This is a genomic window from Xanthomonas sp. NCPPB 3583 (genome assembly GCF_041475715.2).
GTDB classification, from domain to species: Bacteria; Pseudomonadota; Gammaproteobacteria; order Xanthomonadales; family Xanthomonadaceae; genus Xanthomonas; species Xanthomonas euvesicatoria.
In genome coordinates, this window is the sequence record NZ_CM191263.1 from 1,650,309 (window position 1) to 1,765,286 (window position 114,978).

Annotated in this window: 95 protein-coding genes, 1 tRNA gene and 1 other RNA gene (2 of these 97 running past the window's edge); 54 read left to right on the top strand and 43 right to left on the bottom strand. The window is 65.1% G+C overall.

Annotation, left to right across the window (positions count from 1 at the left end; genetic code table 11):
- The 4 genes in view from ACCQ07_RS07385 to ACCQ07_RS07400 are tightly spaced (at most 16 nt apart) and all read right to left on the bottom strand, a layout consistent with a single transcriptional unit that may run on beyond the window.
- On the bottom strand, positions 1–793 hold the 5' portion of the coding sequence (locus ACCQ07_RS07385; protein ID WP_031421856.1) for a Csu type fimbrial protein. It extends 242 nt beyond the left edge of the window; 793 of the gene's 1,035 nt are visible here — the first part of the coding sequence; it begins with the start codon at positions 791–793; its stop codon lies beyond the left edge, outside the window.
- Positions 790–3,141 carry a fimbria/pilus outer membrane usher protein gene (locus tag ACCQ07_RS07390; RefSeq protein WP_071117633.1) on the bottom strand — a complete coding sequence of 784 codons (2,352 nt, stop codon included), beginning with the start codon at positions 3,139–3,141 and terminating at the stop codon, positions 790–792. Before ACCQ07_RS07390 ends, ACCQ07_RS07385 begins: the two co-directional genes overlap by 4 nt.
- Before the next feature lie 16 nt (positions 3,142–3,157).
- Positions 3,158–3,928, bottom strand: a complete 771-nt coding sequence (locus ACCQ07_RS07395; protein WP_109290648.1) for a fimbrial biogenesis chaperone — start codon at positions 3,926–3,928, stop codon at positions 3,158–3,160.
- Between the two features lie 8 nt (positions 3,929–3,936).
- Entirely contained in the window at positions 3,937–4,461 is a 525-nt protein-coding gene (locus tag ACCQ07_RS07400) for a Csu type fimbrial protein (protein WP_005911736.1), read from the bottom strand.
- A 319-nt stretch (positions 4,462–4,780) separates the two neighbouring features.
- Between ACCQ07_RS07400 and map the strand changes: the two genes are divergently transcribed.
- The 6 genes from map to asnB (ACCQ07_RS07430) all read left to right on the top strand — a co-directional run bounded on the left by map (position 4,781) and on the right by asnB (ACCQ07_RS07430) (position 13,294).
- Positions 4,781–5,557, top strand: coding sequence for a type I methionyl aminopeptidase (map, locus tag ACCQ07_RS07405; RefSeq protein WP_008576697.1), 777 nt, complete (start codon positions 4,781–4,783; stop codon positions 5,555–5,557).
- Positions 5,554–8,163, top strand: a complete 2,610-nt coding sequence (locus ACCQ07_RS07410; RefSeq protein WP_071117631.1) for a [protein-PII] uridylyltransferase — start codon at positions 5,554–5,556, stop codon at positions 8,161–8,163. The genes map and ACCQ07_RS07410 overlap by 4 nt, the downstream gene beginning before the upstream one ends.
- 20 nt (positions 8,164–8,183) lie before the next feature.
- Positions 8,184–9,380 carry a 2,3,4,5-tetrahydropyridine-2,6-dicarboxylate N-succinyltransferase gene (dapD, locus tag ACCQ07_RS07415; RefSeq protein ID WP_008576699.1) on the top strand — a complete coding sequence of 399 codons (1,197 nt, stop codon included), beginning with the start codon at positions 8,184–8,186 and terminating at the stop codon, positions 9,378–9,380.
- A gap of 192 nt (positions 9,381–9,572) precedes the next feature.
- Positions 9,573–9,929: an arsenate reductase gene (locus ACCQ07_RS07420; protein WP_014089757.1), complete on the top strand. Its 357-nt coding sequence runs from the start codon at positions 9,573–9,575 to the stop codon at positions 9,927–9,929.
- A gap of 245 nt (positions 9,930–10,174) precedes the next feature.
- Entirely contained in the window at positions 10,175–11,305 is a 1,131-nt protein-coding gene (dapE, locus tag ACCQ07_RS07425) for a succinyl-diaminopimelate desuccinylase (protein WP_008576701.1), read from the top strand.
- Positions 11,306–11,599: 294 nt separating this feature from the next.
- Positions 11,600–13,294 carry an asparagine synthase B gene (asnB, locus tag ACCQ07_RS07430; protein WP_008576702.1) on the top strand — a complete coding sequence of 565 codons (1,695 nt, stop codon included), beginning with the start codon at positions 11,600–11,602 and terminating at the stop codon, positions 13,292–13,294.
- Between the two features lie 67 nt (positions 13,295–13,361).
- Here asnB (ACCQ07_RS07430) and hpaM read toward each other — a convergent pair whose 3' ends face one another.
- The 3 genes from hpaM to ACCQ07_RS07445 all read right to left on the bottom strand — a co-directional run bounded on the left by hpaM (position 13,362) and on the right by ACCQ07_RS07445 (position 19,829).
- Positions 13,362–14,414, bottom strand: a complete 1,053-nt coding sequence (hpaM, locus tag ACCQ07_RS07435) for a type III secretion-associated outer membrane-bound protein HpaM (RefSeq protein WP_029819038.1) — start codon at positions 14,412–14,414, stop codon at positions 13,362–13,364.
- A 440-nt stretch (positions 14,415–14,854) separates the two neighbouring features.
- On the bottom strand, positions 14,855–16,993 hold the full coding sequence (locus ACCQ07_RS07440) for a TonB-dependent siderophore receptor (protein WP_218505424.1): 2,139 nt from the start codon (positions 16,991–16,993) through the stop codon (positions 14,855–14,857).
- A 421-nt stretch (positions 16,994–17,414) separates the two neighbouring features.
- A complete protein-coding gene (locus ACCQ07_RS07445) occupies positions 17,415–19,829 on the bottom strand; it encodes a penicillin acylase family protein (protein ID WP_372165653.1) in 2,415 nt (804 codons plus the stop codon).
- 146 nt (positions 19,830–19,975) lie between these two features.
- Here ACCQ07_RS07445 and bfr point away from each other — a divergent pair, with 146 nt between their 5' ends.
- Complete coding sequence (gene bfr, locus ACCQ07_RS07450; protein ID WP_014089761.1) at positions 19,976–20,461, top strand: bacterioferritin; 486 nt, start codon at positions 19,976–19,978, stop codon at positions 20,459–20,461.
- Between the two features lie 265 nt (positions 20,462–20,726).
- Here bfr and ACCQ07_RS07455 read toward each other — a convergent pair whose 3' ends face one another.
- The 3 genes from ACCQ07_RS07455 to ACCQ07_RS07465 form a co-directional block, all read right to left on the bottom strand.
- Positions 20,727–21,383 (bottom strand): thiopurine S-methyltransferase, encoded by a 657-nt coding sequence (locus ACCQ07_RS07455; RefSeq protein WP_122273107.1) that lies wholly within the window; start codon positions 21,381–21,383, stop codon positions 20,727–20,729.
- A 361-nt stretch (positions 21,384–21,744) separates the two neighbouring features.
- A complete protein-coding gene (gene parC / locus ACCQ07_RS07460; protein WP_031421868.1) occupies positions 21,745–23,988 on the bottom strand; it encodes a DNA topoisomerase IV subunit A in 2,244 nt (747 codons plus the stop codon).
- 61 nt (positions 23,989–24,049) lie between these two features.
- Positions 24,050–24,901: an AraC family transcriptional regulator gene (locus ACCQ07_RS07465; protein WP_029819043.1), complete on the bottom strand. Its 852-nt coding sequence runs from the start codon at positions 24,899–24,901 to the stop codon at positions 24,050–24,052.
- 122 nt (positions 24,902–25,023) lie between these two features.
- Here ACCQ07_RS07465 and ACCQ07_RS07470 point away from each other — a divergent pair, with 122 nt between their 5' ends.
- From ACCQ07_RS07470 to ACCQ07_RS07500, 7 genes are all read left to right on the top strand, one after another.
- Complete coding sequence (locus ACCQ07_RS07470; RefSeq protein WP_014089765.1) at positions 25,024–25,464, top strand: MarR family winged helix-turn-helix transcriptional regulator; 441 nt, start codon at positions 25,024–25,026, stop codon at positions 25,462–25,464.
- Between the two features lie 23 nt (positions 25,465–25,487).
- On the top strand, positions 25,488–26,978 hold the full coding sequence (locus ACCQ07_RS07475; RefSeq protein ID WP_014089766.1) for an AdeC/AdeK/OprM family multidrug efflux complex outer membrane factor: 1,491 nt from the start codon (positions 25,488–25,490) through the stop codon (positions 26,976–26,978).
- A gap of 10 nt (positions 26,979–26,988) precedes the next feature.
- On the top strand, positions 26,989–28,182 hold the full coding sequence (locus ACCQ07_RS07480; protein ID WP_071118078.1) for an HlyD family secretion protein: 1,194 nt from the start codon (positions 26,989–26,991) through the stop codon (positions 28,180–28,182).
- A gap of 6 nt (positions 28,183–28,188) precedes the next feature.
- Positions 28,189–29,769: a DHA2 family efflux MFS transporter permease subunit gene (locus ACCQ07_RS07485; RefSeq protein ID WP_014089768.1), complete on the top strand. Its 1,581-nt coding sequence runs from the start codon at positions 28,189–28,191 to the stop codon at positions 29,767–29,769.
- Positions 29,770–29,810: 41 nt separating this feature from the next.
- The gene (locus ACCQ07_RS07490; protein WP_372363939.1) at positions 29,811–29,957 is read left to right on the top strand and encodes a hypothetical protein; all 147 of its coding nucleotides are present in this window, start codon (positions 29,811–29,813) and stop codon (positions 29,955–29,957) included.
- Positions 29,958–30,249: 292 nt separating this feature from the next.
- A complete protein-coding gene (locus ACCQ07_RS07495) occupies positions 30,250–30,711 on the top strand; it encodes a hypothetical protein (protein ID WP_011346915.1) in 462 nt (153 codons plus the stop codon).
- Between the two features lie 155 nt (positions 30,712–30,866).
- A complete protein-coding gene (locus ACCQ07_RS07500) occupies positions 30,867–31,286 on the top strand; it encodes an STY0301 family protein (RefSeq protein WP_306460197.1) in 420 nt (139 codons plus the stop codon).
- A gap of 131 nt (positions 31,287–31,417) precedes the next feature.
- On the opposite strand, the gene ACCQ07_RS07505 is transcribed toward ACCQ07_RS07500, so the two are convergent.
- The 3 genes from ACCQ07_RS07505 to ACCQ07_RS07515 form a co-directional block, all read right to left on the bottom strand.
- Positions 31,418–31,504: transfer RNA gene (locus ACCQ07_RS07505), tRNA-Leu, on the bottom strand.
- A gap of 140 nt (positions 31,505–31,644) precedes the next feature.
- Positions 31,645–33,834, bottom strand: a complete 2,190-nt coding sequence (locus ACCQ07_RS07510; protein WP_372364126.1) for a beta-glucosidase family protein — start codon at positions 33,832–33,834, stop codon at positions 31,645–31,647.
- Between the two features lie 179 nt (positions 33,835–34,013).
- Positions 34,014–35,783 carry a M14 family metallopeptidase gene (locus tag ACCQ07_RS07515; RefSeq protein ID WP_372359020.1) on the bottom strand — a complete coding sequence of 590 codons (1,770 nt, stop codon included), beginning with the start codon at positions 35,781–35,783 and terminating at the stop codon, positions 34,014–34,016.
- A gap of 358 nt (positions 35,784–36,141) precedes the next feature.
- On the opposite strand from ACCQ07_RS07515, the gene ACCQ07_RS07520 reads away from it, so the two are divergent.
- Positions 36,142–37,707 carry a POT-type proton-dependent oligopeptide transporter gene (locus tag ACCQ07_RS07520; protein WP_033478465.1) on the top strand — a complete coding sequence of 522 codons (1,566 nt, stop codon included), beginning with the start codon at positions 36,142–36,144 and terminating at the stop codon, positions 37,705–37,707.
- Between the two features lie 7 nt (positions 37,708–37,714).
- Positions 37,715–38,323, top strand: a complete 609-nt coding sequence (locus ACCQ07_RS07525) for a rhomboid family intramembrane serine protease (protein ID WP_003483519.1) — start codon at positions 37,715–37,717, stop codon at positions 38,321–38,323.
- A 308-nt stretch (positions 38,324–38,631) separates the two neighbouring features.
- Here ACCQ07_RS07525 and ACCQ07_RS07530 read toward each other — a convergent pair whose 3' ends face one another.
- Positions 38,632–38,820: a hypothetical protein gene (locus ACCQ07_RS07530; protein ID WP_005911777.1), complete on the bottom strand. Its 189-nt coding sequence runs from the start codon at positions 38,818–38,820 to the stop codon at positions 38,632–38,634.
- A 226-nt stretch (positions 38,821–39,046) separates the two neighbouring features.
- Here ACCQ07_RS07530 and ACCQ07_RS07535 point away from each other — a divergent pair, with 226 nt between their 5' ends.
- The 3 genes from ACCQ07_RS07535 (at position 39,047) to ACCQ07_RS07545 (ending at position 40,780) form a co-directional block, all read left to right on the top strand.
- Positions 39,047–39,316 carry a GNAT family N-acetyltransferase gene (locus ACCQ07_RS07535; RefSeq protein ID WP_057681604.1) on the top strand — a complete coding sequence of 90 codons (270 nt, stop codon included), beginning with the start codon at positions 39,047–39,049 and terminating at the stop codon, positions 39,314–39,316.
- Positions 39,317–39,367: 51 nt separating this feature from the next.
- A complete protein-coding gene (locus ACCQ07_RS07540) occupies positions 39,368–40,213 on the top strand; it encodes a DUF3298 and DUF4163 domain-containing protein (protein WP_089141322.1) in 846 nt (281 codons plus the stop codon).
- 66 nt (positions 40,214–40,279) lie between these two features.
- The gene (locus ACCQ07_RS07545; protein WP_008571407.1) at positions 40,280–40,780 is read left to right on the top strand and encodes a MarR family winged helix-turn-helix transcriptional regulator; all 501 of its coding nucleotides are present in this window, start codon (positions 40,280–40,282) and stop codon (positions 40,778–40,780) included.
- Positions 40,781–41,020: 240 nt separating this feature from the next.
- On the opposite strand, the gene ACCQ07_RS07550 is transcribed toward ACCQ07_RS07545, so the two are convergent.
- Positions 41,021–43,219, bottom strand: coding sequence for a M3 family metallopeptidase (locus tag ACCQ07_RS07550; protein ID WP_218488392.1), 2,199 nt, complete (start codon positions 43,217–43,219; stop codon positions 41,021–41,023).
- Between the two features lie 373 nt (positions 43,220–43,592).
- Here ACCQ07_RS07550 and ACCQ07_RS07555 point away from each other — a divergent pair, with 373 nt between their 5' ends.
- Positions 43,593–44,078, top strand: coding sequence for a glutathione peroxidase (locus ACCQ07_RS07555; RefSeq protein WP_008571409.1), 486 nt, complete (start codon positions 43,593–43,595; stop codon positions 44,076–44,078).
- Positions 44,079–44,226: 148 nt separating this feature from the next.
- Here the strand turns inward: ACCQ07_RS07555 and ACCQ07_RS07560 are convergent, their stop codons facing one another.
- A complete protein-coding gene (locus ACCQ07_RS07560) occupies positions 44,227–45,006 on the bottom strand; it encodes a ferredoxin--NADP reductase (RefSeq protein WP_008571411.1) in 780 nt (259 codons plus the stop codon).
- 198 nt (positions 45,007–45,204) lie between these two features.
- Complete coding sequence (locus ACCQ07_RS07565; protein WP_218541668.1) at positions 45,205–47,085, bottom strand: ABC transporter ATP-binding protein; 1,881 nt, start codon at positions 47,083–47,085, stop codon at positions 45,205–45,207.
- A gap of 298 nt (positions 47,086–47,383) precedes the next feature.
- On the opposite strand from ACCQ07_RS07565, the gene ACCQ07_RS07570 reads away from it, so the two are divergent.
- The 3 genes from ACCQ07_RS07570 (at position 47,384) to ACCQ07_RS07580 (ending at position 50,602) form a co-directional block, all read left to right on the top strand.
- The gene (locus ACCQ07_RS07570) at positions 47,384–48,901 is read left to right on the top strand and encodes a fumarate hydratase (RefSeq protein WP_372165661.1); all 1,518 of its coding nucleotides are present in this window, start codon (positions 47,384–47,386) and stop codon (positions 48,899–48,901) included.
- Between the two features lie 239 nt (positions 48,902–49,140).
- The gene (locus ACCQ07_RS07575; RefSeq protein ID WP_372165663.1) at positions 49,141–49,776 is read left to right on the top strand and encodes a glutathione S-transferase family protein; all 636 of its coding nucleotides are present in this window, start codon (positions 49,141–49,143) and stop codon (positions 49,774–49,776) included.
- Between the two features lie 187 nt (positions 49,777–49,963).
- On the top strand, positions 49,964–50,602 hold the full coding sequence (locus ACCQ07_RS07580) for a carbonic anhydrase (RefSeq protein WP_209261010.1): 639 nt from the start codon (positions 49,964–49,966) through the stop codon (positions 50,600–50,602).
- Between the two features lie 381 nt (positions 50,603–50,983).
- On the opposite strand, the gene ACCQ07_RS07585 is transcribed toward ACCQ07_RS07580, so the two are convergent.
- Positions 50,984–52,117: a phospholipase A gene (locus ACCQ07_RS07585; protein WP_372363940.1), complete on the bottom strand. Its 1,134-nt coding sequence runs from the start codon at positions 52,115–52,117 to the stop codon at positions 50,984–50,986.
- 258 nt (positions 52,118–52,375) lie between these two features.
- Positions 52,376–52,861, bottom strand: a complete 486-nt coding sequence (locus ACCQ07_RS07590) for a DUF456 domain-containing protein (RefSeq protein WP_008577289.1) — start codon at positions 52,859–52,861, stop codon at positions 52,376–52,378.
- Positions 52,862–53,088: 227 nt separating this feature from the next.
- On the opposite strand from ACCQ07_RS07590, the gene ACCQ07_RS07595 reads away from it, so the two are divergent.
- Positions 53,089–53,304, top strand: coding sequence for a cold-shock protein (locus tag ACCQ07_RS07595; protein WP_003483561.1), 216 nt, complete (start codon positions 53,089–53,091; stop codon positions 53,302–53,304).
- Positions 53,305–53,442: 138 nt separating this feature from the next.
- On the opposite strand, the gene ACCQ07_RS07600 is transcribed toward ACCQ07_RS07595, so the two are convergent.
- Positions 53,443–53,922, bottom strand: a complete 480-nt coding sequence (locus ACCQ07_RS07600; RefSeq protein WP_007966687.1) for a glycine zipper 2TM domain-containing protein — start codon at positions 53,920–53,922, stop codon at positions 53,443–53,445.
- Positions 53,923–54,054: 132 nt separating this feature from the next.
- Entirely contained in the window at positions 54,055–54,483 is a 429-nt protein-coding gene (locus ACCQ07_RS07605) for a cytochrome c (RefSeq protein ID WP_011346928.1), read from the bottom strand.
- A gap of 74 nt (positions 54,484–54,557) precedes the next feature.
- On the opposite strand from ACCQ07_RS07605, the gene ACCQ07_RS07610 reads away from it, so the two are divergent.
- Positions 54,558–55,382, top strand: coding sequence for a tRNA threonylcarbamoyladenosine dehydratase (locus ACCQ07_RS07610; protein ID WP_136733848.1), 825 nt, complete (start codon positions 54,558–54,560; stop codon positions 55,380–55,382).
- 56 nt (positions 55,383–55,438) lie between these two features.
- Here ACCQ07_RS07610 and ACCQ07_RS07615 read toward each other — a convergent pair whose 3' ends face one another.
- Together ACCQ07_RS07615 and ACCQ07_RS07620 are read right to left on the bottom strand one after the other, a co-directional pair.
- Entirely contained in the window at positions 55,439–56,206 is a 768-nt protein-coding gene (locus tag ACCQ07_RS07615; protein ID WP_014089783.1) for a TatD family hydrolase, read from the bottom strand.
- Positions 56,206–56,421 carry a DUF6116 family protein gene (locus ACCQ07_RS07620; RefSeq protein ID WP_338339985.1) on the bottom strand — a complete coding sequence of 72 codons (216 nt, stop codon included), beginning with the start codon at positions 56,419–56,421 and terminating at the stop codon, positions 56,206–56,208. Before ACCQ07_RS07620 ends, ACCQ07_RS07615 begins: the two co-directional genes overlap by 1 nt.
- 145 nt (positions 56,422–56,566) lie before the next feature.
- On the opposite strand from ACCQ07_RS07620, the gene ACCQ07_RS07625 reads away from it, so the two are divergent.
- The 9 genes from ACCQ07_RS07625 (at position 56,567) to ACCQ07_RS07665 (ending at position 69,089) form a co-directional block, all read left to right on the top strand.
- On the top strand, positions 56,567–57,358 hold the full coding sequence (locus tag ACCQ07_RS07625) for a glycine zipper 2TM domain-containing protein (RefSeq protein WP_011346932.1): 792 nt from the start codon (positions 56,567–56,569) through the stop codon (positions 57,356–57,358).
- Positions 57,359–57,501: 143 nt separating this feature from the next.
- Complete coding sequence (locus ACCQ07_RS07630) at positions 57,502–58,677, top strand: acyl-CoA dehydrogenase family protein (RefSeq protein ID WP_014089785.1); 1,176 nt, start codon at positions 57,502–57,504, stop codon at positions 58,675–58,677.
- Between the two features lie 61 nt (positions 58,678–58,738).
- Entirely contained in the window at positions 58,739–61,300 is a 2,562-nt protein-coding gene (locus ACCQ07_RS07635; RefSeq protein ID WP_372364127.1) for a DUF3857 domain-containing protein, read from the top strand.
- Between the two features lie 126 nt (positions 61,301–61,426).
- Positions 61,427–62,065: a glutathione S-transferase family protein gene (locus ACCQ07_RS07640; protein ID WP_011346936.1), complete on the top strand. Its 639-nt coding sequence runs from the start codon at positions 61,427–61,429 to the stop codon at positions 62,063–62,065.
- A 184-nt stretch (positions 62,066–62,249) separates the two neighbouring features.
- Positions 62,250–64,190: an asparagine synthase (glutamine-hydrolyzing) gene (gene asnB, locus ACCQ07_RS07645; RefSeq protein ID WP_014089787.1), complete on the top strand. Its 1,941-nt coding sequence runs from the start codon at positions 62,250–62,252 to the stop codon at positions 64,188–64,190.
- A 170-nt stretch (positions 64,191–64,360) separates the two neighbouring features.
- A complete protein-coding gene (locus tag ACCQ07_RS07650; RefSeq protein WP_011346938.1) occupies positions 64,361–64,915 on the top strand; it encodes an NADPH-dependent FMN reductase in 555 nt (184 codons plus the stop codon).
- Positions 64,916–65,136: 221 nt separating this feature from the next.
- On the top strand, positions 65,137–66,567 hold the full coding sequence (locus ACCQ07_RS07655; RefSeq protein ID WP_003483586.1) for a replicative DNA helicase: 1,431 nt from the start codon (positions 65,137–65,139) through the stop codon (positions 66,565–66,567).
- A 105-nt stretch (positions 66,568–66,672) separates the two neighbouring features.
- Complete coding sequence (locus tag ACCQ07_RS07660; protein ID WP_372363941.1) at positions 66,673–68,091, top strand: cryptochrome/photolyase family protein; 1,419 nt, start codon at positions 66,673–66,675, stop codon at positions 68,089–68,091.
- Between the two features lie 272 nt (positions 68,092–68,363).
- On the top strand, positions 68,364–69,089 hold the full coding sequence (locus ACCQ07_RS07665; RefSeq protein ID WP_071117367.1) for a YiaD family glycine zipper/OmpA-like lipoprotein: 726 nt from the start codon (positions 68,364–68,366) through the stop codon (positions 69,087–69,089).
- 831 nt (positions 69,090–69,920) lie between these two features.
- On the opposite strand, the gene ACCQ07_RS07670 is transcribed toward ACCQ07_RS07665, so the two are convergent.
- Positions 69,921–70,955, bottom strand: a complete 1,035-nt coding sequence (locus ACCQ07_RS07670) for an XC_2801 family transcriptional regulator (RefSeq protein WP_005925689.1) — start codon at positions 70,953–70,955, stop codon at positions 69,921–69,923.
- 128 nt (positions 70,956–71,083) lie between these two features.
- Here ACCQ07_RS07670 and ACCQ07_RS07675 point away from each other — a divergent pair, with 128 nt between their 5' ends.
- From ACCQ07_RS07675 to ACCQ07_RS07700, 6 genes are all read left to right on the top strand, one after another.
- Positions 71,084–71,311 carry a hypothetical protein gene (locus ACCQ07_RS07675; protein WP_031421913.1) on the top strand — a complete coding sequence of 76 codons (228 nt, stop codon included), beginning with the start codon at positions 71,084–71,086 and terminating at the stop codon, positions 71,309–71,311.
- The gene (locus ACCQ07_RS07680) at positions 71,308–72,081 is read left to right on the top strand and encodes an SDR family NAD(P)-dependent oxidoreductase (protein ID WP_218531867.1); all 774 of its coding nucleotides are present in this window, start codon (positions 71,308–71,310) and stop codon (positions 72,079–72,081) included. Before ACCQ07_RS07675 ends, ACCQ07_RS07680 begins: the two co-directional genes overlap by 4 nt.
- Complete coding sequence (locus ACCQ07_RS07685) at positions 72,078–73,268, top strand: efflux RND transporter periplasmic adaptor subunit (RefSeq protein ID WP_008577270.1); 1,191 nt, start codon at positions 72,078–72,080, stop codon at positions 73,266–73,268. Before ACCQ07_RS07680 ends, ACCQ07_RS07685 begins: the two co-directional genes overlap by 4 nt.
- Before the next feature lie 178 nt (positions 73,269–73,446).
- Positions 73,447–76,623: an efflux RND transporter permease subunit gene (locus ACCQ07_RS07690; RefSeq protein ID WP_372363942.1), complete on the top strand. Its 3,177-nt coding sequence runs from the start codon at positions 73,447–73,449 to the stop codon at positions 76,621–76,623.
- Between the two features lie 42 nt (positions 76,624–76,665).
- Positions 76,666–77,397, top strand: coding sequence for an SDR family oxidoreductase (locus tag ACCQ07_RS07695; RefSeq protein ID WP_057681590.1), 732 nt, complete (start codon positions 76,666–76,668; stop codon positions 77,395–77,397).
- A complete protein-coding gene (locus ACCQ07_RS07700) occupies positions 77,391–78,815 on the top strand; it encodes an efflux transporter outer membrane subunit (RefSeq protein WP_031421916.1) in 1,425 nt (474 codons plus the stop codon). Before ACCQ07_RS07695 ends, ACCQ07_RS07700 begins: the two co-directional genes overlap by 7 nt.
- A 253-nt stretch (positions 78,816–79,068) precedes the next feature.
- Here the strand turns inward: ACCQ07_RS07700 and ACCQ07_RS07705 are convergent, their stop codons facing one another.
- On the bottom strand, positions 79,069–80,043 hold the full coding sequence (locus ACCQ07_RS07705; RefSeq protein ID WP_014089795.1) for a GGDEF domain-containing protein: 975 nt from the start codon (positions 80,041–80,043) through the stop codon (positions 79,069–79,071).
- 94 nt (positions 80,044–80,137) lie between these two features.
- On the opposite strand from ACCQ07_RS07705, the gene ACCQ07_RS07710 reads away from it, so the two are divergent.
- Positions 80,138–80,443 carry a hypothetical protein gene (locus ACCQ07_RS07710; RefSeq protein WP_008577261.1) on the top strand — a complete coding sequence of 102 codons (306 nt, stop codon included), beginning with the start codon at positions 80,138–80,140 and terminating at the stop codon, positions 80,441–80,443.
- A 181-nt stretch (positions 80,444–80,624) separates the two neighbouring features.
- On the opposite strand, the gene ACCQ07_RS07715 is transcribed toward ACCQ07_RS07710, so the two are convergent.
- Complete coding sequence (locus tag ACCQ07_RS07715; RefSeq protein WP_372364128.1) at positions 80,625–82,280, bottom strand: sensor domain-containing diguanylate cyclase; 1,656 nt, start codon at positions 82,278–82,280, stop codon at positions 80,625–80,627.
- Between the two features lie 199 nt (positions 82,281–82,479).
- Here ACCQ07_RS07715 and ACCQ07_RS07720 point away from each other — a divergent pair, with 199 nt between their 5' ends.
- Positions 82,480–82,728 carry a hypothetical protein gene (locus tag ACCQ07_RS07720; protein WP_014089797.1) on the top strand — a complete coding sequence of 83 codons (249 nt, stop codon included), beginning with the start codon at positions 82,480–82,482 and terminating at the stop codon, positions 82,726–82,728.
- A gap of 78 nt (positions 82,729–82,806) precedes the next feature.
- Positions 82,807–82,983 carry a hypothetical protein gene (locus ACCQ07_RS07725; protein ID WP_008577255.1) on the top strand — a complete coding sequence of 59 codons (177 nt, stop codon included), beginning with the start codon at positions 82,807–82,809 and terminating at the stop codon, positions 82,981–82,983.
- A 189-nt stretch (positions 82,984–83,172) separates the two neighbouring features.
- Here ACCQ07_RS07725 and ACCQ07_RS07730 read toward each other — a convergent pair whose 3' ends face one another.
- Both ACCQ07_RS07730 and ACCQ07_RS07735 read right to left on the bottom strand, forming a co-directional pair.
- Positions 83,173–83,658 (bottom strand): asparagine synthase-related protein, encoded by a 486-nt coding sequence (locus ACCQ07_RS07730; RefSeq protein ID WP_228737865.1) that lies wholly within the window; start codon positions 83,656–83,658, stop codon positions 83,173–83,175.
- Positions 83,655–85,136, bottom strand: a complete 1,482-nt coding sequence (locus tag ACCQ07_RS07735) for an asparagine synthetase B family protein (RefSeq protein WP_503255675.1) — start codon at positions 85,134–85,136, stop codon at positions 83,655–83,657. The genes ACCQ07_RS07730 and ACCQ07_RS07735 overlap by 4 nt, the downstream gene beginning before the upstream one ends.
- A 254-nt stretch (positions 85,137–85,390) precedes the next feature.
- Here ACCQ07_RS07735 and ACCQ07_RS07740 point away from each other — a divergent pair, with 254 nt between their 5' ends.
- Positions 85,391–85,690 carry a hypothetical protein gene (locus tag ACCQ07_RS07740; RefSeq protein ID WP_372165675.1) on the top strand — a complete coding sequence of 100 codons (300 nt, stop codon included), beginning with the start codon at positions 85,391–85,393 and terminating at the stop codon, positions 85,688–85,690.
- Positions 85,691–85,756: 66 nt separating this feature from the next.
- On the opposite strand, the gene ssrA is transcribed toward ACCQ07_RS07740, so the two are convergent.
- Positions 85,757–86,153: a transfer-messenger RNA gene (gene ssrA / locus ACCQ07_RS07745) on the bottom strand.
- A 151-nt stretch (positions 86,154–86,304) separates the two neighbouring features.
- Here ssrA and ACCQ07_RS07750 point away from each other — a divergent pair.
- A complete protein-coding gene (locus tag ACCQ07_RS07750) occupies positions 86,305–88,752 on the top strand; it encodes a S8 family serine peptidase (RefSeq protein ID WP_372363943.1) in 2,448 nt (815 codons plus the stop codon).
- Between the two features lie 143 nt (positions 88,753–88,895).
- Here the strand turns inward: ACCQ07_RS07750 and smpB are convergent, their stop codons facing one another.
- Entirely contained in the window at positions 88,896–89,399 is a 504-nt protein-coding gene (gene smpB, locus ACCQ07_RS07755) for an SsrA-binding protein SmpB (RefSeq protein WP_005913721.1), read from the bottom strand.
- A 60-nt stretch (positions 89,400–89,459) separates the two neighbouring features.
- Here smpB and ACCQ07_RS07760 point away from each other — a divergent pair, with 60 nt between their 5' ends.
- Complete coding sequence (locus ACCQ07_RS07760) at positions 89,460–89,891, top strand: type II toxin-antitoxin system RatA family toxin (protein WP_008577248.1); 432 nt, start codon at positions 89,460–89,462, stop codon at positions 89,889–89,891.
- A gap of 1 nt (position 89,892) precedes the next feature.
- Entirely contained in the window at positions 89,893–90,180 is a 288-nt protein-coding gene (locus tag ACCQ07_RS07765; protein ID WP_071118282.1) for an RnfH family protein, read from the top strand.
- Positions 90,181–90,448: 268 nt separating this feature from the next.
- On the opposite strand, the gene ACCQ07_RS07770 is transcribed toward ACCQ07_RS07765, so the two are convergent.
- Positions 90,449–90,844, bottom strand: coding sequence for an outer membrane protein assembly factor BamE (locus tag ACCQ07_RS07770; protein WP_008577244.1), 396 nt, complete (start codon positions 90,842–90,844; stop codon positions 90,449–90,451).
- Positions 90,845–90,948: 104 nt separating this feature from the next.
- Here ACCQ07_RS07770 and fur point away from each other — a divergent pair, with 104 nt between their 5' ends.
- Positions 90,949–91,359, top strand: a complete 411-nt coding sequence (fur, locus tag ACCQ07_RS07775; protein ID WP_005988392.1) for a ferric iron uptake transcriptional regulator — start codon at positions 90,949–90,951, stop codon at positions 91,357–91,359.
- Positions 91,360–91,571: 212 nt separating this feature from the next.
- Here fur and recN read toward each other — a convergent pair whose 3' ends face one another.
- Entirely contained in the window at positions 91,572–93,236 is a 1,665-nt protein-coding gene (gene recN, locus ACCQ07_RS07780) for a DNA repair protein RecN (RefSeq protein WP_372363945.1), read from the bottom strand.
- A gap of 137 nt (positions 93,237–93,373) precedes the next feature.
- Here recN and hrcA point away from each other — a divergent pair, with 137 nt between their 5' ends.
- The 6 genes from hrcA (at position 93,374) to ACCQ07_RS07810 (ending at position 100,928) form a co-directional block, all read left to right on the top strand.
- Complete coding sequence (hrcA, locus tag ACCQ07_RS07785; RefSeq protein WP_008577240.1) at positions 93,374–94,405, top strand: heat-inducible transcriptional repressor HrcA; 1,032 nt, start codon at positions 93,374–93,376, stop codon at positions 94,403–94,405.
- 98 nt (positions 94,406–94,503) lie between these two features.
- Positions 94,504–95,022 carry a nucleotide exchange factor GrpE gene (gene grpE, locus ACCQ07_RS07790; protein ID WP_003483633.1) on the top strand — a complete coding sequence of 173 codons (519 nt, stop codon included), beginning with the start codon at positions 94,504–94,506 and terminating at the stop codon, positions 95,020–95,022.
- A 141-nt stretch (positions 95,023–95,163) separates the two neighbouring features.
- Positions 95,164–97,089 carry a molecular chaperone DnaK gene (dnaK, locus tag ACCQ07_RS07795; protein ID WP_011346955.1) on the top strand — a complete coding sequence of 642 codons (1,926 nt, stop codon included), beginning with the start codon at positions 95,164–95,166 and terminating at the stop codon, positions 97,087–97,089.
- A 160-nt stretch (positions 97,090–97,249) separates the two neighbouring features.
- Complete coding sequence (gene dnaJ, locus ACCQ07_RS07800) at positions 97,250–98,377, top strand: molecular chaperone DnaJ (protein WP_008577236.1); 1,128 nt, start codon at positions 97,250–97,252, stop codon at positions 98,375–98,377.
- 524 nt (positions 98,378–98,901) lie between these two features.
- Positions 98,902–99,810, top strand: a complete 909-nt coding sequence (gene pdxY / locus ACCQ07_RS07805; protein ID WP_008577235.1) for a pyridoxal kinase — start codon at positions 98,902–98,904, stop codon at positions 99,808–99,810.
- Positions 99,807–100,928: a prephenate dehydrogenase gene (locus tag ACCQ07_RS07810; protein ID WP_014089804.1), complete on the top strand. Its 1,122-nt coding sequence runs from the start codon at positions 99,807–99,809 to the stop codon at positions 100,926–100,928. Before pdxY ends, ACCQ07_RS07810 begins: the two co-directional genes overlap by 4 nt.
- Positions 100,929–101,102: 174 nt before the next feature.
- Here ACCQ07_RS07810 and ACCQ07_RS07815 read toward each other — a convergent pair whose 3' ends face one another.
- The 11 genes from ACCQ07_RS07815 to ACCQ07_RS07865 form a co-directional block, all read right to left on the bottom strand.
- Positions 101,103–101,297, bottom strand: coding sequence for a hypothetical protein (locus tag ACCQ07_RS07815; protein ID WP_008577231.1), 195 nt, complete (start codon positions 101,295–101,297; stop codon positions 101,103–101,105).
- 446 nt (positions 101,298–101,743) lie between these two features.
- Positions 101,744–103,147, bottom strand: coding sequence for a TolC family protein (locus tag ACCQ07_RS07820; RefSeq protein ID WP_029819095.1), 1,404 nt, complete (start codon positions 103,145–103,147; stop codon positions 101,744–101,746).
- Positions 103,144–104,229 (bottom strand): efflux RND transporter periplasmic adaptor subunit, encoded by a 1,086-nt coding sequence (locus ACCQ07_RS07825; protein ID WP_011346960.1) that lies wholly within the window; start codon positions 104,227–104,229, stop codon positions 103,144–103,146. Before ACCQ07_RS07825 ends, ACCQ07_RS07820 begins: the two co-directional genes overlap by 4 nt.
- Positions 104,213–105,901, bottom strand: a complete 1,689-nt coding sequence (locus ACCQ07_RS07830) for an ABC transporter transmembrane domain-containing protein (RefSeq protein ID WP_011346961.1) — start codon at positions 105,899–105,901, stop codon at positions 104,213–104,215. Before ACCQ07_RS07830 ends, ACCQ07_RS07825 begins: the two co-directional genes overlap by 17 nt.
- An 89-nt stretch (positions 105,902–105,990) precedes the next feature.
- The gene (locus ACCQ07_RS07835) at positions 105,991–106,890 is read right to left on the bottom strand and encodes a hydrogen peroxide-inducible genes activator (RefSeq protein WP_011346962.1); all 900 of its coding nucleotides are present in this window, start codon (positions 106,888–106,890) and stop codon (positions 105,991–105,993) included.
- A 241-nt stretch (positions 106,891–107,131) separates the two neighbouring features.
- The gene (locus tag ACCQ07_RS07840; RefSeq protein ID WP_122273088.1) at positions 107,132–108,901 is read right to left on the bottom strand and encodes an ABC transporter transmembrane domain-containing protein; all 1,770 of its coding nucleotides are present in this window, start codon (positions 108,899–108,901) and stop codon (positions 107,132–107,134) included.
- Positions 108,898–109,500 (bottom strand): IMPACT family protein, encoded by a 603-nt coding sequence (locus ACCQ07_RS07845; RefSeq protein WP_008572004.1) that lies wholly within the window; start codon positions 109,498–109,500, stop codon positions 108,898–108,900. The genes ACCQ07_RS07840 and ACCQ07_RS07845 overlap by 4 nt, the downstream gene beginning before the upstream one ends.
- 266 nt (positions 109,501–109,766) lie before the next feature.
- The gene (locus tag ACCQ07_RS07850; protein ID WP_029819100.1) at positions 109,767–110,360 is read right to left on the bottom strand and encodes an LOG family protein; all 594 of its coding nucleotides are present in this window, start codon (positions 110,358–110,360) and stop codon (positions 109,767–109,769) included.
- 213 nt (positions 110,361–110,573) lie between these two features.
- Positions 110,574–112,016 carry a dihydrolipoyl dehydrogenase gene (gene lpdA / locus ACCQ07_RS07855; RefSeq protein WP_014089806.1) on the bottom strand — a complete coding sequence of 481 codons (1,443 nt, stop codon included), beginning with the start codon at positions 112,014–112,016 and terminating at the stop codon, positions 110,574–110,576.
- Between the two features lie 111 nt (positions 112,017–112,127).
- Complete coding sequence (sucB, locus tag ACCQ07_RS07860; RefSeq protein ID WP_372363947.1) at positions 112,128–113,342, bottom strand: dihydrolipoyllysine-residue succinyltransferase; 1,215 nt, start codon at positions 113,340–113,342, stop codon at positions 112,128–112,130.
- A 42-nt stretch (positions 113,343–113,384) separates the two neighbouring features.
- Positions 113,385–114,978 carry the 3' portion of a 2-oxoglutarate dehydrogenase E1 component gene (locus ACCQ07_RS07865; RefSeq protein WP_503255685.1) on the bottom strand. 1,235 nt of this gene lie beyond the right edge of the window, so the window shows 1,594 of its 2,829 coding nt (coding positions 1,236–2,829); its start codon lies off the right edge, out of view; the stop codon is at positions 113,385–113,387.

The window sequence follows — 114,978 nt, forward strand, 5'->3', positions numbered from 1 at the left end:
TGCCATTGTCCAGGCCTATATTCCACGCGGTGCGGTTGGTGCAGGCCAGGCTGATGGTGGAGGTGCGATCGATGGCGGTGTCGATGCTGCCGGCAATGCTGCCGAAGTCCAGATCGGTGGTGACGTAGGCATTGCAGCGTGCCGGCACGGTGGCCGAGGCAGTGAACGGGAAGGCGTTGCTGGCAGTCTTGGAGCCGGTGCCGCCCGCCGTGCAACTGCTCGGCAGCGAGGGCATCCCGGTGATGCTTTCGTTGTAGGAGTAGCGCAGCACGGTGTCGGCGCCACCAAAGCTGCTGGTGTGGTTTCCGACCGAAAGGATCTGGTTGGCCGGAATCCGCCCATACACGGTGATGGTGGCGGTCTGCGAGCCGCCGGTGATGACCGGCACGTTGTAGGACAGTGTCAAGGTGCGCGGCGAGGGGGCCGCCGACCCGGTGGCGCCCCAGATCTGCGTGCGGGTTGCCTCGCTGTAGATCTGGAAATCCAGGCTGTCGGTGGTGGAGTTGAGCATGCGACGAGGGGCATACACGCCGCTGCTGGCACTGCCGGGGCCAAGGTCCAGGCAGAGGCTGACTTGTACGTAGCCCAGCACGCTGAGCGCAGCAGTCGCGCAGGAAACGTTGAGTGTTGCCACTGCATCGGTGGTGCCGTTGGCCGCCACGTTGCCAAATGCCAACGGTGTGCCGAGGGTGACGGTGCAGGTGGTCTCTGCGTGCGCCCGCTCGCTGGGCCCAAGCCACACCATCGCGATCGTCAGCGCGAGCATCAGGCGCCAAAGCGTGGACATGCTCATGGCGTGGTCTGCTCAGGGATGCACTGCAGCGGCCCCACCCGCGGAATGCTGCCCGGATCGGCGGGATACGCGAACTGCGCAACGCAACGGCCCTCGGGCAGGTCGACCAGGATGCGGTTGTCGCGTTGCAGATTGTCCAGATAGGTTTCGCCGTCGTAGCCGACCACCACGCGTTCGGTACTGCCGTCGCGCTGCACCACGCTGCCGACGGGCAGCGGCGCGCCTTGCGCGTCGTGCAGCACGATGATGGCGGCGCGCACGCGGGTAATGCCGAAGCGCACCGCCACGCCGGATTGCTGGCGTGGTGTCACCGTGGTGTCGACACGGTCTACGCGCAGGTCTGCCGGCAGGCTCAAGGTGTCGATGGAGAGCTGGTTGCGCTGCCACGATTGCAACGGCGTCACCAGCAGGGTGCCGCGCGCGTCGGTGACTCCGATCAGGCGGTTTTCCAGGCGGACCGGAATGCCGGGCTGGCCGTCGGTGGAGACCACCGCGAACGCGTCCTGGATATCGCGCGCGGCGAAGGTGCGGCCATTCATCCACACCAGGCTACCGCTGGCGCTGGCATAGCCGAAGCTGTCGCCGTCCTGGGTTGCGGCGCCGAGGTTGTAGCGGCCGACCCGGTTCAACCAGCCCAGTTCGGCCAGCCCGCCGCTGGCGTCGTCGCCGGCACGGCCTTGCAGGCGCCAGCCGATGCCGCCCAGATCGCCATCGCCAGGCAGCGGCTGGCTGACGTCGGCCACCAGGCCGGTACGCTCGCCGTTGCGCTGCATCGATGCGCTGGCCTGACGCACTTCGCCGAAGGTGGTCGACAGCGACAGGTACAGGCTGCGATCGCTGGAGACATCCAGATTCTGATTGCCCGACAGATTGGCCGCCCAGTTGCGCCCGAAGCTGCGGGACCAGAACACGCTCGCATAGCGCGAGGTATCGCCTTGCGGATAGCTCAGCCGCACATAGCTGGTGCCGAGCGAGCCGATCGGGTCGACGTTGACCCCGACTGCTGCGCGGTCGCTGACGCGCGCTGGCAGGGCGCCTTGCAATGCGCCCAGGTCGCGATAGTCGCCATGGGTGCGCTGGCTGCCCAGATTGACGTTGAAACGCCGGTTGTTCCAGGCGTAGCCCAGCACGTACTGGCCGCCCCGTAGCGCGTCCATCCGGCTGTGCGCGTAGGCGGCATTGACCACACCGCCCACGCCAAGCAGCCACACGCCGCCTGCGCCTGCGTTGATCACGCCGCCGCCAGTTTCGGCATGCGCTTCGATCGTGAAATCGTCGCGCAGGCCTTTGCGAAAGGTGGCGCTGGCCACACGGCGTCGGTCGTAGGAAAACGAGCGCACGCCGTAGTCGCGGCGCAGATGGCCGATGCCGGCCGACCATTCGGAAATGCCGCGCGCCAGCAACTGCGGTGTGCCATAGAACGCGAAATCCAGCCGACGCACGCGTCCGAACGCATCGGTCACCACGATCTGCGCCTGGCCGGTGCCGCTGATGCCCGGTTGCGCGGCCAGCTGAAACGGGCCGGCCGGCACCTGGCCGCTGTACTGGCGCAAGCCGTCCACATACAGCTCAACGGTGGAAGGCACTGCCGCTTCGCCGAGAAAGCTCGGCGTCGGCGTCAGCACCCGATACGGTTGCAAGGCGTAATTGCGGCCGATCTGCACGCCGCCCAGGCGGATCGAGCGGCTCCAGTCGACAAAGCCGCTATAGAAATCGCCCACGCTGAGGCTGGTGGCGCTGTCCGGGAAATCCATCTGCCAGGCACTGTCCAGACGCACCGCTTCGCTGCGCCAGCGTTTGTCCTGGGGGCGATCGTAGGCCAGGAAGACCGCGGTGGTATCGACCATGCCGCGCCCGATGCCGAACGCGCGCACTTCGGTGGCCAGCGACGCGCTGCTGACGCCGGCATTGCGGGTGGCATACAGGTCGTAATTGAGCAGCATGCCGGGCGATGCAGTGGCGCTGGGCGGGGCCACTTCTTCGGCTTTGAGCACCGTGGTGGACAACGACAGCTGCGCCAGCGGCGCCTGCAGCGCCAGCCGCTGCAGCGCCGCGTCGTAGCGCACTTCCACGTCGGGCAGGCGGTCCAGATCGACCAATTCGCCAGGCACGCGGTCGGCCAGGATGAAGCCGAGTTTGCGCAGGGTTTCCACCGAGCCGCGTAGCCGCCCGTCGACCAGTTCGAATGGTGCCAAGCCGCGGTCGGCCTGGTTCAAGGTCACGTCCAGATACAGCGTTTGCGGCTGTGGCGTAGCGCTGGGTGGCGGCTGATCGGGAAGCGACGTCACATCGGCCAGATCGCCGGCCGCGGCGCTGCCCAGGCAACTGGCGGTCGCAAGGAGCGTCATCGCCAGCCGCGCCGCATCAAGGCGCCGTCGGCGCGGCCAACAAGATACGTTCGTCAGCCTCACCATTGATCCTTGCGATGATGGTGCCGCGGCCGAACTGCGCCAGCGGCGCACCCAGCGACCAACGCATGGTCTGCCCGGGCAGTACATAACCGACCAAGCCGTTCAACGCGGTCTTGGTTGCGCCATCGACCTGGTGCCGCAGGTCGGCGACCTGCGCATGGCCGGTGCCGGTATTTCTGATCTGGATCTGCGCCTTGCCATCGCTGCCGGCAACCACCTGCGCGCTCAGGGTCGGCGAAGGTTCGGTGTTGCCGGGCGGCAGCAGGAAGATCGGCACCGAATAACGCAGCACGAACTGCATGCCTTTGCGGTCGGCATCGGCACTGGGCAGCTCGTCGACGATGATGCGGTAACACTGCTCCTGCCCGCTCGGGGCAGGCCCGGCGCGGATGACCCGGATCAACTGGCGCTCGCCAGCGGCCAGGGTGCGCATCGGCGGGCTGACCAGCAGATCCTGGGTGGGGTCGAGCTGATCCTGCCCATCGCGCTGGGTCCAGCGATAGGCGCGGGTCTGCACCTGGACCGGCGCGCTGCCGCTGTTGCTCAGCCACAGGCCGTCGGCGGTCTGCTGGGCGCTCAGGCTCAGCGATGTGGGTGCCAACTGCAGGCTGGCGGCATGCGCCGGCGTCGGCACGGCGCCGTTGGCCATGACCAGCGTCATCGCCAGCCCGGCCGATATCAGCCAGGCAGGTAAACGTGACAACGGGCGGTGATGCACAGGCATGCGCGGGCTCAATAGACGATCGTGGCAGTGATCGTGTCCTGGTAACTACCGGTCGCAGGGTTGTTGGCCGACGGGTTGGTCACGCGACCGTAGACCGGGTAGACCTGGTTCAGGCCGGTGGCGGTGCGGCTGAGCGTGTTGGTGCCGGTAGTGCTGCCCCAGACCGTGCTGCGGCCCAGATCCTGGTAGAGCTGGTAGGCGATGTAGTTGTTGGTGGTCACCAGCGCGTCGGTATTTTTCATGCGGCGGGTGGTGACGTCGTTGGCAGTCCCGGCATTGCTGCCCGCGCTCAGTGCGATGTTGTACGGCGTCAACGCGGTGCACTGGGCCGTCACGCTGCCGTTGGCGTCCGCATTGGCGGTCGAGGTCGAGAGTACCGAGCCGAAGTCGACGTCCGTGGCGGATGCGGCGGTGATCGTGCAGGCCTTGGTGACCGCGATCTTGACGTTGAAGGTGGTGGTGTCTGCCGCGCTCGCCATGCCAATGGTCGAAAGCAGGCCGAGCGATAGCAGGACAGGGCGGACAGTACGCATGGACATTTCCTTGACCGTTCTGGTCATTGATGACGCGACGAGTCGTCGCCTTCCCTGCAATGCATCAGCTGTGCCAAACATAACGCCGAATTCACACGCTATCTAGCTGTCCTGAATCGCTTTATTGGCAAAAGTGCGATGTCCTATGGATGACTTCGTTAAGATGTTTTTTGACGCCGTGTGCACGGCGTCACGCATGAATAGGCGGCTGCGCCGGTTTCCTGCTGTGCGGTCCGCTTGAGGCCAGTCGTTGCGTCCGCAAAAAAAAGCGCGTGCGCTGGTCGTTCAGATTCAGCCCGGATCGGCGATAATCGTGGCCATGAGCGTCAATCTGAAAACCAAAGAAGAAATCGAACTGATGCGTGTCGCCGGCCGCTTGGCCGCCGAGGTGCTCGATGTGGTGGCGCCGCACGTGAAGCCGGGCGTGACCACTGCCGAGCTGGACCGCATCTGCCATGACCACATCGTCAACGTGCAGGGCACCATCCCCGCCAATGTCGGTTATCGCGGCTTCCCCAAGAGCGTGTGTACCTCGGTCAACAACGTGATCTGTCACGGCATCCCGAGTGCAGCCAAGGTGTTGAAGGACGGCGACATCGTCAATATCGACGTCACCGTCATCAAGGACGGCTGGCACGGCGACACCAGCCGCATGTACTACGTCGGCACCCCGTCGGTGATGGCCAAGCGCTTGGTCGAAACGACATATGAAGCGATGTGGCGCGGCATCCGGGCGGTCAAGCCGGGCGCCACGCTGGGCGATGTGGGCCATGCCATCCAGAAGTTCGCCGAAGCCGAGCGCTTCAGTGTGGTACGCGATTACTGCGGCCACGGCATCGGCAAGGTGTATCACGACGAGCCGCAGGTCATGCATTACGGCCGCCCGGGCGAAGGGTTGGTGCTCAAGCCGGGCATGACCTTCACCATCGAGCCGATGATCAACGAAGGCACCTATCACCATAAGACGCTGCCGGACGGCTGGACCGTGGTCACCAAGGACCGCAAGTTGTCTGCGCAGTGGGAGCACATGGTTGCGGTGACCGAAGACGGCGTGGATGTGTTGACGCTGTCGGCCAATTCGCCCGCGCCGGTATGACCGACACGCCGGCGGAGCGACCCGACCCGGGCGTCGCCGGCGACGCGGACTGGGCCGCGCAGGCCCGTCCGCTGCTGGTGCATGCGGACATGCGCCTGTGCAAACGCTTCGATCAGGGCGAGCCGATCGAGCGTCTGGTCGCGCTGCGCGCACGCGCGGTCGACCAATTGATGCGCAATGCCTGGATGCGCTGTATTCCGGCCGACAGCGGTTTGTCGCTGCATGCGGTCGGTGGCTATGGGCGCGGCGAATTGTTTCCGCGCTCGGACGTGGATGTGCTGGTGCTGGGCGACACCGCCGCGCAACAGCAGCACGAGCAGGCCCTGGCACGCTTGTTCGCGCTGCTGTGGGATGTGGGCTTGCCGATCAGTCACGCGGTGCGCTCGCCAGCGCAGTGCACCGCTGCGGCGGCGGACCAGACCGTGCTCACTGCCTTGATCGAATCGCGCGCACTGGTGGCCGACGGCCAGGCGCGTGCTGCGCTGGCCACGGCGATCGCGCCGCCGCAGGTGTGGCCGCCGCGCGATTTCTTCCAGGCCAAGCGCGAGGAATTGCTGGCGCGCCATCAGCGCTTCGGCGACACCGCCGATAATCTCGAGCCGGATATCAAGGACGGCCCCGGCGGTCTGCGCGATCTGCAGACGCTGGGCTGGATGGCCTTGCGCGCGTTCGGGGTCAAGGACCTGGAGGCCCTGGTCGGGCTGGGCCATGTCGGCTTCGACGAGGCCGCCGCGTTGCGTCGCGAGCGCGAAGAACTTGCCCGTCTGCGTTTCGGTCTGCACATCGTGGCCAACCGGCCGGAAGAGCGCCTGCGGTTCGATTACCAAAAGACCCTGGCCGAACGGTTGGGGTTCGCCGACGACCCGGAAAGCCTGGGCGTGGAAAAAATGATGCAGCGCTTTTATCGCAGCGCTGCACTGATCCGCCGCATCAGCGACCGCTTGTTGCAGCGCTTCGAAGAACAGTTCGATGGCGAAGCGACGCCGGAGCCGCTGGGCGGCGGCTTCAGCCTGCGCCGCGGCTATCTGGCTGCCGACGCCGAGAGCTGGCCGGACGGCGATGTGCTGCAGGTGTTCGCGCTGTTTGCGCAATGGGCCGCGCATCGCGAGGTGCGCGGACTGCATTCGCTGACCGCGCGCGCGCTGGCCGAGGTCCTGCGCGATCTGCCGGCGTACGACATTGCCGATGCAACGGCCCGGGAACGCTTCATGGCGTTGCTGCGCGGCCCGCGTGCGGTGGAAACGCTCAATCGCATGGCGCGGCTGGGCGTGCTGGGCCAGTGGATTCCGGCATTCGCCAGCGTTTCCGGGCGCATGCAGTTCGACCTGTTCCATGTCTACACGGTGGACCAGCACACCTTGATGGTGCTGCGGAATATCGCGCTGTTTGCCGCCGGCCGTGCCGACGAGCGTTTCGCCATCGCGCATGAAGTCTGGCCGCGTCTGCGCAAGCCGGAACTGCTGTTGCTGGCGGGCCTGTTCCACGACATCGCCAAGGGCCGCGGCGGCGATCATTCGGAACTGGGCGCGGTGGATGCGCGCGCGTTCTGCCTGGCGCACCGCTTGAGCGAAGGCGATACCGAGCTGGTGACCTGGCTGGTGGAGCAGCACTTGCGCATGTCGGTCACCGCGCAGAAGCAGGACATTTCCGACCCGGAGGTAATTCACCGTTTTGCGACCTTGGTGGGCACACGCGAGCGTCTGGACTATCTGTACCTGCTCACCTGCGCCGATATTGCCGGCACCAGTCCCAAGCTGTGGAACGCCTGGAAAGACCGGCTGTTGGCGGATCTGTATTTCGCCGCGCGTCGCGCGTTGCGCGAAGGCCTGGAACACCCGCCGCCGCGTGAGGAACGGCTACGCGAAGCGCGCGAATCGGCGCGTACCTTGATGCAGGCGCAGGGGCACGATGACGTCACCATCGACCGCCAGTTCGCCGGCATGCCGGACGAGAATTTCCTGCGCTTCCGTCCCGAGCAATTGGCCTGGCAGGCGGCCTCGCTGATCGAAGTGGAGATCGGCCAGACCCTGGTCAAGGCGCGTCGTGCGGTGCCGGACAACGACGCACTGGAAGTGTTCGTGTATTCGCCGGACCGCGATGGGCTGTTTGCGGCCATCGTGGCCACGCTCGATCGCAAGGGCTACGGCATCCATCGCGCACGTGTGCTGGATGCGCCACACGATGCGATCTTCGACGTGTTCGAAGTGTTGCCGCAGGAGACCTATGCCGACGGCGACCCGCAGCGGCTGGCGGCAACGCTGCGTCAGGTGTTGGCAGGCGATCTGCACAAGGTGCGCCCGGCGCGCCGCGCAGTGCCGCGCCAGTTGCGCCATTTCCGCTTCGCACCGCGGGTGGAATTCAGCGAAAGCGCCGGCGGCCGCCGCACCCGCATCAGTCTGGTCGCACCCGACCGTCCCGGCCTGCTCGCCGATGTCGCGCACGTGTTGCGCATGCAGCACCTGCGCGTGCACGACGCGCGTATCGCCACCTTTGGCGAGCGTGCCGAAGACCAGTTCCAGATCACCGACGAGCATGACCGCCCGTTGTCCGAATCCGCCCGGCAGGCGCTGCGCGATGCGCTGTGCGCCTGCCTTGACCCTGTCTAGCTAGCAACTCCGGAGACCCCATGGCCACCAGCAAGAAGACCGCGCGCAAGCAGAGCACGACCACCCCCACCGCAGCGTCCAAGCGCGCGAGTGCAACGGCCAAGGCCGCCAAGGTGCCGGCTGTTGCCGCTTCCAAGCCAGGCGCTGGCGTCGGCAAGCAGGGCGCGGCAGCTGCCGCTGTCGGCAAAAAGGCTGCTGCATCTGATGCGGCAAGCCCGAAAACCGCTGCAAGGAAGACCGGCGGCAAGTCCGCGACGTCCGCTGCACCGCGCGTGGCCAAGCAGCCGACCAAGGTGGTTGCTGCACCGGCCGCAAAGAAGGCTGCGGCGGCAAAGAAGCTGCCGATTGCAGAGCAGGTCGTGCACAGCGCCGCAACGCAGGTCGGCAGCGACGAACTCAAACTGGGCATCGAAAGCGCATTCGAACGGCGCGCCACGCTGACCATGGACGAGATCGACGGTTCCACCCGTGCCATTGTCAATCGCGTGATCGACGGACTGGAAAGCGGGCAGTTTCGCGTCGCCGAGCCGGACGGGCAGGGCGGCTGGACCGTCAACGAGTGGCTGAAAAAAGCGGTGCTGCTGTATTTCCGCGTCAACGAGATGGCGGTGATCGAAGCGCAGCCGGCGCCGTTCTGGGACAAGGTGGAATCGCGCTTTGCCGGCTTCCATGAAGCCGAATTCCGCAAGGCCGGCGTGCGCGTGGTGCCGGGCGCGGTGGCGCGTCGCGGCAGTTACTTCGGCAAGGACGTGGTGCTGATGCCGAGTTTCACCAACATCGGTGCCTATGTCGGTGAAGGCACCATGGTCGATACCTGGGCCACCGTGGGGTCGTGCGCGCAGATCGGCAAGCACTGCCATTTGTCCGGCGGCGCCGGCATCGGCGGCGTGCTCGAACCGCTGCAGGCCAGCCCCACCATCATCGAAGATCACTGCTTTATCGGCGCACGCTCGGAAGTGGTGGAAGGCGTGGTCATCGGGCACCACAGCGTGATCGGCATGGGCGTGTTCATCGGCCAGAGCACACGCATCTACAACCGCGCTACCGGCGAGATTTCCTATGGCTATGTGCCGCCGTACAGCGTGGTGGTGTCCGGGCAGCTGCCCTCCAAGGACGGCTCGCACTCGCTGTATTGCGCGGTGATCGTCAAGCAGGTGGACGCCAAGACGCGCAGCAAGACCAGCGTCAACGAACTGTTGCGTGGTCTGGCGGATTAATCCGCTTCGCGGCGGCAACAGATGACGCGCAGCGCCGGTCGAGGGTGCGCCTTTGGCACTCTCGGCCGCTGCGATGACACGCGCGTCCAAGCGCGCTTGTGAGATCGCCTGCCGGTCGCGTTACACGCAGTTTTATCGCACCCCCTTTCGAGAAGTGAGGGGCTCTGCAAACCGCCTTTTGGGATATTTCGCATGACCACGCTCTACGGACTCAAAAACTGCGATACCTGCAAGAAAGCCACCAAGTGGCTGGATCGTTTTGGTGTGGCGTATACGTTTGTCGACTATCGCGATCACAAGCCGGAGCCGGAGACTCTGGCGGCGTGGGCGCAGCAGGTCGGTGGATTCGATGTGTTGATCAACAAGTCTTCGACCACCTGGCGGCAGTTGCCGGACAACCGCAAGGCGGCGGGCAGTGCGGCCGAATGGAAGCTGTTGCTGCGTGAGTACCCGCAGCTGATCCGGCGGCCGCTTGTCATCACCGACGAGGGCGCGCTGCATCAGGGCTTTTCCGATAACGGCTTCAAAAAGCTATTCGGCGTTGGCTAAGCGACTGCGGTTTTCGATGGTGCTGCGGATGGTGTTGCCGCTATCGTCGTGATGCGTGATGTCTGGCATGTTGATCGCGCGCTCATCGGCCGGGCAAGCCGTTCGACCTCGCGCCGGCAATGACGCGACGACTGCCTGCAAACCGGTTAGCTGCCACCACTGCAAGTGCGTTCAAGCCACGCCGATCGATGCAGACACGATCCCTCCATCAACGCCGCGCTGCGGCCCTACTGCGGTGACGTTTCATGAGCGATGTGCTGGAGTTGACCTGTGACCTCATTGCACGTGCCTCGGTAACGCCGGCGGATGCCGGTTGCCAGGCCGCGATTGCGCAGCGCCTGCGCGCAGCCGGCTTCGGCTGCGAGCACTTGCGCCTGGGCGAGGTCGAGAATCTGTGGGCAACCCATGGCAGCGGTGCGCCGGTGCTGGTGTTGCTCGGGCATACCGATGTGGTGCCGCCGGGCCCGCGCGAGGCGTGGACCAGCGACCCGTTCGATCCGCAGATCCGCGACGGCGTGTTGTATGGGCGTGGTGCAGCGGACATGAAAGGCAGCGTGGCCGCGTTCGTGGTCGCCGCAGAGCAATTCGTCGCTGCACACCCAACGCACTCCGGCACGCTGGCGGTGCTGTTGACCTCGGACGAAGAGGGCGATGCCATCGATGGCGTGCGCCGGGTTGCCGAGGCGTTTCGCGAACGCGGGCAAACGATCGACTGGTGCATCACCGGCGAACCGTCGTCCACCGAGCGCCTGGGCGATCTGTTGCGCGTGGGCCGTCGCGGCAGCCTGTCCGGCACGTTGACCGTGAAGGGTGTGCAGGGGCATGTGGCGTATCCGCACAAGGCGCGCAACCCCATCCATCTGGCAGCGCCTGCGCTGGCCGAACTGGTAGCGCGGCAATGGGACGACGGCTTCGAAAGCTTTCCGCCCACCAGTCTGCAACTTTCCAACATCCACGCCGGCACCGGCGCCAATAACGTGATTCCTGGCGAGCTGCAGGTGGCCTTCAATCTGCGCTATACGCCACACTGGGACGCGCCGCGCCTGGAGGCCGAAATCACCGCGCTGCTCGATCGGCATGCGCTGGACTACACGCTGCGCTGGCACCGCAGCGGCGAGCCGTTCTATACCCCGGAAGGGCGGTTGCGCAGCGTCGCGCGTGAGGTCCTGGGGGAGTTCGCCGGTGCGCCGCCGGAAGAAAGCACCGGGGGCGGCACCTCCGATGCGCGGTTCATTGCGCCACTGGGTGCGCAATGCATCGAAGTGGGCCCGGTCAATGCCAGCATCCACCAGGTCGACGAGCATGTGCGCGTCGCCGACCTGCAGGCGCTACCGGCGCTGTACCGCACGTTGATCGAGCGCCTGCTGGTCGAGTGAGCGGGCCACGCAGACGCCGTCGTTGCCACTGAAACAGTTGCGCCGGTACCACCGAACCGTTAGCGTCGCCGACATGGTCCTTCGCCTCGCCAACCTCAATAACGCCAACCGCAGCAATCTGCGCGCGAATAATCGTGCGCGGCCGATGCGGATCTGCGACTAGGCGACGTCCACCAAGCGCCCAGGAACCAGAAAAACCCGCATCGGCCGATGCGGGTTTTTTTATGGGCGTCAATCCATGCAGCACGCTCTCACCCGGCCGCCACCCCCCCGCAGTTCTTCAGGAGTGTTTCCATGTGTTCCATCTTCGGTATTTTCGGCCTGCAACCCGGTGACGACCTGCAGGCGCTGCGCCGGCAGGCGCTGGAATGTTCGCAGCGGCAGCGTCATCGCGGGCCCGACTGGAGCGGCGTCTACGTCGATACCGGTGCCATCCTGGTGCACGAGCGCCTGGCCATCGTCGATCCGGCCGGAGGCTCGCAACCGTTGCTCTCCGATGACGGGCAGCTCGCCTTGGCGGTCAATGGCGAGATCTACAACCACCGCGAACTCAAGGCGGAGCTGCTGCAGCCGTACGCATTCCAGACCGGCTCCGATTGCGAGGTGATCAATGCGCTGTATCGCGAAGATACGCCGGCCTCCTATCTCAACCGCCTCAACGGCATCTTTGCATTCGCGCTGTGGGACAAGACGGAAGGGCGCGTCATCATCGCGCGCGACCCGATCGGCGTGGTGCCGCTGTACTGGGGACACGACCGCGAAGGCCGTTTGCGTGTGGCCTCGGAACTGAAATCGCTGGTGGACGACTGCGCCGATGCAGCGCAGTTTCCGCCGGGCCATTGGTACGACAGCGCCACCGGCGCACTGAGCCGTTACTACGAGCGCGCCTGGCGCCACTATGACGCGGTGGAAGGTGTACAGGTGCAACTGCAGGAATTGCGCGAAGCATTCGAGCGCGCCGTGCACCGTCAGCTCATGACCGATGTGCCGTACGGTGTGCTGCTGTCCGGTGGACTGGATTCTTCGCTGGTTGCGGCCGTTGCCGCGCGCTATGCCCGTCACCGCATCGAAGAAAACGACACCACCGAAGCCTGGTGGCCGCGCCTGCACTCGTTCGCGATCGGCTTGAAAGGCTCGCCGGATCTGGCCGCCGCCGAAGTGGCCGCCGCGGCGCTCGGCACCGTGCATCACGGCTTCGAATACACCTTCGACGAAGGCCTGGATGCATTGCCCGACGTCATTCGCCACATCGAAACCTATGACGTCACCACCATTCGCGCCTCCACGCCGATGTTCTTGCTGGCGCGGCGGATCAAGGCAATGGGCGTCAAGATGGTGCTTTCCGGCGAAGGCAGCGACGAGATCTTCGGCGGCTACCTGTATTTCCATAAGGCGCCGAACGCGCGCGAATTCCACGAAGAGCTGGTCCGCAAGCTCGACGCGCTCAACAACTACGATTGCCTGCGCGCGAACAAGTCGATGATGGCCTGGGGCGTGGAGCCACGCGTACCGTTCCTTGACCGCGAATTCCTGGATGTGGCGATGCGCATGGATGCCAGGTTCAAGATGATCGACAAGACCAGCGGTGGGGCAACGCGCATGGAGAAGGGCGTACTGCGCGAGGCATTTGCCGGCTACCTGCCCGAATCGATCCTGTGGCGTCAGAAAGAGCAGTTCAGCGACGGCGTGGGCTACGGCTGGATCGACGGGCTGAAGGCGCATGCACAGGCGCAGGTGAGCGACCGCGAACTCGCCGCCGCCGACCGGCGCTACCCGGTCAATCCGCCGCAGACCAAGGAGGCGTATTTCTACCGCAGCTTGTTCGAGCAGTTTTTCCCCGGTCAGGCGGCGGCGGAAACCGTGCCGGGCGGCAAGTCGATTGCCTGTTCGTCGCCAACGGCGATTGCCTGGGATGCGAGTTTTGCCGCGATGGCCGACCCATCGGGCCGCGCGATTGCCGGGGTGCACGCGCAGGCGCTGGCTTCGTAAGGCTGCAGTCACTGCAGCGGCCGGCATGCATCGCTGCACGGCCGGCCGCTGTGTTGATCGGCGCGTCTTATTGCTCGTGACGCACGCAGTACCCATAGCGCTGCGGATCGATATCCACACCGGCCATGTCGGCCTGGTTGTTGCGCCATAGGTTCGGCTTGAAGTCGGCCGACGTGCAGTTGGCCGCGCGGTCCACGCCGATGGTGTAGGTAAATGGCGTGTTGGCGAAACGGTTGTTCTCGAACACGTTGTCCTGGCTCATGCTGTTGTCCCAGCACAAAATTTCCGGGGTGCGATAACGAATCGCGCAGGCCAGAAACACGCCGGCCACTTTGTTGCCGTCGAATTGATTGTTGCTGAAGCGATTGCGACGCGCATCGGAGAGATAGATGCCCTGGCTGCCGTTGCGCTCGAAACGGTTGTTGCGGATCTCGCTGTCTTCCAGGTGTTCGGTGGTCAAGCCGGCGGCCACGTTGTCGTGGATGTAGTTGTTGACCATCGTGACCTTGGCAGTGCGGTTGAACGAGACGCCGTCCCAGATTGCGCCGGACACATCGTTGTTTTCGATGGTGATCTCGCGGGTGTCGTACTCGCTCAGCAGGCACGCGCTGCGGCACTTGTTGACCTGCAGGCCTGCAAGCCGGATGCCTTGCCCGGACCGCACCACCACTGCGCTGTTGCTCAGGTAGGGGCGCTCGGGCATGAACTCCTTGTCGCCTGTGCTCGCTACGATCTGCATGTCTTCGATGCTGACGTTGCGGATCACGCCGGTGGGCTGCTGGTTTTCGTAATCGCCAACCACCAGCACCGGCTGCTGCACGCCGTCGGCCATGCGCACGACGGTGCTGGGACCCTGGCCGCGCAAGGTGAAGTTGCCGCGATGGATCGACACCAAGCCGTTGAGCGGGAACTCGCCCTTTTCCAGGCAAAGTACCGTGGGTTTGTCGCTTTGCGGCAGTTTGTCGATGGCTTTCTGCAGGTCCTGGCCAGGACGTACCTTGGCAGTGCATGCAGCCACGGGCGCATCCGGCGGGCCGGATTTGGCTGGCGGCGCTGCCGTGCAGGCAGTCGCAAACATCAGTGGCAACAGGGCGGAAACGGAGCGGGCAAGCAAAGGCATGCGGATTCCGGTCAGTGGGGGAAGGAGGGCGATGTGCGGAGCAAGACTCCACATTCGCGACGGGCTCTAGTGTGTCCCACCGAACGTTAAGTTCCAGCCCATGCGCAGCCGCGCGATTCGGCGCAGGTTCATTACGTTGCCGCAGTCGAGGCTGCTTTGAGCACACCGCACGGTCGGCTGGCTGACCTGCATCACATTGCGCACGCTATGTTGTCAGCGTGCGATTCGTCTTGCGTCGAACGTCTTGGCGCCTTCAAGCGACGGCTGCGGCCGTTTCCAGGCGTTTTGCGCATGTAACTTGCACACCGAGCCAGACGCGGTTTGTCGTTCCAAACAGGAGAAACACGTGTCTTGAGCGCGTGGCGGCCGCAGGCACGCTGTGCTGTTTGCGTTGCCGTCGCAGCGGGCCGGCGGCGCGCCACCGATCCGCTGCGCGCTGGTCAGAAGCTGTAAGCCAGCTGCGCGTAAAGGCGACGCGGCTCGCCAGGGAAGTGCCCGGCGCGCGTATTGAACCCGCTCACTGCATACACCTTGTCGAACAGGTTCTTGATGTTGATCTGCAGCTTCCACGCATTCCATTGCGTCTGCCAGCTGATGTCGTAGATGGCGTACGGTTTGACGCGTTGCCCATCCAGGCTGACGCGTTCGCCCACGTAGTCGGCACCGAAGGCGATCGCCGAGCGCCAGGCGGGCAGGTCGTAGCGTGTCCACAGGCCAAAAGTGTTGCGCGGTGCATTGGCGAAGCGATCGCCAGAGGCATTGGTGATGCCGTTGGTGCCGGCATCGAGCACGCGTGCATCGTTGTAGGCATAAGTGAGATTGAGCACCCAACGTTCGGTCAGGTCGGCCAGCAGGTCGACTTCCAGCCCTTCGCTGCGCACCAAGCCAAGCGCGGAGAGTTGATTGACGCCGTCGACGACGCGCCCGTTCGCCTGCACGATGTTGCTACGCTCGATGCGATACAGCGCCGTGTTGAGGGTGAGTCCGCCATCGTTGAGCGCAGTCTTCAGGCCCACTTCCCATTGGGTGCTGCGTTCCGGTGCGAACGGGCCGCCCACGCTGCTGTCCTGATTGGCCGCGTCCTGCGGCAGGAAGCCGCTGGCATAGCTTGCGTAGGCATTGATGCCGTCGCGTAACACGACGGTGCTGCCGACGCGCCAACTGAGATCGTTGCCGGTGACGCGCGAACCAGTCAGCAGGTCGTCGTCCTTGAAGCCGTCCCAGCGTAGCCCGGCCATTGCATACCAGCGCGGCGTCAGCGTGAGTTCGTCCTGCAGATATGCACCGTAGCGTTGACTGCGCGTGCTGGTGGCGCGCCAGGGCAGGGCATCCAAGCCGTAGTCGTAGAAGCCGCTGCGGCCGTACACCGGGTTGAACAAATCGATGCCGGGCACCGGGCCACGTACGCGTCCGGTGTCGGCGGTGTTGGCGGTTTGCGCGCGGAAATCCGCATCCAGGCGGTAGTAGTCCGCGCCCATCAGCAACGTGTGGTCGATTGCCCCGGTACTGGTGCGGAATATCGCGTTGACGTTGCTGGAGATCGCATCGTTGTCGCGGTATTGATTGCGCAGCTGCCGGGTCATCCACTCGGCGGTACCGTCGCGATCGCGGTCGATCAACCCCATTGGCTCGTGATAGATCTGATGCTCCTGGTTCTTGAACCAGCGCAGCGCCATGTCCACCTCCCACGCGCTGGACGGCGCAAACCGATATTGCGCAAGCGCCACCTTGGCGCGCATGTCCAGGAAATCTGTGGGTTCGTTGTGGTTCCAGCGCCGGTCGGTGAGGAAGTTGCCGGCGTTATCGACCGGCACGCCGCGCAAGCGGTTGCCGCCCAGGTTTTGGGTGATGTCGGTGTATTGCAGGGTGAGCTCGCCGGTATCGCCCAGATCGAAGGCCACCGACGCATCGCCGATCTGGCTCTGGCTGTCGGTATTCCAACGAAATCCGTCTTCGCCATCGGCATAGGCGCCGATGCGGTACCGGATGCGGCCATCTGCGCGCGCAGGGCCGGTGGCCTCGAACGAGGCTGCACCGAAGGATTGATTGCCCAGCTGCAGCTCGATGCGTCGGGCCGCCTGATGAGCGGGTTTGCGCGTGACATAGTTGATCACACCCCCGGGTTCGCCACCGCCGTACAGCGCACCGGCTGGACCCTTGAGCACTTCCACACGCTCGATGTTGAACAGTTGCGGCACCGAGAACCCGGCATACGGGTCGCCACGCAGGCCGTCGTACAGCACGTTTTCCTGGCGGAAGCCGCGCAAGGTCACACCGGCATAGCTGAAGAAGCTGATGCCACTGATGCTGCGATACAGATCGGTGATCTGCCGCGCAGCCTGGTCGTCGATCAACTCGCGCGGCAGCACCTGCACCGACTGCGGCACCAGTGCCAGCGGGGTATCGGTGCGCGTGGCAACAGCTGCGTCTTCGGACTTGTAGAGCGTCTGCGCACGGCCGATGACATCCACGCCATCCAGCTCGGTCACGGCTGGCGTGGTGGTGTGTTGAGCGAAGGCGGGCAGGGTGTGCAGAGCGAGCGCAGCGGCGAGCGCGGTGACAAGAAGCGTGGGGCGCATTGATCACTAATGGGAATGGTTATCAAATGCATCTTAGCATGATGTGTTTGCTTGATCACGGAGGTGGCCGGGTGTGGGGCGCCCTGTTTGGTGGCAGATGCGCGCGCACCTGTGCGGATGCAGACATGCGACGCGAAGATGCGGAGCCCTGAAATGGAGGCATGAGTGCGCAGCTTCCCCTCTCCTGCCGGAATATTGTCCTGCTACACGGGTGAGAAGGTGCCCGAAGGGCGGATGAGGGTACGTGCGAAGCCTCATGGGCGCGCACGCAGGGTCACATCACGCACTCTTCCAATCGTGCGTGATGGCCGTACCCTCACCCCACCCCCTCTCCCGAGGGGAGAGGCGCCTGAAGCGGCGATGCTGTTGACGTCTTCGTCCTGCTTCGCTGCACGCTGCGCAGCCGCGTTGCCGCCCGCTGTTACTGCGGATGCAATTGCAGCGTGTACCGCGTGGCAGTGGGCAAGAATGGTGTGGGTCTGCCATGCACCCAATCGTCGTGCCCTGCGCCCCAGAACGGCGAGAGCGGGTGGCCGCTCTGGCCGCCGGGCATGTGCACGATGCCGTCCTGTTCGTGGCCGGGCGAAACCACCATGCGCTCGGAGGCGCCAAAGGCCGGGCCTTGCACACGCGGCATGTCGCGGTCGCCCGGCAGTTGATCGGGCGGCATGCAGAGCCAGCGCTTGGCCAGGGCGGGCAGGGCACGCGCGATGGGGTGGCAGATGGCGGCGGTGTTGCGCTGGCCCCAGGTGTGCTGGCCGCGCGGTTCGCTTTGTGCGTCTTCTGCAATCACCTCTGACTGCGCACTGCGCGCAGCATCGTCGAGCAACTGGTCCCAGCTTGCGGCGGTGGGCGGTAACAGGTGGGCCGGGCGCTGTTGCAGCAACGGCCAAACGACGCCCTCCAGTTGCGCGCGACGCGGCGGCAGGAACTCCTCGCCAAGTGCGGCTTTTGCCGGGGCCAATAGGCCGGCTTCCACCGCTTCGATGGTCTTGTTGCGGAATTCGCGCACGATGCGATAGCTGGCCGAGCCAGTCGATGCGTGCCCGTCCCAGTCGCGCGTGGCATGTGCAATCTGTTGCAGTGCCGGGTCCTTGCTGTGCTCGACCACGCTACGCAGCAGTTGCCACCAGCGCGTAAGCAGCACGGCGCGATCGTCGAGCTGGATGGCGAGCAGATCGCGTTCGTTGAAGCGCTGCTTTGCGAAAAGATCATCGCGAATTTGCTGGGCACGCGCGCCAAGGTCGTAACCTGCGTTGCCAAGCGTGACCAGTTGCTGCGCATCGACGATACGGTTGTTGGCGGTCCAGAGCCGGTGCGACGGCGGATCGATCAACGCAGGCGCAGCATCGCTGCGCAGCGACCATGGCAGGCAGGTGCCCGACATCGGCGCTGCAGCCGGTTCTGCAGGTGCGCCGGATGCTGCCTCAGGGACGGGCGTCGATGTCGCCAGTTCGGCAATCCCGCTCGGGCCGCACCCGGCATTGCGGGCGGGGCGCGCGCCGATCAGCCGCCAGGCGATGCGCCCGCTGCGATCGGCAAGCAGCAGGTTCTGCGCCGGAATGCCGGAGCGGTCGGCCACCGCGAACGCCGCCTGCAGATCGCCCGCCGTGCTCATCTGAGCGAAGTCCAACCGGATCGCACCGGGCAACTGCGCCACCCAGCGCAATGCCAGCGCGCTGCCGTCGGCGTTGACGTGCAGCAGCGGTCCCCACGCCGCTTCGCGGACCTCGAACTGCACCGGCGCTGCGCCCGCCACGCGGATGGTTTCCACATGCCTGGTCAGTGCTTGCGGGTGACCCGGCGTGGGTGCAGGAATGCGCGCGAAATCCGCGGTGTCGATATAGCTGTTGGTAAATGCCCAAGCCACGTGCCCATTGCTGCCCACGACCACCGCCGGCAGACCCGGCAGGGTGAATCCGGTGACATCCACCTTGCCCTCGGGCGCATTGCTGTCTGCATAGCGCAGGCGTGCGCGGAACCAGATATTGGGCGCGCGCAGGCCCAGATGCATGTCGTCGGCAACGATGGCGCGACCGTCGGCGGTGAGGCTGCCGTCTACCGCGAAGTTATTGCTGCCCGGTGTCGGCGTTTCCGCGTGGGGCGCGGCAGGCCGATGCGGTAGACGCCGTAGATCCAGCGTGGTCGCATCCGGCAAGCTGGCATCGCCCTGCGGCTCCCCGAACAACGGCGCGTCCCAACTGGAGCCCTGGTGGTCGAGCAGTGCCGCCAGCGCAGGCGGCACCACGGCACGGATGCGCGCGGCGGCCAGCTCGGTCTGGTTATCGCTGTCCTGCAGGTCCGCGTACATCGCAAGGGCGGTGAGGATGGAGTCGTCCAGCGTCCATGCGCGCGGTGTCTGGCGCAGCAGCAGATAGGGCCAGGGCCGTACGCGCAGTGCCGCCAGTCCTGCGTTGACGCCATCGGTATAGGCTTGCAATGCAGCGTGCTGGCTGCCGGTGGCGATGTCCAGGCTGGCCTGCACGCGGGCACGCAGGCGATGCACGCGGTTGCGCTTGTCCAGGTCCACGGCCTTGGCGCCAAACAGCTCGGACAACTCGCCGGCCGGTGCGCGGCGCATCAGATCCATCTCGAAATAGCGTTCCTGCGCATGCACGTAGCCGAGCGCGCGCATCGCATCGAGCTGGTTTGCTGCATCGATGGTGACCACGCCCAGCCGGTCGCGCTGCACGCTGACCGGCGCAGCCAGGCCGCTGAGCGCGCTGTCGCCATCCAACTGCGGCAGGCTGCCGCGCATCAACAGATACAGCCCCAGGCTGGCCGCCAGGACCAGCAACACGATTCCCAGCAGCAGCCGGCCCAGCCATTTACGCATTGTCGGTTCCTTGGACCCCGGTGAAGTGTGGCCGGCGGACATGACCGTGGCAGGTCCGGCCGCAAGCGCAACTGAAAGTGATTCCGATTAGATCATTGCCCGGCGGCTTAGGGCACCATGCGCGCATTGCGTCGCTGGAGCACACCATGAAAGGCCATCCCGAAGTCATCGATTACCTCAAGCAGCTGCTGCGCGGCGAATTGGCGGCGCGCGATCAATATTTCCTGCATTCGCGCCGGTACGAGGATCAGGGCCTGATGGCGCTGTACGAGCGCATCAACCATGAGATGGAAGAGGAGACCGAGCACGCCGATGCGCTGCTGCGGCGCATCCTGTTCCTGGAAGGCGACCCGGACATGCGCCCGGCCGAATTCACCCCGGGCAAGACCGTGGTCGAAATGCTGGAGCGCGACCTGGTGGTCGAGTACGAAGTGCGCGCTGCGCTCGCTGCCGGCATGAAGCTGTGCGAAGAACATGGCGACTATGTCAGCCGCGATGTGCTGCTCAAGCAGCTGCAGGACACCGAAGAAGATCATGCGTGGTGGCTGGAGCAGCAGCTTGGCCTGATCAAGCGCATCGGACTGGAGTTGTATCAGACATCAAAGATCGACAAGGGTCACGTCGCCGGTTGAGCCGGCAACGCCGCTGCGCAGTCGCTTGGCTGGCTGACGCGGCGTGAACCGGCTCGGCATGGAATACGCGTGCCTAGCCATTCCCACGATGCTCTGTGCGGCCTGCCTGCCACTCCTGCAGCTGGCTGCAGGATTCCGTTTTGTCGCGTTTTGCTGCAGAACGACCGCATGGCGCAATGCCGCGCTGTTCTGATCCGCCACCGAGGATTGCAGCATGCAGACATGCAATTGCCACGTGATGGGCGTGCAGCGCCCGACGGCCGTTTCAGCGGCGTTGCAGGCGATAGACAGCCGTCGATAACCCGGTGACGCCCTCATCGCGGAAGCGTGGTTCCTGATCGAGGATGTCGCGGTGTTCCAGCTGGTCTAACTGCCAGGCGGCATCGAAAAGTGCATGCACGTGCGTTGCGTCCACCGAGAACGGCGGGCCGGCCTTTTCAGCCTGCGGATATTCCAGGGTGATCAGCAGACCGCGGCAGTGTGTGGGCAACGGCGCGTAGACCGTTTGCAGGTAATGCTGGCGCAGTTCGGCCGGTAGCGCGACCAGTGCGGCGCGGTCGTAGACGGCCGTGCAGTCGGCCAGCGCGCTGGCGTCCAGCGCGAATGCATCGCCGCAGATGATCTCGATCGGGCCGGCGATGAAATGCTCGCCAGCAGCGCTGCTGTGACGCTGCGGTTGAAGGCCCGCCTCATCGAAGAACTGCGTCACCGCCAGCGGCGACAGCTCCACGCCAAGCACGCGATGGCCTTGCGCCGCCAGCCAATGCATATCCAGCGTCTTGCCGCACAGTGGCACCAGCACGCGCGATTCCTTCGGCAGATCCAGTGCGTGCCAGTGCTTTTGCAGCAGCGGCAATACCTCTTGCTGATGAAAGCCGGTGTGTCCCAGCTGCCAACGTTCCAACCAGAAATTCGTGTCCATGCGTTGCCTTGTCAGTGGCTGTCTCCACTGTGGTCATGCGAGCGTGGGGCGTGGCGCGTTCTGAAGCAGTGCGCGGCGTTGGCTGTGCGTTTGCGACTGCATCGTTGCGCCTGGATGAGAATACTTGATGCCAGTGCATCAGCAGTTTTATTGCCTGCAATGCCCCAGGTGTGCGGACGCCTGGTTGCGTTGCACGGGAGCAGTAGGGGAGCAACGTCCTGCAGCGGAGGGGTGGCGCGTTGAAGGAGGATAAGTTCCTCCGCCAGGGCAGACTCCTGCGCGTGTTGGGCCGCCCCAGCAGCCTGAGGCGACCGTAGTCCCCACCGCGCCGCTGCGCGCCGGACGAGTGAATTGCCGTCTCCTACTGCACCTCCAACCCGTCCACCTTCTGCCACCCACGTGGCAACAGCGATCCACGGCTCGCACGCGCACCCACATACGTATCCAGGTCCTTGAACGACAGGCTCATGGTGCGTGCGCCGCTGCGCACCAGCAGCGTGTTGCCTGGTGCGACCGCCACCACGGCCACCACGCGTTCGGTGCCGAGCTTGGCCTTGGGGATCTCGATGATCTTGTTGCCTTTGCCCTTGTCCAGCTCGGGCACGTCGGTGGCCGGCACCGCCAGCAGATTGCCGGCACTGGTCACGGCGACAATGCGATCGGTTTGCGGGTTGCTTACCTGGGCCGGCGTCAGCACATGCGAGCCGGTGGTGAGATTGAGCATCGCCTTGCCGGCCTTGTTGCGGCCGGTGAGGTTTTCGAAACGGGTGACGAAGCCGTAGCCGTGCGAGGATGCCAGCACGAAGCGGGTGGCGTTGTCGGCGCTGGCCATGACCTGGAACGCCGCGCCCGAGGCCGGCGAAAACCGTCCGGTCAACGGTTCGCCATTGCCACGCGCCGAGGGCAGGGTGTGCACGGCGGTGGAATAGGCGCGGCCGTCCGAATCCAGGAACGCCACCTGATGCGTGCTGCGGCTGCGCACTGCTGCCAGCAGGCCATCGCCTTCGCGATAGGACATGCCGGCAGGATCCACCTCGTGGCCCTTGGCTGCCCGCACCCAGCCCTTCTCCGATAGCACCACGGTCATCGGTTCGCTGGCCACCATTTCGGTTTCGTCGATGGCCTGCGCGGCGCCACGCTGCACCAGCGGCGAACGCCGCGCATCGCCGAACTTCTTGGCATCGGCAGTCAGTTCGTCCTTGATCAGCTTCTTCAGCTTGGTCTTGCTTTCCAGGATCGCCATGAGCTGCGCGCGTTCCTTGGCGAGTGCTTCCTGTTCGCCGCGGATCTTCATTTCCTCCAGGCGCGCCAGTTGGCGCAGCTTGGTTTCCAGAATGTATTCGGCCTGTTCTTCGCTCAGCGCGAAGCGCGAGATCAGCACCGGCTTGGGTTCGTCTTCGCTGCGGACGATGCGGATCACTTCGTCCAGGTTGAGGAAGGCGATCAACAAGCCTTCCAACAGGTGCAGGCGACGCTCGACCTTCTGCAGGCGATGGTTGAGGCGGCGGGTCACCGTATCGCTGCGGAAGCTCAGCCATTCGCTCAGCAGGTGCTTGAGGTTCTTGACCTGCGGGCGGCCATCCAGACCGATCACGTTGAGGTTGACGCGGTAGCTGCGCTCAAGATCGGTGGTGACGAACAGGTGGCCCATCAGCTGTTCGGCATCGACGCGATTGGAGCGCGGCACCAGCACCACCCGCACCGGGCTGGTGTGGTCGGACTCGTCGCGGATGTCTTCCAGCCATGGCAGCTTCTTGGCGCGCATCTGCTGGGCGATCTGCTCGATCACCTTGGACGGGGAGACCTGGTAGGGCAGCGCGTCGATGACGATGTTGGCGTGCTCTTTCTTGTAGGTGGCGCGCGCGCGCACGCTGCCGTGACCGGTTTCGTAGATGTTCCGCAGGTCCGCAGCCGGGGTGATGATCTCGGCGGTGGTCGGGTAATCCGGGCCCAGCACGTGCTCGCACAGCTGCGCGACCGTGGCGTCAGGGTCGTCGAGCAGGCGCAGCAGCGCGCTGACGATCTCGTTGAGGTTGTGCGGCGGCACGTCGGTGGCCATGCCGACGGCAATGCCGGTGGTGCCGTTGAGCAGCAGGTGCGGCAGGCGTGCCGGCAACCAGGTGGGCTCTTCCAGGGTGCCGTCGAAGTTGGGCGCCCAATCGGTGGTGCCCTGGCCAAGCTCGCCCAGCAGCACTTCGGCGATCGGGGTCAGCTTGGACTCGGTGTAGCGCATCGCTGCAAACGACTTGGGGTCGTCGGTGGAGCCGAAGTTGCCCTGGCCTTCGATCAACGGATAACGGTACGAGAACGGCTGCGCCATCAGTACCAGCGCCTCATAGCAGGCACTGTCGCCATGCGGGTGGTACTTACCAATCACATCGCCCACGGTACGCGCGGATTTCTTCGGCTTGGCGGCGGCGTTCAGGCCCAGCTCGCTCATCGCGTAGACGATGCGGCGCTGCACCGGCTTCAGGCCGTCACCCAGGAACGGCAGGGCGCGGTCGAGCACCACGTACATCGAGTAGTCGAGATAGGCGCGTTCGGCGTATTCGCGCAGCGGCAGCTGTTCAAAGCCGTGGAAGGTAGGGCGGGTCAGATCGGTCATGTAAAGCCAGGTCCTGCGTGAAGAGGAACCCGCGCCGGGGCGCGGGCTCGAAGAGCGCCGATTATCCGGATGCGGCGGGGGATGCCAAGCCGCGCGCATGCGGGCCGGCCAGATAACGGGTGGGCGGGGCGCCGAAATGGCGATGGAACACGCTGACGAAGGCGCTGGGGCTGCTGTAGCCAAGCTGGTCGGCCACCTGCGCCACCGCGTGGCCCTGGCTCAGCCGCCGCAGGCCTTCGGTCAGCCGCGCCTGCTGCCGCCACTGCGCAAAACTCAGGCCGGTCTCGTCGCGGAAATGCCGGCTCAGGCTGCGCGGCGACAATCCGCCCCAGTCGGCCCAGGCGTCGAGCGGGCGCGGGTCGGCGGGCGTGTCGAGCAACTGGCGGGCGATCCGCAGCAGCCGGCGGTCGGCCGGCATCGGCAGGTGCAGGTGGTCGATCTGCACCTGACATAGCTCGTCCAGCAGCACCGCGGCCAGGCGTTGCTGGGCGGCATCCAGCGGCTGATCCAGTGGCCAGTCGGCGGCCCGCATGATGGCCTCGCGGGCCAGCCCGGTCAGCCGGATCACCCCGCCTTGCGCAGGCAGGGCGGCGCAGGCATCCGGCCGCACAATCACGCCCCACCCGCGCATCGGCCCGGCCAGCTCCACGGTGTGCTGCTGCCCGGGCGGCATCCAGCCGGCGCAGCCCGGCGGCAGCGACAGGGCACCCTGTTCGGTATGTACGGTGAGCACGCCATGCTCCACATACATCAGCTGGCCGCGGACATGCGCGTGCCAGGCAGTTTCCGGCGCCCACACCTCGCGCAGCTCCGCCAGGAACGCGATCAGCACCGGCCCATCGGCCTTTTCGAAGCTGGCGCGTACGCCTGGCGGCAGGGCATCGATCTGGGTTGGCGGGTTTTCGATACTCATTGGCCGAATTGTATTACCGAGCCAGCGCACGCGCCGCGTAAGGTGGCGATCCTTGCGGGCGGTTTAATCCCTGGCGGGATAATTGCGTTGACAAATATATTTTTCGGAACAAAATGTGCGGCATGAATGTTTCGTCTTCCGCCACACCGTCGTTCGGCCTGTTGCTGCGTCAGGTGCGCGATGCGCTGATGCGCCAGCTCGATGCCGAGATGAAGGGCGAACTGCCCGATTTCGGTTTCAGCCACTACGTGGGCCTGAAGATCCTGGCGGTGCGCTCGCCGTGCACGGCCAACGAACTGGCGCTGGCGCTGGACCAGACCCCGAGCGCGGTGACCCGCCTGCTCGACAAGCTTGAAGCGCTGGGCGCGGTGCGGCGTGAGCCGCATGCGCAAGACCGGCGCGCGCTGCAGATCGTCATGACCGAGCAGGGCGTGGCGCTGTGGGAGCGGCTGCGCCTGCGCGGCGAACGCGCCATCGAGCACGGCCTGCGCGACCTGTCCGCGGCCGAGCGCGAACTTCTCACCTCACTTCTTATCCGTGTCCGCGATGCACTCAACTCATGAACGTTGCTAGTTCCCCGACCCAGATCCTGCGCCCGCGCTCGATGCGCCTGGCGCGGCCGCTCGTTATCACCGCCCTGGCATTGGCGTTGGCCGCCTGCGCCAGCAGCCGTGGGCTGAATCCGCAAGGCGCCGTGCTGGATCCGAGCACGCTGCATGCAGAGCGCACCCTGGCGCAGCAAACCACGTTGAGTCCGGCCGCGTGGCCGGCCAGCGATTGGTGGCGCGCGCTGGGCGATGCGCAGCTGGACGCGCTGATCGCCGAAGGCCTGCAGCACAGTCCCAGCCTCGCTGCGGCGGATGCGCGCCTACATCAGGCGCAGGCGCGTATCGGCACTGCGCAGGCCGAGCGCGGCCCCAGCCTGTCGGCGTCCGGCGGCTACACCGGCCTGCAGCTACCTGAATCGATGGTCGGCGAAGAGCTCGGCGGCAGCTACGGCGGCAGCGCGCAGGTCGTGCTGGATTTCCGCTACGGCATCGATCTGTGGGGCGGCAAGCGCAGCGCGTGGGAAGCGGCGGTCGACCAGGCGCATGCGGCCGAAGTGGATGCGCAGGCGGCACGCTTGAATCTGTCGTCGGCGATTGCCGAAGGCTATGCACAGCTCGCGTACGCGTGGAGCCTGCACGACTTGGCCAACGACGAATTGAGCCGTGCGCAGAAGACCCTGGAGCTGACCCGGCAACGCCGCAGCGCCGGCATCGACAGCGAGTTGCAGGTGCGCCAGGCGCAAGCGCGCGTGCCGGCCGCGCAGCAGCAGCTGCAATCGGCGCAGCAGCAGATCGACGAAGCCCGCACCGCGCTGGCGGCCTTGGTCGGGCAGGGCCCGGATCGCGGTTTGGACATCGCCCGTCCCGTACTCGGCGGGGGCATCGCCACGCAGTTGCCGAGCATCCTGCCGGCCGACCTGCTGGGTCGTCGGCCCGACGTGGTGGCGGCACGCTGGCGCGTGGAGGCGGCCGACAAGGACATCGCAGTCGCCAAGACCCGCTTCTATCCCAGCCTCAACCTCACCGCGCTGGGCGGTGTGATCAACCCGGATGTCGGCAAGCTGCTGGAAAGCGGCTCGGTGTTCGGGCTGGTCGCGCCGGCGCTGAGCCTGCCGATCTTCGACGGCGGCAAGCTGCGCGCCAATCTGGCCGGCAGCGACGCGCAATACGACCTGGCCGTGGCCGACTACAACCAGAAAGTGATCGCTGCGCTGCGCGAAGTGGCCGACCAGGTCACCGCCGTGCGTTCGCTGGAGCAACGCGCGCAGGCGCAGAACGATGCCGTGCAGACCGCCACGGCCGCCTTCGATCTGGCCCAGCAGCGTTACCGCGCCGGCATCGGCAGCTATCTGGAAGTGCTCAGCGTACAGGAGCAGTTGCTCCTCGCACGCCAACGCATGGCCGGGCTGCAGTCGCAACAACTTCTGGCCTCGGTGAGGTTGCAGCGTGCGCTGGGCGGCGGATTCACGCCGGAACCCGCACGCGACACCGCCCACGCCGCGCCCACTTCCGCACAACCGAATTCCTGAGACATCGACGATGAGCCAGACGACTTCAACTTCTCCTCAACCCGCACCGGCCGCGCCCAGCAAGCGCCGCGCTGCGCTGCGCATCGTGGCCATTGTGGTGATCCTGGCGATCATCGGTCTGGTGGTGTGGTACTTCCTGGTCGGCCGTTGGCACGAAGACACCGACGATGCGTATGTGCAGGGCAACCAGGTGCAGATCACCCCGATGGTGGGCGGTACCGTGGTCAGCATCGGCGCCGAAGACGGCATGCGTGTGGAGCGCGGCCAGTTGCTGGTGCAGCTGGATCCGGCCGACACCGAGGTCGCCTTGCAGCAGGCCGAAGCCAACCTGGCCAAGACCGTGCGTCAGGTGCGCGGTCTGTATCGCACCGTGGAAGGTGCGCAAGCGGAGTTGTCCGCTCGCGAAGTCACGCTGCGCAGTGCGCGCTCGGACTTCGCACGGCGTAAGAATCTGGCCGCCACCGGCGCGATCTCCAACGAAGAACTGGCGCATGCCCGCGACGAACTGGCCGCCGCCGAAGCGGCCGTAAGCGGCTCGCGCGAGAGCTTGGAGCGTAACCGAGCGTTGGTGGACGACAGCGCGGTGGCCAACCAGCCGGACGTGCAGACCGCCGCCGCACAACTGCGTCAGGCGTATTTGAACCATGCGCGCACCGGCGTGGTGGCGCCGGTGTCCGGCTATGTCGCACGGCGTTCGGCGCAGGTGGGTCAGCGCGTGCAGCCGGGCAGCGTGTTGATGGCGGTGGTGCCGCTGGAGCAGGTGTGGGTGGAAGCCAATTTCAAGGAAACCCAGCTCAAGCACATGCGCCTGGGCCAGGAGGTGGAACTGCATTCTGATCTGTACGGCGGCGGCGTGAGCTACACCGGCCGTATCCAGAGCCTGGGCCTGGGCACCGGCAGCGCCTTCTCGCTGTTGCCGGCGCAAAACGCCAGCGGTAACTGGATCAAGATCGTGCAGCGCGTGCCGGTGCGCATTGCAGTGGATTCCAAGCAGCTGGCCAGCAATCCGCTGCGGATTGGCCTGTCGATGAAGGTCGATGTGAACCTGCACGATCAGCAGGGCAGCGTGCTGCCGACCAAGGTCGCCAACGGCGCGGTGTTTTCCACCGACGTGTATGCGCAGCAGCTCAAGGCTGCCGACGCCGACATCCAACGCATCATCCAGGACAACCTGCCCTCGCAGGCTGCCAGCAAGGCGGGCTAAGCCACCATGTCTTCGCAAGCTCCCACCGCGCCCGGCGGCCCGGCGGCACCGGCGCCGGCCGCCGGATTTCGCCCGGCCAGCGTGGCGTTGTGCACCGTGGGCCTGGCCATGGCCTCGTTCATGCAGGTGCTGGACACCACCATCGCCAACGTCTCGCTGCCGACCATCGCCGGGAACCTCGGCGCCAGTTCGCAGCAGGCTACCTGGGTGATCACCTCGTTCGCCGTCAGCACTGCCATTGCGCTGCCGCTGACCGGTTGGTTGAGTCGCCGGTTTGGCGAAACCAAGTTGTTCGTGTGGTCCACGCTGGCGTTCACCATTGCCTCGCTGCTGTGCGGCCTGGCGCAGAGCATGGGGATGCTGGTGGTGGCGCGCGCGCTGCAAGGATTCGTTGCCGGCCCGATGTATCCCATCACCCAGAGTCTGCTGGTGTCGATCTATCCGCGCGAAAAACGCGGACAGGCGCTGGCGTTGCTGGCGATGATTACCGTGGTGGCCCCGATCGCCGGGCCGATTCTCGGCGGCTGGATCACCGACAACTACAGCTGGGAATGGATCTTCCTGATCAACGTGCCGCTGGGCGTGATCGCCAGCAGTATCGTGGGTTCGCAATTGCGGCATCGCCCCGAACAGCTCGAAAAGCCGCGCATGGACTACATCGGCCTGATCCTGCTGGTGGTTGGGGTGGGCGCACTGCAGTTGGTGCTGGATCTGGGCAACGACGAAGACTGGTTCTCTTCGGACAAGATCGTGGTGCTGGCCTGCATCGCGGCAGTGGCGCTGGTGGTGTTCGTGATCTGGGAGTTGACCGACAAGGATCCCATCGTCGATCTCAAGCTGTTCCGGCATCGCAATTTCCGCGCCGGCACGCTGGCCATGGTGGTCGCATATGCCGCGTTCTTCAGCGTGAGCCTGCTGATCCCGCAATGGCTGCAGCGCGATATGGGTTACACCGCGATCTGGGCCGGCCTTGCGACTGCGCCGATCGGCATCCTGCCGGTGCTGATGACGCCATTCGTGGGTAAATACGCGCTTCGCTTCGACCTGCGCATGCTGGCCACCATCGCTTTTATCTTCATGTCCTTCACCAGCTTCTTCCGCTCCAATTTCAACCTGCAGGTGGACTTCGGCCATGTGGCCACGATCCAGTTGGTGATGGGCGTAGGCGTGGCATTGTTCTTCATGCCGGTGTTGCAGATTCTGTTGTCGGATCTGGATGGCCGCGAGATCGCGGCGGGTTCGGGCCTGGCCACTTTCCTGCGCACGCTGGGCGGGAGTTTCGCCGCGTCGTTGACGACCTACCTGTGGGCACGCCGTACCCAGGTGCACCACGCGCACATCACCGAGCACATTTCGGTGTACACGCCCGGCATGCAGGAGCAGGTGACCGCGATGGGGCAGGGCGACCTGCAACGCGGCGCGGCATCGCTCAATAACATGATCAACCACCAGGCTTCGCAGATGGGCTTCAACGACATCTTCTATCTGCTTGGATGGACCTTCCTGGCGATCATCTTCTTCCTGTGGCTGGCAAAACCGCCGTTCGGCGCCGGCGCCGGGAGCGCGGCAGCAGCAGGGGGGCACTGAGCCCCTCTGTCCAGAGCGTTACGCCATCGCCGGTGTCTGTGGTGCATAACGGCAAGCCGCTATTTCGCGTCGTCGATGAGCTTGCCGATCTGGACACCACACAGCCAGCAACGCCGGAGCAGCGTTCGTTTGGCGTCGGTGCCATCTTGAAAAACACGCATCGCCTTTCCGCTGCACTCGCCGGCTGATGGCGACATGCGGGCATTTGCCCATGCGCTACGCACCGAAAACGCCGGTGCTGCAGACCAGCTTAGGGCGGGGCGTCAACACGGCCGAATCCACCATTGGTTGGCAGCGTGAGGGCGGCTCTCATGCGCGCGCGATGGGCCGCTTGCGCAGATAAGGCGCCAGGCGATCTCGCAGGGGTTGGGGTAGCATGCGTCGCTGCCGCTAGCGCGGTCCTGTTTTTTCCGCGAGGGCCACGCGCGGCGTCGTGCGCGGGCATGCCGCCTGCGTTTTTCATCACACAAGGAAGCTTCGATGATGTTTCGATCCTCATGGCGTCGCGTCTGTGCGACGACATTGCTCATTCCACTCCTTGGCATCGCTGCCGTTGCGCAGACGCAGGCCGCGGCCGCACGTCCGGAGGTGGCCAAGCAAGCCAAGGCGTATAGCTCCAGCGATGGCGTCAAGGTGTCGACCTTGCGTTACGGCCCGCGCGAAAAGAATCAGGCGCTGATGCAGGTGACCGGTGCCGACAGCGAGATCGACGACAAGATCCTGCTGGCAACGACGGCTGCCACGCAAAAGGACACCCGCTACACGGTTCAGCTGAAAGGCCGTCCGTATGTGCTGCTCATCCTCGACGAAGGCGGCGGCGAGTTGTACCTGCCAGGTGCGGCGAAGCCGGCGCGCGTCGGCTATGACGCCGGTGTGTCGGAGCAGATCAATCCCGAGCATTATCTGACCGATTATCTTGAGCAGATGGCCGGCAGCAAGTAAGCCACGCGACGCGCTGCAGGCCAGCGTGGCCAGGTCTGCAGCGCGGTCTGGTTTCAAAACGCGGCAATGTTGCCGCTTCGTACGGTGCAGTTGCACGCGAGGGGTTTGCGATCATGGCAGGGACGTCGTTCGTCGGATCATTGCGGTGCATAACGGTGCTTCTCGCACCGGTGCTTGCCTTGCCTGCCTTGGCCGAACCCACATTGCAGTGCCCGGCCGCGTTGCACATCACCGATGGCACCTTGCAGAGCCCGGACCTGCCGGTGGGCGCGCAGCTCGGCGTCGACCCGCACCAGGCGCTGCGGTTAGCGTCGATTGGCGTGTATTCGGGCCACCCCCGCGAGCGTGCCGCACTGGTGCCGCGCAACGCGGAAGCAGCGCAGCCGCGTGGCGTGGCGCACTGGGTCTGGCGTTTCGATGATGCAGACCCGCACGGCACCTATGTGGTTTGCGCGTACGGTGAGGCAGTGCAGGTGTCCCTGCGCATCAGCGATGACGCACGCACCTGCACAGGCACCTTGCGCAGCGACCCCATGCCCGCAGCCGAGCGGAGCGCATCCTTCGACTGCCAGTAGCGCGCCCGACCCGATGGCCGAGCAGGCGGCAGCGCACTGTCGATCAGCGCAGCGCGCTGCCCAGCCCAGGCGATCGCCCAAACGCAAAAAACCCCGCCGAAGCGAGGTTTTTTACGATCTACCGTGAGTCGTGGTGCCCAGGAGAGGACTCGAACCTCCACGAAGTTGCCCCCGCTAGCACCTGAAGCTAGTGCGTCTACCAATTCCGCCACCTGGGCGACTCAGGGGGCGAATTGTGCAAGCTGCGCGCGAGGCTGTCAACGCACCCGACACATTTTTTCGTCGCCCGTACGCAGTCTGGCAACCGAACCGGCCCGATGGTGGCGCACGCACGGGTTAGTGCATGCGCCACGTGCGCTCACGGCAACTGTGCCGCCTGCAGCGTGACCTGGGCAGTTTGCACCGGCTCGCTCGCCGAGCGCGCCAGTTGTACGCGGTACGTGCCTGCGGCGATCGTCCAGCGACGTGCCTGGGCATCGAAGTCGGCCAGGGTCCTGGGCTCTGCCACCACCTGCACGCTGCGTTTTTCGCCGGGCTTTAGCGTGAGCTTCTGCCAGCCGATCAGGCGCAGCGGGGTGGCGTGGCCGTCGGGCAGGGTGACGTAGAGCTGCGGCACGGCGGCGCCTTCGCGCGAGCCGGTGTTTTCCACCTCGAAGCTGGCGGTGAGCTGGCTGCCGCTTGCCTCCACCTGCAGCCCGCCCATGCGGAACTGCGTGTACGACAGGCCGTGGCCGAATGGGTAGCGTGGTGTCAGCTTGCGCGCGGCGAACCACTTGTAACCGACGTTAGCGCCTTCGATGGCGTAGTCAATGGTGTCTTCGCCAGGCTTGGCCGGCTTGAAGCCCAGCCCCGGAATCGACGGACGCGGCAGCTGCGATTCGTCCACCGGCCAGGTCACCGGCAGGTGGCCGGAGGGATTCACCGCGCCGGTCAGCAGGTTGGCGATCGCCTCACCGCCACCGATGCCCGGATACCACGCCTGCAGCACCGCCGGCACGCGTTCGGCCCACGGCATGCGCACCGGTCCGTTGGTTTCCAGCACCACGGTGGTCTTCGGGTTGGCTTTGGCCACCGCTTCGATCAACGCGTCCTGGTTGTCGGGCAAGCGCATGTCCGGCAGATCCACCGATTCGGCCGCCCACTGGGTGGCGAACACGATCGCCACATCGGCCGCCTTGGCGGCGCGTGCGGCAGCGGCGCGGTCGGTGCCGTCTACATAGTCGATTTGCGCATTCGGCAACGCGGAACGTAGCGCCTGCAGCGGCGAGGATGGGTGGATGATCACCGGGCCGGGCCAAGTGGTCGGGGTGATGCCGGGCACCGCGTTGCCGCCGTTGATGGTGTAGTCCACCCGCGAGGAGCCGCCGCCGGACATCACGCCCTTGTCGGCGTAGCCACCGATCACGGCAATGCGGCGCACCTCCTGGGACAACGGCAATGTGGCTTGCTCGTTACGCAGCAACACGCTGCCTTCTTCGGCCACATGTTGCGCAGCCAACAGACCGGCCTTGCCGTCGATGGGTTGGCGCTGGGTCGGGTAATCGAAGGCACCATGCGCGAACAGGCTACGCAACACGCGCCTGACCATGTCGTCGAAGCGCGCGCGCGGCACCACGCCGGCAGACACCGCCATGCGCAGCGGCGTATCGAAAAACACCGCCGCGTCGAACACTTCGCCGGCCGATTGCTGGTCCAGCCCGGCCAATGCCGCCTTGGAACCGCTATGCACGCCGCCCCAATCGGACATCACGTAACCGGGGTATTTCCATTCCTGCTTGAGCACCTGGTTGAGCAGGTAATCGTGCTCGCAACCATAGGTGCCGTTGATCTTGTTGTACGAACACATCACCGAGGCCGGGTCGCCGATCTTCAGCGCAATCTCGAAGGCCAGCAGGTCCGATTCGTGCATCGCCTGCTCGCCGATCTGCGCGCTATGAAAGTTGCGCCTTGTTTCCATATCGTTGAGTGCGAAGTGCTTCATCGTGGACAGCACATGCTCGCTTTGCACGCCGCGAATCGATTCGCCGACCATGGTGCCGGCCAGCAACGGGTCTTCACCGGCGTATTCGAAATTGCGCCCATTACGCGGGTCGCGCTGCAGGTTGACGCTGCCGGCGAGCAACACGTTGAAGCCTTGCTGCCAGGATTCGCGCCCCATGGTCTTGCCGCCGGTATACGCCAGTTGCCTGTTCCAGCTCGATGCGGTCGACGGTCCGGATGGCATCGCGGTGGCGTAGTCGCCCTTGCGGATGCCGCCGGGGTTGGTCACGCCCACGCCGGCATCGGCCAGTTGCTGGGCGGGAATGCCCAGGCGCGCAATACCGGGAACGTAGCCGGCCGAACCGAGCGCGCCTTCGGGCTTGGGAATCTTGTCGGTGCCCAGGCCGAAATAGCTGCGCAGCATCTGGAATTTTTCGTCTTCGGTCATCTGCGCCAGCAGGCGGTCGGCGCGCTGGTCCGGGGTCAATGCAGTGTCCATCCACGGCTGCGAAGCGGGCGCGCCTTGCGCAACTGCCAGCGGCGCGGTCAGGGCGATGCCCAAGCCCATCACGACCGCCAGGACCAGGGGGCGTGGACGGTATTTGCGGACTGTAAACGGTTTCATATCGAGCTGTGGCACGGAATATCCTTGTGGTGCTGGGTCAAAACATATGAGAGGGGCACTAAGTGCCCACGTCTGGAAGGCGCGGTGATGCCGCGCCGACGCGTGCAGGAATCGGCAGGCGGCTAGAAGTCGGTCTGCGCGGTGCGGAGTACCGGGTAGAGCTGGTAGCGCTCATCCCAGGATGCGTGGCGCTTGGCAAAAAATTCCAGCCGCGCCTGCGGGTTGTTGGAAAAGTCCGGATCGCTGGCGATGCGCTGTTCGAACTGCGCCTTCAACGCGGCATCGTTGGCGAGCATGTCGCGCGCCACCTCTTCGGCGACGTAGGCTTCCATGTATTCCTTGCGCTCGAACGCGGTATTGAAAAAGCCCCACTGCAGCAGCGAATCCGGCGCCTGTGGTTCCAGGATCGCCATCACCAGACGCGCCTTGGGCTGGGCGATCGGCACGAACAACGAGCCGGACGGCACGCTGCGGGTTTCATTGCGCCATTGCCCGCTGAGTTCCACTGTCTGGTGGCTTTCGTTGGAGCGTGCTGCAAACTTGACCGCGTCGGCGCGGAAGGTCTGCACCGGCCGCTGCGCCGCATTGCCGATGGTCGTGAATTGGATGCCATGCAGGCGCAGTTTTTCGCCCACCAAGGCCGCTTGCGCAGCCGGGACCAGGTAGCCGCCGCGTGGCGCGTCCACCACCACATCGGGCTTGATCTGGTCGCGCAGTGGCACCTTCCAGACTTGCGGCTTGCTTTCGTCGTAGTGCGTCATCAGTGCACCGGAAATCGGCGACGGTGTGCGCGTATACGCATAGCCACGAAACGCAACGGTGCGTGCGTCTGGGCCCGCAGCGAAGCTCAACGGTTCGGTCGTGCCGGCCAGACGCTTGGCGCGCTGATCGGCAGCCAATGCATCGGCGCGCCACTGCGTGCCATGGCGTGCGGCCTGCTGCAACACCGAGACGATGGCGTTGCGGGTGATCCGCACACGGGTGGGGTAGTCCTTCCACGAATGCGTTTCCACCAGCATGCCGAAGCGGTTGCGTAGCAGGAAATAGCCATGCGAAAAGCGTGGCGGCGACACATCATCGGCAAAGCCGGAACCGGGATCGTCTTCGTGCACGAAGGACGGGTAGTACGGCAGCGGCAACGAGCCCTGTTTTTTCAAATCGGCGAGCACTGCGTCGCGCCAGCGTGTGCCATCGCGCTGCAAGCCCGCATCGCCGGCATGCACCGGTTCCACCTGCACCGAGACGTCGTGCTCGAACTTGGCGCCGTCGGTGACGTGCAGGTCTACATACATCAACGGGTCCCATTGCTGCACCAGTTGCAGCATGGCCTGCATTTCCGGCGCGTCGGCCTTGACGTAATCGCGGTTGAGATTGAGGTTCTGCGCGGTGGTGCGCCAGCCCATCTGTTCGGGACCGCGCTGGTTGGGGCGGTTCCAGGCACCGAAGCGCTCATGCCCATCGACGTTGAATACCGGCACGAACACCCACACCAGCTTGTCCAGCACGCCATGGCCGGCCTTGCCATCGAGCAACTCGCGCAGGGCCAGAAAGCCCGCATCCTTGCCATCGATCTCGCCGGCATGGATGCCGCCCTGGACCAAAACCACCGGCAGCTTGCGTTGCGCGGCCGATTGCGCGTCGAGTGCGCCACTGGTGGAGACGATCAAGGCCTTCATCGGCCTGCCCTCGGGCGTGGTGCCGAACTGGATGCAACGCACCGCCTGCGGGTAGCGCTGCGCAAACGCATCGCACAGTGCAATGACTTCGTCGTAGCGGCCGGTCTGGATGAAACCGCTGCGCTCTGCCTGGGTCGTCAGCGGCGCGGCAGCCAGCGCGGCGGGGGCGGAAGTCAGCAGCAACAGGCTCAGGGCCAGGCGAGTGAAGCGGGGCATCCAGCGGTCCAGTGTTCCAGGAAAACGTTTGCAATGTAGCCGAGCCGGCGTGCAAGGCCAATCTGCACTGCGTCATGGTCTTGCTGTGATCGGTGCCAAGCGTGGGTTTCACCCGGACACGCTGCGGCTTTCCCTTGATCGGGCGAGCAACATTCGAGGAGGCGCAGGCTACGCGGCTGCCGTGCAACGCTTGGCGCCATGGCGTTGTCGGCCAACCTGGACGACACCGATCACGCTGGGCGAGGTCCGCCAGCTGCGTCCGCTGAGCGCCCGCGTCCGACATGTTCGGGCGGGCAATGGCGGCCGGCGGGCGGGCGCCGGTACGATAGGGCCTGTTTTCAGCACGACCGGACTGCCTTTGACCACCTCCATCTCGCCAGGCGCTTCTGCCGGCGCGCGGCTGCCGCGCCAGATTCCTTTCATCATCGGCAACGAGGCCTGCGAGCGTTTCAGCTTCTACGGCATGCGCAACATCCTGGTGCAGTTCCTGATCACCTCGCTGTTGCTGCAGGAAATTAGCGGGCCAGGGCGCGAAGCCGAGGCCAAGCACATCCTGCACAGTTTCATGATCGGGGTGTATTTCTTCCCGTTGCTGGGCGGTTGGCTGGCCGACCGCTTTTTCGGCAAGTACAACACCATCCTGTGGTTCAGCCTGGTGTATTGCGCCGGGCATGCCTGCCTTGCGCTGTTTGAGGGCAGCCGCGACGGATTTTTTGTGGGTCTGGGCCTGATCGCGCTGGGCGCAGGTGGCATCAAGCCGCTGGTGGCCTCGTTCATGGGCGACCAGTTCGACCAGTCCAACAAGCACCTGGCCAAGGTGGTGTTCGACGCCTTCTACTGGATCATCAACTTCGGCTCGCTGTTCGCCTCGCTGCTGATTCCGCTGGCGCTGAAGAATCTTGGCCCGGCCTGGGCATTCGGCATTCCAGGGATCCTGATGTTCGTGGCGACGCTGGTGTTCTGGCTGGGGCGCAAGCGCTATGTCCTGGTGCCGCTGCCGCCGAAGGACCCGCATGGGTTCGGTGCGGTGGTGCGCACTGCGCTATTGACGCACGCGCCCGGGCAGGGCCGTCCGGGCTTGATGCTGGCGGTCGTCTCGGTGTTGCTGGCGCTGGCCGGCTTCGCGCTGGTCGAGCAATTGGGCATCGTCGTGTGCCTGTGCATTGCGCTGGTGTTGTTGCTGGCCGGGATCGGCGGCGGGACTTGGTGGCAGCTGGAACGTGCGCGTGGCACCCATCCGGATGTTGCGGTGGAAGGCGTGCGTGCGCTGTTGCGGGTGTTGGTGATCTTTGCGCTGGTGACGCCGTTCTTTTCGTTGTTCGACCAGAAGGCCTCGACCTGGGTGCTGCAGGGGCGCGAAATGACCATGCCAGCCTGGTTCACCGCTTCCCAGATGCAGGCGCTCAATCCGCTGCTGGTGATGCTGCTGATCCCCTTCAACAACCTGGTGCTGTACCCGCTGTTGCGCCGTGGTGGCTGGGAGCCGACCCCCTTGCGCCGCATGACCAGCGGCATCGCCTTCAGTGGCGTGGCCTGGGTGGCGGTAGGCGCGATCCAGATGGTGATGGACGGTGGCGAGCCGATGCACATCGCCTGGCAGATCCTGCCGTACGCACTGCTCACCTTCGGCGAGGTGCTGGTGTCGGCCACCGGCATCGAGTTCGCCTACAGCCAGGCGCCGCCGTCGATGAAGGGCGTGGTGATGAGTTTCTGGTATCTCACTACCACCGTCGGCAATCTATGGGTGCTGCTGTCCAACGTGGCGGTGCGCAATGCGACGGTGACTGCGCATATCGCCGATACTGGGCTCAGTGAAGCGGCCTTCTTGATGTTCTTCTTCGCGGCCTTCGCGTTCCTGGCGGCACTTGCCTTCGGCTTGTACGCACGCCGGTATCGCATGGTCGACAATTACCGTACTGCCTGAGGTCTGCATGATTACCCTGATCCTGATCGCCATCACCGGCATCGTCTCGTGGATGGCGTTCAACAATCGCAAGTTGAGCGACCGGCTGATCCTGTGGCCGCCGGCGGTAGACAAGCACAAGCAATACGATCGCCTGGTGACCTATGGCTTCATCCACGCCGATCTGGGGCACCTGATCTTCAACATGATCACGCTGTTCTTCTTCGGCCGGGTGATCGAGAACGTGATGGCCCAGCTCACCGGCAGCGTGCTGACCTATCCGCTGTTCTATCTGGCCGCACTGGTGGTCTCGATCCTGCCGAGCTACCTGAAGAACCAGAAGAATCCGAATTACCTCAGCCTGGGCGCATCCGGTGCGGTGTCGGCTGTGCTGTTTGCCTTCATCCTGCTGCAACCGTGGACGATCATCCTGGTGCTGTTCATTCCGGCCCCGGCGATTCTCTACGCGGTGTTCTATGTGGGCTACAGCCTGTGGATGGACCGCCGCGGCGGCGATCGCATCAACCACAGCGCGCATCTGGCTGGCGCTGCGTTCGGCGTGATGTTCATGCTGATCATGGAACCGCGCGTGTGGCAGGTGTTCCTGGAGCAGCTGTCCAACCCGCGCTTCGGCTGAGCGCGGCCGGCGATGGTGACGCTCGCCCAAGCTCAACGCGCTGGACGCTGCCGCGGTTAGAAAGTGAACTTTTGTGCGCGGCCAGCGTGTCCCTTCTGCAGGCCGAACGCGTGGTTGCCAGCTAGCGCGATGGGATGCCCGACGACTGCCGGCGTGTACGGACCGGAGCGTTGCGGGAAGCGGGTAAGAAGCCGGCCCGATACGGCCGAGCCATGTCAGACACGCGCGATGGCACGGTCTCGACAGACGTATTGGATGGGATCAACGACTGCACAGCGGATGAGGCCGCTGCGCAGCGATGCGCCAGCTCAGGCCGCGTTGCGTTCCTGATCGGCGCTGGATGCCACGCCGTAGGCCTGCTGCAGGCGCTCGTACACCGTATCGTTGAGCTGCGTGAAATCCGGATTGTGGGTGTCGCCCTTGAGAGCGAACTGGAACAAGCCCTCCAGCAACGAGCTGTCGCTGTCTGCGCTGTGTCCTGCCGAATCGTTGTTCATGCGGTGGCTCCTCGTAGGTAAGGCGAAGACGTCGCTGCTTCCGCACACCGGTTGCCGCGATTGCCTTCGGGTCAGCTATCGGCGCTCCCCGGGCGAACTTGAGGGCGCGTTGCGCAAGCTGCGCAGCCGATCACAGCATCGATTCACTTTCACGCAGGCGCGGCATCGCGCTGGTCACACTGCGCCTTACTTCTTGCTGGCGCAGAACTTGAGAGAGGCGTCGACAGTGCACGCAGAACACGATCCGGACCGGCAGCGTTTCAACATAGACACCGATGGACATCGCGCCGAGCTGGCCTATCGGCGCGAGGGTGAGATCATGACCATCACGCACACGCAGGTGCCGGACGCGATCAGCGGACACGGCGTTGCCGCGGCATTGGTCGAGGACGCTTTGACATTCGCACGGCAGCACGGTTTGAAGGTGATTCCGGCGTGCAGCTATGCCGATGCATATCTGCGGCGACATCCGCAGTATCACGATCTGCTGGCCTGACCAGCAGCGGTTCTTTTCGTAACACGATGCATATCAGGGGAGCGGGTGGTAATGGGGCGGTTGCTTGGATTCAAGGCAGTGCAGGGCTTGCTGGTGCTGGCCGTGTTGGCAGGGTGTACGCAGCGCGCACCGACAACGGCAGAGCCAAGTGCGCCAGCAGCCGATGCGGCGCCCGCGGCGGCGGCGCCTGCAGAGCCGACTGTCGTACAGAGCGGCCCGCTGGAAGATGTGATCGAACATGCACCGGCCTACATGGTGGGCATCAGCTATCCGCGCGGGCTGGATGCATATCCGGAACTCACTGCGCTCATTCGCGGCTATGCGCAGGATGCGCGTGCCGAACTGATGCAGGCGGTCTCCGGCCTGGGCAACGACAAGCCGCCGGCGCCGTATGAGCTGTCGTTGGCATTCGAAACCGTGTTGCAAACCCCCGATCTGATCGTGATTTCCGCCGACGGCAGCAGGTACACCGGCGGTGCGCATGGCGAGCCGCTGGTGGCGCGCTTCGTCTGGTTGGTCAAGGAGCGCAAGCAATTGACCGCACAGGCACTGATTCCGGATCCGGCAGGCTGGGAAAAGATCGGCCGGGAGGTCGCGGCGCAATTGCATGCAGCAGCGACCCAGCGTGTCCAGCAAGATCGCGTGCCGGTAGAAGAGCAGGCTGAGCAGGTGGCTTCGGCCGATCGCATGATTGCCGAAGGCACCGCAGCGCAGGCGGAGAATTTTGCGCAGTTCGTACCGGTATTGAATGCAAATGGGCAGATCACTGCCGTGCGCTTTGTATTTGCGCCCTATCAGGTTGGTCCCTACTCGGATGGCACGCAGATGGCAGAGGTCGCTGCCTCCACATTATTGCCTTCGGTCGCACCGGAATATGTACATCTCTTCGCGCGCTGAGGTGTCGCATCGCGCATGATGTGATTGAATGGCCCGGCCATTCAGCAACGTACTCCAACGGGTGATATGAGTAGTTTCGATCCAACCGCAAGTCGCGTGGACCACACCTGCGTGCGTTATCCGGCGTTCCCGCGGGAGCCGGCAATATTGGTGAGACTGATCAAGCATCTCTACAAGCGCCTGCATACGCTCGGGTGCGTGCGACTCAAGCCTTATGGCCTCAGTCCGCCGGAATACGAGATCTTGATGATGCTCTATGGCACACCGGAGCAATCGATCACTCCGACCGAGGTGGCCGAAGCCGCCAGCGAAAAGCCGGCCAACATCACCCGGCTGACCGATCAACTGTGCGAGAAAGGCCTGATCTCGCGCACCAGCAGCCCCGAGGATCGGCGCAAGATCGTACTGACGCTGCAGCCCGCAGGCTCGGCCTTGATCGAAAGCCTGTTGCCCGATGCCTGCACGCTGTTGCATGCAGAGACCGCCAGCATGAGCGAGGCCGAGCAGTTGCGTCTGGAGAAGCTGCTGAAAAAGCTGCTGGATGGCGTGGACGCGGTCGAACTCTAAGCACTGCGCGTTGCGCGTTGCGCGTGCGATAAGGCGTTGCAAACCCAGCCAGCAAAAGGCCGCCCTGATCGCTCAGGGCGGCGTGTCGGCTCATCGGTCCTCAAACAAGCACTTGCCGATACCATCGCGAGCAACTGGATGTCGCGTCTGGTGTGCGAGATCGGCATGCCCGCAGGGGACATGCAGATCCTGTTGCCAAGCACGCGGCCCGATGACCGCGCGCGGATCGTGCAGCCGGATCTACGGCTTGGACTGCGGCGATTCCGGAGTGGCACCATCGCCGCCTTGCGCGCTGAGACCGCGCTTTTCGAGCAGCGGCTCGATCTGCGGCGCATGCCCGGCAAAGTTCTGGAACAGCTCCATCGCATCCACGCTACCGCCGCGCGAAAGCAGGGTCTTGCGGAAACGATCGCCATTGGCGCGGCTCAGGCCACCGTGCTGCTTGAACCACTGCTGGGTGTTGGCGTCCAGCACTTCCGACCAGATGTAGGCGTAGTAGCCTGCCGCGTAACCGCCCATGATGTGGCTGAAATACGGGGTCTTGTAGCGCGGCGGCACCGGCGCGTAGGCAATGCCGTCCTGCTGCAGCGCCTTGGCTTCGAATGCCATCACGCCGGCGGCGTCCGGTACCTGGCTGGCGCTGACCTGGTGCCAGTTCTGATCCAGCATCGCCGCACCCAGGTATTCAGTGGTGGCAAAGCCCTGGTTGAACTTGGATGCGGCAATCACCTTGTCCAGCAATGCCTGCGGCATCGGGGTGCCGTTCTGGTAATGCTTGGCGTAGTTCTTCAGGATGGATGGTTCGTCGGCCCACATTTCGTTGACCTGCGAGGGGAACTCGACGAAGTCGCGCGGCACGCTGGTGCCGGAGAAATACGGGTATTTGACGTCGGAGAACATGCCGTGCAGCGCATGCCCGAACTCATGGAACATGGTGGTCACTTCATCCCAGGTCAGCAGCGTCGGCTGGCCGGCCGGCGGCTTGGGAATGTTGAGGTGATTGGCCACCACCGGCTTGAAGCCGGTCAGCTCCGACTGCGACACATAGGAGTTCATCCATGCGCCACCGCGCTTGGATTCGCGCGCATACATGTCGGCAATGAAGATCGCCAGCTGCTTGCCGTCCGCGTCGAACACGTCGTAGACGGTGATGTCGTCGCGGTAGGTCGGCAGGTCGGTGCGCTGTTTGAAGGTCAGGCCATATTCCTGATTGGCCGCATAGAACACGCCGTTTTCCAGCACGTTCTTCAGTTCGAAGTACGGCTTGAGCTGGGATTCGTCGAAGTTGTACTTGGCCTGGCGCACCTTCTCGCTGTAGTAGGCCCAATCCCAGGCTTCCAGCTTGAACGTCGGCTTGCGCGCGGCCTTTTGTTCCTTGTCGATCATGGCCTGCAGATCGGCGGCTTCGCGCTTGGCATTGGCCACCGCAGCCGGCGCCAGTTTGCCCAGCATCGCGTTGACCGCTTCGGGCGTCTTGGCGGTCTGGTTTTCCAGCGAGTAGGCGGCATAGGTGGGGAAGCCCAGCAGCTTGGCCTTGTCGGCGCGCAGCTTCATGATGCGCGACACCAGCGCGGTGTTGTCGTACTGGCCGCCGTGGCTGCCGCGCGACACCGAGGCGTCATAGATCCTCTTGCGCAGCTCGCGATTCTTCAGCTGGGTCAGCGGCGGCTGGCCGGTGGTGTTGAGCAAGGCGATGACGTACTTGCCATCGAGCTTGCGCGCCTTGGCCGCTTCGGCGGCGGCGGCAATCTGCTCCTGCGACAAACCGTCCAGCTGCCTGACGTCGTCCACGACCACAGCGGCAGCATTCACTTCGGCCAGCACGTTCTGGCTGAAGGTGGTGCCCAGGTTGGCCAGCTCGGCATTCATGGCCTTGAGCGTGGTCTTGTCGGCGTCGGAGAGCTTGGCGCCGTCGCGCACGAAGTCGCTGTAGTACTTCTCGACCAGGCGCACGCCTTGCGCATCCAGCCCCAGCGTGGCGCGTTGGTCGTACAAGGTCTGGATGCGTGCGAACAGCTTGCCGTTGAGCGAAATCGCATCGCGGTGCGCTGCGAACTTCGCCGAATAGTCGGCCTGCAACTTCTTGCGTGCGTCGTTGGTGTCTGCGCCCACCAGATTGAAGAACACCGTGGTGGCGCGGTCGAGCGTGGCGCCGCTCTTTTCCAGCGCGATGATGGTGTTGTCGAAGCTGGGCTTGGCTTTCTGGTTGGCGATTTTTTCCACTTCCTTCAACTGTTCGGCCATGCCGGCATCGAAGGCAGGTGCGAAATCGCTGTCCTTAATTTTGTCGAACTGCGGGTAATGCAGCGGCAGCGTGCTGTCGGCAAAAAAGGGATTGGCTTGGGTGGCGGCCTGCGTGGCAGCGGGGGCGGCGATGCTGTAGGACGGCATGGCAAGTCCCAGGGAGGCGGCCAGGGCAAAAGCGAGACGGGTGGTCAAGAGAGTTGCTCCAAAGTGCGAACCGCCGAGGCTAACCCAGCCCGTCGGGACAGGCGTGTGACAAAAGGCATGGCTGCCAAGCCAAGGCGACGCGATCAGGCGGGCACAACCGTTGCTCGCCCTGCAATCGCGCGAGTCGATGCAAGCTGGGCCTGTACCGCCGCCGACAGTGTGCCCGTCGCACTTTGTGGCAGTACGAGCTAGCGGTCTTCGGGCGACCTCGGCGAGCTGCCGGGGCGTCTGCTTGACGATCCCGGCGTGTCGCGCGGCAGGCGATCTGCCGCACGACTGCCCTTCGCAATCTTTCCCCGCCGCATGGCCGTCGTGCAGGCGGCTACGGTACGCTGCCCGTCTCGCACACTGCAGGGCAACCATGAGCGACATCTCCACCTTCGCCTTCACCGACCTGGAAGGTCGCACCCAGTCGATGCGCGATTACGCCGGCAACGTCCTGCTGGTGGTCAATGTTGCCTCCAAGTGCGGGTTTACGCCGCAATACGCGGGGCTGCAGGCGCTGTGGCAGCGTTATCGCGAACGTGGGCTGGTGGTGATCGGCTTTCCGTGTGATCAGTTCGGCCATCAGGAGCCGGGCGATGCGGCGCAGATCCGCCAGTTCTGCTCGCTCGACTATGCGGTGGATTTTCCGCTGGCAGCAAAAATCGAGGTCAACGGCAACGGCGCGCATCCGCTGTGGCAATGGCTCAAGCACGAACAACGCGGTGTGCTCGGATCCGAAGCGATCAAGTGGAACTTCACCAAGTTCCTGGTCGGCCGCGACGGCCGCGTACTGGAACGTTATGCGCCCACCACCAAGCCGGAAGCGTTGGCCGCCGACATCGAGCGCGCGCTGGGCGCATGATCCGGCAGGGCATGGGAGTGGAACCGTAGGAGCGCACCCGCGCGCGACGAAGCTTTCCCGGTAACGCCTGGTCGCGCCCGGGGGCGCTCCTACGATCTCGGGTTCTTCAGATGAAACGCCGCGCCGCGCGGGTCTTGCACGCGTCGCATCACTTTTCGACGAATGCACGCTCAAACACGTAATGCCCCGGCGTGCCGATGCGCGGCGAGGTCTGGAAACCGCGGCTATCGAGCAGGGTGCGCAGGTCGGCCAGCATCTGCGGGCTGCCGCAGATCATGAAGCGGTCGTTGGCCGGATCCAGTGTCGGCAACCCGAGCGTCTGCTGCATGCGCCCATCGGCCATCAGCTCTGTCAAACGGCCTTGGTTGGCGAAGGCTTCGCGCGTGACCGCCGGGTAGTACAGCAATTTCTCGCGCAGCAGGTCGCCGAGGAATTCATGCTGCGGCAATTCGCGTTCGAAGTAATCGCGGTAGGCCAGATCCTGCACGAACCGCACACCCTGGGTGAGAATCACCTTGTCGAAACGCTCGTAGGTTTCCGGGTCCTTGATGATCGACAGCCACGGCGCCAGGCCGGTACCGGTGCCCAGCAGATACAGGTTGCGCCCGGGGTGCAGGTCGCTGATCAGCAGCGTGCCGGTGGGTTTCTTGCCGACCAGCACCTTGTCGCCGGGCTGGATGTGCTGCAGCCGCGAGGTCAGCGGGCCGTCCGGCACCTTGATGCTGAAGAACTCCAGATGTTCTTCCCAATTGGCGCTGGCGATCGAATACGCACGCAGCAACGGACGCGTTTCGGTTTCCAGCCCGATCATCACGAACTGCCCGTTTTCGAAACGGAAGCCGGCATCACGGGTCGTGGTGAAGCTGAAGTAGGCATCGGTCCAATGACGGACCTCAAGCACCGTTTCGGCGCCAAAAGCGGAAGACATACCGGTCGTGTCGTGGGAGGAGTACGCGCCAATTCTACCTCAAGCTGGCCAAATGAGATGGACTCTCATTTGGGTGCGGGGATTCGGGAGTCGGGATTGGGGATTCGCAATTCGCAAGAGCAGATCCTGGATCCTGAGCGCGCCGGGCTCGCGGATGAGCCGGCAGCTTTTACCAATCCCCAATCCCGAATCCCTGCCTCACCGATACCCCGCCGCCTGCAATTCGAACAATTCCGCATACCGGCCGCCCTGCGCCATCAGCTCTTCGTGGGTGCCGTTGGCCTCGATGCGGCCAGCAGCCAGCACCAGAATGCGGTCGGCCATGCGCACGCTGGAGAAGCGGTGCGAGATCAGCACGGCGGTGCGGTTGTCCGACAGCTCCTTGAAGCGCTGGAACACCTCGAATTCGCTGCGCGCATCCAGCGCGGCGGTAGGTTCGTCCAGGATCATCAGCTGCGCATCGCGCATGTAGGCGCGGGCGATGGCGATCTTCTGCCATTGCCCGCCGGACAGATCCACGCTGTTCTTGAAACGCCGCCCGATCAGCTGGTTGTAACCGTCGGGCAGGCTGTCGATCAGCTCGCCGGCCATCGCGCGTTGCGCGGCGGCGCGGATACGTGGCGTGTCGTCCATCGCGTCTACCTGGCCCACGCCGATGTTTTCGCCAACGCTCAGGTGATAGCGCACGAAGTCCTGGAAGATCACGCCGAGGTTGGCGCGCAGGTCGTCCAGGTCGTAGGCGCGCAAGTCCTGACCATCGAGCAGGATGCGGCCTTCGTCGGGGTCGTAGAGCCGGGCCAGCAGCTTGACCAGGGTGGTCTTGCCGGCGCCGTTTTCGCCGACCAGCGCCAGCACTTCACCGGCGCGCAGTTCGAAATCCAGGTGCCGCACCGTCCACTGTTCCGCGTCCGGGTAGCGGAAGCCGACGTCTTCGAACACGAAGCCCTGGCGGATCGGGCGTGGCACCGGCAGTGCGTTCGGGCGCGAGCGGATTTCCGGCACGATGTTGAAGAACGAATACAGATCGTCCAGATACAGCGCCTGGCCTGCGACCTGCGAAAAGCCGATCAGCAAGCCTTCCAGCAATTGCCGCAGGCGCAGGAAACTACCGGCCAGGAAGGTCAGGTCGCCGATGCTGAAGTCGCCGCGCACCGTGCGCCAGGCGATGTAGCCGTAGGCCATGTAGTAGCCCAATGTGCCGAGCGCGGCCAGCAGCGCTCCCCACATTGCGCGCTTGCGTGCCAGCGCACGGTTGGCCTGGAAGAACTTGTCGGCCAGCCGGCGGTAGCGCGCGATCAGGAAGCGGTGCAGGTTGAGGATCTTGACTTCCTTGGCCGTCTCCACGCTGGCGCCGACCTGGCGCAGGTAATCGAGCTGGCGCCGTTCCGGCGTCCACTGGAAGTTGAGCGAATAGCCGAGCGCATTGAAATGCGCCTCGCCGATGAAGGCCGGAATCAACGCGACCGCCAGCAGCACGATCAACCAGGGTGCATAGACCACCAGGCCCACCGCCAGGCTGACCACGGTAATGGCGTCCTGCACCTGGCCGAACAGCTGGCTCATCAGGTTCATGCGGTTCATGGTCTGGCGTCGCGCGCGATCCAGCTTGTCCTGCCGGTCCGGGTCTTCGAAATCCTCCAGATCCAGCTGCGCGGCATGTTCCATCAGACGCACGCTGGCAGCGTTGTTGAACAACTCCGACAGCAGCGCATCGGCATAGCCGACCAGCCGGCCGAGCAGGTCCGAGCCGATCGCCAGCGCCAGTTCCAGCGCCAGCAGTTCCAGTAGCCGGTTCAGGCGGCCGCTGCCCAGGGCCTGCGCAAACGAGTCGAATGCCGACGGCTGGCCGACCAGGTGGATCGCCTCGTCGATGATCAATTTGCCGATGTACAGCGTCGCCACCGGCATCAGCGCGCGCAGCACGCGCAAGCCGATGCTGCTGGCACTCAGCCAGCGGCTGGTCTGCCAGATCTGCTGCAGGAACGGCGGTAGATTGCGCAGCGCATCCAGGCGCTCGCGCAGGGTAGGGCCGGTACGGGGAGCGGCAGGCGCAGTGGCGCCGGAACGGGAAGCTGACATCGCGCTAGTGTGCCGCGCCCGGCGTGGGCGCGGGGTGTTGGCTGGCGGCAGGAAAGGCCAGGGCCCGCGCGCAGGCGCGGGCTCGCCTTGGCGCACAGGGCTCACCGCCAGCCGGTGCGCCGGCAACGGTCCGTGGACTCGTCGCTTGCCATCACCGCAGCACGGCCGCAGCGCTGCGCCGACGACGACCGGCCAAAGGCCGCATCGGTCAATCGTAGCGATAGACGCCGCCGCCGGACGCGCCTGCGGTTTGCTCTAAAATGCCCGGATTGCACCCCCGCCAGCCGTAGAGCCAGCCGTGACCTCGATCAAGCAGGAAGACCTCATCCAGTCCGTCGCCGATGCGCTGCAGTACATCAGCTACTACCACCCGGTCGACTACATCAAGAATTTGTCCGCCGCCTACGAGCGCGAAGAATCGCCGGCCGCCAAGGACGCCATTGCGCAGATCCTGATCAATTCGCGCATGTGCGCCGAGGGCCACCGCCCGATCTGCCAGGACACCGGCATCGTCACCGTGTTCCTGGAAATCGGCATGCACGTGCGCTGGGACGACGCCACCATGGGCGTGGAAGACATGGTCAACGAAGGCGTGCGCCGTGCCTACAACCATCCCGACAACAAGCTGCGCGCCAGCGTGCTGGCCGACCCGGCCGGCAAACGCACCAACACCCGCGACAACACGCCGGCAGTGGTCAACACCAAGATCGTGCCCGGCCACCATGTGGAAGTGATCGTCGCGGCCAAGGGCGGCGGTTCGGAGGCCAAGAGCAAGTTCGCCATGCTCAATCCGTCCGATTCCATCGTCGATTGGGTGCTCAAGACCGTGCCGACCATGGGCGCCGGCTGGTGCCCGCCGGGCATGCTCGGTATCGGTATCGGTGGCACCGCCGAAAAGGCGATGCTGCTGGCCAAGGAAGCGTTGATGGAACCGATCGACATCGTCGACCTGCAGGCGCGCGGCGCCTCCAACCGTGCCGAAGAGCTGCGGCTTGAGCTGTACGAAAAGGTCAACGCGCTGGGCATCGGCGCGCAGGGCCTGGGCGGCCTGACCACCGTGCTGGACATCAAGGTCAAGGATTATCCGACCCATGCCGCCAACTTGCCGGTGGCGTTGATTCCCAACTGCGCGGCCACTCGCCACGCGCACTTCACCCTGGACGGCAGCGGCCCGGTGATGTTGGATCCGCCGTCGCTGGAAGACTGGCCCAAGCTCACCTACAACCCGACCAATGCGCGCCGGGTGAATCTTGACACCATCAGCAAGGAAGAAGTGGCCAGCTTCAAGCCGGGCGAGACGATCCTGCTCAACGGCAAGCTGCTGACCGGCCGCGATGCCGCGCACAAGCGCATGATCGACATGCTCAACCGCGGCGAAACCCTGCCGGTGGATTTCACCAATCGCTTCATCTACTACGTCGGCCCGGTCGATCCGGTGCGCGACGAAGTGGTCGGCCCGGCTGGCCCGACCACCGCCACCCGCATGGACAAGTTCACCCGGCAGATGCTGGAGCAGACCGGCCTGCTCGGCATGGTCGGCAAGTCCGAGCGTGGCGATGCGGCGATCGAGGCGATCCGCGACAACAAGGCCGTCTACCTGATGGCGGTCGGTGGTTCTGCGTATCTGGTGTCCAAGGCGATCAAGGCCGCCCGCGTGCTGGCGTTCGAGGACCTCGGCATGGAGGCGATCTACGAATTCGAGGTCAAGGACATGCCAGTGACGGTCGCGGTGGATTCCACCGGCGAATCGGTGCACAAGACCGGCCCGCGGCAATGGCAGTCGCGCATCGGCAAGATTCCGGTGGTGGTGGAGTAACGGCGGCGATCGAGCCGGCTGCACCGCCGTTGCGCGGGTGCGGCCGGTGCCGGTGAGCTGCAGGGACGATGCACGCATGCGGCATCGTGTGGAGGGCGTTTCATGTCGGTGCGCGCGCCGGTGCAGCGGTGATTGCACCACACAGGTCTTCGACAGCCCGGTAAAACAACGACAATCGCCGTGAGCCGCGCAGGCTTTGCCCGCCTTGCGCGCCTGTCCCTACGGATCCCGGAGCCCGCATGGTCGCCACGCTGTACCACTCCCCCAGCACCGCAGCGTTGGTGGTGCATTGGCTGCTGATCGAACTGGATATTCCGCACGCACTGCACCCGCTGGATTTCGAACGCGGCGAGCACAAATCGCCGCAGTATCTGGCGCTCAACCCCGCCGGCGTGGTGCCCACGCTGGTGCTCGATGGTCAAGTGCTCACGGAAGCCGCCGCCATCGTGCTGCAGCTGGTCGATCTGCATCCGCAGGCCGGGCTGGCCCCGGCAGTCGGCACGCCGGAGCGTGCGGCGTACTACAAGTGGATGTTCTTCTGCGCCAACACCCTGCAGCCGGCGTACCGCGCCTGGTTCTACCCGAGCGAGCCGGCCGGGGCCGGGCAGACCGAGGCGGCGCAGATACACGCCCGCCGCAAGCTCGAAGCGGCCTGGACCCAGGTCGATGCGCATCTGCAGGCCCACGGCCCATATCTGCTCGGCAAAACCGTGTCGGCGGCCGACTTCATGCTGACCATGCTGATGCGCTGGTCGCGCAACATGCCGCGGCCGACCGATACCTGGCCTGCGCTGCGGGCGCATGCAATGCGGATGAAGGCGCGCCCAGCGTTCCAGGAAACCTATCGCCGGGAGGGCCTGACGGACTGGACCTGAACCTGCGCCCGCGGACTGCGTCTTTTGATCGCAGACGCTCCATCCGGCCCGTTTGGTCGCGTCCGCCACATAGTACGATCGCGCCACCAACCACAGAGTAGGGGGCTCGTCCATGTCGCATTCCGCATCGCGTCGAAAATTGCTTCAGTGCGCCTGTTGCGCGCCGATCGCGGCCGCTGCCGCATCCCTGCCGTTCGCCTCGCGCGCGGCGCCGTCCAAGAAAACCGATCTGAATGCCGAACAGGCGCTGCAGATTCTGCGTGACGGCAACAACGCATTCGTCGAAAACCGCCCCAAGAAAGTGATCTCCGACAGCAAGCGCCGCCTGGAGCTTGCGCTGGGCCAGACCCCGTTCGTCATCCTGGTGTCGTGCTCGGATTCGCGCGTGCCGCCGGAGTTGCTGTTCGGCCGCGGCCTGGGCGAAATGTTCATCGTCCGCAACGCCGGCAATACCGTCGACACCACCGCGCTCGGTTCGATCGAATATGCGGTCAGCCAGCTCGGCGTGCCGCTGGTGGTGGTGATGGGCCACGAAAGCTGCGGTGCGGTGGCGGCGGCAGTGTCGGTCGTGGAGAACAACACGTTCTTCCCGGGCGCAATCGGCTCGATGATCGAGCCGATCGTTCCGGCGGTGCTGACCGCCAAGGCCAAGGGCGGTACCGACCTGCTGGCCGACTCGGTCAAGGCCAACGTCAAACGTACCGTCGACCGCTTGCGCGCGGCATCGGAGCCTGCGTTGCTCGAACCATTGCGTGCCGGCAACGTGCGCGTGGTCGGTGCGTACTACACCTTGCAGGACGGCAAGGTGGACTTTTTCGACGTCTGAGGCGATTGCAAGAAAGCCGCGGCAACAGCGGTGTTGCCGCAGCTGTGGGGAGTCCCAAGTGTCTTGCAAACAGGGTTTGTAAGAACAGGAAAGCCGGCATGCACGCATGCCGGCTTTTTGATTGGATTGACTCGGTGCGGCGTGTCGATTAACTCCGGCGCATGATGCGACGGGACCGCGACGTACGCGAATTCAGCTGACATCAGCGCCGGTCATGAGTTGCCGCAACTAGTCGCCGCGCCGACAGCGGCTCACAAAACGTAGTGGAGTCGCCAGCCACGAGGATGGCGCACAGGAATGGCAGTGTACGAGTCGTACATGCCATTCCGCGCACCGGCCGAATGCGGCTGGCGGTGAACGCAGTAGTTTTGTGAGCTGAGCTTAGAACCACTCCAGCAATGACACGCCCACACCGATATAGGTTGCCTTGTGGTTGTAGTCGATCATGCTTTCGCCGTAGCCATCGAATACCTGCACATGGCCGCGCAACAGGTTGGTGATGGGGAAGCCGTAGTCCAGCTGTACCGAACCGTGCGAGCGGTCGCCGCCACGCAGCGAATGGCGTGCGATCAGCGCGAATTCGTGACCATCCTTGTTGTACACCAGCGTCGCATCGCCGCGGCCCATGTAATCCTCGATATCAGGATTGTTGTCGTCGGCGCGGTCTTCCTTGATGCGGAACCACGGGCGCAGTGTCAGCGCCCAGTTCTCCCGATCCAGCCCGAAGTTCAGGATCACCCGATTCCACGAGCGCGACAGCGGGTCGGCGCGCCCGTTGGACATGTGATTGAGGCTGATGCCGCTCATGCGGCCCTTCCAGCCGAAGATGCTGTAGTTGTTGCGAAAGACCAGCATCGCTTCGGGCTCGTAATTGGTCTCGCGGAACGGGCGCGACGCATCGGCGTTGTAGGCCTGCCAGCGCGAGCTCTGGGTGTAGCCCATCCAGATATCGCCGTTGTCGCCGAACAGGTCTTCCACCACCTTGGTCTTGAAGCTGAGCTGGAACTTGAGCTCGGTGCTGTCCAGCTGCTGCGGCGTGTTGACCGAGTTGGCCGGATTGGGCGACTGCGGGGTGCGGTTGGTGTCGCTGGTCCAGAATGCCGGCAACAGGTATACCGGCTTGTAGCCGCGCAGCTGGAAGGTGCCCAGCTTGGAATCCTTGGCCAGCTCCCAGCGGCGGTCCAGCAAGGAGCCACGGCCGGCATTGGCCACGGCTTCTTCTTTCGGCTGGTCCTGGCCGTCGGCGCGGAAGAAATCGCCGACCCGGCTGATGGTGCGCGTATCGTCGGGCTTGGCCTCCTTCTGCTTGGCTAATTGCGCGGCGGCATCTGCCTCCGCGGTTTGCTGCGGCGTATAGCCCAGTGCCTTGTCGTAGCAGGCCAGGCGAGCGGCATCGGACGTCACCGAGGTGCAGGCTTGCGGCGAGGCCGGCTGCGGTGCGATTTCCTGCGCATGGGCCCATGGCGCGGCGGCCAGTGCGATCAGCATCAGGGGGCGGGTGTGGTGCTTGGACATGGGCAGTCTGGCCGAAGGAAAGGCGCCAGGCAGGCGCAGAGACATGCAGCTTAACGGTCGCGTCTGCATACGCCGTGTGTACACGGCGACATAACATTCGATCGAATCCGGTCGCTCAGTCTGTGCCTGCGACGTGTTGCCGTGGAGCGGGTATGCGCATGGAATGTGGCTGCCACGTGTCAGCGGAGTGAGCGCATGTGGCTGTTACGCGCGTCCTGGACTAGGAGCGCGTCACCGCCGTGGAGCCGTTCCAGAGCCCTAGAAAAACCAGCCGATGGCGAACACGCCCAGCATGCACAGGCCAAGCGCCAGTTTGGTGGCGGTGCCGAGCATGATGCCCACCCAGGTCCCGAGACCGACCTTGGTGGCCTGGCCGGACTTGCGTGTCTGGTAATACTCGCCAAGCCAGGCGCCAGCGAACGGACCGACGAACAGCCCGATCGGCATGAAGAAAATGCCTGCAATGCCCCCGATGACCGAACCCCATAACGCCAGCTTGCTGGCACCTACCCGCTGCGCCCCGTACAGCGTGGCCAGGAAGTCCACCAGGTACGACAGCGCGGTGATCAACCCCAGCACGACCAGCGTCACCCAGCCGATGTGGGTGAAATGGTCGGCCCAGGCGGCGACCAGCAGGCCGGCGAACACAAGGGGCAGGCCCGGCAGGGCCGGCAGGATGACCCCAGCCAGGCCGATCAGCACCAGCGCCGTGGCCAAGACGTAGTAAACGACGGCAGTGTCCATGAGGGTTACGCAGGTCCTAATTCAGGCTTGACAAAAAGGCGCAAGAGGTGCTTGAAAATTCATTTTGTGCGGGTTAAGTTGCAGCCGCTGCTGTTTGCAAAGGTCACCGTGAATCGTGGCCTGATGCGGTAGATCGCCTGATCCGCTACATCCTTGTACCTCGCTTCCTCCTTGCAATCACAGCCACCACCGCTAGTCCATCACAGTGTCGTAGGGAGTCAGTCGAGATGTCCAACATCGAACGCGAAAATGGTGTCGTGAAGTGGTTCAACGATGCCAAGGGCTTTGGATTCATCAGCCGCGAAAATGGCGAAGACGTCTTCGTGCATTTCCGCGCGATCCAGATCCAGGGCTTCAAGAGTCTCAAGGAAGGTCAGAAGGTCAGCTTCACGGTCGTGCAAGGCCAGAAGGGCTTGCAGGCCGATGCAGTGCAGGTGGTCTGAGCCGGTTGCCCGGAGCGCATCGGCCACGCAACAAAAAGGCCCGTCACCGGGCCTTTTTGTTGTCTGCAACCGTGTTGTCCGCGGCCCTTGCCCACTACCGACGCATTGGCGCTGCGTCTGCGCCGCCGAGCCGATGGATCAGCGCAACACGACCTTGCCGTTGACCACGCGCACGTACGCGTTCTCGCGCACGCCAGCCAGGTCGCGCTGGTTGACCACGATCACGCGGCCGTCGTCCATGCGCACCTGCACATCGAAGCTGGAACTGGTGACATTGTTCTGGATGGCGTTACCTGCCAGCGCGCCGGCAGCGGCACCGGCGACGGCCGAAACATTCTTGTTGCCCGTGCTGCCGCCGGTTTCCTTGGAAATCTGGCGGCCGGCCACCGCGCCCACGATGCCGCCCAGCACGGCGCCAGTGCCGGTCGGCGCGGTACGGGTCGGGCCGACTTCGTCGATCCGGGTCACGATGCCGCAATCCACGCAACGCTGCGTCTGCGAGTAGCCCTGGTCATAACCGCGGTCGCCGCGATAGCTGCCGTACTGGGGCTGTGAGGTGGCGCAGCCAACCAGGGTCGCGGTTGCAGCCAGGCCAATGACGAGCAGTCGGGTTTTCATGAGATCTCTCCGGGGTGGTTCGAAAAGGCGGCCGGGGCCGCGGCGACGCCATCCTGTGATGGTCCAGGTGAACGGCCTGCCAACTGCGACACTGCAGGCTTAACGAAACCCGAGCGTCGTATTCATCCAACCTCAGCGAAAGTCGCGATGGCAGGCCTCGCAGGCATCGGAGATGCGGGTGTGGAGTTGGCCCAGCTGACTGCAATCGGTCAGCGTTACGCCCTGGGCCTGATCCAGCGCGGCACGCAATGCCTGTGCGTGCTCGCCGAAGCGGCGGTCCTCGCCAATTGCAGGGAAGGCCGGCTCGACTTCGTCGGCCAGCAGGCGCAACGATTGCAGCCGTCGCTGTTGCTGCGCCGGCGCGCAGGCGACGCCTTCGCCCGGTCGCAATGCGCGTAATTGGTAGGCCATGATCTGCATCAGGCTGTCGGGCACCGGGTCGCGTCGCGCCTGTAGTGCGTTGGCCACCATGACCGTGGCGACCAGGCCGATCAGCAGGCCCAGCACCAGCATGAAGGCGTAGCGGGCCGCGCGGGATTGGGTGGGAGGCGGGGCGTGCATAAGGTGGCTCCTGGGACGCAACGTTCGTTGCGGCAGCGTGGGCGCGCCCTGGACGGGGCGCGTAAAATAGGCCGATGAAAGCACAATGGCGTGAACGCTTTGCCGGTATCGACCGGCTGTATGGGGTCGGCACCGTCGAGCGCCTGTCGGCGTGCCGCGTGGCGGTGGTCGGCATGGGTGGGGTGGGCTCGTGGGTGGTCGAGGCGCTGGCACGCACCGGGGTGGGACACATTCGCCTGATCGATGCCGATGACGTGTGCGTGTCCAACACCAACCGGCAGTTGCCGGCGCTGGCTGGCCAGTACGGTCGCAACAAGGCCCGCGCGATGGCCGAACGCTGCGTGGCGATCAACCCGGACATCGAAGTCGACGCGGTCGAGGCTTTCCTGACCTCGGGCAATATCGAGACCTTGCTGGGTGAGGACTTCGATCTGGTGATCGATGCCTGCGACAGCTTTCGGGTCAAGGTGGAAACCATCGCCTGGTGCCGTCGGCGCAAGTTGCCGCTGCTGACCGTGGGCGCGGCGGGCGGGCGCACCGACCCAACGCTGGTGCGCGTGCGCGACGTCTCGCGCACCGAGCACGATGCGATGCTGGCGCTGATCCGCAAGAAGCTGCGCAGCGAATTCAATTTCCCCAAGAACCCGCAGCGCTACTTTGGCGTGCCCGCGGTGTATTCGCTGGAAAACGTCAAATACCCGCAGGCCGATGGCAGCGTTTGCGGCATCCGCCCGCAGCTCGATGCCGATGCCACGCTCAAGCTGGATTGCGGGGCAGGGCTGGGCGCGGCCACGCATATCACCGGCACCTTTGCATTCGTGGCAGTGGGCAAGGCGCTGGAGATGTTGCTCAAGCCCAAGGCCGCGGCGCCGGCAGCCGAGGCGGTTGCGGCGTCGTGATGTTGCCTGCGCGCTGTCGTGCTGACCGGGCGCTCGCGCTGATGCGCACGCTGCGCTCAGCGCCGTAGGCCGAACAGGTTGCGTGCGTTGGCCGACGTGAGCGCGGCAATGTGCGCAGGGTCTTGCGCGCGGAGCTGGGCGATGCAGTCCAATACCGTGCGCAGATACGCCGGCTCGTTGCGTTGGCCGCGGTTGCCGGCGTCGGGCTGATCCGGCGCGTCGGTTTCCAGCAGCAGGTGCTGCAGCGGCATGCTGGCGACCAGCCTTCGCAAGCGATTGGCACGCGGGTAGGTCACCGGGCCGCCCAGACCGATCATGAAATCCAGTTTCCACAACTGCTGCGCCTGCTCGGGGCTGCCGGCAAAGCTGTGCACCACGCCGCGCAGGCCACCTATCGCCTTGATGCGGGCGATGACTTCTTCGGTGGCGCGGCGGGCATGCACGATCAGCGGCAGGTCGAAGCGCTTGGCCAACTGCAGCTGAGCATCGAAATAGGCGCGCTGCGCCTGCGCATCCAATCCGTCGACGAAAAAGTCCAGGCCGCATTCGCCGATCGCGCAGGGCCGCTCGCGTTCGATCCACTCGGCCAGCAGCTCCAGGTGTTCGGGGCGGTGCTGGTCCAGAAACAGTGGGTGCAGGCCATAAGCGGGGTAGAGACCAGGCGCCTGATCGCAGACCGCACGCAGGCCCGGCCAGCTGGCAGCAGTGATCGCCGGTACCACTTGCTGCATGACGCCCGCGGCGCGCGCGCGCGCGATCACCGCCGCGCGGTCGTGGTCGAATTCGCCTGCATCCAGATGGCAATGGCTGTCGATCAACTGCATCAGTCGCGGCGCGCCGGTGCCGGCATTGGCGACTTGCGGGTTTTCCAGTTGGCCAGCAGCAGCGTGGTCAGGCCGAACAGCACTTCGTCCAGGAACGGGATCGGGTCCGGCACCACCACGTCGATCAGAAACAGGGCGGCAGCCAGCTTGAACAAGGTGGGATAGCGCAGCGTGCTGGCCCAGTCCAGCGCGCGTGCGGTCAAGGGATTTCGCATGCGAATGCTCCGGCTGTTAGAGATGCATGAAGTAACCGCTAGCTGAACTTAACCGTCGTGTTCATGAGCGAGCGCCTTTTCGTTCAGGGTTCCCATGCTGGAATCACGGCCGTCAACAACGCGGTGCGTCCGCAGGGAGCTGGTTATGAAGAGCAATACGACAACTATACTGGTCGCTGCTGGTGCCTTGCTGGTCGGAGGCGTCGCCACTGCCGCCTTCATGAATAACCGCCCATCGTCCGGCGATTTTGTCGCCAACGGCCAGCCGGCGCCGCGCGGCCTGGAATATGCCGATGTGGTCAAGGTTGCTCCCATCACCCAGCGCGAGCCGCAGTACGCGCAGGTGATCAATAGCAACGCCATTCGCGAAACCACCACCAGTACCTCGCCACGTGAGGTGTGCCGCGATGTCGTGGTGCAGGAGCGTCTGCCCGAGCGCGACGGTAACGTCGGCGGCACCGTGGCCGGTGCGGTCATCGGCGGCCTGATCGGCAATCAGGTCGGTGGCGGCAACGGCCGCAAGCTGGCGACTGCCGCAGGCGCGGTGGGTGGCGGCTTCATCGGTAACCGCATCGACCGCAACCACGTCGGTGGCCGGGTCGTCGATCGCACCGAGCGTCAATGCCATACCGAAAATGCCAACTCGCAGTCCTCGCGCGTGGTGGGCTACGACGTGACCTATCGCAATGCCGACGGCACCACCGGCACCATGCGCATGGACAGCAAGCCGGGCGAACGCATCTCGCTGGGCGACGCCGACAACGTGGTGGCCTATGACGTCACCTACCGCTACGACGGGTTTGAAAAGACCGTGCGCATGAACGACAAGCCCACCAGCGACCGGCTGCCGGTGGTCGATGGCCAACTGGTGACCCAGATGGCATCGACGGCGGGCGATTCCAACGTGCGCCAGGACGGTTTGAGCACCCGGCAGTAACGTGTAAGCCGCCGCGCCGCGCAGTCAGCGCAGCAGTGAGAAAAGAGCCGGCAATGCCGGCTCTTTTCGTTTGCGCCATTGCCGCACGGGTGCACTGCCATGTTCGGCCGGCAACTGGCAGATAATCGAGCTTTCAGCTTGCGATGGAAGCCAACATGCCGGTGCGCCCCGATGACCTGTTCGATGTACGCGCGCTGCTCACCGACGAAGAGCGGGCGGTGCAGGACGCTGTCGCGCGCTTTACCGACACGCGGGTAGTGCCGGCCATCGGCGATGCCTTCGATGCCGGACGCTTTCCGCGCGAGTGGATCCCGGAACTGGCCGAACTGGGGTTGCTGGGTGCCAGCCTGCCGCCGCGCGACGGCGGTGCAGGCCTGGGCGCGGTGTGCTACGGACTGATCTGCCAGGAGCTGGAGCGCGGCGACAGCGGCCTGCGCAGCTTCGTCAGCGTGCAATCGTCGTTGTGCATGTACCCCATCCACGCCTACGGCAGCGACGAACAGCGGCAGCGCTGGCTGCCGGAAATGGCCGCCGGCCGGGTCATCGGTTGTTTCGGCCTCAGTGAGGCGCAGGGCGGGTCGGACCCGGCTGCGATGACCACCCGCGCGGTGCGCGAGGGCGATGGCTGGCGCTTGAATGGCGCCAAGCTGTGGATCACCAACGGCAGCATCGCGGGGCTGGCAATCATCTGGGCGCATACCGACGATGGCGTGCGCGGCTTTCTGGTCGAAACCGACAGCGCCGGTTTCAGCGCGCACGACATCAGCCACAAGATGAGCCTGCGTGCGTCGGTCACCTCGGGCCTGTTCCTGGACAATGTGTTCGTGCCCGAGCAGATGCGGTTGCCGCGGGCGGCCGGTTTGAAGGCGCCACTGAGTTGCCTCAACCAGGCACGCTACGGCATTGCCTGGGGCGCGATCGGGGCGGCGGTGGCCTGCCTGCGCGAGGCGCTGGCCTATGCCGGCGAGCGCATCCTGTTCGGCCGGCCGCTGGCCGCCACGCAAAGCGCGCAGATCAAACTGGCCGACATGGCGCGGCGGATTTCCACCGCCCAGCTGCTCGCCTTGCAGCTCGGGCGCTTGAAGGACGCCGGGACGCTGCAGCCGGAGCAGATCTCGCTGGCAAAATGGAATAATTGCCGCATGGCGCTGGATGTGGCGCGCGAATGCCGCGACCTGCTGGGCGCGGCCGGCATCACCACCGAGCATGTGGCGATCCGGCATGCGCTGAACCTGGAATCGGTGATCACCTACGAAGGCACCGAAACCGTGCATCAGCTGGTGGTGGGCCGTGCGCTGACAGGACTCAATGCGTTTTGACGAGGAGTGGGGCTTGATCAGCAGGGATGTGATGCGACGCCTGTGCGGCGTCTTCTGCACGATGTGGTTGTTGGCCGGCGCCGGGATCGTGCCAGCACGGGCCAATGAGGCGCCACGTATGGCGCCGACGCCGGGCTGGGTGGTGGCCGACGCCGTTCCCGATAGCGTGCCTGGCGCTGCCGGGCTGCGCTATGAACTGGTGTCCGACCAGATCGATCTGACCGGCCGCGTGCCGCAGGCTTACCGCCGGCTCAGCTACACCGTGCAACGGGCCAAAAGCCTGGAGGAAGCCGGGCAGATTTCCATCGACTACCAGCCGCAGTACCAGCAGCTGGAACTCAACAGCCTGGAGGTCTGGCGCGCCGGCAAGCGTATCGATATGCGCACGCAGGCGCACTACGCCAGATTGCGGCGCGAAAGCGGGCTGGAGAACGGCCTGATCGATGGTGCGCTGACGCTGTCGATCACCTTGCCGGATCTGCGCGTGGGCGATCGCGTTGACTATGGCGTGACCATCAGTGGCAGCAATCCGGTGTTCGGCAAGGGCTATTACGACGTGTTCGAAGCGCGCTACGGCGTGCCGCTGGGCGAGCGCCGGGTACGTGTGCGCTATCGGGCCGACATGCCGCTGCAGTGGCGCATCAGCGCGCCGGGGTTTGGCCGGAACGTGCGCACGCTCGATGGGGTGACGCAACTGGATATCGGGGCCAGCAACATCGCCGCGGTGCAGGAAGAAAAAGACGCGCCGGACGATGTGGACCCGTATGGCGTGATCGAAGTGTCCACCGCCGGCAGTTGGGGTGCGGTGGCGGCCTGGACGGCGCAGCTGTATCCGCGTTCATTCAACCAGACGCAGGTAGCCGCCAAGATGGCGCAGAGCCTGGGGTTGCGCAGCGACGACCCGCAGGGCGCGTTGTTGCGCGCCGTGGCGTTCGTGCAGGGCGAAATCCGTTACGTCGGCCTGGACATGGGCGAAAACTCGCACGCCCCGCACGCGCCCGAAGTAACGCTGCGCAACCGCTACGGCGACTGCAAGGACAAGGCGACGCTGCTGATCGCACTATTGCAGCTGGCCGGCATCCGCGCCGAGCCGGTGCTGGTCAACAGCGACAAGGGGCATGGGCTGGAGAAGCGGTTGCCCAGTCCGTACGCCTTCGATCATGTGGTGGTGCGTGCGCATCTGCCGCAGGGCGAGGTGTGGGTGGATGCCACGCGCGATCGCGAAGAGGGCCCGTTGGCCCAGCGGCGGCCACTGCCGTTCGTGCGCGGATTGCCCGTGATTGCAGGGCAGGACACATTGGTTGAAGTGCCTGCGCCGATGCCCGCGTTGCCGCAGATCGAAGTGAACGAAGAAATCTCCATTTCGCTGCGCAAGCCGCAGCGCTGGGCAAGCTTCACGGTGGACACCATCTATCGCCAGGGCCGCGGCGAGCGTGTCGCCGGCAGCTTCGACGACGATGGTGCGCAGACGGTGGGCGAGCACTATCTGGAATTCATGCAGCAGTACTACACCGCGCTGACCCAGGTGAGCGTGCCAAGCATCGACGCTGCCGACCCGCTGAATGTGCGCACGCACGAAGCCTACCGGCTGGAGTGGCCAGCGAAGGAGGGCGATGAGCTGGGTTTCCCGTTGTTCCAGCTTGGCGAATGGATGGATGCGTTACCGAAAGAGCCGCGCAAGAGCCCGCTGGCACTGCGCGGACCGCGGCTGGCGCGGCAGACCGTGCGCGTGCACAGCGACCCGGCGACCCAGGTGGAGGCAGATACCCAAGTGGTCGCCAATCCGTGGTTCCGCTTTTCGCGCAGCATCGCGATGCGCGAGGGAAAGCTGGTCATCGTGGGCGAGTGGCAGCGCTTCACCGACCGTATTCCGGCCAATGGCGTGGCGCGCGCGGCTGCCGACATGGAACGCGCGCGCGACCTGCTGTACTTCAATCACGATCTCCGGCCGCAGCGGCGCACGCAGCCTCCCGACTGGCGTGCGCTCGGCTACCCGCTGGCCGGCTTGGTGGCCCTGGTGTCGTTGCTGGTGGCGTGCTTTTTCTGGTGGCGCGGCGGTGGCCTGGGCGGAATCATGTTCGATCCACATGCCACCGTGGCCCGGATGCCGCAGCATGCTCGGTTGCGCTGGAGCGCCTGGGCGGTGTTTGCGGCGACCACGCTGCTGTCGGCGTGGGTGTGGCTGCACGCGCTGCCGCTATGGGCCAAGGCCGGTGGGGTCATTGTCGTGGTTGCAATCGCCTTGCTGGGATGCGTGCTGCTCACGCAGATCCTGCGGTGGATGGGCAGCGGCGCCCAGCTTGGGCAGGTGTTGCCGGCGATGGCCGGCTGCGCCTTGCCGTGGCTGGTATGCCTGCTGGCGGCCGTGGTCGCGCTCAAGGGCCAGGTTGCATTGCTGCGCACCGGCGCGACCGATCCGGCCGGCATGGCGCAACTGGCGACATGCATCTTGCTGCTGATGCTGGGGGCGCTGTGGTGGTCGGTCTGCTCGGTGCAGGCCGTTGCCGCCGCTGCCGGCTGTGCGCGCACGCGTGCGTTCGGCGCCTGGGCGCTGACGGTGGCGGCACTGGGCATCCTGATCGCGGTGTTGAGTGTGCCGGTGGCGGTGGTGGCCTTGGCCTGACGCAGGTCGGCGCGGCAGTGCACGCAACCCTGGCATCGGTGCGCCGCTGCTGCGTGCAGGGCTTTGCAAAGGCACGCGGGGCTGTGACACTGCCAGCCCCCTCGTTGCTGCCGCGGAGCCAGCCAGATGTCGAGCGTGCGTCCCCCGTTGACCGTCCATGGCATGTCCAGTTCCGGCAATTGCTACAAGGTGCGCCTGCTGCTGGAACAGTTGGGCAGCCGCTATCACTGGGTCGAGGTGGACAGCGTGGCCGGGCAGACCCGCACGCCCGAATATCTGGCCAAGAACCCCAACGGCAAGGTGCCGATGGTCGAGCGCGACGATGGCCGCGTGTTGACCGAATCCAACGCGATCCTGTTCTGGCTGGCCGAAGGCACGCCGTATCTGCCCACCGATGCGTGGCAGCGCGCGCAGGCATTGAGCTGGATGTTCTTCGAGCAATACAGCCATGAGCCATATGTGGCAGTGGCGCGGTTCATCAGCCTGTGGACGCCGCGCGATGCCGCACGCCGCGCCGAGTTGCCGCAGCTGCGCGCGCGGGGCGAGCAGGCGCTGGCGGTGATGGAGCAGCATCTGCAGCAGCACACCTGGTTCACCGGCAGCGACTACGGCATCGCCGATATCGCACTGTTTGCCTACACCCATTGCGCCGAAGACGGCGGTTTCGATCTGGAGCGCTTGCCCGCGATTGGTGCGTGGATACAACGCGTGCAGGGCTTACCGCGTTTCGTGCCGATGCCGGCAGCTGCATCGGTGGCGGCATGAGCTGTCTGCGCGATCTGCACGTGGCTGATGGCCATACCGCTGCGTGCCGGGCAGACGCTTGTCTCTGCTCTCTTGCATCGCCATCGCCATCGCCATCGTCATCGCCATTCGCCGTGCGCCTGCTTGCGCGGATGCAAGGCGTCGCGCGTGCCGGCGCCGTGGCCGGCCGGCAGGAGCGCTGACGATGTGCGGATTGGCAGGAATGTTGCTGGCCTCGCCGCGCCTGCATGGCGAACAGCTCGATGCGCTGGTGCGGCCGATGGGGGCCGCCTTGCGCCACCGCGGCCCCGACGATGCCGGCACCTGGTGCGATGCGCAGGCCGGCGTAGCGCTGGCGCATCAGCGCTTGAGCATTCTGGACCTGTCGCCGCTCGGCCATCAGCCGATGCGCTCGGCAGATGGCCGCTACGTGCTGGCCTACAACGGCGAGGTCTATAACTTCGCGCAGTTGCGCGCAGCGCTGTCCGCGCTTGGGCATCGCTTCCGCGGCCACTCCGATACCGAAGTGCTGCTGGCGGCCGTAGTGGAGTGGGGCCTGGACGAGACATTGACCCGCTGCAACGGCATGTTCGCCATTGCGTTGTGGGACGAGCGCGACAACTGCCTGTTCCTGGCCCGCGACCGCGTCGGCAAGAAGCCGCTGTACTACGGGTGGGCCGGCGACACCTTGGTGTTCGGTTCCGAACTCAAGGCCTTGTGGCAGCATCCGGATTTCGACAACGGCGTGGATCGCGATGCGCTCACGCTGCTGCTGCGGCTGGGCTATATCCCGGCGCCGGCCTGCATCCACGAGCATACCTTCAAGCTGATGCCCGGCCGCGTGCTGCGCATGGATGCACAAGCCGTTGCAGCCGGCGCGGCCGCGCATCGTCCCGATCAGGCGCAGCAACCGTTCTGGAACGCCCGCGAGGCGATGCAGCGCGCGCTGGCGACGCCGTTCACCGGTACCGACGCGCAGGCCGAAGAGCAGTTGGATAGCGTGCTGCGCGATGCGGTGGCCTTGCGCATGGTGGCCGATGTGCCGGTAGGCGTGTTTCTCTCCGGCGGCACCGACTCGTCCATCATCACTGCGATGATGCAGGCACAAAGCGCGCAGCCGGTGCACACCTTCAGCATCGGCTTCGAAGGCTCGCATCACGACGAAGCGCCGCTGGCGCGCGAAGTGGCCACGCATCTGCGCACCGACCACACCGAACTGTATGTCAGCGGCGCCGATGCGCTGGCGGTGGTGCCGGGCCTGCCGGACATGTTCGACGAACCCTTCGCCGATGCCTCGCAAGTGCCGACGGCGTTGGTCGCACGGCTGGCGCGCGGCGGGGTCACGGTGGCGCTGTCAGGCGATGGTGGCGACGAATTGTTCTTCGGCTATGGACGGTATCAGCGCGCACTGCGCAATTGGCGCATGCATGGCCTGGTGCCGGGCCCGCTGCGTCGCCTGATGGCGGTGGCAGCGCGTCGCAATGGCGAATCTTCGCGCACCGGCGGCCTGGCCGCGCTGGTGGCCGAGGCCGGTGCACGTGGCATCGGCGACATCTACCGCAACCGCATTTCGCGCTGGCGCGATCCGGCCGCGGTGGTGCTGGGCGCCACCGAACCCGACAGTTTCTACAGCCTGGCCGACCCGCTGCATGGGTCCGGCACCCCGGCCGATGCGATGATGCTGGCCGATTTTGCCGCCTACCTGCCGGACGATCTGCTGTGCAAGGTGGACCGCACCACCATGGCGGTGGGGCTGGAAGCGCGCGCGCCGCTGCTGGACTGGCGCGTGGCCGAATTCGCCTGGTCGCTGCCGCTGTCGCTGAAATATCGCGATGGAGTGAGCAAGTATCTGCTCAAGCGCGTGCTGTGCCGCTACCTGCCGGACGCAATGGTGTACCGCGGCAAGCGCGGCTTCGGCGCCCCGGTCAGCGCATGGCTGCGTGGCGACCTGCACGGCTGGGCGGACGATCTGCTGGCGCACGGCGCCCTGCAACGCGAAGGCGTGTTCGCCGCCGACAGCGTGGCCCGCCTGTGGCGCGACTTCAACGGTGGCGAGCGCAAATGGCATACGCATCTGTGGACGGTGCTGATGTTCCAGGCATGGCAGGCACACTGGCGCGAACAGCGTGCGGCCGTGGTGCGCTGACACCTGTAGGTTGTGGTCTGCACACCGGGCGGGGTAGGCGAAACCGCCTATGCGCGTTGCCGCGCTCGCGTGCACGCACCGCCGCTTGCGCTACAGACGCCGGCGGCGTTTCACCGGCCCTGAGCATCCGGCTGGGTAGGGTGGGGCCCTGTTTCCACGGAGCATTCCCCATGAGCAAGCCCACCATTGCCGTGCTGGTCGGCAGCCTGCGCGCCGAGTCGTATAACCGCCAGCTGGCACGCGCGCTGGAGCATCTGGCCGGCGACAAGGCCGTGTTCGAGTACCTGGAGATCGGCGATATCCCGCTCTACAACCAGGACCGCGACGGCGATTATCCCGCCGAAGGCACGCGGCTGAAGCAGCAGATCCGCGCTGCCGATGCGGTGCTGTTTGTCACCCCCGAATACAACCGCTCCATTCCCGGCGTGCTCAAGAACGCCATCGACACCGGCTCGCGTCCCTACGGCGATAGCGCGTTTGCCGGCAAGCCGGCGGCGGTGGTGGGCATCTCGGTCGGCGCGATCGGTACTGCCACCGCGCAGCAGCATTTGCGTAACGTGCTGGCGTATCTGGATATGCAGGTGCTCGGCCAGCCGGAAGTGTTCCTGCAATACAAGGACGGCCTGTTCGGGCCCGACGACCAGATCGCCAACGCCGACAGCCGCAAGTTCCTGCAGGGCTTCATCGACCAGTTCCTGGGCCTGATCGGGCACCTCAAGCGCTGAGTTGACCACAGCGGCGCCGCGCGTCAATGCGGCGCCCCGTTGGGCCCTGGGCGAGGGCGGAAACCCAAGCGGCGCAAGGGTCTCGGCATCTGCGACGGCCGGCGCGTAGCACGTGGATGCACCGGCTATACACCAGTTATCCACAGAGTTGTGCATGGTCGCCGGCCGCGCCGATGACTATGCTTCCTGCCCTCGTCTCCCCGCGTCAGGTTTGTTTGTCCATGTCCGCTCGTCCTGGTTTCCGTTCCAAGCGCAGTCGCGATCGCGACGACGACGATTACGATCGTCCCGAGCCGCGTCTGGACCAGTTGCGGGTACCGCCGCATTCGGTCGAGGCCGAGCAGGCGGTGTTGGGTGGCCTGATGCTGGCGCCGGACGCGTTCGACCGCGTCAACGACCAGCTCACCGAAAACGACTTCTACCGGCGCGACCATCGGCTGATCTACCGCGCGATTCGCGAACTGAATGAGAAAGACCGTCCGTTCGATGCAGTGACCCTGGGCGAATGGTTCGAGTCGCAGGGCAAGCTGGAGCAGGTGGGCGATGGTGCGTACCTGATCGAGCTGGCCAGCACCACACCGTCGGCGGCCAACATCGCCGCGTATGCGGAAATCGTGCGCGACAAGGCAGTGCTGCGGCAGTTGATCGAGGTGGGCACCACCATCGTCAACGACGGCTTTCAGCCGGAAGGGCGCGACAGCGTCGAGTTGCTGTCCTCGGCCGAAAAGGCCGTGTTCAAGATCGCCGAAGCCGGCGCGCGCGGGCGCACCGATTTCGTGGCCATGCCCGGGGCATTGAAGGATGCCTTCGAAGAGCTGCGCAACCGCTTCGAAAACGGCGGCAACATCACTGGCTTGCCGACCGGCTACACCGATTTCGATGCGATGACCGCCGGCCTGCAGCCGACCGACCTGATCATCCTGGCGGCGCGTCCGGCGATGGGCAAGACCACCTTTGCGCTGAACATTGCCGAATACGCCGCGATCAAGTCCAAGAAGGGCGTGGCGGTGTTTTCGATGGAAATGTCGGCCTCGCAGTTGGCCATGCGCCTGATTTCCTCCAATGGCCGCATCAATGCGCAGCGCCTGCGTACCGGTGCGCTGGAAGACGAGGACTGGGCGCGCGTGACCGGCGCGATCAAGATGCTCAAGGAAACCAAGATCTTCATCGACGACACCCCGGGCGTGTCGCCGGAAGTGCTGCGTTCCAAGTGCCGCCGGCTCAAGCGCGAACACGACCTGGGCCTGATCGTCATCGACTACCTGCAGCTGATGTCGGTGCCGGGCAACAGCGAAAACCGCGCGACCGAAATTTCGGAAATCTCGCGCTCGCTGAAAGGCCTGGCCAAGGAGCTCAACGTGCCGGTGATTGCGTTGTCGCAGCTCAACCGCTCGTTGGAAACGCGCACCGACAAGCGCCCGGTGATGGCGGACTTGCGCGAGTCGGGCGCTATCGAGCAGGACGCGGACATGATCGTCTTCATCTACCGCGACGATTACTACAACAAGGAAAATTCGCCGGACAAGGGCCTGGCCGAAATCATCATCGGCAAGCACCGCGGCGGACCGACCGGCTCGTGCAAGCTGAAGTTCTTCGGCGAGTACACCCGCTTCGACAACCTGGCGCACGACTCGGTGGGCAGTTTCGAGTAAGCGCTGCCGGGGAACGGCCGGGTGGTCATCCACCGCCCGGCATCGCGCCATCGTTGCGCCCGCTGGCTTATGCTGCGCAGCCTCACCGTTTGCTGCCGAGCTCGTATGTCATACGCCATCGTCTGGTTCCGTCGCGATCTGCGTCTGGAAGACAACCCGGCCTTGCGCGCCGCACTCGATGCGGGGCATCACCCGATTCCGTTGTACATCGATGCGCCGCACGAAGAGGGCGAATGGACGCCTGGCGCCGCGTCGCGCACCTGGCGGCATCGCTCGCTTGCAGCGCTGGACGGTGCCCTGCGCGCGCTCGGCAGCGGCCTGGTCATTCGCTCCGGCAACAGCGCGCAGGTGCTCGATGAGGTGATCGCGCAGACCGGTGCGGCGGCGGTGTACTGGAACCGCAAATACGAGCCGGCCACGCAGCCGCGCGACGCGCAGATCAAGCGCGACCTGCGCGAGCGCGGCATCGAGGTGCAGAGCTGCAATGCCGCGCTGCTATTCGAACCGTGGCAGTTGTCCACGCAGCAGGGCGGCCCCTACAAGGTGTTTACCCCGTTCTGGCGCAATGCGCTGACGCAGCTGCAATTGCCCGCCGCCATGGATGCGCCGCGTCGCCTGCCGCCGCTGCCTGCGAGCTTGAAGACCGATGCGCTCGACACGCTGCAGTTGGTACCGGGCTTGCAGTGGGACCAGGGCTTCTGGGAGCACTGGCAGCCCGGCGAAGCCGGCGCGCACCAAATGCTGGAGATCTTTATCGACGGCGCGTTGTCGGGATATCGCGAAAACCGCGATCGCCCCGATCGCGTCGGCACCTCGCAACTGTCGCCGCATCTGCACTTCGGCGAGATTGCGCCGTGGCGGATTGCCAGTACCCTGGAGGCGCATCGCACTGCGCGCAATGGCGCGGAAATCGATGGCTATATCCGGCAGCTGGGCTGGCGCGACTTTGCGTATCACTTGCTGCATCACTTCCCGGACACCACCAACCAGAATCTCAACCCGCGCTTTGCAGGATTCGATTGGGCAACGGTCGATCCGGTTGCATTGCAGGCCTGGCAACGCGGCCGCACCGGCATTCCGATCGTCGATGCCGGCATGCGTCAGCTCTGGCATACCGGCTGGATGCACAACCGCGTGCGCATGATCGTCGCCAGTTTTTTGTGCAAGCATCTGCGTATCCACTGGATCGAAGGCGCGCGCTGGTTCTGGGACACGCTGGTCGATGCGGACCTGGCCAACAACACGCTTGGCTGGCAGTGGGTGGCCGGTACCGGCGCCGATGCGGCGCCCTATTTCCGCGTGTTCAATCCAGTGACGCAGGCAGAAAAATTCGACCCGCATGCGACCTACATCACGCGCTGGGTGCCCGAGCTGGGCAAGCTCGCGGTGAAGGAACGCTTCGCGCCATGGTTGCATCCATTGGCGCTGGCTCGCTTTGCACCGGAGTATCCGCGCAATCCGATCATCGGCTTGGCCGAGGGCCGCGATGCGGCGTTGGCCGCGTATGCGAAATCGCGCGCCTAGTCGCTGCTGATCGATGCGCGTGTGCCTGTTTCTGGACGGTGCTCGCAACGCTGTCTGATGAGCGAAACAGGGCATGGAATGCGCCCTGTGTACTGCCGTGCGCTGGCTCATGTGACGGCGCACGTGCACGCGTCATCGCCGAAAACGTTTTCCTGAATGGCACACCCGTTACACGTGGGTTGCGGCAGTTTTCATCATGCGCCAGTCGCGTGGGCCTGTTTATCCTCGCGCACACGATTGAGCGCCGGATGGTCCGGCCATAGGAGAGCACCATGTCCCCAGCAGCCACCAAGAGTCTTGCCGTTGCATTGGCCAGCGCCATTGCGCTGTCCGCGTGCGCCACCGGCGGCTCGTATGTGCAGCGCGACCAATACGGCGAGCAGACGCAACAGCAGAATCGGACCGGCCGCAATGCGCTGATCGGTACCGCCATTGGTGTGGCTGCAGGCCTGCTCACCGGCGACAGCGCCACCGAGCGTCGTCAGCACGCAATGGTCGGCGCTGGCATCGGTGCACTGAGCGGCGCAGCAATCGGCCAGTACCAGGACCGCCAGGAGCGCGCGCTGCGTGAGCGCACCGCCAACACCGGTATCGAAGTACAACGCCAGGGCGACAACATCAGCCTGAACCTGCCCGACGGCATCACCTTCGACTTCGGCAAGTCGGCATTGAAGCCGCAGTTCTACACTGCGCTCAACGGCGTGGCCTCCACCTTGCGCGAGTACAACCAGACCATGGTGGAAGTGGTGGGGCATACCGATAGCGTCGGTAGCGATGCGGTGAATCAGCGCCTGTCCGAAGAGCGCGCCAGCGCGGTAGCGCAATACCTGACCGCACAAGGTGTGCAGCGCGAGCGCATGGAAACCATGGGCGCCGGCAAGCGTTATCCGATTGCCGACAACACCACCGATGCCGGCCGCGCCAAGAACCGTCGCGTCGAAATCCGCCTGATTCCGTTGCGTGCCGACGGCGCGGCCAGCAACACCGGCATGCGTTGAGGGGATGCAGTGAATCGTGGCGGGTCGGATGACTCACCTGCGATGTGCTGATGTATGCAACACAGGCCGCGAAAGCGGCCTGTTTTTTTGCTGCATGGTGTGATCAAGACCAGCGAACCAATCGCTTGGGTCTAGAACGGCTGGTCTGCACGGCTTTGAGGTCTCGATCTTTCTCACGTCATCGGCGCGAATGTGTCGGCGTAACTGTGGAACTTCGAAGCGCGGATCTGAGCGTTGCTGCAGGGCCCTTGCTCGCTCACCATCGCGGGATACGCTGCAAGTACGTCCCTATAAGCTCCGTGGCGGCATCCATGCCGCCAAGGGTCCCGCGACGGTGAGCGGGCAAGGACCAATCGAGTTGGTCGCTGTATTTGTGCAAGCGATAGATGCGTTCGCTAGCGATTCAAGGAGGCGCGGCTAGCTCGCGGTGCTCAGGCGAGAAGGTATCTCCATCCCCTTTCCTACGATGGGCCGCTTTCCGCGCGACCGACCAACGTTCTGGTGCGGTGTCCTCGCCGCTTGGAACCGTTGGCGGCATGGGTGCCGCCATCGAGCCCCCATGGATGGGTTGACGGCGTGTCCCGCGAGCGGCGAGGGCACCGCGCGCGACCGAGTCGGCTTTGCGCTCATCGGGTGATCGCATCCGACGACGCCACGACGGACGTCTCGATCTTTTCCAACTCACCGCTGACGGCAATGAGATCATTTGCAAAGCGACCGAGCTATCGTCGGCTGTACGCTTGTGGTGACAGAGATGCATTCACTGGGTTGCATCGATGAACTTATGGACTGCGCCAGACGGCAACCACCGCCGGCGCAGTCGATCCGGCACTACGCCGTGACGTTTTCCAAGATTCGCTTGCCTTCGGCACGCAACTCCGCGTCTGCGCCCACTTCGACTTTCGCATCGTTGTCGGCCTTTTGTGCGGCCAGGCGGGCAGGGCACTGCGCCATCATGTAATCCGCATCGAAATTCATGCGCGTCACCAAAAAGTCCACGAACGCCCGCACTTTCGGCGACACCAATCGGCCGCCGGCGAACACCGCGTTGAAGTCCACCTCAGGCCCGGTCCAACCGGCCAGTACGCGACGCACCAGGCCCGATTGCACGAACGGTTTGGCCATCACATCGCCAGTCAGCAACAGGCCTTCGCCGCACAACACCGCACCGTTGAGCGCGGCCGGATCGTTGGCCACCATCAGCGGATTGACCGGGAAATCGCGTACATCGCTGCCGTCGCTGAGCGACCAGAAAAAGCGGTTGTTGTGCACGTTGCGGTTCTTGCGCAAGGCGAGCGTGCGATGGAATTGCAATTCGTCCGGATGCAGCGGCTCGCCATAGCGTTCGATGTAGGAGGGGCTGGCGAACACCTGGGTGCGCAAGCTGCCGAGCTTGCGCGCCACCAGATTGGAGTCGGGCAGCGCGCCAACGCGCAATGCCAGATCGGCTTCACCGCCGATCAGGTCCAGCTTCTCGTTGCCCAGATGCATGTCCAGCTGGATTTCCGGGTATTGCGCGTGGAATTCGCCCAGCAACGGCGCGATCCAGGTAATGCCCAGCGAATACGGCACGGTAAAACGCAGCCAGCCACGCGGGCCCGATTGCAGCTGTCCCACCGCGCTTTCGGCTTCTTCCAGTTCGCGCGCGATGCGCTGGCAATGTTCGTGGTACACCGAGCCGGCTTCAGTCAGGCCGATGCGGCGGGTAGTTCGATGCAATAGGCGCGCACCCAACCGGGTTTCCAGTTCCTGCACCTTGCGGCTGACGGTGGTCTTGGGCAGGCCAAGCGCATTGGCGGCGGCGATGAAGCTACCTTGTTCGACCACCTTGACGAAGATCAAGGTGTCGTTGAGATCGTGAGTCATGGGATGCCTTCCGGGGGTCAGGAGGGATTAGACCGCTTGCGGGACGATTATTCCCCTAAATCCGGACTAATCAAGTGCTGCTTTGAAGCCTAACTTATGCGGCATCCCCTCCATGCAGGAGCACGGCCATGTGGTTGTGCAACGTTTTCGGCGTGTCTTCCAGTCAGCGCAGTGCAATCGAAAGCGCCTTCGATCCGGTCGTTTCCACGGAAAAACGGTCGTACGACAGTGCCTTGCGCGAATTCTCCAGCTCGCCACGGCGGCAGGCTGGCGGCGCGCCTGCGCAGCGGACTGGACTGCAGGCGCGCTGGGCGCGCCGTGGAATTATCCCGATCTCGGGAGCGAAAATCCCATGAGCGGGATGGTTCAATCCGAGACGGCCGTCATTGGCGGCGCGGGCAACGTGGGCATGGGCATCGTCTCTGCATTGCTGGACGCCGGTATGCCAACGGTGGTGATTGGGCGCGACGCCGCCAAGCTGGATGCACTGCGTGCGCAGCACGGTCATTCCCCGCTGCTGGACATCGTGCAGGGATCGGTGGCCGACGATGCATCTGCGCAGCGCCTGGCCACCGAACTGGCCCAGCGGCAACGACCGCTGGGCGCGGTGATCGCCAGCCTGGGCAGCCCGCCCAAGGCTGGGCGGCTGGTGGATCGGCCGGTGGCCGCCCTGCGTCGTCGCCTGGAGCGCGACGTGCTGCCGCATCTGGCTGCCGCCCGTCACCTGCTGCCGCTGCTGGCCGAGGCCGACGGCGGCGGCCGCTATCTGCTGCTTGGTAGTCCGTGCGCGCTGCGCGCCTGGTCGGCGCATGGCGATCGTTCTGTTGCGGCCTCAGCCACCCGCATGCTTGCCCAGGTGTTGCACGAGGAAGCCAAGCCGTTGGGCGTCCGCGTGCAGTTGCTCTCGGTCGAGCAGCCGGTCTGCACGCCCGGCCGCGCCAAGGACGCCTGTCCGGAATGGATCCGCGCCGTGGACGTCGGCCGCGCCGCTGTTTCCCTGATTGCCGGGCCTGGCCAACCCGGACAAGCCATCGTGACCGTGAGTCGTCGCCCGCCGGCCGCACCGTCGGCCAGCCGGCTGGCCGGTCTGCAATTTCCCATCCCCACCCGAGAGATTTCCCCATGACCACGAACGCCACCCCGTTCCGTTTTCCCTTGCGTACCGTGTTGGCGGGCGCCGTGCTTGCGGTCGTGCTCGCCGGCTGCGGCAGCAAGGCCGCCGAGACCGGCGCACCGCCGCCGCCCAGCGTCAGCGTCGCGCCGGTGTTGATGAAGCAGATCAGCCAGTGGGACGAATTCAGCGGCCGCATCGAGCCGGTGGAAAGCGTGGAACTGCGTCCGCGCGTGTCCGGCTATATCGACAAGGTCAACTACACCGAAGGTGCAGAAGTGAAGAAGGGCGATGTGCTCTTCACCATCGATGAGCGTAGCTACCGCGCCGAGTTCGCGCGTGCCAACGCGTCGCTGGTGCGTGCCCGCACCCAGGCCACGCTGGCACGTAGCGAAGCCACGCGCGCACGCAAATTGTCCGAGCAGCAGGCCATCTCCACCGAAACCTGGGAGCAGCGCCGCGCCGCCGCCGATCAGGCCGATGCCGACCTGCAGGCCGCCCAGGCCGCGGTGGACACCGCCAGGCTCAACCTGGATTGGACGCGCGTGCGCGCTCCCATCGATGGCCGCGCCGGGCGTGCGATGGTCACCGCCGGCAACCTGGTCACGGCCGGCGACAGCGCCAGCGTGCTGACCACCCTGGTGTCGCTGGACAAGGTATTCGTCTACTTCGATGCCGACGAAGGCACCTTCCTGCGCTATTCGCAGATGGCCCGCAACGGCGAGCGCCCGGACGAACGTGGCGGCGAGTTGCCGGTGCGGATCGGGCTGGTCGGCGAGCAGGGCTTCCCGCACACCGGTCGCGTGGATTTCCTGGACAACCAGGTGACCCGCAGCACCGGCACCATCCGCGTCCGCGCGGTACTGGACAACGCGCAACGGCAATTCACGCCGGGGTTGTATGCGCATGTGCAGTTGCTGGGCAGCGGCCAGTTCAAGGCCATGCTGGTCGACGAAAAGGCCGTGCTCACCGACCAGGACCGCAAATACGTGTACGTGGTGGACAAGGACGGCAAGGCGCAGCGCCGCGATGTGGAGCTCGGCCGCAGTGCCGATGGTCTGCGCATCGTGCGTAGCGGCCTGGCCGCCGGCGACCGCGTGGTGGTCGATGGCGTGCAGAAGATCTTCATGCCCGGCATGCCGGTGGACGCCAAGACCGTGGCCATGGCGCCGGCGGCGGACAAGCGCACCGCTTCCAACTAGGGATCGCCAACGCGCGTTGCGCGCTGTCGCGCCTGCCTGGCGACAGCGCACCACCTGCAATGGCTGTACTGCTGTATCGCTGCATCGCAGCTCATGACTGCCGGCCTCGTCATCAGGCCGGCCCGGGGCCGCTGTGCCGCGCCGCCACCCGGCGGCAACCTCTTTCAGGACCATCCCAATGGACTTTTCCCGTTTTTTCATCGACCGGCCGATCTTTGCCGCGGTGCTGTCGATCATCATCTTCGCGGCCGGCCTGATCGCCATGCCGCTGCTGCCGATCAGCGAATACCCAGAAGTGGTGCCGCCGAGCGTGCAGGTGCGCGCGGTGTATCCGGGCGCCAACCCCAAGGTCATCGCCGAGACCGTTGCCACGCCGCTTGAGGAAGCCATCAACGGCGTGGAAAACATGATGTACATGAAGTCGGTGGCCGGCTCGGACGGCGTGCTGGTGGTCACCGTGACCTTCAAGCCCGGCACCGATCCGGACCAGGCGCAGGTGCAGGTGCAGAACCGCGTCAGCCAGGCGCAGGCGCGTCTGCCCGAGGACGTGCGCCGCCAAGGCGTGACCACGCAGAAGCAATCGCCGACGCTGACCATGGTCGTGCATCTGACCTCGCCCAAGGGCAAGTACAACTCGCTGTACCTGAGCAACTACGCCACCTTGAAGGTCAAGGACGAGCTGTCGCGCCTGCCGGGCGTGGGCCAGATCCAGATCTTCGGTGCCGGCGACTACGCCATGCGCATCTGGTTGAACCCGGACAAGGTGGCCGCACGCGGGCTCACCGCCAGCGATGTGGTCGCCGCCATCCGCGAGCAGAACGTGCAGGTCTCCGCCGGCCAGCTCGGCGCAGAACCCATGCCCAACAAGAGCGATTTCCTGCTCTCGATCAATGCGCAGGGCCGCCTCACCACCGAAGAAGAGTTCGGCAACATCGTCATCCGCAGCGGCAATAGCGGCGAGATCGTGCGCCTGAGCGACGTGGCGCGCCTGGAGCTGGGCGCCGGCAACTACACCTTGCGTTCGCAGCTGGACAACCAGAACGCGGTGGGCATGGGCGTGTTCCAGTCGCCCGGTGCCAACGCGATCGAATTGTCCGATGCGGTGCGCGCCAAGATGGCCGAACTGGAAAAGCAGTTCCCGCAGGACATGGCATGGTCGGCCGCGTACGACCCGACCGTGTTCGTGCGCGATTCGATCAGCGCGGTGGTGCACACGCTGCTGGAAGCGGTGCTGCTGGTGGTGCTGGTGGTGATCCTGTTCCTGCAGACCTGGCGCGCTTCGATCATTCCGTTGCTGGCGGTACCGGTGTCGGTGGTCGGTACGTTCGCTGCGTTGTACCTGCTGGGCTTTTCGATCAATACGCTGAGCCTGTTCGGTTTGGTGCTGGCGATCGGCATCGTGGTCGACGATGCGATCGTGGTGGTGGAAAACGTCGAGCGCAACATCGAAGAAGGCCTGAGCCCATTGGCGGCTGCCCATCAGGCCATGCGCGAAGTGTCCGGGCCGATCATCGCCATCGCGCTGGTGCTGTGCGCGGTGTTCGTGCCGATGGCGTTCCTGTCGGGCGTGACCGGCCAGTTCTACAAGCAGTTCGCGGTGACCATCGCCATTTCCACGGTGATTTCGGCGATCAACTCGCTGACCTTGTCGCCGGCGCTGGCGGCGATGCTGCTCAAGTCGCACGACGCGCCCAAGGATGGTCCGTCGCGGTTGATCGACCGTTTGTTCGGCTGGTTGTTCCGCCCGTTCAATCGTTTCTTCAACACCAGCTCGCATAAGTACCAAAGTGCGGTGTCGCGTGCGCTGGGCAAGCGGGGTGCGGTGTTCGTGGTCTACCTGCTGCTGTTGGTCGGTACCGGTTTCATGTTCAAGCTGGTGCCGGGCGGCTTCATTCCGACCCAGGACAAGCTGTATCTGATTGCGGGCACCAAACTGCCGGAAGGGTCGTCGCTGGAGCGCACCAATGAGGTGATCCGCCAGATCACCCAGATCGCGCTGCAGACCGACGGTGTGGATCACGCAATCGCGTTCCCGGGCCTGAACCCGCTGCAGTTCACCAATACGCCCAATACCGGCACGGTGTTCCTGACGCTCAAGCCGTTCAGTCAGCGCAGCCGCACCGCCGCGCAGATCAATGCGGAAATCAACGCACGCATCAGCCAGATCCAGCAGGGCTTCGCGTTCGCCTTCATGCCGCCACCGATTCTTGGCTTGGGCCAGGGCTCGGGCTACTCGCTGTACATCCAGGACCGTGCCGGCCTGGGCTATGGCCAGTTGCAGAGTGCGGTCAATGCGATGTCCGGTGCGATCTCGCAAACGCCGGGCATGCAGTTCCCGATCGGTACCTACCAGGCCAACGTGCCGCAGCTCGATGCCAAGGTCGACCGCGACAAGGCCAAGGCGCAGGGCGTGCCGCTGACCAATCTGTTCGACACGCTGCAGACCTATCTGGGTTCGTCCTACATCAACGACTTCAATCGCTTCGGTCGCACCTATCAGGTGATCGCCCAGGCCGATGGACAGTTCCGCGATAGCGTGGAAGACATCGCCAACCTGCGCACGCGCAACGCCAACGGCGACATGGTGCCGATCGGCAGCATGGTCACGCTGGGCCAGACCTACGGCCCGGACCCGGTGATCCGCTACAACGGCTACCCGGCCGCCGACCTCATCGGCGAAGCGGACCCGCGCGTGCTGTCGTCCACCGAGGCCATGCAGAAGCTGTCCAGCATGGCGCCGCAGGTGCTGCCCAACGGCATGAACATCGAGTGGACCGACCTGAGCTATCAGCAGTCCACGCAAGGCAACTCGGCGTTGATCGTGTTCCCGATGGCGGTGTTGCTGGCGTTCCTGGTGCTGGCTGCGCTGTACGAAAGCTGGACCCTGCCGCTGGCAGTGATCCTGATCGTGCCGATGACCTTGCTGTCTGCGCTGTTCGGTGTGTGGCTCACCAATGGCGACAACAACGTGTTCGTGCAGGTGGGTCTGGTGGTGTTGATGGGCCTGGCGTGCAAGAACGCGATCCTGATCGTGGAGTTCGCCCGCGAACTGGAAATGCACGGCAAGGGCATTGTCGAAGCCGCACTGGAAGCCTGCCGCCTGCGCCTGCGTCCGATCGTGATGACCTCCATCGCCTTCATCGCCGGCACGTTGCCGCTGGTGTTCGGCCATGGTGCCGGCGCCGAAGTGCGCTCGGTCACCGGCATCACGGTGTTCGCCGGCATGCTGGGTGTGACCTTGTTCGGCCTGTTCCTGACTCCGGTGTTCTACGTGGCGCTGCGCAAGTGGGTGACCCGTCGCGGGCCCGCGACACCGCCCGCGGTTGCGCACGATCACGCGCACGTCAACGCCTAAGCACGCGTGACTTCCCCCTACATACATTCGAAGGATTTACACATGAGCAACACCAAGATCGCATTGGTCACCGGCGCAACCCGCGGCATCGGCCTGGAGACCGTTCGGCAATTGGCCACCGCCGGCGTGCACACGCTGCTGGCCGGCCGCAAGCGCGACGACGCCGTGGCCGCGGCCCTCAAGTTGCAGGCCGAAGGCCTGCCGGTGGAGGCCATCCAGCTCGACGTCAACGACGACATCAGCATTGCTGCCGCGGTGGGCACGGTGGAGCAGCGCCATGGTCATCTGGACATCCTGATCAACAACGCCGGCATCATGATCGAGGACATGCAGCGCACCCCGTCGCAGCAGAGCCTGGAGGTGTGGAAGCGCACCTTCGACACCAATCTGTTCGCGGTGGTCGAGGTGACCAAGGCCTTCCTGCCGCTGCTGCGTCGTTCGCTGGCCGGGCGTATCGTCAACGTGTCGAGCATCCTCGGTTCGCTGACCTTGCACAGCCAGCCCGGCTCGCCGATCTACGACTTCAAGATTCCTGCTTACGACGCGTCCAAGAGCGCGTTGAACAGCTGGACGGTGCATCTGGCCTACGAATTGCGCGACACAGCCATCAAGGTCAACACGGTGCATCCGGGTTACGTCAAAACCGACATGAACGGTGGCGGCGGCGAAATCGAAGTGGAGCAGGGCGCGCAAAGCAGCGTGCAAATGGCGCTGTTGGATGCGCACGGTGCCACCGGCAGCTTTACCCATCTGGGAGAGGTGTTGCCATGGTAAGAAACTTCCTGAGCGTGGCACTGGCTGCGCTGGTGCTCAGCGGTTGCGCGGTCGGGCCGGATTACCGCCCCGATCCGCCGGCGGCGGTGACGCTGCAAGGCGCGCAAGACCCGGCATACAGCGCGCAGTCGCCGGTGGGCAACTGGTGGTCGCAGTTCGACGACCCGGTGCTGGAGCAATTGGTGCGCGACGCCTTGTTCGCCAACCACGACCTGCGCATCGCGGTGGCGCGCGTCAAGCAGGCGCGCGCGGTGTTCGTCGAGCGCCGCCTGGATCAGGCGCCGCATATCACCGCGCAAGGTAGCTTCGATCGTCGCGAGCAGCAGCAGGTGATCGCCGGCAATCAGCGCTTTCTGACCGAGCAGACCACGCTCGGTCTGGATGCGGCCTGGGAGCTGGACCTGTTCGGCCGTCAGCGGCGTGCATCGGAGGCCGCGCGTGCCGACCTGGATGCCGAGCAGGCCAACCTGCAGGACGTGCAGGTCACCGTTGCTGCCGAAGTGGCGCGCAATTATTTCGAATTGCGCGGCACCCAGAAGCGCTTGGACGTCTCCAAGCGCACGCTCACCAACCTGCGCGACACCCAGAAGCTGACCCAGACCCGATGGGATCTGGGTGCCGGCAGCGAGCTGGACGTGCAGAGCAGCCTGGCGCGGTTGAAGGCGATCGAGGCGGATATTCCGCTGCTGGAAACCGCCGAGGCGCAATACCGCCACCGTCTGGCTGTGTTGCTGGGCCAGCAACCGGATGCGTTGGATGCCACCTTGGCCGCGCGCGAGATGCCGGCGTTCGCGCGCCCGCTGCCGCTGGGCGATACCGCCGGCTTGCTGCGTCAGCGTCCGGATGTGCGCGGCGCCGAGCGCCGGCTGGCGGCAGCCACCGCGCAAGTGGGCGTGGCCACTGCCGACCTGTTTCCGCGCATCAGCGTGAGCGGGTTCGTCGGCTTCCTCACCGGCGACGCAGCCAGGTTGACCGAAGGCAACGCCAAGGCCTGGTCGGTGACCCCGTCGATCAGCTGGGCCGCCTTCGATTTCGGCACCGTGCGTGCGCGCTTGCGTGCCAGCAAGGCGCAGGCCGAAGGTGCGTTGGCGCAGTATCAGCAAACCGTATTGCTGGCGCTGGAAGACACCGAAAACGCGTTGATCGGCTATGGCCGCCAGCAGGCGCGCCTGGCCATCGTGGTGGAGCAGGCCAATGCCGCGCGGCGTGCCGAGCAGCTGGCGCAGATCCGCTACCGCGAGGGCTCGGAAGACTTCCTCACCCTGCTGGATGCGCAGCGCACCCAGCTGGCGGCCGACGATGCGTTGGCGCAGGCCGAAGCGGCGGTGAATGTCGGCGTGGTCGGCGTGTACAAGGCGCTCGGTGGCTGGAAGCAGGACCAAGCCCCTGCGGCACCGGTGGCCGTGGTCAATCGTTGAACGACGCGCGGGGCGGCCAGTGGGTCGCTCCGCAGTTCTGGCTGCAGCGTCAGAGCTAACGAGGCGCGAACGTGTGCGGGTGATGGCTGGCGATACTGGCCATGCATCCGACGCCATCGGTTCGCCCGCCTCTCTGACAGGCGCGCTACCGCCGCTTCATCAGCAACATTGCATTCGTGACCAATGCGATTACCCAGCTGCCAGCTGCGTGTGCCCAGGCGGACCCCTGCGCAGCAGGCATGCCGCCAGGCGCTTATTCGGCGACCCGTACGCTGTCGCGTCCGCCGTTCTTGGCCAGATACAGCGCTGCATCGGCACGCGAAAACCAGTCCTGCCAATGCGTTTCGCCGTCGTGGCGCGCCGCGCCCAGCGAGACGGTGATACGCCCACCGGGTCCGCGCAAGCCGTTGCGTATCACCTTGCGCAAGCGTTCGGTGGCCGCTTCCAGTTCGGCCAGCGATCCGGCACGCAGCAGCACCACGAACTCTTCGCCGCCAAAACGGAACACCTGGTGCGGTTCGCGGACTTCGAAGCGCAGGATGGTGGCCAGATCCGAGAGCGCCGCATCGCCGGCGGCGTGTCCGTACAGATCGTTGACCTCCTTGAAGTGATCCAGATCCAGGATGATCAGGCTGTTGAGCCGGTCGTGCGGTTGGCGTTGATCGATCTGGTGGGTCAGCGCACGTTCCAGCATGCGACGGTTGGGCAAGCCGGTCAGCGCGTCCAGCGAGGCCAGTTCTTCCAGATGCACGCGGTCGTCCTGCATCCGCAGCGAAAACGCGTAGCCCACCGCCAGCGTCACCAGCGTCACCACGATCGTCGACACACCCTGGCCGGGGCTGGTGATCAAGCCGGGCAAGAACAACAAGGCGGCCAGCAGCGGCAAGCTCAACAACACCGCGCGCCGCGGCCCGCACAAGAAATAATTGGTGGCCAGCACCGGGAACAGCCACGGCAGGGCGCCATCGCCACCGGTCCAGCACGCCACCAGGCACCCGCCAACATTGATCGATGCCAGCCACACGCCGCCGGCGCCGGTGTCTTCGGCACTGCGCATCTGCCAGCCGCGCCATACCGCGAGCACGCCCAGCGCCGCGGTGACCAGACACGCAACTGCCTGACCGGTCATGGCCAGGTACACCGCATAGAGGCAAAGCAACAGCGCGGTGATTGGCCCGAGCATCTTGACGATGCCGAGTCGGAAATCCCGCCGCAGGTGGAGGATCACAGGGAAGGTTCGATAGGAGTCGGCATCATTATCGGCGGAGTGCGGTCAAAGTTGAGCGTGTCTTCATCACCGCAATGGGTAGGAAAGTGAAGCGTTGCAGCGCAAGGCTTCGCACATCCTTGACGGCGCTGCCGCAAACGTATCGTTTTGGTTGTCGGAGTCTGCCATGCCCACCCGCGAAGAACTGGCCACGCGCCTGGACGCGTTGCAGGAAGAGTTGCCCAAGTTGTCGGCAGATGAAGATGCGGATTTCGACTATCTGGATTTTCAGGCGCGTGCCGAAGCGATCCTGAGCAGCGCCGCGCAGGACGATGCCGCCTATGTGCGTACGCGTATCGACGGCATGCTGGCCGGTGCGGGCCTGATCCCCACCGACGACGCGGGTCAGTCCTGCGGCTGAGGCCTCGTCTTGGCATGAGCCCATGTGCCTGTGCATTTGTCGATGCAATGCACGCGCCAGCGAATGATCCCGGCATTGCGCACACCCGGGTTCGCCAAGCGCGCGCGATGTGGATCTGAGCGTCGACCGCGCGACACAGGCCTCTGCGACAGACCGCAGCAGCACGCCCGGCTGCTTGCATTCAGGCCACGGATGCAAGCACATCCGCGCTCACGACCTGATTGCGGCCACCCTGCTTGGCGCGATACAGCGCCGCGTCCGCCCGTTGCAGTAACGAGGCCACGGTGCTGGCGTGAGCGGGAAAGCTGGCCGCGCCGAACGAGGCGGTGACCTTCGGCAGACAGACGCCATCGCCCATGACCTGCAGGGCCTCGATGCCGGCGCGCAATTTCTCCGCCATCATGCACGCGGTTGGCAGATCGACTTCGGGCAGGATGATCGTCAATTCTTCGCCGCCGTACCGGCAGCAGATGTCCTCGCCACGCGTCTGCGCCAGCAACAATTCGCCAATGGCCGCCAGCACGCGGTCGCCGCCGCTGTGCCCGTGCAGGTCGTTGAACCGCTTGAAGTGATCCACATCCAGCATCAGCACCGACAAGGGCAGCTCGCGGCGCGTGCAGCGCGCCAACTCGTGACTGAGGGTTTCTTCCAGATAGCGGCGGTTGTACAGGCCTGTCAGCGGGTCGCGGATCGATTGCTGGCGCAGCGTTTCGCGCAGGCGCAGGTTGTGCAGCGCCAGGGACAGTTGTTCTGCTGCCGCCTCGGCCACGGTCAGCGAGGCAAGATCGTCAGGGTCTTCGCTACGCAATGCCAGCATCCCCAGCTGCGTGCCCTGCGCCGATAGCGGAATACAGGCGGTGGCCGCATGCGCCGGGAGGTTGACGCCGGCATGCTGGCACAGCATGCCCTGGCCGGCGTCCATCACCACATGGGTGCGGTCGCGGCGCAGCGCCCAGCAGTTGTCCGGCGCGATGCTGGCACTGGCGTCGTCGGCCATCTCGCCCCAGGCGACCACCTGTTCGGCGCGATCGCGCGAGGCGCGTAGCAAGTAGACCGCGCCGGCGGCACCGGGAATCAGCGGTGCAATCGTGCGTGCAGTGATTTCCAGCGCTTCTTCGGCATCGCGGCAGTTCTGCAGCAACCCGGAGTAGCGTGCCAGCGCCTCCAGGCCAGCGGAGGTGCGTTCGAGTGCGGCAAACGACTCGATCAGGCGCTCGCTGGTCCGGCTGGCGTCGTTTTCGGCACGCGTACGCCGTTCCAGCTCGCGCGACAACAAGCGGTACGCCAACAGCATCACCAGCAAGCCACTGGCAATGCCGATCACGGTCACCCACAGCACCCACTGTGCGCTGCGGGTGGTGGCTGCATTGCGCCTGATCAGTTGCTGCCGCTCCAGCTCCGTCATGGTCTGCACCTGGCGGCGCAGCGATGAAGAGGTCTGGAACACCCCGCGCGCGATGGCAGCACGCGCGCCATCCAGGCCTTGCTTGCGATAGCTATGCAATAACTCGTCGATCTGCACCATGCGCGCGTCCACCAAACGGCTCAGCACGACCACATTGCGCCGCTGCGTCGGGTTGTCCTGCACCAGGGCGTCCAGCCGCACGATGCGCTCGGGCAGGCGGCCGATCGCATCGGCATACACGCCCAGAAAGGCCTCGTTGTCGGTCAAGACATAGCCGCGCGCCGACGATTCCGCCGACAGCATGCCCGCCTGGATTTCGTCGATGCTGGCAATCACTTCCTGGGTGTGCGTCACCCAGCCGGCGTCCGACAGCGAACGCTGCGTCGTGAGGTACCCGCCCACGCCGATCAGGACAAAGATCAGCCCACCCACCAGCAAGGCCCCGGCAGCACGACGTTTGGTTCTTTTGGTCAACACCGCGTTCCCCCGGCACGATTGTCTGGTCGAGGCCGATGCAAGCCGCGTGCCTACGCTCCACTTCGCTTGCCGAGTCAGCTGGCAGACGGCACATTGCCCCCGGAAGCAGCGTCGTGGCGGTATGCTGGCAAGCAGTCACCGAAAAGGGCGCCCGTTGGTCATTTTTCTAGGCAATTACCAACTCACCTGTCATGCCGTCAAAGGCGATACCCCCGCCCATGGCTGGGTGGCAGGCTGGGATATTGCGCAGATCGGCATCGGCCGCGGCGCGAACCTGGCAGGCGCCGCGCTGTCGTCGACCTTTCCCGACCATCGCAGCGCCATGGCAGCCGCCCGGATTGCCGGCATGGTCACGCTGGAAGCCATGCACGCCAAGGCGCAAGAGCAGCGCGAGTACGCCTGAGCGGGAAGCCCTGACGGCTGGCACGCGATTTGCTCGGGTTTGATCAGGGCGCCGTCGAGCGTCTCTGGAGCAAGTGCAATGGAAGAGCCCAATAAAAGCGCACTGGCGTTGCTGCAACACGAAGCCAGCGCGTTGCTGGCCTTGTTCGATCAACTCCGCGGCGATGCCGCCCCGCGGTGTGCAGCTGCCGACGACCGGGCAGGGGCCCTCGTTCGTCGCGATGAGCCCGACCATGCCGCGCGCGTCACTAACTGACGCAGCGCGCGCAGTCTGCTTCGTCCTTCGCAATGGCCAACGTCTGACCTCTGCATCGGGAAATCCCGGCCTTGTCCGTTTATCTCTGGGGCGAGGTTGAAGCGGGTGGGCAGGGCCCCAGCACGCACTGACGCATGTCGCAACGCGGACGCATGTCGCAACGCGCAAGCGCTTTCGGTGACCTCGCTGTCAAACGAACGCCTCAATGGTGAGGTGGCTTATACCTTCTGGATCGCGATGGCACGCCTCGTCCACACAAAAGGAGGGCCGCTGCTGCCAGCGTTGCTGCCAAGCCTGGAACATGAGAATGGGCCAAAGATGCGTGTGCCACTTTCGTTGACCTGCGATGAACGCTTGCCAGAGATGCGTCACCACCCCGACGTCGAAGACGCCTTGCTCTTCGAGTTTTGAAGGTGTCAACAAGTCTTCAGCCCACTCGCGTAAGGGGCCGCGTAGCCAGCGGCCGACAGGCGCACCGAAGCCTCGCTTGGGTCGGTAGATAAGCTCCTGCGGCAGATACAGTTCGAGCAGGCGCTTCAAAATGTATTTTTGCTCCCCACGAACCATTTTGAGCTTGAGCGGAATCTGCCAGGCCAGCTGAAATACCTGCTGATCCAGGAAGGGGGAAGACGTGTTCAGGCCATGCAGCATGCACGCGCGGTCGACTTTGGTCATGAGTCCTTCCCAAGTTCCATGGCAATGTCCATAAAGAGAACGCGCTCGCCTGGGGATCCGACGGTCAGCTGCTCCATGGGGGTGTCATAGATCGTGGGGTACTCCATGGAGCCAAGGACGGCGCAACGGGGGTTGCGCCAACGCGAGACCCTGAGCAGGTAGCTGTCTTCCACCGAGCGGCTGATCGTCTCCCCCAGGGCCGCTCGCCATCCGCCCAAACGGGCCGACTCCTTCGTGTAGACGCCCCGGCGACGCAGCGAACAGCGCAGCGTGTCCGGGATCATGGAGCTCAGGCGCGCATTGCGCAGTGCACGCGCATACGCGGCATGGCCGAAGAACAATTCGTCGCCTCCATCGCCTGTCAGCATGTGACTGACTTGGCGGCGCGCGGAGCCTGCTGCAAGCAGTGTCGGAATCTGGGACGAGTCCGCAAAAGGTTCGCAAAACGCCTCCGATATCTCCGGCAGAATGGCCACGGCCTGCTGATCGCTGATGCGTTGTTGGAAATGCCGCGTACCTAGATGGCTTGCGACCTTTTGTGCCCAATCCATTTCGTCGTGGTCGGCATCCTCAAATCCGATAGTGACGGTATCGACAGGTGTTGAGCGTTGCGACTGCAGGAGGGACGTGATGAGGCTGGAGTCGGTTCCTCCCGACAGGAATGAACCAGTCTTGCGATCGCTGACGCGGTCAACCGCCATCGAGAGCGCATCCTGCAGGCGGCTGATCGCACGCTCTTCGGTCACATGCTCTCTTGCTTGGATTAAGTTGCTGACATTTCTTTTCGGATGCCAGTAGCGCGCCCCCTCGCTGGGGTCGTGATGGGGCGCACCGCGTTCCACATCCAGCGTGCTGAAAACTTGAATGGTTCCTGCCGCTAGTTTGAAGATGCCTCGATGGATGCTATATGGCGATGGAATGTAGCCGTATCGCAGCAGGAGCGTCAGCGCATTCCGATCGAGCGAGTTACTGAAGCCGTGAGAGGAAGCGATTGCTTTGAGTTCAGAAGCAAACACAAGACCCTGATGTGTCCAGCCGTAATACAGGCTGCATTGACCGATGCGGTCGCGCACTAGCGACAGCGTGTGTAATCGACGATCAAGGATGGCCAGGCAGAAGCTGCCATCGATGAGCTCTAGGGTTTGCTGCAGCCCCAACGACTGAATGCTTTGCGCGATCCTTGCGGCAGAGGTGTTGCTCTCACAAGCCTCTGGTGTGCTGTAAAGCGGCGAGAGGCCATTGGCGCGTCCAGCCAGAGCAACAAGATAACGACCATCGGCAGAAAAGCCCATGCGAGTCCCCGGGGTGCCAGAGCTCCCGCATGCAGCAAGTACCAGGGGCGTGTCAACGACGGTTGCCACACACGCTTTATCTCCACGGTGCTTCATCACAGCAACCATCGCACTTCCACGCCGTCCTAGCGTGCTGCTGTCTTTGTGAGAATTTGGTTCCAACCACAATCCACAGATACCCGACATCTGACCCGTCCGCCCTTGACCATATAGAGAGGTGCACTGGGCCGGGCAACGCGACTTGCTGGCGACGTCGTTCCCGATCCGGTGCGGCGCGCATGGTGGGCTGGTCGTATGGGGATTCCGCCTGGAAATGATCAAGGAACGGTTGAGAGGGCGCTGTTTTTTGAGCGCTTTGCATCGATGTCGCTCCGGTGCGCTGCGTCATGTCGAGCGCGTGGATGGCCGCGTGCAACCAGGCGCAGCGATGACTCGAACAGGTGGCAGATGGCGTTTGCCTGATCGCTCTCTCGCCCGCCACGTCGCCGGCAACCAATGACTGCGCCCCTGCGGAGATCGTGGCCGACAAGGCGCCCCGGCATCGGCTGATCGAAGTCGATATCGGTATGCCGGACCGCTTGCCGGTGCTGGCGGAATCCGAGCGCAGCTTTGGCGCGGCATATCGCAAGGTGGGCGAGGGCATCGTGGGGGTATCGACGTTGGCCATTGGCTGCATGCCCCCAGATGTCCCCAACGTCGCATGGCGTGATACGTTCACCTGCGCACTGCGTCGCACATGAAAAAGGCCGAGAACCCTTGTTTTACGGGGGTTCCCGGCCTTCTCAGGACCTCAACGGTCTACTCATTGGTGGAGGTGGGCGGAATCGAACCGCCGTCCGGAAGCACTCCATCCCCAGCACTACATGCTTAGCCCTCCGTTAGATCTCGTTCCCAGGCAGCACGGTTGGCAAAGCGCACCTGGAAACCAGCCTGCTTTATCTGACCGGTAGCTGACAGGCAGCCACTACCGATGGTTCCGTGATAATGACCCTACACCTACGAGCACGGGCACAAGTAGGTTCGGGGGTTCGCCTTAGGCGGCTGTAGAACTACAACTAAAGCCAATTAAGCGGCGATAGCGAAGTCCGAACCGTAGTTGTCATCGTTGGCAACTAAAAGTTTGCTGCTGGATTAACGAGGAAAGCTGCCCCCTCGGCATGCGCCAAGCGACTTCGCGACCCCCGTCGAAACCAGTGCACCCCCGGGGAAAGCAATAAAACGCTGACCGGGTCAGTGTAGGGATCGGCGCGCCCTGTCACAAGTGGTGAGATGCGCAACGCTTACAGTGGCTTCAGTCCCGTACCGAACGGAACAGTCTGCAAACGGAACAGTCTGCATATGAAGGAGCGAAGCGATGGCGACAGGCAAGCCCCCACGTTCGAAACCTGCACGCGCGCTGCCGCGCAAGGCGGCTGCAAGCACGCAACAACCGGCGCGGCCGCGCGCTTCGCGCGCGCAGCAGGCCGAGGCCCAGGAGCCCGCGGCGACCCGCGTGCAGGGCAAGGCGCGCACGGTGATCTACATCCATGGCATCGGCAACAAGCCGCCGGCCGATGTGCTGCGTTGTCAGTGGGACAAGGCGTTGTTCGGGCGGCCCATGGGCGAGCGCACGCGGCTGGCGTACTGGGTCAATCGCGAGCGGTATCCAGTGGCCGAGCCGGGCAATTGCGACGCGCGCGATGTGGGGCCGGCGCTCAATCAAAGCGTGCAGCGCGCCTTGAGTACGCTTGGCCTGGTGCCGGGCGAACAGGACCTGCACCTGTTGGCAGACGCGCTGGCGCAGAGCGAGCAGGAACGCACCGATCTGCATCGGCTGCTGGACGAGCTTCAGGGCACGTCCGTGTCCGGCAGCGTGCAGGCCAAGGGCGCCATCGATGCGATCAACCGGGTGTTGCTGCGGCTGATTTCGGCTGCATTGTTGCAGGATGTGCATGACCTGTTCTTCGTGCCGGAGCGTGCGGCGTTGATGCGCGAGAGTCTGGCGCAGCGGCTGCGCGCAGGGGGCGGGCCATTCGTGGTGGTGGCGCACAGCCAGGGGTCGATGATCGCCTTCGATGTGCTGCGCCAGCTGAAGCCCGCCGATTGCGAGGTCAGTTTGTTCCTCACCCTGGGTTCGCCACTGGGCTTGCCGCAGGTGCGCAGCATGTTCAAGCGCTGGACCGGCACGCGCAAATTGCCGTTTCCCGAGTGCGTACAGCGCTGGATCAATGTGGCCGAAACGCGCGACCCGATCGCGCTGGACCCGGACCTCACCGACGACATCGCCAATGCCAAAGGACGTTTCGAGAACCTGGCCGCTGCGCGTTTGAATCCGGATTGGCAGCACAACCCGCATTCGGCTTCGGGCTATCTGTCCATTCCGCAGGTGCGCGCCGCGGTGCGCCAAGCCGTGGGTGTGGGCTTCGATCAGCCGGTGTCCAATGCAGTGCTGATCAAGGACCTCAGCGAGCAGCTCGAAGCGCATGGCCCTGAGTACCGGCACGATGTGCTGATCGAGCTGGATCGGCGTGTGTTGGGGAACGACCCTGCCGGTGTGCGCGCATTGCTGTTGCAGCATGTGCGCGAAGTCGCTGCGCGTACCACCGGCCTGAGCGGCGATGCGCTGGATGAGGCGATCGAGCTGGAAGACAGCCTGCAGCGTTTCGTGTCTGCGCGGCTGACCCGATTCGAGATCGAGTCGCTGCAGGATCGCTACCGCGCGTTGGGCTTTCGGCGGGTGTGGCGCGATGCCGGAAAACGCGCGTTGATCCATGTGTCGGGCAATGTGCTGCATGCCGATGCGGCACGCACGGCGTATCGCGCACGCGGGCAGCAGATCGGTTGGGCGGTGATGGATACCGGCATCGTGGCCGATCACCCGCATTTTTTCGTCAAGGGTGAACGCGACACCGTGGTGGCACAGTGGGATTGCACGCGGCGCGGCGCGCCCAAACGGCTGACCCGCGCCGATGGCACGGCGTTTACCCGGCTCGATCGGCATGGCCACGGCACGCATATCGCCGGCATCATCGCCGGCCAGTGCCGCGCGTCGATCCCGGAGGCGGGCGGCACGCCCGGCCGTCCTCTGGAATTTTCCGGCATGGCGCCGGATACCCAGCTGTATGGCTTCAAGGTGCTCGACAATGCCGGAAACGGCCGCGATTCGTGGACGATCAAGGCAGTGCAGCAGGTGGCCGACATCAACGAGCGTGCCGGCGAGCTGGTCATCCATGGCGTCAATCTGAGCCTGGGCGGCTGCTTCGACCCGGAGAGCTACGGTTGCGGGTTTACGCCGTTGTGCAACGAATTACGCCGGCTGTGGCGGCAAGGCGTGCTGGTGGTGGTCGCGGCCGGCAACGAAGGCCTTGCCTGGTTGATGCGCAACGACGGTGACGCATATGCCGCCAACATGGATCTGTCGATCAGCGACCCGGGCAATCTGGAAGACGCCATCGTGGTCGGTTCGGTGCACAAGAGCAGTCCGCACAACTATGGCGTGTCGTATTTTTCCTCGCGCGGGCCGACCGCCGACGGCCGCAGCAAGCCGGATGTGGTCGCGCCAGGGGAGAAGATCCTGTCGGCCTACTACGACTTCGACCCGAACGACCCGACCAGCCTGATGGTGGAGATGAGCGGCACCAGCATGGCCGCACCGCATGTCTCCGGCGTGCTGGCCGGCTTCCTGTCAGCGCGCCGTGAGTTCATCGGCTTTCCCGATCGGGTCAAGCAACTGCTGATGGATACCTGCACCGACCTGCAGCGCGACCGCTATGTGCAGGGCAGGGGAGTGCCGAATTTGATGCGGATGCTTGGAGCGACGTGATCCGGAGTCGGGATTGGGGATTGGCAAGAGCGGTGTGGCTTAGCCTCGCCGCTCTGCAGGTGTGGATCGCAGGACAGCAGTGCAAAAGGCCACGCACAGCCGCTCTAACCAATCCCTAATCCCGAATCACCAATCCCCGCTCATCACGCATCGCGGTTATGCCGCCGCATCACGCGCTGCTTGTCGCGCTGCCAGTCGCGGTCCTTGGCGGCGTCGCGCTTGTCGTGATTCTGCTTGCCCTTGGCCAGGGCGATTTCCAGCTTGACCTTGTTGCTGCTCCAATACAGCGCGGTAGGCACCAGGGTGTAGCCTTCGCGCTCCACGCGGGTGAGCACCTTGTCGATCTCGGCCCGGTGCAGCAGCAGTTTGCGGTCGCGCCGTTCCACTGGCACCGTGTGGGTGGAGGCCTGGATCAGTGGCGTGATCTGTGCGCCGATCAGGTAGATCTCGCCGGAGCGCACATAGGCATAGCCGTCGACGATGTTGGCGCGGCCGGCGCGGATCGCCTTGACCTCCCAGCCCTGCAGTGCCAGGCCGGCTTCGTAGCGTTCTTCCAGGTGGTATTCGTGGCGCGCACGCTTGTTCAACGCGATGGTTTTCGTGGCCTTCGCGCCGTTTGCTTTATCCTTGGTCTGTTTCTTGCTCATCCGCCCATTGTCGCCGATTCGGTGTCGTCAAACGATCTTCCGTCTTTCACAAGTTAGCGAATGCCTACCATCCGTCGCAGCGCCCTGGTCGAACACAGCGCCTCCCGCATGTTCGATCTGGTCAATGATGTCGCCGCCTATCCGCGCCGCTTCGGCTGGTGCGACGCTGCCAATGTGCTCGAGCAGGACCAGGCGCACATCGTGGCGCGCCTGGATTTGGGGCTGGGGTCGTTCCGCACCTGGTTCACCACCGAGAACATCCTTGAACGCCCGGAGCGCATCGTCATGCACCTGCGCGATGGCCCGTTCAAGCGCCTGGAAGGCCTGTGGGAGTTCCAGGCGCTGGGCGAGGGCGCCTGCAAGGTGAGTCTGACCCTGGAGGTCGAAACCAGCTCGCGGCTGCTTGGCCCGGCGCTGGCGCTGGGGTTTCAGGGCCTGGCCGATCGCATGGTCAATGATTTCGTGCGCGTCGCCGACCGCGGCGACGTCTAGGTTGCGCAGCTGCATGCGCATCGAGGTCGTGCTGGCCTGGCCGGATCGCTACAGCTCGGTACACCTGGAATTGCCTGAAGGCGCAACGGTGGCCGAAGCCGTCGCCATGTCCGGTCTGGCGGTGGAGCGGGCCCCTGCCGCGTATGCGGTGCACGGGCTGATCGCGCGGCCGGAGCAGGGGTTGCGCGACGGCGACCGGGTCGAATTGCTCAGGCCGCTGTTGCTGGATCCGAAGGAAGCCCGCCGCAGGCGTGCCGGACCAAGCAAGAAAGCCGGCCCCAACCGCTAGCGATTTCCAGCGCTGCGACGACGCAGACTCGCTGCAACGCCATCGCTGCTGACGGCGTGTCTCGAAGAATCAGCCGTGTTCGTTGAGTTCGAACGAGCGCGCTTGGACTAAGACATGCGACAGACGGCGCGATGGATCGGTCCTGGGAGTCAGCGCTGTAGAGTCACTGAAGCGCTCTGTTGGCATCAGGCAAAACGAAAAACGCATCCGTTCGAAGGGATGCGTTTTGGGTCCGATCAGGCGATCACGAGACCGCCCGGTAACCGCATCAACGGCCGCGTTGCTTCTTCTTGTCGCGGGCCAGGTTGCGGCCGAACTGCTTGGGCGCGGCTTTGGCCAGTTGCTCGTCCTGCGACGGGAAATAGTCGCCTTCCCAGCGTGCGACCTGTTCGTTCTCGAAGAACACGGTGAAATTCTTGATCTCGGTACGCGCCAGACGGTCCACGCGCTGCGTGGAGGTGTAGTCCCAGCGCTGGGCATGGAACGGGTCGGGGATCGAGGGCGTGCCCAGCAACGCACTGACCTGCTGCTTGCTCTGGCCTACCTGCAGTTGCTCCACGGCGTTCTGTTTGATCAGATTGCCCTGGTAGATCGGCTGCTTGTAGATGATGCCGCAGCCAGCGGTGGAAAGAGCAATGGCGGCGACCAGCAGGAGATTACGCATCGGGGATTAAGTGCTGAGGAAATCACGCCGATGATACACTTCCGCCGGTCGCCGCGACCCGTTTGATGGCAGCTGGCGCTAAATCGCCAATGAACGGAGAACGTATGGAAACCCACGACCTGCGCAAAGTCGGGCTCAAGGTGACCCATCCGCGCATGCGGATCCTGGAACTGCTCGAACAGAAGAGCAATCAGCATCACCTCAGCGCAGAAGACATCTATCGCCAACTGCTCGATCACGGCGACGAGATCGGGCTGGCGACGGTCTACCGGGTGCTGACCCAGTTCGAGGCGGCCGGCCTGGTGCTGAAGCACAATTTCGAAGGCGGGCAGGCCGTCTACGAGCTGGACCGCGGCGGTCATCACGACCATATGGTGGACGTGGATACCGGTCATGTGATCGAGTTCGAGAGCGAGGAAATCGAGGCGCTGCAGCGCCAGATCGCCGCCAAGCATGGCTACGAACTGGAAGAGCACTCGCTGGTGCTGTACGTGCGCAAGAAGCGTCCGCGTTGAGCTCAGTGTCTGCAGAGATCTAATGACAGGGCGGCTTCGGCCGCCTTGTGCGTGCTGGGGCGTGTTGGTGAGTTTGCTGCAGGCCCATGCCCCCATCCGCCCTTCAGGCACCTTCCCCCGCAGGCGGGGGAAGGGAGCCTTGTCAGCGGGGAAGGGAGACTCGTCAGCGGGGGAGGGAACGGGGACTGTGAATTTGCGAGCGCTCGACGCGCTCAGGCGCTCTGCAGCAGCTTGCGGGCGGCCGCGCGCGCTTCCTTGCTCACTTCCACGCCACCCAGCATGCGTGCCAATTCTTCCTGGCGGGCCTGCGGGCCGAGCAGTTCGACCGCACTCTGGGTCATGCCGTCCACCGGCGCCTTGCTGACCCGGTAATGCGCGTGGCCCTTGGCGGCGACCTGCGGCAAGTGGGTGACGCACAGCACCTGGCGCTCTTCGCCCAGCGCGCGCAGCTTCTGCCCGACGATGTCGGCCACCGCGCCGCCGATGCCCGAATCCACTTCGTCGAACACCATGGTGGGCACGCTATCCAGGCCCAGCGCCGCCACTTCGATGGCCAGCGAAATGCGCGACAGCTCGCCGCCGGAGGCGACCTTGCGCAAAGCGCGCGGGGGCTGCCCGGCGTTGGCGGCGACCAGGAATTCCACCCGTTCGGCGCCATTGGGGTCCGGCCGGGGGCTCTCGTGCGGCTGTAGCTGGATCAGGAACTGCCCGCCGCCCATGCCCAACTCGCCGATCAGCGCGGTGGTTGCGGCCGACAACGCCTCGGCGGCGGCGGTGCGGCTGTCGCTGAGCACGCCGGCCGCGCTGCGCCAGGCGCCGGTGGCGATTTCGATGTGCTTGTCGAGCTGCTGCAGGCGCTCGTCGGCGCCGCGCAGGCTCTCGACTTCGGCGCTCAGGTGGTCGCGATGCGCGGCCAGTTCGTCCGGCGTGACGCGGTGTTTGCGGGCCAGGTCGTGCAGGCGGCCGAGGCGGCGCTCCATCGCCTCGAACTGGGCCGGGTCGGCCTCCAGGTCGTCGCGCACACGGTCGAGCAGGGCCAGCGCTTCCTCGATCTGGATCACGGCGCTGTCCAGCAGCGCGTCCACTTCGGCCAGCCGCGGTTCGTGTTCGGCCACGCGCGACAAATCGTGGCGGCTGTCCTGCAACAGGCCCAGGGCACTGGCGCCGTCGTCGCCGTTGAGCTGCTGGGCGACGCTGTCGCAGGCACCGATCAGCGCGGTGGCATGGGCCTGGCGGCGGTGATTGACGTCCAGTGCGGCAATCGCGGCCGGATCCAGGTCCTCGCGTTCCAATTCGGCCAGTTGGTGTTCCAGAAAGCCGATCCGGTCGGAGACATCGCCTTGCGCGGAGAGCGCATCACGCTCGTCCAGCAGCGCCTGCCAGCGCTGGCTGGCCTGGCGCACCTGCTCGCGCTGGGCGCTGTTGCGGGCGTAGGCATCGAGCAGGGCGAGCTGGCTGTGCCGGGCCATCAGCGCCTGGTGCTCGTGCTGGCCGTGGATTTCGACCAGTTTCGAGGCGAGTTCCGCCAGTTGCGAGGAGGTGACCGGGCGGCCGTTGATCCACGCGCGCGAGCCGCCGTCGGCGCGGATGATCCGGCGCAGCTGGCATTGCGCCTCGTCGTCGAGTTCGTTGTCGGCCAGCCAGCGCAGCCCGGGATGCTCGGCCGGCAGCTGGAATTCGGCCGAAAGTTCGGCGCGCTCGGCGCCATGACGGACCACGCCGCTGTCGGCGCGCAGGCCGGACAGAAAGCCCAGCGCGTCCACCATCAGCGACTTGCCGGCGCCGGTTTCGCCCGATACCACGGTCATTCCCGGCCCGAATTCCAGTTCGGTGGCACGGACAACGGCGAAATCCTTGATCGAGAGGTGTCTGAGCATGAGGTCGAGTGTGAACGCTTTGGGGAAGCTTAGGGTGGCAGGGGCAGACGGGGAATCGGACGCTTGCCATCCCCGGGGCCAGACATTATCTATGCGCTGTCTCACCGGATGATCCCATGCGCGCGTCCCAGTCCCCAATGCTCGACCCCCGCGCCCGCCAGTTGCTGCGCACCCTGATTGCGCGCTACATCCGCGACGGCGAGCCGGTGGGGTCAAAGACGCTGGCCCAGCATGCGGGGCTGGACGTCAGCCCGGCCACCATCCGCAATATCCTGGCCGACCTGGAAGACGTCGGCCTGCTCAGCTCCCCGCATACCTCGGCCGGACGCGTGCCCACTGCGCATGGCTACCGGGTGTTCGTCGACAGCCTGGTGCAGATGCAGCCGCCTGGCGAAGAGGAAGTCCGCCGCCTGCGCGCGGAGCTGGCCAGCGGCAACGGCACGCAATCGTTGCTGGGCAGCGCCTCGCAGATGCTGTCGGCGATGAGCCACTTCGTCGGCGTGGTCAGCGCGCCGCGCCGCGAGCAGTTCGCGTTCCGGCATATCGACTTCGTGGCGCTGGATGCGCGCCGCGTGCTGGCGATCCTGGTGTTTGCCGACAACGAGGTGCAAAACCGCGTGATCGAGCCGCGCCGCGCTTACGAGCCGGCCGAGCTGGAACGGGTGGCCAATTACCTCAATGCGCAGTTCGCCGGGCGCGCGCTGGCCGACATCCGCGCCTGCCTACTGCGCGAGCTGCGCATGGCCAAGAGCGAGATGGAACAACTGCTGGCGCACAGCGTGGACCTGGCCAGCGAGGCGCTGGTACCGGCCGATGCCGAGGACATGGTGATGGCCGGGCAGACCCGGCTGATGGGCGTGCAGGACCTGTCGGATCTGGATCGCCTGCGCGAACTGTTCGAGGCCTTCGCCAGCAAACGCGAGATCCTGCAGCTGCTCGAACGCACCATCCAGGCGCCGGGCGTGCGCATCTTCATCGGCGAAGAAACCGGCATGGTGTCGCTGGAAGACGTCTCGCTGGTCACTGCACCTTACGCCGCCAATGGCCAGGTGCTGGGCGTGCTGGGGGTGATCGGGCCCAAACGCATGGCCTACGACCGGCTGATTCCGCTGGTGCAGACCGCCGCCGACGTGCTGGGCGCGGCCATGGAGTCGCCCGGTACGCGATAACCGGCATCGATCGGCGCGATGCTTTGCTTGAAACGCGCGCGGGCGCCCATATACGGGGTGACGTTGGGGCGGGCGTTCCGCTTGCCCGGGAACTGCATATGAACCAAGACCACCCCGAATTCGACTCCGAAGACCTGTCCCAGAACCCGCCCGAGACCGATCCGCTCAAGGCCGAGATCGAATCGCTGCGCAGCGAGATCGCCCTGGTCAAGGCCGATGCCCTGCGCGAGCGCGCCGACCTGGAAAACCAGCGCAAGCGTATCGCCCGCGACGTGGAAAACGCGCGCAAGTTCGCCAACGAGAAGCTGCTCGGCGAACTGCTGCCGGTGTTCGACAGCCTGGACGCGGGACTCACCGCCGCCGGCACCGAGCCCAGCCCGCTGCGCGACGGCCTGGACATGACCTACAAGCAATTGCTCAAGGTGGCCGCGGACAACGGCCTGACCCTGCTCGATCCGGTCGGCCAGCCGTTCAACCCGGACCAGCACCAGGCGATCAGCCAGGGCGAGGCCGAGGGCGTTGCGCCGGGCCACGTCGTGCAGGTTTTCCAGAAGGGCTACCTGCTCAACGATCGCCTGCTGCGCCCGGCCCTGGTGGTCGTGGCCAAGCACGACTGAACCGCAGCGCCGGCTGAACTGCCAGGCGCAGGCATGAAACACAGATGTGCGCCGGTGGCTTGAACACCTGCGCACCACCCCCACATCTCAGCCAGACCCGGCGTCGCCGGACACAGCTACAGAATCATCAGGAGCGTATCCATGGGCAAGATCATTGGTATTGACCTCGGCACCACGAACTCGTGCGTGTCGATCATGGACGGCGGCAAGGCCCGCGTCATCGAAAACTCCGAGGGCGATCGCACCACGCCTTCGATCGTCGCCTACACCAAGGACGGCGAAGTGCTGGTCGGCGCCTCGGCCAAGCGCCAGGCCGTGACCAACCCGAAGAACACCTTCTACGCGGTGAAGCGCCTGATCGGCCGCAAGTTCACCGATGGCGAAGTGCAGAAGGACATCTCGCACGTGCCGTACGGCATCCTGGCGCACGACAACGGCGATGCCTGGGTGCAGACCAGCGATGCCAAGCGCATGGCGCCGCAGGAAATCTCCGCGCGCGTGCTGGAAAAGATGAAGAAGACCGCCGAAGACTTCCTCGGCGAGAAGGTCACCGAAGCGGTGATCACCGTGCCGGCGTACTTCAACGACAGCCAGCGCCAGGCCACCAAGGATGCCGGCCGCATCGCCGGTCTGGACGTCAAGCGCATCATCAACGAGCCGACCGCCGCAGCCCTGGCCTATGGCCTGGACAAGAACGGCGGCGACCGCAAGATTGCCGTCTACGACCTGGGCGGCGGTACCTTCGACGTGTCGATCATCGAGATCGCCGAAGTCGATGGCGAAAAGCAGTTCGAAGTGCTGGCCACCAACGGCGACACCTTCCTGGGCGGCGAAGACTTCGACAACCGCGTCATCGAGTACCTCGTCGACGAATTCAACAAGGACCAGGGCATCGACCTGCGTAAGGATCCGCTGGCGCTGCAGCGCCTGAAGGACGCCGCAGAGCGCGCCAAGATCGAGCTGTCGTCCAGCCAGCAGACCGAAGTGAACCTGCCGTACGTCACCGCCGATGCGTCGGGCCCGAAGCACCTCAACATCAAGTTGACCCGTGCCAAGCTCGAAGCGCTGGTGGAAGACCTGGTCAAGAAGTCGATCGAGCCGTGCCGCACCGCGTTGAACGACGCTGGCCTGCGCGCCAGCGACATCAACGAAGTGATCCTGGTCGGCGGCCAGACCCGCATGCCGAAGGTGCAGCAGGCGGTTGCCGATTTCTTCGGCAAGGAACCGCGCAAGGACGTCAACCCGGACGAGGCGGTGGCCGTGGGTGCGGCGATCCAGGGCGGCGTGCTGGCCGGCGACGTCAAGGACGTGCTGCTGCTGGACGTGACCCCGCTGTCGCTGGGTATCGAGACCATGGGCGGCGTGTTCACCAAGATCATCGAAAAGAACACCACCATTCCGACCAAGGCCTCGCAGACCTTCTCCACCGCCGAAGACAACCAGTCGGCCGTGACCGTGCATGTGTTGCAGGGTGAGCGCGAGCAGGCCCGCTTCAACAAGTCGCTGGCCAAGTTCGACCTGTCCGGCATCGAGCCGGCGCCGCGCGGCATGCCGCAGGTAGAAGTGTCCTTCGACATCGACGCCAACGGCATCCTGCACGTGTCGGCCAAGGACAAGAAGACCAACAAGGAACAGAAGGTCGAGATTAAGGCCGGTTCGGGTCTGTCGGACGAAGAGATCCAGCGCATGGTCGCCGACGCGGAAGCCAACCGCGAAGAAGACAAGAAGTTCCAGGAGCTGGTGCAGGCCCGCAACCAGGCCGATGGTCTGATCCACGCCACCCGTACCGCGATCACCGAGCATGGCAGCAAGGTCGGTGGCGATGTGATCGGCAAGGTGGAAGCGGCGCTGTCGGATCTGGAAACCGCCATGAAGGGCGACGACAAGGCGCAGATCGAAGCACGCACCAAGACGCTGGAAGAAGCCGGCCAGTCGTTGTACGCAGCAGCTGCGGCGGCAGAGCAGGGCGGTAACGCCGATGCGGCCAGCGGCAACGCACAGGCCTCCAAGGCCGCCGACGACGTGGTGGACGCCGAGTTCACCGAGGTCAAGGACGACAAGAAGTAAGCCGTGATTTGGGAGTCGGGAGTGGGGATTGGCAAGCGCTAAAGCTTGCCGATTCCCGTCCCGATATCCTTAACGCGTCGCGTCGCCAGGGCGGACCAGCACACGCTGTCCGCTTTTGCGTTTCAACGAATCTCAAATCACGAATCCCGAATCCCGGCTTATGAGCAAACGCGATTACTACGAAGTGCTGGGCGTTGCCCGTGGCGCCAGCGACGAGGAGCTGAAGAAGGCGTACCGGCGCTGTGCGATGAAGCACCACCCGGACCGCAATCCTGGCGACGCGGCTGCCGAAGCGGCGTTCAAGGAATGCAAGGAAGCCTACGAGGTGCTGTCCGATGGCAATAAGCGGCGCGCCTACGACGCGCACGGCCATGCGGCCTTCGAGCACGGCATGGGCGGTGGCGGTGGGCCGGGTGGCCCGGACATGGGAGATATCTTTGGCGATATCTTCGGCAATATTTTCGGCGGTGGCGCCGCCGGTCCGCGCGCTGCGCGACGTGGTGCCGACGTTGGTTATGTCCTGGAACTGGATCTGGAAGAAGCTGTCGCCGGCATCGAGCGCCGCATCGAGATTCCGACGCTGGTCGAATGCGCGCCCTGTCACGGCAGCGGTTCGGAAGACGGCAAGGTCGAGACCTGCGGTACCTGCCATGGGCGCGGCCAGGTGCGCATCCAGCGCGGCATTTTCGCCATGCAGCAGAGCTGCCCGCATTGCGACGGGCGCGGTACGCTGATCCAGAACCCCTGCAAGACCTGCCACGGTGCCGGTCGCGTGGAAGAAGACAAGGTGCTGTCGATCAAGGTGCCCGCCGGCGTGGATACCGGCGACCGGATTCGTCTTGCAGGCGAAGGCGAGGCCGGCCCGGCCGGCACGCCGCCGGGCGATCTGTATGTGGAAGTGCGGGTGCGCGAGCATGCGATCTTCCAGCGCGACGGCGACGATCTGCATTGCGAGGTGCCGATCCGCATTTCGCAGGCCGCGCTCGGCGATACCGTGCGCGTGGCGACCCTAGGCGGCGAAGCGGAGATCCGCATCCCGGCCGAGACCCAGACCGGCAAGTTGTTCCGTCTGCGCGGCAAGGGCGTGCGTTCGGTGCGCAGCCGTAGCGAAGGCGATCTGTATTGCCGCGTGGTGGTGGAGACCCCGGTCAATCTCACCGCCGACCAGCGCGAACTGCTGCAGCAGTTCGAAGCGACGTTCACCGGCGAGGATGCACGCAAGCATTCGCCCAAGTCGGCCACCTTCATCGACGGCGTCAAGGGGTTTTGGGATCGGATGACGTCCTGACCCAGGCGGCGTGATGTCACGATGGCCCGGCGTGCGGCTTGCTGCGCGTCGGGCTCTTTTTTGGGTTGTCCCGAAGGCTGCCCGCGATGCGGCCGACGCGTTGAAGTTGCGGACGCAACGCGATGTCAGCGTGAGAATTGCCGGGGCAGCTGCGCGCGTTTCAGTAGCGCCACTGCGAGATCTCCAGCGACATCTCCGCACATCGCACGTGTGTGTTTGACGCGTCGTCATTGCCTTCAGACGCAGCACGCTGTCGCCCGCAACGCGAGGCAACGCCAGTCCTTGATCGTGCAGTTCGGCCATTGGCCTGCAGCATCGGTCGAGCGTCTTTTGGCGTCTCACCTTGCTCAACGAGCGTATTGCCACTCACGCTGCGCCGGCGGGCTTGGGCATCTGGCCATGATGTGTTCAAGACCAGGGGCGTGCTGTTCAGCAGCGCCCACTGCCGGTGATGCCGTTCCTCCACGACATCCTGGCAAGGTTACGCGGATAATCGGTGCCATCTCTCCAGCATGGTCGCCCGCATGAGCGATGCAACCGACAGCCACCTCGTCCATGGTCGCCGCCAGCGTCCGGACGGCCCTTCGCCGATCGACGTGATTTCGGTGCAATCGCAATTGGTCTATGGCCATGCCGGCAACAGCGCTGCGGTGCCGCCGCTGCGCGCGCTGGGACTGCGTGTGGCCGAAGTACCCACCACGTTGCTGAGCAACGCGCCGTTTTACGCGACCCTGCGCGGGCGCATCCTGCCAGCCGACTGGCTGGCGGATTTGTTGCTGGGCGCCACCGAACGTGGCTTGCCGCAGCGTGCACGCATGCTGGTGTCCGGATATTTCGGCAGCCTGGCCAACGGCGAAGCCTTCGCCGACTGGCTGGAGCAGACCTTGCCGCAGGCCCCGCAGCTGCGTTATTGCCTGGACCCGGTGATTGGCGACACGCACACCGGCCCATATGTGGAACCCGGGCTGGAGCGCGTGTTCGCCGAGCGTCTGCTGCCGCACGCCTGGCTGGTGACGCCCAACGCGTTCGAGTTGGGGCGGTTGACCGGCTTGCCGAGCCTGCAGCAGGACGAGGCCATCGCCGCCGCGCGCGCGTTGCTGGCACGTGGGCCGCAATGGGTACTTGCACACAGCGTGGCCGGTGCCGCAGGTGAGCTGGTGACCTTGGCAGTCAGCGATGCGGCGGTGTATCGCTGGGCCAGCCCGCACCTGCCGGTCGATGTGGCAGGCACCGGCGATGTGCTGATGGCGCTGCTGATTGGCTTTCTGTTGCGCGATGTGCCGTTCGAGCAGGCGGTGGGACACGCGCTCAGCGGCGTGCATGGCGCGCTGGAAGCGACGCTGGCCGCAGGTTTCGAGGAGTTCGACGTGCTGGCCGCGGCGCCGGCCGCACTTGCTGGGACGCCGCGATTTGCCGTCGAGCGATTGGCATGATCGCGCAGCCGGTGGTCGGCATCGTCGGCATCGCCGGCGCGTACGGGCGCTGGCTGGCGCAGTTCCTGCGCACGCGCATGCAGCTGGACGTGATCGGGTTCGATCCGGCCGACAGCGGCAGCATGGACGAAGCCACACTGGCGCAGCGTGCTGACGTACTGATTTTCGCCGCGCCGATTCGCCATACCGCCGCATTGATCGAGCGGTATGTGGCACTCGCCGGCGCACGCGCTGCCGCGCAGCTGTGGCTGGATGTCACCTCGATCAAACAGGCACCGGTCGCGGCAATGCTGACCTCGCAGGCGGACGTGGTCGGCCTGCATCCGATGACCGCACCGCCAAAATCGCCGACCTTGAAAGGGCGCGTGATGGTGGTCTGCGAAGGGCGGCTGCAGCGCTGGTCGGCGTGGGTGCAGAACTTGTGCAGCGCGCTGCAGGCCGAATGCGTGTATGCAACGCCGGAGCACCATGACCGCGTGATGGCGCTGGTGCAGGCGATGGTACACGCCACTCACCTAGCGCAGGCCGGCACCCTGCGCGACTACGCACCGCTGCTGGGCGAGCTGCGCGCACTGATGCCGTACCGCTCGGCATCCTTTGAACTGGATACCGCGGTGATCGCGCGCATTCTCTCGCTGAACCCCTCGATCTACGAAGACATCCAGTTCGGCAACCCGTATGTGGGCGAGATGCTCGACCGGTTGCTGCAGCAGCTGCAGCAACTGCGTGCCTTGGTGGCGCGGGGCGACGATGCTGCGCGTGCGCAGTTCCGCACCCAGTTCCTGCACGACAACGCGCAAGCCTTGCAGCACGACGCGCTTGCGGCAGGCAATTACACCTACGAGCGCGTGGGCTACCTGCTGGCCGATCTCACCGAGCCGTTGACACTGAGCGTGTATCTGCCCGAAGACCAGCCCGGCTCGCTGCGCGCCTTGCTGCATGTGTTCGAGCGGCATGGAGTGAACCTGTCCTCGATCCACTCGTCGCGCACGCCGGTTGGCGAACTGCATTTCCGGATCGGCTTTGAGGTGGCGAGCGATCGTGCCGCATTGGCGCAGGCAGCGAGCGAGATCGACCGAAGCGGGATCGGCCGGGTGCTGGAGCGTTCCGGCAGCTAGTGGCGTGACCAAGCCCGCCCCAACGCGGTCGATTTCATCCACACAGGGTGTGGATGAAACTTGCACAAGCGTGTGGATAACTGCGCACGGCCCTTGCAGCGCAAGGGTCGGGCAGTGGGTGGTCAAAATTTGACCAGGCTGTGAGGTGACGACGCGCGGGTTTGGCTGCCGTACCTAAAGCGCGGAAAGGCGTAGCTCGCCGCCGTCGGTAACAAACCGCTGCCCCTGACGTTGCAGATGTCGACCGTCGGGAAGCTCGTAACGCGGTGCCGACTGCGGGTTTGCGCGCGGTTGTTGCTCGTCGCGAAATTCGATGATGACGTAAGGCTCGCCATCTGCACCGATTGCGGGAAATTGCCGGAAAGACATACGCACCTCCGAAAGTTCCTGAGTTTGCAGTGCAGATCGCGATGGACTGCACGCCCGGCGCCGAGCCGGTATGGCGAGCATGCGCATGCAGGTGTTACCCAGATGTCGATATGCGGTGAGGTGTGCGAGCCCTGCTGGTTGAGCTCGTCAGGCGCGGTGGCGACAGTGTTTGGCCACGCCGACAAGCGGCTGAGTACGCGTGCGTGGCATGGACGGCTGCCTGGGAGTGATGGGGCAGGCAGCTGCAACCTCGGGTTCGACCACGCGCCAAGCGCGCTGAAGCGTCGCTGGGCGTCATCAGCCAGCCACCTGCGTGACGGTTGCGTACGTGGGTGCGCTGCGTAGGCTTTGCTTGAATCCAGGGATGCTGCTGCGGCATCGCCAAGTCACTCGCACAACCGCGCGATTGCCCGGCATCACCGCCTGCCCGGCGCGCAGCCGAGCGGTCAACGACTCAACTGCAAGGCATCCCGGTCGGCGGTGGCCGCCGCCAGTTCGGCACGCGCAGAGGCGATGCGCGCCTGCGCATCGATCAGGCGTACGCGCGCGTCGTTGGCGGTTTCCTCGCGCTGGTTGACCAGGAAAAAGTCACCCGAGCCCAGCTCGAAGCGCCGCCGCTCGGCCGCGGCCAGGCGGTCTGCCAGGCCGCGTTCCTCATCGGCGATCTTGGCCAGCCGCTCGGCGGCATTGAGCGAGATGACGATCGATTCGACCTCGATCGAAATCTGGTCGCGTAGAAAACGGCTGCGCTGATCCAGCGCTTCGATCTCGGCACGCGCTTCGGCCACGCGGCCCCTGGCGGCGCGGTTTTCCAGTGGCACGCTGAAACGGAAGCCGATGATGGCGTCGGTCAGCGACCGGTTCGGGCCGCCGACGCCGGGCGGGCCCAGATCCTTGCTGACTTCCACGCTGACATCCAGGCGTGGTTTGAGATCGTTCTGGGCCAGCATCAGCCGTGCGGTGGCCTGGTCGATGCGGGTCAGCACGGCGCGGTAATCCGGGCGCTCCACCGGCGCGGTGATCTTGCTGGCGCCGGCCAGTCCTTCCAGCGCCGAGGTGTCGGCTGGCAGGCGTTCGGCGGACACGATCAGCGGCATGCCGGCGTCGTCGCGCAAATACAGCGACAAGGCGTTGGCCGCATTGGCGAAGTCCTGTTCCGCGCGCACCACCAAGGCGCGACGACGCACCAGATTCTGGTCGTTTTCGGTCAGCAGGATGGTGGGTCGCGCACCGAGCGTGACCTGGCGCGAAATCGCATTGCGCCGTTGCTCGGCCAGTTGCAGCAGCTCGTTGTAGGCGCGCAACTTCAGCCCGGCGGCGACCCAGTTCTGGTAGGCATCCACGGCGCGCCGCTGCACGCCGATGGCCACCATTTCCGCTTCGTACTTGGCCACATCGATATCGGTGCTGGCGATACTGCGCTTGGTGCGGCGTTCGTCGATCACGCGGTCGCGCAGCAGCGCGTACAGCGCGCCGACCTTCACTTCGCCGCCGCGATCGGTATAGGACTTGTCCTCGTAGATCGGGAAGGAGCCACGCGAGGAGCGGTAGCCACCGTAGTAATAGCCGCCGTTCTCTTCGAACGGCCGCTTGACCCCGGTTTCGATCGTGCTGCCGTCGTAATAGCCGGCCTCGCGCGAGCGGCCTTCGATGTCGAACACCGTATCGAAGGCGCCATCGGCCGAGATGCCCTTGCCTTCGGCCTGGCGCACCTTCGCCAGCGCTTCGACGATCTGCGGTGCCGAGCGTGCCGAGGACTGCAGCACCTCATCCAGCGTCAGCGCAGCGGCCTGGGCGAATGCCGCACCGGGGCAGAGTGCGATCAACAGGACGACAAGACGGCCGATCATTTCTTACCCGTCGCTTCGTCTTCGGACTTGGGTGCGGCCGGCTTGGCCTTGCTCTCTTCCTGCGTGGCCGCAGCCGGGCGCCGGCCGAATTCCAAGGGGAAGTTGTTGAGCTGGCGCCACAGTTCGTAGCCGACCTTGACCGTTTCGCCCTGCACCCAGCCGCGCACCTTGCCGCCCTGGCGGGCGAATTCCTGCGCCGGCCATGCCGGCTTGCCCGGCATCGGCTCCACCAGGATGCGGAACAGCCCATCGGGCGCGGCGTTGGGGTCGATGGCGCGCACCCGGCCGTCGAACATGCCGTGCGCCACCGACGGCCAACCGCTGAACTGGATCGCCGGCCAGCCTTCGAATTCCAGCCGCACCGGGCGGCCGGGGCGGATCAGCGGCACGTCGCGGCCGTCGATATACAGCTCGACCGCGCGTTCCACCCGTTCCGGCGCGATCACCGCCAGCACGGTGCCCGGCGAGACCATGGCGCTGCCGCTGGCGGCATTGAGCTGCTGCACGCGGCCGTCGCGCGGGGCGCGCACCAGCTGTGCAGACTGGCGATTCAGCTGGATGTCGATGCGGGTCAGCTTGGCGCGCGATTCGGCCAGCTTGGCGTCGGCTTCGGCCACCTTGATCTGGGTCAGCTCGTAGTCGCGGCGTCCGGCCAGGCCTTCGGCCAGCAATTGTCTGCTACGCGCCACGTCGATGCTGGCCACTGCACGCGACTGCTGGATGGCGGCGATTTCCGCCTGCGCCTGCGCGCGCTCGCTGGCCAGGCGGGTGAGCAGGTCCGGGTCCAGATCGCCGACACGCGCGATCGGGTCGCCCTTGGAAACATGCTGGCCGTCATGCACGTACCAGCGCTCGACGCGGCCCGGCACGAAGGCGGTGACCGGTTGCTGACGGTCGCTGGGATCCAGCGAGACGACCTGGCCTTTGCCACTGGCGGTCTGCACCCACGGCGCCAGTGCCAGGATCGCCGCGGCGATGCCGATGCCGATCAACAGCATCCAGGCGACCGCCTTGGCGATGCTGGGCGGACGCATTGCCGCCAGGGTCGGGAAATGCGCCATGCGATCAGGGGCGTGCGGCATGCGGCACCTCCTGCGTGGATGCGATCAACTCGGCGCGTGTGGCGTAGCGTTGCTGGCGCTCCGGCTCCAGCCGGAACCAGCCATCCAGGGTGATGTCCTCCGGCCGCCCGGTGCACAGCAGCACCGTGGTTCCTGCATCCTTCAAGCGTCGCAGGACCTGGGTCAGGCGCTCGGCCGGGATCAGGTCGTACAGCTGCGACAGCATCAGCACGCGCGGGCGCACCAACAGTGCATTGGCCAGCTTCAGCGCCATGACTTCGCCAATCCACAGCGGGAACCCGGAGGCGGCAAGCCGGGTGTCCAGGCCTTGCGGCAACGCGGCGATGCGCGCGCGCAGGCCCACCGTATCGATGGCTTGCAGCATCGCTTCGGAGGTCACATCGGCCGAGGCCATCGCCAGGTATTCGCGAATGGTGACCTCCACGATGGTCGGGCGGTCGAGCACGGTGACTTCCGAACGCAGCAGGTACATATCGAACGTGGCCATGTCCGCACCACCCACCATCACCAGCCCGCGGTCGGGAACGACGTGGCGCTTGAGCACCATGGCCAGCAGGCGCTCGGCGCCGCCATCGGCCAGCGTGACCAGCTGCTCGCCGGCTTCCAGCGCGAAATCGAAACGCGCGCCCTCGATCACCACCCCATCCAGGCGTACCCCGCTGTTGCGCGGCGCCTCGCCGGCGGCAAGCACCGGGCGTTCCTGGGGGATGGCGTACAGCAGCGACAACTCCTCCGCGCTGGCCACCAGGTCGTAGAAGGTGTCCAGGTAGCTGCCCAGCTGTGCAATGCCGTAGAACACTGCGCTCAGGATCAGTTCGGCTGCCACCAGCTGGCCGATCGACAGCTCGCCGCGCAGGATCAGGCTGCCGCCCAGCGCCAGCAGCGCCGCGCTGGCCACTGCATAGGTGAGCAGGAATGCCAGCGTCTGGGTGAAGGTGTAGCGGAAATGGCGCCGATGCCGGTCGACATAGTCGGCGGTCACCTTTTCCGAGCGATCCATGGCGAAGTTGAGATGGCGGCTGGATTTATAGAACCCGTTGGAGCCGCCGACGCTTTCCAGCCAATGCGCGGCGTTGTGTTTGGCCTGGCTCAGTTCGACCGCCGAGCGGATCGAACCGCGCGACCAGATCATCCAGATCGAGAAGATGGTCAGCAGCAGCAGCGCGTTGAAGCCGAGGAAAAACGGGTGATAGAAGCTGGTGACGATCAAGCCGACCGCCGACTGCAGCACGATGGTGAACGCACCGACCGCCAGGCTGGGCACTGCCTTTTGCACCACCACCAGATCGAAGTAGCGGTTGAATACATCGCCGCGGTTCTGGTCGGCGAAGAACGGATTTTGCGCATGTACCGCGCGCACGGTGATTTCCGCCACCACGCGTGCGAACAGGCGACGTTCGAACAGCGCCATCACCCACACCCGCATCGCGCTCAGTGCCGCCACCAGCAGCAGCAGGCCCAGCAGCAGGCCGGACAAGGTCCACAGCGGCGTGGGCAGCGCGGTGTTGGCAACGCTGTTGATCAGCAACTGCACCGAGATCGGCGTGGCCAGCGACAGCAGGCTGATCGCAACGCCGTACACCAGGGTCAGGCGCACATACGGCATGTCCGGGCCAACAACTTCCGTCAGCCAGCTCGCCGCTTCCCGCCATCCAATCCGCTTGGCCGCCATTCGATATCCGTTGATGAGTTCAGTGAAGCATTGACGAGTTGCCGGCCCGCAAACAAGGCCATCGCGCTTATGTGCCGCATAGGATTTTCCTATGCAGCCACCGCGCGCAACAGATTGGCGATCAAACCGAAGGCCGGTGCGCGACCGGCACCCTGGCGCCAGAGCAGACCGATCTCCCTATAGTAGCGCCCGCCTTTGACCGGCCGCACCACCACGTCGTCGCCTTCGCGGATTTCCTGGCGCACGTACAGGTCCGGGAGCAAGGCAAGACCCATGCCCATGCCGGCCATCTGGCGGATCGCGTCCAGGCTGGTGCCTTCGTAATCGCGCAAGACATTGGCGCCCACGTCCATGGCGATCGCGGCAACCTGTTCTGCCAATCGGTATTCCGGCATCAAGGTCAGCAAGTTGGCGCCGCGCAGATCGGCTGGGGTGATGCAGGCCTTGGTGCGCAGCGGATGATCGGCCGCCATGGTCACATGCAGCAGTTCGCGAAACAGCCGCTCGCTGTGCAGGCCGCGGCCGGCCACCGGCAGTTGCGCGAGGACCAGATCGTGCGTGCCGCTGCTCAGGTCGGCGGCGAGTGCGGTTGGCAGGCCTTCGCGCACGTGCACGCGCAGGGCCGGATGCTCGCGATGCAGACGTGCCACCAGGCTGGGCATCAGATAGGCGCCGAGCGTGGGCGAGACGCCAAGGCGAATGGTGCCGATCAAGGTATCGGCGGCGGTGGCGCGGACCTCTTCCAGATCGGTGACATCGAGCAGGATGCTGCGTGCGCGGTCGAGCAGCTCGCGACCGAGCGGGGTCAGGATCGCCTGCGCGCCGCGCTCGAACAGCGGTGCACCGATGATCGCTTCCAACGCGCGGATCTGCTGCGACAACGATGGCTGCGAGACGCCCATCTGCTCGGCGGCACGGGTAAAGCTGCCGGTATCGGCCAGCGCGACGAAATAGCTCAGCTGGCGAAGGGTGGTTCTGGGGCGGGGCATGGGGTCACATCGGATTGCGTGGGAGCGCACGGCCGGCGTGGCCGGTGAGACAAGACGGGCGAGGTACGGCTAGCGCGTGCAGCGGCAGCGCGTCCGGCGAGTGCGGACGAGCCGCGGTAACCGCAGTGTACGAGTGGCGCATGCCGATTCCGAGCACCGGCCGCGCCCGCATCGCGGTGGGCGCAGTCGTTTCGCTGGTTGCGCCAGGTGCCATCGCTGGAACGACGGCGCCTGGCGGCGCTCATTGGTCGATGAACTGCAGCCGCGCCAGCTCCGCATACAGCCCACCTTCGGCGATCAACTGCGCATGCGTACCCTGCGCGACGATGCGCCCGGCATCCATCACCACGATGCGGTCGGCCTTGAGCACGGTGGCCAGGCGGTGCGCGATCACCAGCGTGGTGCGGCCTTCCATCAGCCGCTCCAGCGCCTGCTGCACGGCGCGCTCGCTTTGCGCATCGAGCGCGCTGGTGGCTTCGTCCAGCAGCAGGATCGGCGCATCCTTGAGCAGCGCGCGCGCAATGGCCACGCGTTGCTGCTGGCCGCCGGACAGGCGCGTGCCGCGCTCGCCCAGTTCGCTGGCGTAGCCCTGGGGCAGGGCGCGGATGAAGCCATCGGCTTCGGCGGCGGCGGCCGCCGCTTCCACCTCGGCGTCGCTGGCCTGCAGGCGCCCGTAGCGGATGTTGTCGGCGGCGCTGGCGGCAAACAATGTGGGTTGCTGCGGTACCAGCGCGATGTGTTCGCGCAGCAGGACCGGGTCGACGTCGCGCAGGTCGATGTCGTCGATGCGCACCTTGCCGCTGACCGGGTCGTGGAAACGCAGCAGCATCGACAGCACCGTGCTCTTGCCCGCTCCGGACGGGCCCACCAGCGCCACGGTTTCGCCGGGGCTGACATGCAGGTCGAACCCATCCAGCGCCGGCGCGTCCGGGCGTTGCGGGTAATGGAAGACCACCCGGTCGAAATGGATCGCGCCGCGCAGCGGCTGCGGCAAGGCCTGCGGCGTGGCCGGCGCCACGATCGCCGGTTGTTCGTCGAGCAATTCGCTCACCCGGCCCATGCCGCCGGCGGCACGCTGCAACTCGTTCCAGACCTCGGCCAGCGCCCCGACCGACCCGCCGCCGATCAGCGCGTACAACACGAATTGGCCGAGCGTGCCCGGCGTCATGCGGCCAGCGATCACATCGTGCGCGCCAAGCCACAACACCGCGACGATCGCACCGAAGATCAGCATGATCGCCACCGCGGTCACGGTGGCCTGGGTGCGGATGCGCAGCTTGGCGGTATCGATGGCGGCAAACAGCGCAGTGCTGAAACGTTGGCTTTCGTAACGCTCGCGCGCGTGCGCCTGCACGGTGCGCACCGCGCCCAGGGTTTCGGCCGCCAGCGTATTGGCGTCGGCCACGCGGTCCTGGCTTGCGCGCGAAATCTTCTGCAGGCGGCGTGCGCCCAGCACGATCGGCAGCACCGCCAGCGGGATGCCGATCAAGGTGAAGCCGGCCAGCCGCGGGCTGGTGACGAACAGCATGACCATGCTGCCGATCACCGTGACCGAACTACGCAAGGCCACCGACATGGTGGTGCCGATCAGCCCCCGCAGCAATTCGCTGTCGGCCGACAGGCGCGACACCAGTTCGCCGCTGCGGCTGCGGTCATGGAACCCGGCGTCCAGTCCGATCAGGTGCGCGTACAGCCGGCCGCGCAGGTCGGCGACCACTTTTTCGCCCAGCAGGGCGACGAAATAGAAGCGCGCCGCAGTTGCCAACGCCAGCACGACCGAAACTGCGAACAGCAGCGAGAACGCCTGGTTGATCTGCGAGTCGCCGGAGAAGCCCTGGTCGATCATGCGCTTGACCGCTGCGGGCAGGCTCAGTGTGGCGGCAGCGGAAATCGACAGCGCGACCAGCCAGGCGGCGAACAGGCCGCGCTGACGTTGGACGAATGGCCACAAGGTGCGCAGGCTGCCCAGCTTCCGCAACGGGTTGGGACGTGCAGCGGCTGGCTCGGTCATGCGGCTTCCGGGGTTGAGAGATGGACACGATTGCGAGTGGCGTCGCACAGGCGGGTTTTCAAGCCGGCGAGCTGATCTGCAGGCAGTTGCACGCGCAACGCTGCACCTTCGGCATCGAAGCGTTCGTCCAGTTTGTCGGCATGGAAGGCCGCCAGTGCTGCGTGCACCAGGCCCAGATCGTCGAACCGGCATTGCACCTGCACCAGCGACAACGCGATCAATGGCTGTCGCGTTGCCAGCCGCAGGCACTCGGCCGCGGTACCGCCGTAGGCGCGCACCAGCCCGCCAGCACCGAGCTTGATGCCGCCATACCAGCGCGTGACCACGACCACCACCCGATCGAAGCCCTGGCCATCGATGGCGGCCAGGATCGGCCGGCCGGCGGTGCCGCTTGGCTCGCCGTCGTCGCTGGAGCGGTAGTCCTGCCCGAACCGATAGGCCCAGCAGTTGTGCGTCGCGTCCGGCACTGCCACGCGCTGCACGACCTCCAACGCATGCGCGGGAGCATCCAATGCGGCAGCGTGGGCCACAAAGCGACTGTGCTTGATGTCCAGACTGTGGTGCGCATCAGCGGCGAGGGTATCGAGCATCGCCGCCATTCTATGCGAGGCGGTGCTACCGATCGCTGCAGCCATCGTGACTGCCGTTGCAAGCTGGCAACACGGCGCCGTGCGCGTGCCGTCGTGCTGCAGCACCTGCGCAGTGTGGCAGTGACGGCGGGCGACGCGCCGGCAGTGGCATCGTGCGTGCCGACGCCGCGGCAGCGGCTACGTACGCCTGTCATCGTGTGCCGGGCGACCAGGGAGCCGCGCTCTGCAATCCAGCCGACGCGCAGTGAGACGCCGTTTGTCTTGGCTGCCTTCGATTACACAAGGGTGGAACGACGCTTCTCGTCGATCCACTTCGACGCCTGCGCCGGGGTGTAATGCTGCATCCATTCGAGCATCTGCTCGATGTCGGCGCCGTACCACAGGTCGGCGCGTTGGTCCGGGTGAAGGAAGCGCTCTTCGACCATGCGGTCGATCATGCCAATCAGCGGTGCGTAAAACCCTTCGATGTCCAGAAACGCGCACGGCTTGTTGCCGATGCCGAGCTGGCGCCAGGTCAGCATTTCGAAGATCTCTTCCATGGTACCGAAGCCGCCGGGCAGGGCCACGAACGCATCCGACAGCTCGAACATGCGCATCTTGCGCTCATGCATGGAACCGACGATTTCCAGCGTGGTCAACCCACGGTGCGCCACTTCCCAATCGGCCAGCTGCTGCGGAATCACCCCGGTCACTTCACCGCCGGCCGCCAGCACCGCATTGGCCACGGTGCCCATCAAGCCAACGTTGCCGCCGCCATACACCAGGCGCAAGCCCTGCTTGGCGATGCGATCGCCCAACGCAATGGCGCGCTCGGCATAGGCGGGTTTGTTGCCGGCATTGGAGCCGCAGTAGACGCAGATGCTTTTCATGGGATTCGGGATTGGGGAGTAGGGATTCGTAAAAGCGGGGGCGCGCCGCGTCGATGTCATCTGGAAAGCCGTGGAATGCACGTTGCACGACTGTTCTGACTGGGCCTGAAAAACTTAACGCCGGAATCTACCCGGCGTTATGTCATGGCTGGGAATAGTCAGAGGCGGGAACCGCAGTTGCGAATCCCAACTCCCGAATCCCAAATCCCGGCCTCAGTTAGCCTTATGAATCGCGCGCTTGCTCACCGCCATGGCAGCATCGTGGATCGCTTCGGACAGCGTCGGATGCGCGTGGCAGATGCGCGCCAGGTCGTCGGCCGAGCCGTTGAATTCCATGGTCAGCACGCCTTCGTGCACCAGCTCGGACACGCCCACGCCCACCAGGTGCATGCCCAGCACGCGGTCTGTTTCGGCATCGGCGATCACCTTGACGAAGCCGGCCGGCTCGCCCATGGCCACCGCACGGCCGATCGCCGCGAACGGGAAGCTACCGGCCTTGTAGGCGACGCCCTCGGCCTTCAGCTGCTGCTCGGTCTTGCCGACCCAGGCAATTTCCGGCTCGGTGTAGATGACCCACGGAATGGTGTCGAAGTTGACGTGACCCGGCAGGCCAGCAATCAGCTCGGCGACCGCGATGCCTTCCTCGAAGCCCTTGTGCGCCAGCATCGGGCCGCGCACGCAGTCACCGATCGCCCACACGCCATCCACGCCGGTGTGGCAATGCCCATCGACCTCGATCTGGCCGCGGTCGGTGACCTTGACGCCCGTGCCTTCGGCCAGCAGGTTCTTGGTGGCGGCCTTGCGGCCCACGGCCACCAGCAGCTTGTCCACGGTCAGGGTCTGCTCGCCGGCCGCGTCGGTGTAGCTGAGCACCACCTGCTTGGCATCGCCACTGCCGGTGATCTCCGTCTTGCTGACCTTGGCGCCCAGCTTGATGTCCAGACCCTGCTTCTTGAATTCCTTCAGCGCGGTCTTGGCCACCTCGGCATCGGCCAGCGCCAGGAAGTCCGGCAGCGCCTCGAGGATGGTGACCTCGGCGCCCAGGCGCTTCCACACGCTGCCCAGCTCCAGACCGATCACGCCGGCGCCGATGACCGCCAGACGCTTGGGAACGGCGGTGAAATCCAGGCCGCCGACGTTGTCGACGATGGTGTCGCCGTCGAACTTGGCGAACGGCAGTTCGATCGATTCCGAACCGGCCGCCAGGATCACGTTGGTGCCCTTGAGTTCGATCTCGCCGCCTTCGTGCTGGGTCACCTTGACGATGTTGCCCGGCTGCAACTGGCCGAAGCCGTAGTACGGGGTGATCTTGTTGGCCTTGAACAGCATCGCGATGCCGCCGGTGAACTGCTTCACGATCTTGTCCTTGCGGCCGATCATGGTGGGCACGTCCATCTTGGCGTCGTTGAAGCTGATGCCGTGGTCGCCGAACAGGTGACCCATGTTCCAGAACTGGCGCGAGGAATCCAGCAGCGCCTTGGACGGAATGCAGCCCACGCGCAGGCAGGTGCCGCCCAGCGCCGGCTTGCCGTCCTTGCCCAATGCCGCGTCGATGCAGGCGACCTTCATGCCCAGCTGCGCCGCACGGATAGCGGCGTGATAACCGGCCGGACCGGCACCGATGACGACGACGTCGAATTGTTCTTGTTCGCTCATTCTTCGCTCACGAGATTAGGAATTGGGGATTGGGGATTCGCAAAACGCAGGATGCTCGAGACCGGGATGCTTTCGCCATCCCGAATCCCGAATCACCAATCCCGGCTTTCATCACAGACCGAACAACATCCGGCCCGGGTTTTCCAGCTGATTCTTGATGTCGACCAGGAACTGCACCGAATCCCTGCCGTCGATGATGCGGTGGTCATAGGACAGCGCCAGGTACATCATCGGGGCGATCACGACCTGGCCGTTCTCGGCGATCGGACGTTCCTTGATCGCGTGCATGCCCAGGATGGCGCTCTGCGGCGGGTTGATGATCGGCGTGGACAGCAGCGAGCCGAAGGTGCCGCCGTTGGTGATGGTGAAGGTGCCGCCCTGCAGGTCGTCCAGGCCCAGCTTGCCGGCGCGCGCCTTGGCGGCGTAGTCGGCAATGCCTTGCTCGACATCGGCGAACGACTGGCGCTCGACGTTACGCAGCACCGGCGTGACCAGGCCCTTGTCGGTCGACACCGCGATCGAGATGTCGCTGTAGCCGTGATAGATGATGTCGTCGCCGTCGATCGAGGCGTTGACCAGCGGGAAGCGCTGCAGCGCGTTGGCGGCGGCCTTGACGAAGAAGCTCATGAAACCGAGCTTGATGCCGTGTGCCTTCTGGAACTCGTCCTGCAGTTCCTTGCGTGCGGCCGACACCTTGGCGAGGTTGACCTCGTTGAAGGTGGTCAGCATCGCGGTGGAGTTCTTGGACTCCATCAGGCGCTTGGCAATGGTCTTGCGCACGCGGGTCATCGGCACGCGCTCTTCCGGACGGGCGCCCGAGGCCTTGCCGACGCCGCCGGCCTTGGCGAAGTTGACGATGTCTTCCTTGGTGACCGCGCCACGACGGCCGGTGCCTTCGACCTGCGACGGGTCCACGCCCTGGGTGATTGCGGAGAAACGCGCACCCGGCGGCAGCGCATCGGCAGCCGACTTGGACGCAGCAGCAGGCGCGGCGGCGGCAGCCGGTGCCGGAGCGGCGGCCGGCGCAGCAGCGGCAGGCGCCGGTGCATCGGCCTTCTTGGCTTCAGCCGGTGCAGCGGCAGCCACGGCGCCTTCTTCGATGATCGCCAGAATCTGGTTGCTGGTGACCGTGCTGCCGGTGTCGAACTTGATTTCCTTCAGTACGCCGTCGACCGGCGAAGGAACTTCCAACACGACCTTGTCGGTTTCCAGGTCGACCAGATTCTCGTCGCGCTTGACCGCTTCGCCGGCCTTCTTGTGCCAGCTGGCGATGGTGGCGTCGGAAACGGATTCGGGCAGTACCGGAACTTTGACTTCGGTGGCCATTCGGGGAGCGTCCTAGGGTTTTCGTTCTTTGGGGAAGAGGAGTTATTCAGCGACTTGGTCGTTGAACGGGTTGAGCAGTGCATCGGCGACCAGCTTCTGCTGCTCGATGATGTGGTCGGCCATGTGGCCGGCGGCAGGCGAGGGCGAACGGGCACGGCCGGCGTAATGCAGGCTCTGACCGCCGGCCAGGCAGAAGTTGAGGTGGTGGCGGATCTGATACCACGCACCCTGGTTCTGCGGCTCTTCCTGGCACCACACCACATCGGTGGCGTTGCCGTAGCCCTTGAGCTCGGCCGCCAGCTGCGCGCGCGGGAACGGATACAGCTGTTCGATGCGCACGATGGCAACGTCGTCCTGGCCGCGCTTGGTCTGGTCTTCGAGCAGGTCGTAATAGACCTTGCCCGAGCACAGCACCACGCGCTTGACCTTGGCCGCGTCGGCCTTGGCGTCCGGGATCAGATGCTGGAACTGACCGTCGGCCAGTTCTTCCAGGCTCGACACCGCTAGCTTGTGGCGCAGCAACGACTTGGGCGTCATCACCACCAGCGGCTTTCGGGTGGTCATGCGCATCTGGCGGCGGATCATGTGGAAGCACTGCGCCGGCGTGGTCGGCACGCAGACCAGCATGTTCTCCAGCGCGCACAGCTGCAGGAAGCGCTCCAGACGTGCGGAGCTGTGTTCCGGGCCCTGGCCTTCGTAGCCGTGCGGCAGGAACAGCGAGAGGCCCGCGATGCGGCCCCACTTGGCTTCGCCGGCGGCGATGAACTGGTCGATCACCACCTGCGCGCCGTTGGCGAAGTCGCCGAACTGCGCTTCCCAGATGCACAGTGCATTCGGGTCGGTGGTGGAGTAGCCGTATTCGAAGCCCATCACCGCTTCTTCGCTCAGCAACGAGTCGATGACGGTGGCGTCTTCCGGGTTCTGCACCAGCTGGCGCAGCGGCAGATAGTAGTCGTCGGTCTTCTGGTCATGCAGGATCGCGTGACGGTGGAAGAACGTGCCGCGGCCGGCGTCCTGGCCAACCAGACGCAGCTTGTGGCCTTCGGCCAGCAGCGTGGCGTAGGCCAGGTTTTCGGCAAAGCCCCAGTCGCCGGGCTGATCGCCGGCAGCCATCTTGACGCGATCTTCGTAGATCTTCGCCACGCGGGCGTGCAGTTCGACGCCTTCCGGGATGGTGGTGATCAGCTTGGCCAGACGGTCCAGCTGGTCGCGCTTGACGCGCGTGTCCACCGGATCGGCAGCGGTTCCGACCAGGTACTTGGACCAATCGATGGCGAATTCGTCCGGCTTGCGCTTGGCCAGTTCGGTGGTGTATTCGCCCGAATCCAGCTTGTTGCGGTAGCCGTCCACCAGTGCCTTGGCCTCGTCGGCGCTCAGCACGCCTTCGCTTTCCAGCTTGGCGGCATACAGCTCGCGGGTGGTCTTGTGCTTGCGGATGGTCTGGTACATCACCGGCTGGGTCGCTGCCGGTTCGTCGGCTTCGTTATGGCCCCAACGGCGGTAGCACACCAGATCGATGACCACGTCCTTCTTGAACTGCTGGCGGAACTCGTAGGCCAGCTTGGACACGAACATCACCGCGTCCGGGTCGTCGCCGTTCACGTGGAAGACCGGCGCGCCGATCATCTTGGCCACG

Excerpts from the sequence above, each read along its gene's own strand:
- ACCQ07_RS07480 (WP_071118078.1), top strand. The coding sequence starts at position 26,989 with ATGAGCCAGACGACTTCAACTTCTCCTCAACCCGCACCGGCCGCGCCC.
- ACCQ07_RS07510 (WP_372364126.1), bottom strand. The coding sequence starts at position 33,834 with ATGGGCTTGGGCATCGCCCTGACCGCGCCGCTGGCAGTTGCGCAAGGC.
- ACCQ07_RS07830 (WP_011346961.1), bottom strand. The coding sequence starts at position 105,901 with ATGGCGGCCAAGCGGATTGGATGGCGGGAAGCGGCGAGCTGGCTGACG.
- ACCQ07_RS07750 (WP_372363943.1), top strand. The coding sequence starts at position 86,305 with ATGGCGACAGGCAAGCCCCCACGTTCGAAACCTGCACGCGCGCTGCCG.
- ACCQ07_RS07760 (WP_008577248.1), top strand. The coding sequence starts at position 89,460 with ATGCCTACCATCCGTCGCAGCGCCCTGGTCGAACACAGCGCCTCCCGC.
- ACCQ07_RS07595 (WP_003483561.1), top strand. The coding sequence starts at position 53,089 with ATGTCCAACATCGAACGCGAAAATGGTGTCGTGAAGTGGTTCAACGAT.
- ACCQ07_RS07730 (WP_228737865.1), bottom strand. The coding sequence starts at position 83,658 with ATGACCAAAGTCGACCGCGCGTGCATGCTGCATGGCCTGAACACGTCT.
- ACCQ07_RS07845 (WP_008572004.1), bottom strand. The coding sequence starts at position 109,500 with ATGGCGGCGATGCTCGATACCCTCGCCGCTGATGCGCACCACAGTCTG.
- ACCQ07_RS07420 (WP_014089757.1), top strand. The coding sequence starts at position 9,573 with ATGACCACGCTCTACGGACTCAAAAACTGCGATACCTGCAAGAAAGCC.
- ACCQ07_RS07660 (WP_372363941.1), top strand. The coding sequence starts at position 66,673 with ATGTCATACGCCATCGTCTGGTTCCGTCGCGATCTGCGTCTGGAAGAC.
- ACCQ07_RS07600 (WP_007966687.1), bottom strand. The coding sequence starts at position 53,922 with ATGAAAACCCGACTGCTCGTCATTGGCCTGGCTGCAACCGCGACCCTG.
- ACCQ07_RS07835 (WP_011346962.1), bottom strand. The coding sequence starts at position 106,890 with ATGCCCCGCCCCAGAACCACCCTTCGCCAGCTGAGCTATTTCGTCGCG.
- ACCQ07_RS07410 (WP_071117631.1), top strand. The coding sequence starts at position 5,554 with ATGACCGACACGCCGGCGGAGCGACCCGACCCGGGCGTCGCCGGCGAC.
- ACCQ07_RS07700 (WP_031421916.1), top strand. The coding sequence starts at position 77,391 with ATGGTAAGAAACTTCCTGAGCGTGGCACTGGCTGCGCTGGTGCTCAGC.
- ACCQ07_RS07400 (WP_005911736.1), bottom strand. The coding sequence starts at position 4,461 with ATGCGTACTGTCCGCCCTGTCCTGCTATCGCTCGGCCTGCTTTCGACC.
- ACCQ07_RS07770 (WP_008577244.1), bottom strand. The coding sequence starts at position 90,844 with ATGCGTAATCTCCTGCTGGTCGCCGCCATTGCTCTTTCCACCGCTGGC.
- ACCQ07_RS07575 (WP_372165663.1), top strand. The coding sequence starts at position 49,141 with ATGGTCGCCACGCTGTACCACTCCCCCAGCACCGCAGCGTTGGTGGTG.
- asnB (WP_014089787.1), top strand. The coding sequence starts at position 62,250 with ATGTGCGGATTGGCAGGAATGTTGCTGGCCTCGCCGCGCCTGCATGGC.
- ACCQ07_RS07650 (WP_011346938.1), top strand. The coding sequence starts at position 64,361 with ATGAGCAAGCCCACCATTGCCGTGCTGGTCGGCAGCCTGCGCGCCGAG.
- map (WP_008576697.1), top strand. The coding sequence starts at position 4,781 with ATGAGCGTCAATCTGAAAACCAAAGAAGAAATCGAACTGATGCGTGTC.
- ACCQ07_RS07585 (WP_372363940.1), bottom strand. The coding sequence starts at position 52,117 with ATGTCCAAGCACCACACCCGCCCCCTGATGCTGATCGCACTGGCCGCC.
- asnB (WP_008576702.1), top strand. The coding sequence starts at position 11,600 with ATGTGTTCCATCTTCGGTATTTTCGGCCTGCAACCCGGTGACGACCTG.
- ACCQ07_RS07810 (WP_014089804.1), top strand. The coding sequence starts at position 99,807 with ATGATCGCGCAGCCGGTGGTCGGCATCGTCGGCATCGCCGGCGCGTAC.
- ACCQ07_RS07820 (WP_029819095.1), bottom strand. The coding sequence starts at position 103,147 with ATGATCGGCCGTCTTGTCGTCCTGTTGATCGCACTCTGCCCCGGTGCG.
- hpaM (WP_029819038.1), bottom strand. The coding sequence starts at position 14,414 with ATGCCTTTGCTTGCCCGCTCCGTTTCCGCCCTGTTGCCACTGATGTTT.
- ACCQ07_RS07825 (WP_011346960.1), bottom strand. The coding sequence starts at position 104,229 with ATGCCGCACGCCCCTGATCGCATGGCGCATTTCCCGACCCTGGCGGCA.
- ACCQ07_RS07440 (WP_218505424.1), bottom strand. The coding sequence starts at position 16,993 with ATGCGCCCCACGCTTCTTGTCACCGCGCTCGCCGCTGCGCTCGCTCTG.
- ACCQ07_RS07815 (WP_008577231.1), bottom strand. The coding sequence starts at position 101,297 with ATGTCTTTCCGGCAATTTCCCGCAATCGGTGCAGATGGCGAGCCTTAC.
- ACCQ07_RS07540 (WP_089141322.1), top strand. The coding sequence starts at position 39,368 with ATGGGGCGGTTGCTTGGATTCAAGGCAGTGCAGGGCTTGCTGGTGCTG.
- ACCQ07_RS07560 (WP_008571411.1), bottom strand. The coding sequence starts at position 45,006 with ATGTCTTCCGCTTTTGGCGCCGAAACGGTGCTTGAGGTCCGTCATTGG.
- ACCQ07_RS07725 (WP_008577255.1), top strand. The coding sequence starts at position 82,807 with ATGGAAGAGCCCAATAAAAGCGCACTGGCGTTGCTGCAACACGAAGCC.
- lpdA (WP_014089806.1), bottom strand. The coding sequence starts at position 112,016 with ATGAGCGAACAAGAACAATTCGACGTCGTCGTCATCGGTGCCGGTCCG.
- sucB (WP_372363947.1), bottom strand. The coding sequence starts at position 113,342 with ATGGCCACCGAAGTCAAAGTTCCGGTACTGCCCGAATCCGTTTCCGAC.
- ACCQ07_RS07670 (WP_005925689.1), bottom strand. The coding sequence starts at position 70,955 with ATGACTCACGATCTCAACGACACCTTGATCTTCGTCAAGGTGGTCGAA.
- ACCQ07_RS07640 (WP_011346936.1), top strand. The coding sequence starts at position 61,427 with ATGTCGAGCGTGCGTCCCCCGTTGACCGTCCATGGCATGTCCAGTTCC.
- ACCQ07_RS07840 (WP_122273088.1), bottom strand. The coding sequence starts at position 108,901 with ATGACCGAGCCAGCCGCTGCACGTCCCAACCCGTTGCGGAAGCTGGGC.
- recN (WP_372363945.1), bottom strand. The coding sequence starts at position 93,236 with ATGCTCAGACACCTCTCGATCAAGGATTTCGCCGTTGTCCGTGCCACC.
- ACCQ07_RS07620 (WP_338339985.1), bottom strand. The coding sequence starts at position 56,421 with ATGCGAAATCCCTTGACCGCACGCGCGCTGGACTGGGCCAGCACGCTG.
- grpE (WP_003483633.1), top strand. The coding sequence starts at position 94,504 with ATGAACCAAGACCACCCCGAATTCGACTCCGAAGACCTGTCCCAGAAC.
- ACCQ07_RS07465 (WP_029819043.1), bottom strand. The coding sequence starts at position 24,901 with ATGAGTATCGAAAACCCGCCAACCCAGATCGATGCCCTGCCGCCAGGC.
- fur (WP_005988392.1), top strand. The coding sequence starts at position 90,949 with ATGGAAACCCACGACCTGCGCAAAGTCGGGCTCAAGGTGACCCATCCG.
- ACCQ07_RS07590 (WP_008577289.1), bottom strand. The coding sequence starts at position 52,861 with ATGGACACTGCCGTCGTTTACTACGTCTTGGCCACGGCGCTGGTGCTG.
- ACCQ07_RS07555 (WP_008571409.1), top strand. The coding sequence starts at position 43,593 with ATGAGCGACATCTCCACCTTCGCCTTCACCGACCTGGAAGGTCGCACC.
- ACCQ07_RS07610 (WP_136733848.1), top strand. The coding sequence starts at position 54,558 with ATGAAAGCACAATGGCGTGAACGCTTTGCCGGTATCGACCGGCTGTAT.
- ACCQ07_RS07625 (WP_011346932.1), top strand. The coding sequence starts at position 56,567 with ATGAAGAGCAATACGACAACTATACTGGTCGCTGCTGGTGCCTTGCTG.
- ACCQ07_RS07630 (WP_014089785.1), top strand. The coding sequence starts at position 57,502 with ATGGAAGCCAACATGCCGGTGCGCCCCGATGACCTGTTCGATGTACGC.
- ACCQ07_RS07495 (WP_011346915.1), top strand. The coding sequence starts at position 30,250 with ATGATGTTTCGATCCTCATGGCGTCGCGTCTGTGCGACGACATTGCTC.
- dapE (WP_008576701.1), top strand. The coding sequence starts at position 10,175 with ATGAGCGATGTGCTGGAGTTGACCTGTGACCTCATTGCACGTGCCTCG.
- ACCQ07_RS07605 (WP_011346928.1), bottom strand. The coding sequence starts at position 54,483 with ATGCACGCCCCGCCTCCCACCCAATCCCGCGCGGCCCGCTACGCCTTC.
- dnaK (WP_011346955.1), top strand. The coding sequence starts at position 95,164 with ATGGGCAAGATCATTGGTATTGACCTCGGCACCACGAACTCGTGCGTG.
- ACCQ07_RS07850 (WP_029819100.1), bottom strand. The coding sequence starts at position 110,360 with ATGAAAAGCATCTGCGTCTACTGCGGCTCCAATGCCGGCAACAAACCC.
- ACCQ07_RS07395 (WP_109290648.1), bottom strand. The coding sequence starts at position 3,928 with ATGCCTGTGCATCACCGCCCGTTGTCACGTTTACCTGCCTGGCTGATA.
- ACCQ07_RS07565 (WP_218541668.1), bottom strand. The coding sequence starts at position 47,085 with ATGTCAGCTTCCCGTTCCGGCGCCACTGCGCCTGCCGCTCCCCGTACC.
- ACCQ07_RS07680 (WP_218531867.1), top strand. The coding sequence starts at position 71,308 with ATGAGCGGGATGGTTCAATCCGAGACGGCCGTCATTGGCGGCGCGGGC.
- ACCQ07_RS07635 (WP_372364127.1), top strand. The coding sequence starts at position 58,739 with ATGTGGTTGTTGGCCGGCGCCGGGATCGTGCCAGCACGGGCCAATGAG.
- ACCQ07_RS07655 (WP_003483586.1), top strand. The coding sequence starts at position 65,137 with ATGTCCGCTCGTCCTGGTTTCCGTTCCAAGCGCAGTCGCGATCGCGAC.
- ACCQ07_RS07675 (WP_031421913.1), top strand. The coding sequence starts at position 71,084 with ATGTGGTTGTGCAACGTTTTCGGCGTGTCTTCCAGTCAGCGCAGTGCA.
- ACCQ07_RS07390 (WP_071117633.1), bottom strand. The coding sequence starts at position 3,141 with ATGACGCTCCTTGCGACCGCCAGTTGCCTGGGCAGCGCCGCGGCCGGC.
- ACCQ07_RS07445 (WP_372165653.1), bottom strand. The coding sequence starts at position 19,829 with ATGCGTAAATGGCTGGGCCGGCTGCTGCTGGGAATCGTGTTGCTGGTC.
- hrcA (WP_008577240.1), top strand. The coding sequence starts at position 93,374 with ATGCTCGACCCCCGCGCCCGCCAGTTGCTGCGCACCCTGATTGCGCGC.
- smpB (WP_005913721.1), bottom strand. The coding sequence starts at position 89,399 with ATGAGCAAGAAACAGACCAAGGATAAAGCAAACGGCGCGAAGGCCACG.
- ACCQ07_RS07615 (WP_014089783.1), bottom strand. The coding sequence starts at position 56,206 with ATGCAGTTGATCGACAGCCATTGCCATCTGGATGCAGGCGAATTCGAC.
- ACCQ07_RS07485 (WP_014089768.1), top strand. The coding sequence starts at position 28,189 with ATGTCTTCGCAAGCTCCCACCGCGCCCGGCGGCCCGGCGGCACCGGCG.
- dnaJ (WP_008577236.1), top strand. The coding sequence starts at position 97,250 with ATGAGCAAACGCGATTACTACGAAGTGCTGGGCGTTGCCCGTGGCGCC.
- ACCQ07_RS07455 (WP_122273107.1), bottom strand. The coding sequence starts at position 21,383 with ATGGACACGAATTTCTGGTTGGAACGTTGGCAGCTGGGACACACCGGC.
- dapD (WP_008576699.1), top strand. The coding sequence starts at position 8,184 with ATGGCCACCAGCAAGAAGACCGCGCGCAAGCAGAGCACGACCACCCCC.
- ACCQ07_RS07690 (WP_372363942.1), top strand. The coding sequence starts at position 73,447 with ATGGACTTTTCCCGTTTTTTCATCGACCGGCCGATCTTTGCCGCGGTG.
- ACCQ07_RS07695 (WP_057681590.1), top strand. The coding sequence starts at position 76,666 with ATGAGCAACACCAAGATCGCATTGGTCACCGGCGCAACCCGCGGCATC.
- ACCQ07_RS07685 (WP_008577270.1), top strand. The coding sequence starts at position 72,078 with ATGACCACGAACGCCACCCCGTTCCGTTTTCCCTTGCGTACCGTGTTG.
- ACCQ07_RS07545 (WP_008571407.1), top strand. The coding sequence starts at position 40,280 with ATGAGTAGTTTCGATCCAACCGCAAGTCGCGTGGACCACACCTGCGTG.
- ACCQ07_RS07525 (WP_003483519.1), top strand. The coding sequence starts at position 37,715 with ATGATTACCCTGATCCTGATCGCCATCACCGGCATCGTCTCGTGGATG.
- ACCQ07_RS07735 (WP_503255675.1), bottom strand. The coding sequence starts at position 85,136 with ATGTCGGGTATCTGTGGATTGTGGTTGGAACCAAATTCTCACAAAGAC.
- ACCQ07_RS07530 (WP_005911777.1), bottom strand. The coding sequence starts at position 38,820 with ATGAACAACGATTCGGCAGGACACAGCGCAGACAGCGACAGCTCGTTG.
- parC (WP_031421868.1), bottom strand. The coding sequence starts at position 23,988 with ATGACCGATCTGACCCGCCCTACCTTCCACGGCTTTGAACAGCTGCCG.
- ACCQ07_RS07665 (WP_071117367.1), top strand. The coding sequence starts at position 68,364 with ATGTCCCCAGCAGCCACCAAGAGTCTTGCCGTTGCATTGGCCAGCGCC.
- ACCQ07_RS07470 (WP_014089765.1), top strand. The coding sequence starts at position 25,024 with ATGAATGTTTCGTCTTCCGCCACACCGTCGTTCGGCCTGTTGCTGCGT.
- ACCQ07_RS07515 (WP_372359020.1), bottom strand. The coding sequence starts at position 35,783 with ATGCCCCGCTTCACTCGCCTGGCCCTGAGCCTGTTGCTGCTGACTTCC.
- bfr (WP_014089761.1), top strand. The coding sequence starts at position 19,976 with ATGAAAGGCCATCCCGAAGTCATCGATTACCTCAAGCAGCTGCTGCGC.
- pdxY (WP_008577235.1), top strand. The coding sequence starts at position 98,902 with ATGAGCGATGCAACCGACAGCCACCTCGTCCATGGTCGCCGCCAGCGT.